The 115343-nt window shown below is 59.2% G+C and carries 99 protein-coding genes, 2 tRNA genes, 2 rRNA genes, 1 other RNA gene, 3 pseudogenes and 1 riboswitch (1 of these 108 running past the window's edge); of the genes and pseudogenes, 56 read left to right on the top strand and 51 right to left on the bottom strand.

Translation table 11 applies throughout. The annotated features are described in order from the left end of the window. Positions 1 to 285 precede the first annotated feature (285 nt). The 4 genes from O3W47_RS16275 to recQ all read left to right on the top strand — a co-directional run bounded on the left by O3W47_RS16275 (position 286) and on the right by recQ (position 5779). A 23S ribosomal RNA gene (locus O3W47_RS16275) occupies positions 286 to 3084 on the top strand. Between the two features lie 390 nt (positions 3085 to 3474). Then, a 5S ribosomal RNA gene (gene rrf, locus O3W47_RS16280) occupies positions 3475 to 3589 on the top strand. Positions 3590 to 3691: 102 nt separating this feature from the next. Next, positions 3692 to 3765 (top strand) — tRNA-Met (locus O3W47_RS16285). A gap of 205 nt (positions 3766 to 3970) precedes the next feature. Next, positions 3971 to 5779 carry a DNA helicase RecQ gene (gene recQ, locus O3W47_RS16290; protein ID WP_137452550.1) on the top strand — a complete coding sequence of 603 codons (1809 nt, stop codon included), beginning with the start codon at positions 3971 to 3973 and terminating at the stop codon, positions 5777 to 5779. Between the two features lie 56 nt (positions 5780 to 5835). Here the strand turns inward: recQ and O3W47_RS16295 are convergent, their stop codons facing one another. After that, positions 5836 to 7068 carry an ROK family transcriptional regulator gene (locus O3W47_RS16295; RefSeq protein WP_137452549.1) on the bottom strand — a complete coding sequence of 411 codons (1233 nt, stop codon included), beginning with the start codon at positions 7066 to 7068 and terminating at the stop codon, positions 5836 to 5838. A 264-nt stretch (positions 7069 to 7332) separates the two neighbouring features. Between O3W47_RS16295 and O3W47_RS16300 the strand changes: the two genes are divergently transcribed. The 8 genes from O3W47_RS16300 to nrdF all read left to right on the top strand — a co-directional run bounded on the left by O3W47_RS16300 (position 7333) and on the right by nrdF (position 15496). Continuing rightward, positions 7333 to 8355, top strand: coding sequence for a sugar ABC transporter substrate-binding protein (locus O3W47_RS16300; RefSeq protein WP_080818485.1), 1023 nt, complete (start codon positions 7333 to 7335; stop codon positions 8353 to 8355). 239 nt (positions 8356 to 8594) lie between these two features. Next, entirely contained in the window at positions 8595 to 9677 is a 1083-nt protein-coding gene (locus tag O3W47_RS16305; RefSeq protein ID WP_003524280.1) for an ABC transporter permease, read from the top strand. After that, positions 9677 to 10459, top strand: coding sequence for an ATP-binding cassette domain-containing protein (locus O3W47_RS16310; RefSeq protein ID WP_003524281.1), 783 nt, complete (start codon positions 9677 to 9679; stop codon positions 10457 to 10459). Before O3W47_RS16305 ends, O3W47_RS16310 begins: the two co-directional genes overlap by 1 nt. Continuing rightward, positions 10456 to 11085, top strand: a complete 630-nt coding sequence (locus tag O3W47_RS16315; RefSeq protein WP_269314148.1) for a nucleoside triphosphate hydrolase — start codon at positions 10456 to 10458, stop codon at positions 11083 to 11085. The genes O3W47_RS16310 and O3W47_RS16315 overlap by 4 nt, the downstream gene beginning before the upstream one ends. 133 nt (positions 11086 to 11218) lie before the next feature. Continuing rightward, positions 11219 to 11442, top strand: a riboswitch (cobalamin riboswitch). A gap of 256 nt (positions 11443 to 11698) precedes the next feature. Next, positions 11699 to 11920, top strand: coding sequence for a glutaredoxin-like protein NrdH (nrdH, locus tag O3W47_RS16320; protein ID WP_003514250.1), 222 nt, complete (start codon positions 11699 to 11701; stop codon positions 11918 to 11920). A 12-nt stretch (positions 11921 to 11932) separates the two neighbouring features. Beyond that, positions 11933 to 12331: a class Ib ribonucleoside-diphosphate reductase assembly flavoprotein NrdI gene (nrdI, locus tag O3W47_RS16325; RefSeq protein ID WP_020812691.1), complete on the top strand. Its 399-nt coding sequence runs from the start codon at positions 11933 to 11935 to the stop codon at positions 12329 to 12331. Between the two features lie 11 nt (positions 12332 to 12342). Continuing rightward, positions 12343 to 14505 (top strand): class 1b ribonucleoside-diphosphate reductase subunit alpha, encoded by a 2163-nt coding sequence (gene nrdE, locus O3W47_RS16330; RefSeq protein WP_269314849.1) that lies wholly within the window; start codon positions 12343 to 12345, stop codon positions 14503 to 14505. Positions 14506 to 14521: 16 nt separating this feature from the next. Next, a complete protein-coding gene (nrdF, locus tag O3W47_RS16335) occupies positions 14522 to 15496 on the top strand; it encodes a class 1b ribonucleoside-diphosphate reductase subunit beta (RefSeq protein ID WP_269314149.1) in 975 nt (324 codons plus the stop codon). A 29-nt stretch (positions 15497 to 15525) separates the two neighbouring features. On the opposite strand, the gene O3W47_RS16340 is transcribed toward nrdF, so the two are convergent. Next, positions 15526 to 16629, bottom strand: coding sequence for an alpha/beta hydrolase (locus tag O3W47_RS16340; RefSeq protein ID WP_269314150.1), 1104 nt, complete (start codon positions 16627 to 16629; stop codon positions 15526 to 15528). Positions 16630 to 16782: 153 nt separating this feature from the next. Here O3W47_RS16340 and recF point away from each other — a divergent pair, with 153 nt between their 5' ends. The 3 genes from recF to O3W47_RS16355 are packed head-to-tail and all read left to right on the top strand — an operon-like array spanning position 16783 to position 19173. Further along, entirely contained in the window at positions 16783 to 17910 is a 1128-nt protein-coding gene (gene recF / locus O3W47_RS16345) for a DNA replication/repair protein RecF (RefSeq protein ID WP_080818471.1), read from the top strand. Positions 17911 to 17932: 22 nt separating this feature from the next. After that, a complete protein-coding gene (locus tag O3W47_RS16350; RefSeq protein ID WP_269314151.1) occupies positions 17933 to 18700 on the top strand; it encodes a molybdopterin-synthase adenylyltransferase MoeB in 768 nt (255 codons plus the stop codon). Beyond that, positions 18697 to 19173 (top strand): GNAT family N-acetyltransferase, encoded by a 477-nt coding sequence (locus tag O3W47_RS16355; protein ID WP_127756633.1) that lies wholly within the window; start codon positions 18697 to 18699, stop codon positions 19171 to 19173. Before O3W47_RS16350 ends, O3W47_RS16355 begins: the two co-directional genes overlap by 4 nt. Positions 19174 to 19179: 6 nt before the next feature. On the opposite strand, the gene O3W47_RS16360 is transcribed toward O3W47_RS16355, so the two are convergent. Next, the gene (locus tag O3W47_RS16360; RefSeq protein WP_080818465.1) at positions 19180 to 20184 is read right to left on the bottom strand and encodes a 2-hydroxyacid dehydrogenase; all 1005 of its coding nucleotides are present in this window, start codon (positions 20182 to 20184) and stop codon (positions 19180 to 19182) included. Positions 20185 to 20364: 180 nt separating this feature from the next. On the opposite strand from O3W47_RS16360, the gene O3W47_RS16365 reads away from it, so the two are divergent. Then, positions 20365 to 20898: an SH3 domain-containing protein gene (locus O3W47_RS16365; protein ID WP_026363850.1), complete on the top strand. Its 534-nt coding sequence runs from the start codon at positions 20365 to 20367 to the stop codon at positions 20896 to 20898. Here the strand turns inward: O3W47_RS16365 and O3W47_RS16370 are convergent. Continuing rightward, a complete protein-coding gene (locus O3W47_RS16370) occupies positions 20891 to 21883 on the bottom strand; it encodes an adenosine kinase (RefSeq protein WP_127756635.1) in 993 nt (330 codons plus the stop codon). The two genes, O3W47_RS16365 and O3W47_RS16370, sit on opposite strands and share 8 nt — an antisense overlap. A gap of 478 nt (positions 21884 to 22361) precedes the next feature. Here O3W47_RS16370 and O3W47_RS16375 point away from each other — a divergent pair, with 478 nt between their 5' ends. Then, positions 22362 to 23306, top strand: coding sequence for an AEC family transporter (locus O3W47_RS16375; RefSeq protein WP_080818459.1), 945 nt, complete (start codon positions 22362 to 22364; stop codon positions 23304 to 23306). Positions 23307 to 23323: 17 nt separating this feature from the next. Here O3W47_RS16375 and O3W47_RS16380 read toward each other — a convergent pair whose 3' ends face one another. From O3W47_RS16380 to rimP, 9 genes are all read right to left on the bottom strand, one after another. Next, complete coding sequence (locus tag O3W47_RS16380) at positions 23324 to 24340, bottom strand: class I SAM-dependent methyltransferase (protein ID WP_269314152.1); 1017 nt, start codon at positions 24338 to 24340, stop codon at positions 23324 to 23326. 75 nt (positions 24341 to 24415) lie between these two features. After that, the gene (gene pnp, locus O3W47_RS16385; RefSeq protein WP_065656375.1) at positions 24416 to 26563 is read right to left on the bottom strand and encodes a polyribonucleotide nucleotidyltransferase; all 2148 of its coding nucleotides are present in this window, start codon (positions 26561 to 26563) and stop codon (positions 24416 to 24418) included. A 277-nt stretch (positions 26564 to 26840) separates the two neighbouring features. After that, positions 26841 to 27110, bottom strand: a complete 270-nt coding sequence (gene rpsO / locus O3W47_RS16390) for a 30S ribosomal protein S15 (RefSeq protein ID WP_003492949.1) — start codon at positions 27108 to 27110, stop codon at positions 26841 to 26843. Between the two features lie 163 nt (positions 27111 to 27273). Continuing rightward, a complete protein-coding gene (truB, locus tag O3W47_RS16395) occupies positions 27274 to 28221 on the bottom strand; it encodes a tRNA pseudouridine(55) synthase TruB (protein ID WP_080818452.1) in 948 nt (315 codons plus the stop codon). A 3-nt stretch (positions 28222 to 28224) separates the two neighbouring features. Beyond that, positions 28225 to 28641, bottom strand: coding sequence for a 30S ribosome-binding factor RbfA (gene rbfA, locus O3W47_RS16400; RefSeq protein WP_004439055.1), 417 nt, complete (start codon positions 28639 to 28641; stop codon positions 28225 to 28227). A gap of 133 nt (positions 28642 to 28774) precedes the next feature. Continuing rightward, positions 28775 to 31513: a translation initiation factor IF-2 gene (gene infB / locus O3W47_RS16405; protein ID WP_269314153.1), complete on the bottom strand. Its 2739-nt coding sequence runs from the start codon at positions 31511 to 31513 to the stop codon at positions 28775 to 28777. Positions 31514 to 31615: 102 nt separating this feature from the next. After that, the gene (locus tag O3W47_RS16410) at positions 31616 to 32317 is read right to left on the bottom strand and encodes an RNA-binding protein (RefSeq protein WP_269314154.1); all 702 of its coding nucleotides are present in this window, start codon (positions 32315 to 32317) and stop codon (positions 31616 to 31618) included. Then, the gene (gene nusA / locus O3W47_RS16415; RefSeq protein WP_080818441.1) at positions 32314 to 33930 is read right to left on the bottom strand and encodes a transcription termination factor NusA; all 1617 of its coding nucleotides are present in this window, start codon (positions 33928 to 33930) and stop codon (positions 32314 to 32316) included. Before nusA ends, O3W47_RS16410 begins: the two co-directional genes overlap by 4 nt. A 64-nt stretch (positions 33931 to 33994) precedes the next feature. Further along, a complete protein-coding gene (gene rimP, locus O3W47_RS16420; protein WP_269314155.1) occupies positions 33995 to 34591 on the bottom strand; it encodes a ribosome maturation factor RimP in 597 nt (198 codons plus the stop codon). A gap of 286 nt (positions 34592 to 34877) precedes the next feature. Between rimP and O3W47_RS16425 the strand changes: the two genes are divergently transcribed. Continuing rightward, on the top strand, positions 34878 to 36506 hold the full coding sequence (locus tag O3W47_RS16425; protein ID WP_269314156.1) for an MFS transporter: 1629 nt from the start codon (positions 34878 to 34880) through the stop codon (positions 36504 to 36506). A 164-nt stretch (positions 36507 to 36670) separates the two neighbouring features. Here the strand turns inward: O3W47_RS16425 and O3W47_RS16430 are convergent, their stop codons facing one another. Continuing rightward, positions 36671 to 37936: a lytic murein transglycosylase gene (locus O3W47_RS16430; RefSeq protein ID WP_269314157.1), complete on the bottom strand. Its 1266-nt coding sequence runs from the start codon at positions 37934 to 37936 to the stop codon at positions 36671 to 36673. 38 nt (positions 37937 to 37974) lie between these two features. Continuing rightward, entirely contained in the window at positions 37975 to 38580 is a 606-nt protein-coding gene (gene recR / locus O3W47_RS16435) for a recombination mediator RecR (RefSeq protein WP_003507177.1), read from the bottom strand. 37 nt (positions 38581 to 38617) lie between these two features. Between recR and O3W47_RS16440 the strand changes: the two genes are divergently transcribed. Further along, positions 38618 to 39253: an MOSC domain-containing protein gene (locus O3W47_RS16440; protein WP_269314158.1), complete on the top strand. Its 636-nt coding sequence runs from the start codon at positions 38618 to 38620 to the stop codon at positions 39251 to 39253. 57 nt (positions 39254 to 39310) lie between these two features. On the opposite strand, the gene O3W47_RS16445 is transcribed toward O3W47_RS16440, so the two are convergent. The 3 genes from O3W47_RS16445 to ffs form a co-directional block, all read right to left on the bottom strand. After that, positions 39311 to 39634: a YbaB/EbfC family nucleoid-associated protein gene (locus tag O3W47_RS16445; protein ID WP_269314159.1), complete on the bottom strand. Its 324-nt coding sequence runs from the start codon at positions 39632 to 39634 to the stop codon at positions 39311 to 39313. Between the two features lie 24 nt (positions 39635 to 39658). Beyond that, the gene (locus O3W47_RS16450) at positions 39659 to 41533 is read right to left on the bottom strand and encodes a DNA polymerase III subunit gamma/tau (protein ID WP_269314160.1); all 1875 of its coding nucleotides are present in this window, start codon (positions 41531 to 41533) and stop codon (positions 39659 to 39661) included. 79 nt (positions 41534 to 41612) lie between these two features. Next, positions 41613 to 41709, bottom strand: an RNA gene (ffs, locus tag O3W47_RS16455) — signal recognition particle sRNA small type. Between the two features lie 65 nt (positions 41710 to 41774). Here ffs and O3W47_RS16460 point away from each other — a divergent pair. Continuing rightward, on the top strand, positions 41775 to 42203 hold the full coding sequence (locus O3W47_RS16460; protein WP_059758936.1) for an HIT domain-containing protein: 429 nt from the start codon (positions 41775 to 41777) through the stop codon (positions 42201 to 42203). After that, a complete protein-coding gene (gene nudC / locus O3W47_RS16465; protein ID WP_080818435.1) occupies positions 42203 to 43165 on the top strand; it encodes an NAD(+) diphosphatase in 963 nt (320 codons plus the stop codon). Before O3W47_RS16460 ends, nudC begins: the two co-directional genes overlap by 1 nt. 15 nt (positions 43166 to 43180) lie before the next feature. On the opposite strand, the gene O3W47_RS16470 is transcribed toward nudC, so the two are convergent. Beyond that, positions 43181 to 44044, bottom strand: a complete 864-nt coding sequence (locus O3W47_RS16470; RefSeq protein ID WP_003524315.1) for a prephenate dehydratase — start codon at positions 44042 to 44044, stop codon at positions 43181 to 43183. Between the two features lie 11 nt (positions 44045 to 44055). Next, complete coding sequence (locus tag O3W47_RS16475; protein WP_080818433.1) at positions 44056 to 44811, bottom strand: 3-deoxy-manno-octulosonate cytidylyltransferase; 756 nt, start codon at positions 44809 to 44811, stop codon at positions 44056 to 44058. A gap of 149 nt (positions 44812 to 44960) precedes the next feature. Here O3W47_RS16475 and O3W47_RS16480 point away from each other — a divergent pair, with 149 nt between their 5' ends. Further along, entirely contained in the window at positions 44961 to 45536 is a 576-nt protein-coding gene (locus O3W47_RS16480) for a c-type cytochrome (protein ID WP_080818431.1), read from the top strand. 96 nt (positions 45537 to 45632) lie between these two features. On the opposite strand, the gene O3W47_RS16485 is transcribed toward O3W47_RS16480, so the two are convergent. The 3 genes from O3W47_RS16485 to O3W47_RS16495 form a co-directional block, all read right to left on the bottom strand. Continuing rightward, entirely contained in the window at positions 45633 to 46361 is a 729-nt protein-coding gene (locus O3W47_RS16485; RefSeq protein WP_269314161.1) for a sugar transferase, read from the bottom strand. Positions 46362 to 46651: 290 nt separating this feature from the next. Further along, entirely contained in the window at positions 46652 to 48946 is a 2295-nt protein-coding gene (locus tag O3W47_RS16490; RefSeq protein WP_269314162.1) for a transglycosylase domain-containing protein, read from the bottom strand. Between the two features lie 146 nt (positions 48947 to 49092). After that, entirely contained in the window at positions 49093 to 49551 is a 459-nt protein-coding gene (locus O3W47_RS16495; RefSeq protein WP_065654782.1) for a YbaK/EbsC family protein, read from the bottom strand. 470 nt (positions 49552 to 50021) lie between these two features. Here O3W47_RS16495 and O3W47_RS16500 point away from each other — a divergent pair, with 470 nt between their 5' ends. Then, complete coding sequence (locus O3W47_RS16500) at positions 50022 to 50231, top strand: cold-shock protein (protein WP_003492998.1); 210 nt, start codon at positions 50022 to 50024, stop codon at positions 50229 to 50231. Between the two features lie 400 nt (positions 50232 to 50631). Here the strand turns inward: O3W47_RS16500 and O3W47_RS16505 are convergent, their stop codons facing one another. Together O3W47_RS16505 and O3W47_RS16510 are read right to left on the bottom strand one after the other, a co-directional pair. Further along, a complete protein-coding gene (locus O3W47_RS16505) occupies positions 50632 to 52023 on the bottom strand; it encodes a dipeptidase (protein ID WP_080818420.1) in 1392 nt (463 codons plus the stop codon). 166 nt (positions 52024 to 52189) lie between these two features. After that, positions 52190 to 52624: a MarR family winged helix-turn-helix transcriptional regulator gene (locus tag O3W47_RS16510; protein WP_162936757.1), complete on the bottom strand. Its 435-nt coding sequence runs from the start codon at positions 52622 to 52624 to the stop codon at positions 52190 to 52192. A gap of 415 nt (positions 52625 to 53039) precedes the next feature. Here O3W47_RS16510 and polA point away from each other — a divergent pair, with 415 nt between their 5' ends. The 10 genes and pseudogenes from polA (at position 53040) to O3W47_RS16560 (ending at position 64830) form a co-directional block, all read left to right on the top strand. Beyond that, positions 53040 to 56039 (top strand): DNA polymerase I, encoded by a 3000-nt coding sequence (gene polA / locus O3W47_RS16515; RefSeq protein WP_269314163.1) that lies wholly within the window; start codon positions 53040 to 53042, stop codon positions 56037 to 56039. 75 nt (positions 56040 to 56114) lie between these two features. Further along, positions 56115 to 56834, top strand: coding sequence for a DUF1868 domain-containing protein (locus O3W47_RS16520; protein WP_269314164.1), 720 nt, complete (start codon positions 56115 to 56117; stop codon positions 56832 to 56834). Between the two features lie 192 nt (positions 56835 to 57026). Beyond that, on the top strand, positions 57027 to 57212 hold the full coding sequence (rpmF, locus tag O3W47_RS16525; protein ID WP_003507205.1) for a 50S ribosomal protein L32: 186 nt from the start codon (positions 57027 to 57029) through the stop codon (positions 57210 to 57212). A 187-nt stretch (positions 57213 to 57399) separates the two neighbouring features. Next, on the top strand, positions 57400 to 59202 hold the full coding sequence (locus O3W47_RS16530) for a sensor histidine kinase (protein ID WP_269314850.1): 1803 nt from the start codon (positions 57400 to 57402) through the stop codon (positions 59200 to 59202). Continuing rightward, entirely contained in the window at positions 59199 to 60545 is a 1347-nt protein-coding gene (locus tag O3W47_RS16535) for a sigma-54-dependent transcriptional regulator (RefSeq protein ID WP_059758958.1), read from the top strand. Before O3W47_RS16530 ends, O3W47_RS16535 begins: the two co-directional genes overlap by 4 nt. 198 nt (positions 60546 to 60743) lie before the next feature. Then, a complete protein-coding gene (locus O3W47_RS16540) occupies positions 60744 to 61727 on the top strand; it encodes a tripartite tricarboxylate transporter substrate-binding protein (RefSeq protein ID WP_137452532.1) in 984 nt (327 codons plus the stop codon). A gap of 201 nt (positions 61728 to 61928) precedes the next feature. Beyond that, positions 61929 to 62389: pseudogene (locus O3W47_RS16545) on the top strand (tripartite tricarboxylate transporter TctB family protein). Between the two features lie 9 nt (positions 62390 to 62398). Further along, complete coding sequence (locus tag O3W47_RS16550; protein WP_059758961.1) at positions 62399 to 63904, top strand: tripartite tricarboxylate transporter permease; 1506 nt, start codon at positions 62399 to 62401, stop codon at positions 63902 to 63904. A 148-nt stretch (positions 63905 to 64052) separates the two neighbouring features. Further along, complete coding sequence (locus O3W47_RS16555; RefSeq protein WP_059759493.1) at positions 64053 to 64265, top strand: SlyX family protein; 213 nt, start codon at positions 64053 to 64055, stop codon at positions 64263 to 64265. Between the two features lie 13 nt (positions 64266 to 64278). Continuing rightward, the gene (locus O3W47_RS16560; RefSeq protein WP_269314166.1) at positions 64279 to 64830 is read left to right on the top strand and encodes a DUF924 family protein; all 552 of its coding nucleotides are present in this window, start codon (positions 64279 to 64281) and stop codon (positions 64828 to 64830) included. A gap of 67 nt (positions 64831 to 64897) precedes the next feature. Here O3W47_RS16560 and dnaJ read toward each other — a convergent pair whose 3' ends face one another. The 3 genes from dnaJ to O3W47_RS16575 all read right to left on the bottom strand — a co-directional run bounded on the left by dnaJ (position 64898) and on the right by O3W47_RS16575 (position 68425). After that, positions 64898 to 66034 (bottom strand): molecular chaperone DnaJ, encoded by a 1137-nt coding sequence (gene dnaJ, locus O3W47_RS16565; protein ID WP_004439156.1) that lies wholly within the window; start codon positions 66032 to 66034, stop codon positions 64898 to 64900. A 90-nt stretch (positions 66035 to 66124) separates the two neighbouring features. After that, positions 66125 to 68026, bottom strand: coding sequence for a molecular chaperone DnaK (gene dnaK / locus O3W47_RS16570; RefSeq protein ID WP_003524342.1), 1902 nt, complete (start codon positions 68024 to 68026; stop codon positions 66125 to 66127). A 309-nt stretch (positions 68027 to 68335) separates the two neighbouring features. Then, a tRNA-Ser gene (locus O3W47_RS16575) sits at positions 68336 to 68425 on the bottom strand. A 220-nt stretch (positions 68426 to 68645) separates the two neighbouring features. Here O3W47_RS16575 and O3W47_RS16580 point away from each other — a divergent pair. From O3W47_RS16580 to deoA, 10 genes are all read left to right on the top strand, one after another. Then, on the top strand, positions 68646 to 68963 hold the full coding sequence (locus tag O3W47_RS16580) for a hypothetical protein (protein WP_059758969.1): 318 nt from the start codon (positions 68646 to 68648) through the stop codon (positions 68961 to 68963). Between the two features lie 74 nt (positions 68964 to 69037). After that, positions 69038 to 69688 carry a peptide-methionine (S)-S-oxide reductase MsrA gene (msrA, locus tag O3W47_RS16585; protein WP_269314851.1) on the top strand — a complete coding sequence of 217 codons (651 nt, stop codon included), beginning with the start codon at positions 69038 to 69040 and terminating at the stop codon, positions 69686 to 69688. 213 nt (positions 69689 to 69901) lie between these two features. Then, positions 69902 to 70894 carry a BMP family lipoprotein gene (locus tag O3W47_RS16590; RefSeq protein ID WP_065654768.1) on the top strand — a complete coding sequence of 331 codons (993 nt, stop codon included), beginning with the start codon at positions 69902 to 69904 and terminating at the stop codon, positions 70892 to 70894. Between the two features lie 76 nt (positions 70895 to 70970). Continuing rightward, entirely contained in the window at positions 70971 to 72482 is a 1512-nt protein-coding gene (locus O3W47_RS16595) for an ABC transporter ATP-binding protein (protein ID WP_170985798.1), read from the top strand. Between the two features lie 7 nt (positions 72483 to 72489). Continuing rightward, positions 72490 to 73593, top strand: coding sequence for an ABC transporter permease (locus O3W47_RS16600; protein WP_127756657.1), 1104 nt, complete (start codon positions 72490 to 72492; stop codon positions 73591 to 73593). A 6-nt stretch (positions 73594 to 73599) separates the two neighbouring features. Next, the gene (locus tag O3W47_RS16605) at positions 73600 to 74571 is read left to right on the top strand and encodes an ABC transporter permease (RefSeq protein ID WP_080818395.1); all 972 of its coding nucleotides are present in this window, start codon (positions 73600 to 73602) and stop codon (positions 74569 to 74571) included. A gap of 19 nt (positions 74572 to 74590) precedes the next feature. Beyond that, positions 74591 to 74980: a cytidine deaminase gene (locus tag O3W47_RS16610; protein WP_174024231.1), complete on the top strand. Its 390-nt coding sequence runs from the start codon at positions 74591 to 74593 to the stop codon at positions 74978 to 74980. Next, a complete protein-coding gene (locus tag O3W47_RS16615; RefSeq protein ID WP_125145097.1) occupies positions 74980 to 75780 on the top strand; it encodes a purine-nucleoside phosphorylase in 801 nt (266 codons plus the stop codon). Before O3W47_RS16610 ends, O3W47_RS16615 begins: the two co-directional genes overlap by 1 nt. A gap of 2 nt (positions 75781 to 75782) precedes the next feature. Then, positions 75783 to 76556, top strand: a complete 774-nt coding sequence (gene deoC / locus O3W47_RS16620) for a deoxyribose-phosphate aldolase (protein WP_020812542.1) — start codon at positions 75783 to 75785, stop codon at positions 76554 to 76556. Beyond that, positions 76553 to 77869 carry a thymidine phosphorylase gene (gene deoA, locus O3W47_RS16625; RefSeq protein WP_269314175.1) on the top strand — a complete coding sequence of 439 codons (1317 nt, stop codon included), beginning with the start codon at positions 76553 to 76555 and terminating at the stop codon, positions 77867 to 77869. Before deoC ends, deoA begins: the two co-directional genes overlap by 4 nt. On the opposite strand, the gene O3W47_RS16630 is transcribed toward deoA, so the two are convergent. From O3W47_RS16630 to cyoA, 11 genes are all read right to left on the bottom strand, one after another. Then, positions 77862 to 78383 carry a TIGR02281 family clan AA aspartic protease gene (locus O3W47_RS16630; protein ID WP_269314176.1) on the bottom strand — a complete coding sequence of 174 codons (522 nt, stop codon included), beginning with the start codon at positions 78381 to 78383 and terminating at the stop codon, positions 77862 to 77864. The two genes, deoA and O3W47_RS16630, sit on opposite strands and share 8 nt — an antisense overlap. Positions 78384 to 78517: 134 nt before the next feature. Further along, positions 78518 to 79147, bottom strand: coding sequence for a uracil phosphoribosyltransferase (gene upp / locus O3W47_RS16635; RefSeq protein ID WP_003524359.1), 630 nt, complete (start codon positions 79145 to 79147; stop codon positions 78518 to 78520). Between the two features lie 95 nt (positions 79148 to 79242). Continuing rightward, on the bottom strand, positions 79243 to 80220 hold the full coding sequence (locus O3W47_RS16640) for an adenosine deaminase (RefSeq protein WP_269314178.1): 978 nt from the start codon (positions 80218 to 80220) through the stop codon (positions 79243 to 79245). Further along, positions 80217 to 81437, bottom strand: a complete 1221-nt coding sequence (locus O3W47_RS16645) for a phosphopentomutase (protein WP_127756664.1) — start codon at positions 81435 to 81437, stop codon at positions 80217 to 80219. Before O3W47_RS16645 ends, O3W47_RS16640 begins: the two co-directional genes overlap by 4 nt. A 64-nt stretch (positions 81438 to 81501) precedes the next feature. Next, positions 81502 to 81897 (bottom strand): hypothetical protein, encoded by a 396-nt coding sequence (locus O3W47_RS16650; RefSeq protein ID WP_137452525.1) that lies wholly within the window; start codon positions 81895 to 81897, stop codon positions 81502 to 81504. A 3-nt stretch (positions 81898 to 81900) separates the two neighbouring features. After that, positions 81901 to 82281 carry an ImmA/IrrE family metallo-endopeptidase gene (locus tag O3W47_RS16655; RefSeq protein ID WP_269314179.1) on the bottom strand — a complete coding sequence of 127 codons (381 nt, stop codon included), beginning with the start codon at positions 82279 to 82281 and terminating at the stop codon, positions 81901 to 81903. Positions 82282 to 82547: 266 nt separating this feature from the next. Continuing rightward, on the bottom strand, positions 82548 to 83312 hold the full coding sequence (locus O3W47_RS16660; RefSeq protein WP_170985797.1) for an SURF1 family protein: 765 nt from the start codon (positions 83310 to 83312) through the stop codon (positions 82548 to 82550). 278 nt (positions 83313 to 83590) lie between these two features. Further along, the gene (gene cyoD / locus O3W47_RS16665; protein ID WP_004439196.1) at positions 83591 to 83986 is read right to left on the bottom strand and encodes a cytochrome o ubiquinol oxidase subunit IV; all 396 of its coding nucleotides are present in this window, start codon (positions 83984 to 83986) and stop codon (positions 83591 to 83593) included. Then, positions 83986 to 84612, bottom strand: a complete 627-nt coding sequence (gene cyoC / locus O3W47_RS16670) for a cytochrome o ubiquinol oxidase subunit III (protein ID WP_269314180.1) — start codon at positions 84610 to 84612, stop codon at positions 83986 to 83988. The genes cyoD and cyoC overlap by 1 nt, the downstream gene beginning before the upstream one ends. A 6-nt stretch (positions 84613 to 84618) precedes the next feature. Then, entirely contained in the window at positions 84619 to 86622 is a 2004-nt protein-coding gene (cyoB, locus tag O3W47_RS16675) for a cytochrome o ubiquinol oxidase subunit I (protein WP_080818379.1), read from the bottom strand. A gap of 76 nt (positions 86623 to 86698) precedes the next feature. After that, the gene (gene cyoA / locus O3W47_RS16680; RefSeq protein ID WP_080818860.1) at positions 86699 to 87772 is read right to left on the bottom strand and encodes a ubiquinol oxidase subunit II; all 1074 of its coding nucleotides are present in this window, start codon (positions 87770 to 87772) and stop codon (positions 86699 to 86701) included. A 306-nt stretch (positions 87773 to 88078) separates the two neighbouring features. Between cyoA and O3W47_RS16685 the strand changes: the two genes are divergently transcribed. The 3 genes and pseudogenes from O3W47_RS16685 to O3W47_RS16695 all read left to right on the top strand — a co-directional run bounded on the left by O3W47_RS16685 (position 88079) and on the right by O3W47_RS16695 (position 97080). Beyond that, entirely contained in the window at positions 88079 to 89407 is a 1329-nt protein-coding gene (locus O3W47_RS16685) for an MFS transporter (RefSeq protein ID WP_080818377.1), read from the top strand. Between the two features lie 406 nt (positions 89408 to 89813). Then, a pseudogene (locus O3W47_RS16690) lies at positions 89814 to 95314 on the top strand (glutamate synthase-related protein). Further along, positions 95311 to 97080, top strand: coding sequence for a sulfite reductase subunit alpha (locus tag O3W47_RS16695; protein WP_331283561.1), 1770 nt, complete (start codon positions 95311 to 95313; stop codon positions 97078 to 97080). Before O3W47_RS16690 ends, O3W47_RS16695 begins: the two are co-directional and overlap by 4 nt. Positions 97081 to 97120: 40 nt before the next feature. Here the strand turns inward: O3W47_RS16695 and O3W47_RS16700 are convergent, their stop codons facing one another. From O3W47_RS16700 to fabA, 5 genes are all read right to left on the bottom strand, one after another. Beyond that, complete coding sequence (locus O3W47_RS16700; protein WP_127756670.1) at positions 97121 to 97714, bottom strand: TadE/TadG family type IV pilus assembly protein; 594 nt, start codon at positions 97712 to 97714, stop codon at positions 97121 to 97123. Beyond that, complete coding sequence (locus O3W47_RS16705) at positions 97711 to 98307, bottom strand: TadE/TadG family type IV pilus assembly protein (protein WP_003524373.1); 597 nt, start codon at positions 98305 to 98307, stop codon at positions 97711 to 97713. Before O3W47_RS16705 ends, O3W47_RS16700 begins: the two co-directional genes overlap by 4 nt. 190 nt (positions 98308 to 98497) lie before the next feature. Next, the gene (gene fabI, locus O3W47_RS16710; protein WP_003524375.1) at positions 98498 to 99304 is read right to left on the bottom strand and encodes an enoyl-ACP reductase FabI; all 807 of its coding nucleotides are present in this window, start codon (positions 99302 to 99304) and stop codon (positions 98498 to 98500) included. Between the two features lie 6 nt (positions 99305 to 99310). After that, entirely contained in the window at positions 99311 to 100534 is a 1224-nt protein-coding gene (gene fabB, locus O3W47_RS16715; protein ID WP_080818368.1) for a beta-ketoacyl-ACP synthase I, read from the bottom strand. Between the two features lie 75 nt (positions 100535 to 100609). Next, complete coding sequence (gene fabA, locus O3W47_RS16720) at positions 100610 to 101125, bottom strand: 3-hydroxyacyl-[acyl-carrier-protein] dehydratase FabA (protein WP_003507274.1); 516 nt, start codon at positions 101123 to 101125, stop codon at positions 100610 to 100612. Positions 101126 to 101442: 317 nt separating this feature from the next. Here fabA and irrA point away from each other — a divergent pair, with 317 nt between their 5' ends. Further along, entirely contained in the window at positions 101443 to 101862 is a 420-nt protein-coding gene (gene irrA / locus O3W47_RS16725; protein ID WP_003507276.1) for an iron response transcriptional regulator IrrA, read from the top strand. Positions 101863 to 101937: 75 nt separating this feature from the next. Here the strand turns inward: irrA and O3W47_RS16730 are convergent, their stop codons facing one another. Further along, positions 101938 to 102576, bottom strand: a complete 639-nt coding sequence (locus O3W47_RS16730; protein WP_080818366.1) for a trimeric intracellular cation channel family protein — start codon at positions 102574 to 102576, stop codon at positions 101938 to 101940. Between the two features lie 78 nt (positions 102577 to 102654). Between O3W47_RS16730 and O3W47_RS16735 the strand changes: the two genes are divergently transcribed. Next, a complete protein-coding gene (locus O3W47_RS16735) occupies positions 102655 to 103173 on the top strand; it encodes a hypothetical protein (RefSeq protein WP_003524381.1) in 519 nt (172 codons plus the stop codon). Between the two features lie 12 nt (positions 103174 to 103185). Here the strand turns inward: O3W47_RS16735 and O3W47_RS16740 are convergent, their stop codons facing one another. Further along, entirely contained in the window at positions 103186 to 103896 is a 711-nt protein-coding gene (locus O3W47_RS16740; RefSeq protein WP_149742755.1) for a YoaK family protein, read from the bottom strand. Positions 103897 to 104102: 206 nt separating this feature from the next. Between O3W47_RS16740 and O3W47_RS16745 the strand changes: the two genes are divergently transcribed. The 8 genes and pseudogenes from O3W47_RS16745 (at position 104103) to O3W47_RS16780 (ending at position 111448) form a co-directional block, all read left to right on the top strand. Continuing rightward, complete coding sequence (locus tag O3W47_RS16745; RefSeq protein ID WP_065654746.1) at positions 104103 to 105044, top strand: ABC transporter substrate-binding protein; 942 nt, start codon at positions 104103 to 104105, stop codon at positions 105042 to 105044. Positions 105045 to 105182: 138 nt separating this feature from the next. Further along, positions 105183 to 105956, top strand: a complete 774-nt coding sequence (locus O3W47_RS16750; RefSeq protein ID WP_059759013.1) for an ABC transporter permease — start codon at positions 105183 to 105185, stop codon at positions 105954 to 105956. Next, complete coding sequence (locus tag O3W47_RS16755; RefSeq protein WP_020809178.1) at positions 105956 to 106741, top strand: ABC transporter ATP-binding protein; 786 nt, start codon at positions 105956 to 105958, stop codon at positions 106739 to 106741. The genes O3W47_RS16750 and O3W47_RS16755 overlap by 1 nt, the downstream gene beginning before the upstream one ends. Positions 106742 to 106775: 34 nt before the next feature. Beyond that, positions 106776 to 107513 (top strand): histidine utilization repressor, encoded by a 738-nt coding sequence (gene hutC, locus O3W47_RS16760; RefSeq protein ID WP_137452520.1) that lies wholly within the window; start codon positions 106776 to 106778, stop codon positions 107511 to 107513. A gap of 193 nt (positions 107514 to 107706) precedes the next feature. Next, entirely contained in the window at positions 107707 to 108903 is a 1197-nt protein-coding gene (gene exbB / locus O3W47_RS16765; RefSeq protein WP_170985796.1) for a tonB-system energizer ExbB, read from the top strand. A 6-nt stretch (positions 108904 to 108909) separates the two neighbouring features. Beyond that, a complete protein-coding gene (gene exbD / locus O3W47_RS16770; RefSeq protein WP_080818355.1) occupies positions 108910 to 109386 on the top strand; it encodes a TonB system transport protein ExbD in 477 nt (158 codons plus the stop codon). Further along, positions 109383 to 110309, top strand: a complete 927-nt coding sequence (locus O3W47_RS16775; protein ID WP_269314189.1) for an energy transducer TonB family protein — start codon at positions 109383 to 109385, stop codon at positions 110307 to 110309. The genes exbD and O3W47_RS16775 overlap by 4 nt, the downstream gene beginning before the upstream one ends. A gap of 150 nt (positions 110310 to 110459) precedes the next feature. Continuing rightward, positions 110460 to 111448, top strand: a pseudogene (locus tag O3W47_RS16780) (Ldh family oxidoreductase). Positions 111449 to 111667: 219 nt separating this feature from the next. On the opposite strand, the gene O3W47_RS16785 reads toward O3W47_RS16780, so the two are convergent. From O3W47_RS16785 to O3W47_RS16805, 5 genes are all read right to left on the bottom strand, one after another. Further along, positions 111668 to 111913 carry a LuxR C-terminal-related transcriptional regulator gene (locus tag O3W47_RS16785; RefSeq protein WP_080818350.1) on the bottom strand — a complete coding sequence of 82 codons (246 nt, stop codon included), beginning with the start codon at positions 111911 to 111913 and terminating at the stop codon, positions 111668 to 111670. A gap of 465 nt (positions 111914 to 112378) precedes the next feature. Then, positions 112379 to 113419 carry an AraC family transcriptional regulator gene (locus O3W47_RS16790; RefSeq protein ID WP_003524402.1) on the bottom strand — a complete coding sequence of 347 codons (1041 nt, stop codon included), beginning with the start codon at positions 113417 to 113419 and terminating at the stop codon, positions 112379 to 112381. Positions 113420 to 113506: 87 nt separating this feature from the next. Then, entirely contained in the window at positions 113507 to 114106 is a 600-nt protein-coding gene (phnN, locus tag O3W47_RS16795) for a phosphonate metabolism protein/1,5-bisphosphokinase (PRPP-forming) PhnN (RefSeq protein ID WP_170985795.1), read from the bottom strand. Next, the gene (locus O3W47_RS16800) at positions 114103 to 115239 is read right to left on the bottom strand and encodes an alpha-D-ribose 1-methylphosphonate 5-triphosphate diphosphatase (protein ID WP_020809169.1); all 1137 of its coding nucleotides are present in this window, start codon (positions 115237 to 115239) and stop codon (positions 114103 to 114105) included. Before O3W47_RS16800 ends, phnN begins: the two co-directional genes overlap by 4 nt. Further along, positions 115236 to 115343, bottom strand: partial view of a DUF1045 domain-containing protein gene (locus O3W47_RS16805; protein ID WP_269314190.1) — the final stretch only. 591 nt of this gene lie beyond the right edge of the window; the window shows 108 of its 699 coding nt (coding positions 592–699); its start codon lies beyond the right edge, outside the window — the gene reads right to left on this strand; its stop codon occupies positions 115236 to 115238. Before O3W47_RS16805 ends, O3W47_RS16800 begins: the two co-directional genes overlap by 4 nt.

Here is a 115343-nt window from a genome sequence, read left to right on the forward strand (position 1 = left end):
TTGGTAGAGGGATTGGAGGTAGGAAGGATCGCTTGTCCTAGGCATTTTTGTTGTTGGAACCTTGGTTCCTCTGATGAAGATGCTGGATTGATGTTGCCTGACCGCGCATCACCGGATGATATCTCGAGAAGCTGGTCTTAATGGTATGGCTTCGAGGTGCACCGGCGTGCCCTCAAAGAAGACCGTACCGACACGTCGATGTCATCAAGAAATGACTTGATTGTAAAAGGTAATCAGGTTGCCGTTCCTTTGGAACGGCTATGGATGAGCATAGACAATGAGAACGAAGAAGTGAATTAAGGGCATTTGGTGGATGCCTTGGCATGCACAGGCGAAGAAGGACGTGATACGCTGCGAAAAGCCGTGGGGAGCTGCGAATAAGCTTTGATCCATGGATCTCCGAATGGGGCAACCCACCTTAAATGCTTGGAAAATCCAGTCTGTTTTAACGAACGGCCTGGGTTTCCAAGCATTGTTATAAGGTATCTTACTTTCGAATACATAGGGGTAAGAAGCGAACGCAGGGAACTGAAACATCTAAGTACCTGCAGGAAAGGACATCAACCGAGACTCCGCAAGTAGTGGCGAGCGAACGCGGACCAGGCCAGTGGCAATGATGAATAAAGCGGAACGCTCTGGAAAGGGCGGCCATAGAGGGTGATAGCCCCTTACGCGTAGAACAGTCATTGTCCTTGAGTAGGGCGGGACACGTGAAATCCTGTCTGAACATGGGGAGACCACTCTCCAAGCCTAAGTACTCGTGCATGACCGATAGCGAACAAGTACCGTGAGGGAAAGGTGAAAAGCACCCCGACGAGGGGAGTGAAATAGAACCTGAAACCGGATGCCTACAAACAGTCGGAGCCCGCAAGGGTGACGGCGTACCTTTGTATAATGGGTCAACGACTTAGTGTAACTAGCAAGCTTAAGCCGGTAGGTGTAGGCGCAGCGAAAGCGAGTCTGAATAGGGCGATTTTAGTTAGTTGCATTAGACCCGAAACCGAGTGATCTAGCCATGAGCAGGCTGAAGGTTGGGTAACACCAACTGGAGGGCCGAACCCATAACTGTTGCAATAGTTCGGGATGACTTGTGGCTAGGGGTGAAAGGCCAATCAAACTCGGAAATAGCTGGTTCTCCGCGAAATCTATTTAGGTAGAGCGTCGACCGAATACCCTCGGGGGTAGAGCACTGGATGGGCTATGGGGACTCACCGTCTTACTGATCCTAACCAAACTCCGAATACCGAGGAGTACTAGTCGGCAGACACACGGCGGGTGCTAACGTCCGTCGTGAAAAGGGCAACAACCCTGACCTCCAGCTAAGGTCCCCAAGTCATGGCTAAGTGGGAAAGGATGTGAGGATCCCAAAACAACCAGGATGTTGGCTTAGAAGCAGCCATCATTTAAAGAAAGCGTAACAGCTCACTGGTCTAAATAAGGGTCTTTGCGCCGAAAATGTAACGGGGCTAAAGCCATGCACCGAAGCTGAGGATATGCCGTAAGGCATGTGGTAGCGGAGCGTTCCGTAAGTCTGTGAAGGCGGACCCGTGAGGGCTGCTGGAGATATCGGAAGTGCGAATGTTGACATGAGTAACGATAAAGGGAGTGAGAGACTCCCTCGCCGAAAGACCAAGGGTTCCTGCTTAAAGTTAATCTGAGCAGGGTTAGCCGGCCCCTAAGACGAGGCGGACACGCGTAGTCGATGGGAACCACGTTAATATTCGTGGGCCTGGTGGTAGTGACGGATCTCGTGTGTTGTTCAACCTTATTGGATTGGTTGGGCGGCGAAGAGGTTCCAGGAAATAGCTCCACCGTATAGACCGTACCCGAAACCGACACAGGTGGTCAGGTAGAGTATACCAAGGCGCTTGAGAGAACTATGTTGAAGGAACTCGGCAAATTGCACGCGTAACTTCGGAAGAAGCGTGACCCTTTTGTACGCAAGTATGATGGGGTGGCACAGACCAGGGGGTAGCGACTGTTTATCAAAAACACAGGGCTCTGCGAAGTAGCAATACGACGTATAGGGTCTGACGCCTGCCCGGTGCTGGAAGGTTAAAGGGAGGGGTGCAAGCTCTGAACTGAAGCCCCAGTAAACGGCGGCCGTAACTATAACGGTCCTAAGGTAGCGAAATTCCTTGTCGGGTAAGTTCCGACCTGCACGAATGGCGTAACGACTTCCCCGCTGTCTCCAACATAGACTCAGTGAAATTGAATTCCCCGTGAAGATGCGGGGTTCCTGCGGTCAGACGGAAAGACCCCGTGCACCTTTACTATAGCTTTACACTGGCATTCGCCAAGGCATGTGTAGGATAGGTGGTAGGCTTTGAAGCAGGGACGCCAGTTTCTGTGGAGCCATCCTTGAAATACCACCCTTATCTTCGTGGATGTCTAACCGCGGTCCGTTATCCGGATCCGGGACAGTGTATGGTGGGTAGTTTGACTGGGGCGGTCGCCTCCGAAAGAGTAACGGAGGCGCGCGATGGTTAGCTCAGACCGGTCGGAAATCGGTCGTCGAGTGCAATGGCATAAGCTAGCCTGACTGCGAGACTGACAAGTCGAGCAGAGACGAAAGTCGGTCATAGTGATCCGGTGGTCCCGTGTGGAAGGGCCATCGCTCAACGGATAAAAGGTACGCCGGGGATAACAGGCTGATGACCCCCAAGAGTCCATATCGACGGGGTTGTTTGGCACCTCGATGTCGACTCATCGCATCCTGGGGCTGGAGCAGGTCCCAAGGGTATGGCTGTTCGCCATTTAAAGCGGTACGTGAGTTGGGTTCAGAACGTCGTGAGACAGTTCGGTCCCTATCTGCCGTGGGTGTAGGAATATTGACAGGATCTGTCCCTAGTACGAGAGGACCGGGATGGACGTATCTCTGGTGGATCTGTTGTCCTGCCAAGGGCATAGCAGAGTAGCTATATACGGAATGGATAACCGCTGAAGGCATCTAAGCGGGAAACCAACCTGAAAACGAGTGTTCCCTATCAGAGCCGTGGAAGACGACCACGTCGATAGGACGGGTGTGGAAGCACAGCAATGTGTGAAGCTTACCGTTACTAATAGCTCGATCGACTTCTTCGTTCCCATTGAATATGTTCATCAAGCCAAGCTTGATGATCTGTTTTGTCCTGACGCCCGAAGGGCTCCGGACGGGCCGCGCCATAAGGCGCGACGGACTAGCGTCCTGTATGGCTGCCATGCTCACTGTTGAGCAAAGGCTGAATACGGACCGGTCACAGAAAGACGTGTAAATTAAATAGAGCCTTGGCTCTCCAGCTTCTCGAAACAACAGTTTCCATGTGAAAACATGAACTAGGTTGCTTTGGCCACCTGGTCCCTCATATCAGAGGTGACCGTATGGCCGATTGGCGTCCCCCGTGAGCGACAAGCGAACGGGATAAGGCATGCCAATCCAAAAAAGAGCAACATATGTTCATGCGTTCCGCATGAACATATGTTGCGTTTTGCCGACCTGGTGGTTATCGCGGGGCGGCTGCACCCGTTCCCATTCCGAACACGGCCGTGAAACGCCCCAGCGCCAATGGTACTTCGTCTCAAGACGCGGGAGAGTAGGTCGCTGCCAGGTCTGCAAAACGCAACACAAATCTTCTCATTCACAAAAACCGGCACAAAGCCCAAATCAAAAGGCCGCATCAAGCGGCCTTTATGCTATAATAAAACCAGTCAACGCGGGGTGGAGCAGCCCGGTAGCTCGTCAGGCTCATAACCTGAAGGCCGCAGGTTCAAATCCTGCCCCCGCCCAAATCTCAAAACCCCGTCGCACTAGCGACGGGGTTTTTTGTGTTTCTGGACTTATGAAATCCGGACCACCGTCAGGGAGAAACTAGGCCGCTGATCACAAAATCAATCCCGCAATTTACTTCCATGAACAAAGCCATCTTCGGCATTGCCATCGATCAGAAAACGGTGATGATGCGCCATCATTCCTGTTCGGATAAAAGCTGCCGTGACCACTGATCCCTTGCATATCCTCAAGACCGTCTATGGCTACGATGCGTTTCGCGGAAGGCAGGCCGACATCATTCGGCATGTAATGGCGGGAAACAATGCCTTCGTTCTGATGCCGACGGGCGGTGGAAAGTCACTTTGTTACCAGATTCCGGCGCTCGCGCGTGACGGCATGGGGTTGATCGTCTCGCCGCTCATCGCACTGATGGTCGATCAGGTCGCTGCCCTGCGTCAGGCAGGCGTGCGGGCCGAAGCTCTCAATTCCGATCTTTCCCTGGAAGATCGGCGCGCGCTTTGGCGGGATATGCGGGCCGGCAAGGTCGATATTCTTTATGCTGCGCCGGAAACCTTGCTCAAGCCCGATGTCCTCGATGCGTTGCAATCCATCGACCTGTCGCTGATCGCGGTCGATGAGGCCCATTGCCTGTCTCAATGGGGCCATGATTTCCGGCCGCCCTACCGCCAGCTAGACACGCTGATCGAGCGTTTTCCCGATACGCCGCGCATGGCGCTGACGGCGACGGCCGACGAGCCCACGCGCGCTGAAATTCTCGGTCACTTGGGGATTGGAGAGCACGATGCCTTCATTGCCGGGTTCGACCGGCCCAATATCCGCTATGCGATCATGGAAAAGGATAATCCGCGCGCGCAGCTGAAGCGCTTTCTGAAGGATCGCGACGGTGAGAGCGGTATCGTCTATTGCCTTTCCAAACGCAAGGTGGACGAAACGGCCGCATGGCTGCGGGAGGAGGGTCGCGATGCGTTACCCTATCACGCCGGCATGGACAAGGCCGCTCGTGAGGAGAACCAGACCCGTTTCCAGCACGGCGAGGCGGTCATCATTGTCGCGACCGTCGCCTTCGGCATGGGCATAGACAAGCCGGATGTGCGCTTCGTGGTTCATATCGACCTGCCCGGCAGCATCGAGGCCTATTATCAGGAAACGGGCCGAGCCGGCCGCGATGGTCTGCCGTCGGACGTGCTCATGCTCTACGGCTATGAAGATATCGCCCTGCGCAATCGTTTCATCGAAGAATCTGATGCCGCGGACCAGCGTAAATATATGGAGCGCCAGAAGCTCGATGCGCTGCTCGGCCTCGCAGAAACGGCGAGTTGCCGCCGGCAGGTTCTGCTCTCCTATTTCGGCGACCGGTGTGAGCCCTGCGGCAATTGCGATACCTGCGCCGAGCCGCCGGACCTGTTTGATGGCGCCATCGCCGCGCAGAAACTTCTGTCCTGTATTTATCGCACGGGTGAACGTTTCGGCCAGGCCTATGTCATCCGCGTATTGCTGGGTGTCGAGGACGAGCGGATTTCCCGCTTCGGACATGACCGCATCACCACCTACGGTATAGGCAAGGAGCACGACAACCGCACATGGCGCGCCATCCTGCGTCAGCTGGTTGCGTTACGCATGATTGAGGTGGATCTGTCGGGACATGGCGGCCTGTCCATCTCCGAGGATGGACGGCGGTTCCTGCGCGAAAAACCGGCATTGATGCTGAGGATACCATCCGCTCCCCGTTCCGCACGGCAACAGACGCCCCGTAACACGGTATCGGCGGTCTTGCCGGAATCCGATCGCAGTCTTTTTGAGGCGCTGCGTGCGAAGCGCATGGAAATTGCCCGGGCACAGAATGTTCCGCCCTATGTGATTTTCCACGACAAGACCCTCATAGAACTTGCGACGGCAAAACCGGCCTCGGCAAAGGAAATGGCTGGGATTCCCGGCGTCGGAGATACCAAGCTCGAGCGCTATGGGCCTGCCTTTCTGGCGGCGATCACGCAGCACGCTGCTGGTGAATGACCGGCAGATATGCAACTTATTAGCTGAGTAATAAAACCGCAGAGCGTTGCGAAGGCTCAGCCGGTCGTATCCTTGAACAGAACGTTCTGATCGATGAGATAGCGCGAAAACAGCGGCAAGCTCGCGCCGCCGATTGCCCGCGCCTGGCTGCCGACCGCGCCTTCGATGATCTCCGGCATCGTGACACCCTGAAGATCGTGGTGCTTAAGGGCCAGCCGGGTGGCGGCGACAATCCTTGTTCTCACCCAGTCGGGAAAACCGCCATCGATGATGACGCTCGAAAAATCGATGATGGAGGCGGCGGCAATGACGGCCTGCGCCAGCGCCGCTGCGGTTTTCCTGATCCAGCTTTCCAGCGGCTCGCCGAAATCGATCCACTCGTCGGGAGAAAACCACAGGGGGCGCGGATCGATACCCTTTTCGCGCAGCATGTTTTCCAGAACGAAGATCGATGCGATTTTCAGAAGCTGGACGGTATTGCCATCCTGCCCCTGCACCGGCAGGGGGCCGATGGCGCCGGCCGTTCCCGTCTTTCCAGAAAATAGCGCTGAATTCAAAACGACGCCGCCGCCTATGAAGGAGCCGATGAAGACGTAAAGAAAATCCGGATAATGCTGGCCTGCGCCAAAAACCAGTTCGGCGCCGCAGGCGCTGGTCGCGTCGTTCTGCAGAAAAACCGGATAGCTGACGTTTTCGGCAATTTCCGAGCGGATATCGACGCCCCGCCATCTCTCCATTTCAATCTGTGGAGCGCCCACTTCCTGCGCCCAGTTCCACAATTCAAATGGAGCGGCGATGCCGACGCCGGCAATTTTCTCCCGCTCGGCAGGGGAAAGCTTCGATTCTAGTTCCGTTATGCCGTCGATTACGAAGGGTAGTATCCATTCCGGAAGAGGGTAGGGATAGGTTCTGCGCAGCTTGAGTCTGATCCGGCCGACAAAATCCATCAGCACGAGATCGACGCTGCGTCGGCCGATCTTCACACCGAAAGAAAAGACGGCGTCGGGATTAAGCCGCATCGGCGTCGATGGCTGGCCGACTTTGCCGCGAAGCCTTTCACCGCGAATGAGAAGCCCGTCCTTTTCAAGCGAGCGCATGATGACCGAGACGGTCTGTGCTGAAAGGCCGCAAAGTCTTGATATCTCGGCTTTTGACAGTCCGCCGTGACGGCGAACGAGAGACAGCACGAGCCGCTCATTATAAGCGCGCACTCCGATCTGGTTGGCGCCGCCGCTTATATCCATGGTGGTGGGCGGCGCCGGCGGCGCCGTCTCGACAGATTGTCTCATAGTGTCATCCTCCCGCCCGCCCTATCCGCCGCGACCGATACAGCAGGCTTTATGGCAATCTTGCTATCGCAACGTTAAACGACGTGGCGATATTCCTCCCTGCCGCATATTAGAATGCCATACGGAATTAATAATTCAATCGGATTTATTTATTGACAGGCGTTTCCTTTGGTGGTTCCATCTGAGCCAACGGTCGTCGATCTCGGAGGAGACGGGATCGTCGGGTAACCGTCACGGTGCTCAAATATCCATTGGGAGGATCTCATGAAGACCACTGTTTCCGCTCTTCTGGGCGCGCTTGCGCTTGGCGTTTCTTTCGCTTCCGTTGCGTCTGCGGCCGATACTTCGGTTTGCCTCATCACCAAAACCGATACCAATCCCTTTTTCGTCAAGATGAAAGAAGGCGCGACCGCCAAGGCTAAAGAACTTGGCGTGACGCTGAAATCCTATGCCGGCAAGATCGACGGCGATTCCGAAAGCCAGGTAGCCGCCATCGAGACCTGCATCGCCGATGGCGCCAAGGGTATCCTGATCACCGCATCGGACACCAAGGGCATCGTTCCCGCGGTGCAGAAGGCGCGTGACGCCGGTCTTCTGGTCATCGCCCTCGATACACCGCTCGAACCCGTCGATGCTGCTGATTCCACCTTCGCCACCGACAATCTTCTGGCTGGCGAACTGATCGGCAAATGGGCTGCCGGCAGCCTCGGCGACAAGGCCAAGGATGCGAAGATCGCCTTCCTCAACCTCACCCCCTCCCAGCCGACGGTGGATGTGCTGCGTAACCAGGGCTTCATGAAGGGCTTTGGCATCGACGTGAAGGACATCAACAAGATCGGCGATGAAAACGATCCACGCATCGTTGGCCATGATATCACCAATGGTAACGAAGAAGGCGGCCGCGCGGCGATGGAAAATCTGCTGCAGAAGGACCCGACCATCAATGTCGTCCACACCATCAACGAGCCTGCGGCAGCCGGCGCTTATGAGGCGCTGAAGGCGGTCGGCCGTGAAAAGGATGTTCTGATCGTTTCCGTCGATGGCGGTTGCCCCGGCGTCAAGAACGTGGCGGAAGGCGTGATCGGCGCGACCTCCCAGCAATATCCGCTGCTGATGGCGGCTCTCGGCGTCGAAGCCGTCAAGAAGTTTGCCGACACGGGTGAAAAGCCGAAGCCGACCGAAGGCAAGAACTTCGTCGATACCGGCGTGACGCTGGTAACCGACAAGCCGGTCAAGGGCCTCGACTCCATCGATACGAAGGAAGGTCTCAACAAGTGCTGGGGCTGATGCCTCACCGTTGAAACCCGCGGGGGCATTCGTGCCCCCGCCCTTGGACCAGAATGAATATCAGGCACGATCCGGGGGATCGGACAAAGGAACAAACGAGCGCGTCACGCGTCCTGCGGGGATGATAGGCCGCTTCACAACACTTTGAAATCTACGCATCATTCTCTTTGGAGATAGACCCCGGTGTCATAGACTCCGGTGTCAGGGCTGGTGCGATAGAGCGATCGGGAGGAAAATCCATGAGCGATCAGCCGGTGCGGGCTCAGCCGCATAATGAATTTGAAAAAGTGCTTTCGGGAAGTTCGACGCAGGTCGCCGCTTTCGATACGCACGACAAGAGTGTGCTGGAAAAACTGCAGCACTTTCTCCACTCCAGCCCGGCGGCCGTTCCGCTTATCGTTCTGGTGCTGTCGCTGATTGTTTTCGGCCTGCTTCTCGGCGGCAAGTTTTTCTCGGCCTTCACGCTGACCCTTATTTTGCAGCAGGTCGCCATCGTCGGTATTGTCGGCGCGGCGCAGTCGCTGGTCATCCTGACGGCGGGCATCGATCTGTCGGTTGGCGCGATCATGGTCCTGTCCTCCGTTATCATGGGACAGTTCACCTTCCGTTACGGCTTGCCGGCGGAACTCTCCATTCTCTGTGGCCTTGCCGTCGGCGCATTTTGCGGCTTCATCAACGGTATTCTGGTCTCGCGCATGCGCCTGCCGCCCTTCATCGTCACGCTCGGCATGTGGCAGATCGTTCTGGCGACCAACTTCCTCTATTCCGCAAACGAGACGATCCGCGCCCAGGATATCGCCCAGCAGGCGCCGATCCTGCAATTCTTCGGCGCCAATATCCGTGTCGGCAGCGCGGTCTTCACCTATGGCGTCATCGCCATGGTCCTGCTCGTCGCCCTGCTCTGGTATGTGCTGAACCGCACCGCCTGGGGACGCCATCTTTATGCGGTGGGTGACGATCCGGATGCCGCCGAACTTGCCGGTGTCAACGTCAAGCGCATGCTGACCACCGTTTACACGCTGTCCGGCCTCATCTGCGCCTTCGCCGGCTGGGCCCTCATCGGCCGCATCGGTTCGGTTTCGCCAACCGCCGGTCAATTCGCCAATATCGAATCCATCACGGCGGTGGTTATCGGCGGGCTGTCGCTGTTCGGCGGGCGCGGTTCCATCATGGGCATGATTTTCGGCGCCCTGATCGTCGGCGTCTTTTCGCTCGGCCTCCGGCTTATCGGAACAGACCCGCAATGGACCTATCTGTTGATCGGCGTCCTCATCATCATGGCTGTCGCAATCGACCAGTGGATCAGAAAGGTAGCAGGCTGATGGCAAAAGAACCCATTCTCACAGCACGCAATCTCGTCAAGCGCTATGGTCGCGTGACCGCCCTCGACCATGCCGATTTCGATCTCTATCCGGGCGAAATCCTGGCGGTGATCGGCGATAACGGCGCCGGCAAATCCTCTCTCATCAAGGCGATTTCCGGTGCGGTGACGCCCGATGAAGGGGAGATCCGGCTGGAAGGCCAGCCCGTCCAGTTCCGCTCGCCGATAGAGGCGCGCAAGGCTGGCATCGAGACGGTCTATCAGAACCTGGCGCTCTCACCGGCGCTTTCCATAGCCGACAATATGTTTCTCGGCCGTGAAATCCGCAAACCCGGCATTCAGGGCAGCCTCTTCCGCGCCCTTGACCGCCCGGCCATGGAAAAATTCGCCCGGGAGAAACTGTCGGAACTCGGCCTGATGACGATCCAGAACATCAATCAGGCAGTGGAAACTCTCTCCGGCGGTCAGCGTCAGGGCGTGGCGGTGGCACGTGCGGCCGCCTTCGGCTCCAAGGTCGTCATTCTTGACGAGCCGACGGCAGCACTTGGCGTCAAGGAAAGCCGACGTGTTTTGGAGCTTATTCTGGACGTGCGCTCGCGCGGCCTGCCGATCGTCCTCATCTCGCATAACATGCCGCATGTCTTCGAGGTCGCGGATCGCATCCATATTCACCGGCTCGGCAAGCGCCTGTGCGTTATCAATCCGAAGGACTATTCCATGTCGGATGCTGTCGCCTTCATGACGGGCGCCAAGGAAGCGCCGAAGGAAACGCTTGCCGCATGACGCTGAAGCTTGAAACGATCGCCGAAGACGTTCTTCGGCGGGCAGAAGGTAAATCCCGTTTTATCGTCGCTATTGCCGGTCCCCCTGGGGCCGGCAAATCCACGCTGGCGGATGCCCTTTGCGGTGCTTTGCTGGCACGGGGCGAAACGGCCGCCGTTCTGCCCATGGATGGCTTCCATATGGACAATGGCATCCTTGAAGGACGGGGGCTGCTGCCGCGAAAGGGCGCACCGGAAACTTTCGACGTGCGCGGTTTTCTCGATATCGTCTCCGCCGTCCGCAAGGGCGGACAGGAGGTGCTTGTTCCGGTTTTCGACCGCTCCCGTGAAATCGCCATAGCGTCTGCTCGTGCGGTTGCGCCGGAAACACGCTTTATCCTCGCTGAAGGCAATTATCTGCTGCTGGACGAGGCGCCGTGGACAACTCTTTCCAAAAGCTTCGACCTCACCATTTTTGTAGGGCCGTCCGTCGCGGTGCTGGAGGAGAGGCTGCGGAAAAGGTGGCAGGGCTATGGTCTCGACGAGGCTGAGATCCACGCCAAACTTTTCGAAAACGATCTTCCGAACGGAAAAAGGGTGATCGAAAACGCCCGTCCCGCCGATATCCGCATCGATATCTGGGAATAGATTAACGCTTTTCTCTGTTTGAGCGACGGCGCGCTTGTGCCGTTAAGCCTTTGTTGACCATGTGTTGAATCTTTTTGATCCACAGGGTGGGGCTTTTGCGTGTCTATTCATTGACGAGAAAATTTCCTCATATACTATATGTGGTGTTCGAGGTTCTTCCGATTCGCAAGGGTTGGGAGCTAAGACGGGAATTCGGTGCGTAACGCCATCATGGCGGAGCAAGGCCGAAACTGCCCCCGCAACTGTAAGCGGTGAGCATCGTTCCGATTTGGGTCACTGGGGCTAAAAGCTCCGGGAAGGCCGGAATAGATGTTGTGACCCGCAAGTCAGGAGACCTGCCTTGAGCGCAAACGTCCACGGGCGGGGTGTCCGGAGGAAGGTGTATGACGCAAATGATTTGCGTGCGCCCTTTTCTGCCCCCTCCAGAACAAGCTTCGGGGTGAAGTCATGCCAGTGCATTTGTTTGAGTTGCTGCGCTCGTCGGCGTAGAGAGTGATTTTACGCGGCTAAAAGCCGCGCACGCCCACCCTAATGACAGATCCATCGCCGCCCGATTGCGACTGCAATCGGCAATGTTGAGCCGTGTCCGAAACCGGCTTCGAAAGAGGAAATCATGACCGTCACCGTTTACAGCAAGCCCGCCTGCGTCCAATGCACTGCCACCTATCGCGCACTCGACCGCATCGGCGTCAGCTATGAGATCGTCGATATTTCCGAAGATGCGGATGCGCTCGATCATGTCCGTGGCCTCGGCTATATGCAGGTTCCCGTGGTCGTCGCCGGCGAACGCCATTGGGCGGGTTTCCGGCCGGATATGATCGGCTCGATCAGCTGAGGCGGCAGGGCGATGGGCCTGATCGTCTATTATTCCAGCCGTTCTGAAAACACCCATCGTTTCCTTCTGAAACTGGGACGGCGTCTGTTTCGCCTGCCGCTTGGCGTTGAGGAAGATGTTCCCCATGTGTCCGAGCCCTATGTGCTCGTCACCCCCACCTATGGCGGCGGCGGCACCAAAGGGGCCGTGCCAAAGCCGGTCATCCGGTTTTTGAACGAGCCCTCCAACCGAAATCTCATTCGCGGCGTCATCGCGGCGGGAAACACGAATTTTGGCGCAGCTTTCGCATCCGCCGGAGATATCGTCTCGCGCAAATGCGCGGTGCCGTTTCTCTATCGCTTCGAGCTTCTCGGCACGGAAGAAGATGTCGCCAACGTCAAACATGGATTGGAACGATTTTGGACACGCTGACCTCGAGCGCCATGCGCAAGGACGCCAAACAGCCGGCAGCCGCAACCCAGAAACCGCTCGATGCGGCTCTGGACTACCATGCGCTGAACGCGATGCTGAACCTTTACGACGAGAACGGGAAGATCCAGCTCGACAAGGATCGCCTGGCCGCCCGGCAATATTTCCTCCAGCACGTCAACCAGAATACCGTCTTTTTCCATAACCTCAGGGAAAAGCTCGATTATCTGGTGACGGAGGGATATTACGAGCAGGAAGTGCTGGACCAGTACTCCTTCAATTTCGTTCGCGATCTCTATGACGAGGCCTATGCCCGGAAATTCCGCTTCCCGACCTTTCTCGGCGCCTTCAAATATTACACCTCCTACACGCTGAAGACCTTCGACGGAAAACGTTATCTGGAGCGTTACGAGGATCGCGTCTGCATGGTGGCACTGGCTTTGGCGCGTGGCGATGAGCAGCTTGCCCGCAATCTGGTCGATGAAATTATTTCAGGCCGCTTCCAGCCGGCAACGCCGACCTTCCTCAACGCCGGCAAGAAGAGCCGCGGCGAGCTGGTCTCGTGTTTTCTGCTGCGTGTGGAAGACAATATGGAAAGCATCGGCCGCTCGATCAATTCGGCGCTACAGCTTTCCAAGCGCGGCGGCGGCGTGGCGCTCTCCTTGACCAATATTCGCGAATTCGGAGCGCCGATCAAACAGATCGAAAACCAGTCGTCCGGCGTTATTCCCGTCATGAAGCTGCTGGAAGATTCGTTTTCCTATGCCAACCAGCTTGGCGCGCGCCAGGGTGCTGGCGCGGTGTATCTGCATGCCCATCACCCGGATATCATGCGCTTCCTCGATACCAAGCGCGAAAATGCCGACGAAAAAATTCGCATCAAGACCCTGTCGCTCGGCGTGGTGATCCCCGACATCACCTTCGAGCTCGCCAGGAACAACGAGGATATGTATCTGTTCTCGCCCTATGATGTGGAGCGGGTCTATGGCGTGCCGTTGACCGAAATTTCGGTCACCGAAAAATACCAGGAAATGGTTGCCGATAGCCGCATCCGCAAAAAGAAGATCAAAGCGCGCGAATTCTTCCAGGTGATCGCCGAAATCCAGTTTGAGAGCGGTTATCCCTATATCATGTTCGAAGATACGGTGAACCGCGCCAATCCGGTTGCCGGCCGCATCAGCATGAGCAATCTCTGCTCGGAAATCCTGCAGGTCAGCGAAGCGAGCGAGTTCAACGCCGATCTGTCCTATAGCCATATGGGCAAGGATATTTCCTGCAATCTCGGCTCGCTGAACATCGCTGCCGCGATGGATTCGGCCGATTTCGGCAAGACCATCGAGACCTCCATCCGGGCGCTGACGGCGGTATCGGACATGAGCCATATTTCCTCCGTACCATCGGTCGAAAAGGGCAATGATGCCAGCCACGCCATCGGGCTTGGCCAGATGAACCTGCACGGCTATCTGGCACGCGAGCGCATCTTTTACGGTTCCGAAGAAGGCGTCGATTTCACCAATATCTATTTCTACACCGTGACCTATCACGCCATCCGTGCCAGCAACCGGCTGGCGGTGGAACGGGACCAGAGCTTCAAGGGCTTTGAAAACTCTAAATACGCTTCCGGCGAATATTTCGACAAATATACCGACCGGGAATGGCTGCCTGCGACCGAAAAGGTGAAGGTGCTGTTTGAAAAGGCCGGCATCGCCATTCCGACTCAGGAGGACTGGGCGGTTTTGAAGAAGGACGTCATGGCCTCTGGTCTCTATAATCAGAACCTTCAGGCCGTGCCGCCGACAGGTTCAATCTCCTATATCAACCACTCCACCTCCTCCATTCATCCGATCGTTTCGAAGATCGAAATCCGCAAAGAGGGCAAGATCGGCCGCGTTTATTACCCGGCTTCCTATCTCTCGAACGACAATCTCGAATATTATCAGGATGCTTATGAAATCGGCCCGGAAAAGATCATCGATACCTATGCGGCAGCGACCCAGCATGTCGATCAGGGTCTGTCGCTGACGCTGTTCTTCCGCGATACGGCGACGACACGCGATATCAACCGGGCGCAGATCTACGCCTGGAAGAAGGGCATCAAGACCATCTATTACATCCGTTTGCGCCAGATGGCGCTCGAAGGCACGCAGGTTCAGGGCTGCGTTTCCTGCACGCTCTGATTTGAGGGACAAGAGAATGAATATCGCCGTAAAAACCGCGTCCCGCATCCGCGCGGTCAACTGGAACCGCATCGAGGACGACAAGGACCTCGAAGTCTGGAACCGCCTGACCTCGAATTTCTGGCTGCCGGAAAAGGTACCGCTCTCCAACGATATCCCCTCCTGGGGAACCTTGAAGCCGGAAGAACAGAAACTGACAATCCGTGTCTTCACCGGCCTGACATTGCTCGACACCATCCAGAACGGTGTCGGCGCCGTGCGGCTGATGGCGGATTCGGCCACGCCGCATGAGGAGGCGGTGCTTTCCAACATCTCCTTCATGGAGGCGGTGCACGCCCGCTCCTATTCGTCGATCTTCTCGACGCTGTGCCTCACGCCTGACGTTGACGACGCCTATCGCTGGTCTGAGGAAAACGAATTTTTGCAGCGTAAATCCGCGCTCATCATGCGGGAATATGACAGCGGTGATCCGCTGAAAAAGAAGATCGCCAGCGTGTTTCTGGAAAGTTTCCTGTTCTATTCCGGCTTCTACCTGCCGATGTTCTGGTCAAGCCGCGCCAAGCTCACCAACACGGCGGATCTGATCCGCTTGATCATCCGCGATGAGGCCGTGCATGGTTATTATATCGGCTACAAGTTCCAGCGGGCGCTGGAGCGTCTCGGTGAAACGCAAAGACAGGAGATCAAGGATTTTGCCTTCGATCTCCTGCTCGAGCTTTACGACAACGAGGCCAAATATACCGAAGACCTCTATGACGGCGTGGGCCTGACGGAAGACGTCAAGCAGTTTCTCCATTACAACGCCAACAAGGCCCTGATGAATCTGGGTTATGAGGCGCTGTTTCCGGCCGAGGCCTGCCGGGTCAATCCGGCAATCCTCTCGGCACTCTCGCCTAATGCCGACGAGAACCACGACTTCTTTTCCGGCTCCGGCTCCTCCTATGTCATCGGCAAGGCGGTTGCGACCGAAGACGAAGACTGGGATTTCTGAAACCGGTATGTCAGACGGGCCCGCAAAAGCTATTGCGGGTTCACCACCTGGCTCGCAAGGCGGAAGGGGCTGGCGACGGTGGCGCCGATCGTATCGAAAACGAAGGCTCCGGCACTGTTGATGTCACCCCCGCGCCTGCTTGCCTCAAGTTGCGGCACCATGGAGGCAAGCGCCGCATAGCGGTCGTGGTTGAGCGGGTCCGACGCCTTCAGATTCGAGATGTCGACGAATTGCACGCCCTCCTTGAGGGCGGCTTCCTGCACTTGGCGGTCGGTCACATCCAGCGCACCGATACGGGTGACGTCGGCACCGAGGATGGAGGAGGCTTTGAGCGCGCGGTCGTCCTTGGAAACGAGAACGGTGAGCGGCGGGCTGAGCCGGCCGACAACCTCGATCTGCTTGCGGAAGACATCGGCGTCGATATCGGGCGCAGCCAGCACCACCTGCAGCTTGGCGATGACATCGTTCCTGCCCTGGAAGCGCAATTGCCGCAGCGCCTCCATGACCAGCCAGCCGCCCATGCTGTGCCCGAACACGACGACGCTTTTCTTCGGGGTCTGCCGGGTGAGATCGATCAACATTGCGGCGAGCGCATCGCGTGAAAAGGTCGCCGATTCCTTGTCGGCCACATAGCCGGCGACAGAGGCCTGCGACGGCCAGGAAAAGACCAGCGGTACGCCGTTCATATTGGCGTCCGCCGCCATCTGCGCCGCGCGGAACAGGGCTTCCTGATAGCTGTAATTATAGCCGTGTACAAAAAGTGCGATCTGCTTGCCGGAGCGGGCTATGTCGCCAAGATCGGCATTGAAGCGCGTCTTCGTCAGCATATCGGCCCTGGTGACGACGAAATCCTTTTTCGGGTCGGGCTTGCCGCTGGCCCATTCGATTTTCCCGCTTTTATGGGTGGGTGGAATGGAAATATCGAAACTGGCGTAGTTCGGCTCCATTGCCCGCTCCGTGCCGAAGCCCTTTTTCGCGTCCGTGTTTTTCTCCCGTGTGCTCGCCACGAAGGCGGTCACGATTTTGGTGTCTCGGGTCCTGGTGTTGACGGCCTCCAGCACATCCGCCCCCGGTCGGCCTGCGCAGGAGGAGAGAAGACCGAGAGTGAGAAAGAGAGAAAAGATCAGGCGCATGAATCGGCTACCGATGATGAGGACCGGTTCATAAATAACCGGCGTCTAAAAAAGTTGCTACTGAAGAATGAATTGCACTGTAGCGGCGGTCTTCGGGTGCGGACGGACGTTCCCCACCTTGCTATCCGTCGATCTTCGTTTTAGGCCGTACACATGACGAACAAGGTGTCGCTTTTACGGTTGAAACTCACGGACTTCCGCAATTATGCGGCGGCTGCGCTCACGCTCGATGAACGCCACGTGGTGCTGACGGGCGACAACGGTTCCGGCAAGACCAATCTTCTGGAGGCCGTCTCCTTTCTTTCGCCCGGAAGGGGCCTGCGCCGCGCCACCCTGTCTGATGTGACGCGGGTAGGGGCCGAAGCCACCGGCTTCTCGATCTTCGCCGATGTCGAGGGCATGGATGGCGAAGTTGCCATCGGTACGGGAATTGAAGGCGATGGCGAGGTGGTGTCGCGCCGCCTGAGGCTGAATGGCACGCCGGTGAAATCCGTCGATGAATTGACTGACCATCTGCGGGTTCTGTGGCTGACGCCCGCCATGGACGGCCTCTTTACCGGCTCGTCCTCGGACCGCCGGCGTTTCCTCGACCGGCTGGTGCTGTCGCTCGATCCTGCCCATGGGCGGCGGGCAAGCGATTTCGAAAAGGCCATGCGCGGCCGCAACCGGCTGCTTTCTGAAGGCCGTTTCGATCCGGTCTGGCTGGACGGTATCGAAAAGCAGATGGCCGAACTCGGCATCTCCATGGCGGTCGCCCGTTACGAGATGCTCGGCCTCTTGAAGAGCCTGATCGAGGGGCGGGCGGGCAATGCCGCTTTTCCCTCGGCGGCGCTTTCTCTCTCCGGTTTCATGGACGATGGGCTCAATCGTCCCGCCGTCGATCTGGAGGATGAATACAGGCTTATGTTGCGCGATGGCCGGTATCGTGACGCAGCTGCCGGCCGCACGCTGGATGGGCCGCACCGCGTCGATCTCTTCGTGCGCCATGCGGAGAAGGACATGGAAGCCGAACGCTGTTCAACCGGGGAACAGAAGGCGCTGCTGGTGGGGCTGGTGCTTGCACATGCGCAGCTGACTGCCAATATGACTGGTCATGCGCCGGTTCTGCTGCTGGACGAGATCGCCGCCCATCTGGATGAGGGCAGGCGGGCGGCTCTGTTCGATCTCATTCATGCGCTTGGCGGCCAGAGTTTCATGACCGGAACGGATACGGCGATGTTCTCCGCCCTCGGCGACAGGGCGCAATTCTTCAATGTATCCCACGGGAGCATCACCGCATGACGGCAAAGAGATGGAGGGCGACATGGACCCGCTGAGCCCGGAAGAAATCGAACGCTACAAGCGCCATATCCTGTTGCCGGAAATCGGCGGCGTGGGCCAGCAGCGGCTGAAGGCGGCGCGTTTGCTGGTCATCGGGGCCGGCGGTCTCGGTGCGCCTGTCCTGCATTATCTTGCCGCTGCCGGTGTCGGCACGCTCGGCATGATCGATGACGATGTGGTTTCCCTGTCCAATCTGCAGCGACAGGTCATCCACGATACCGGCACGCTTGGGGAGCTGAAGACGGAGAGCGCGCGCAAGGCCATCGCCCGGCTCAACCCGCATGTCCGTACGCTTGTTTATGAAGAGCGCTTTTCGCAGGTCTGGGCGCATGACCATTTGCAATCCTTCGATCTCCTTATCGACGGCTCGGACAATTTCGATACGCGTTATACCGCTGCCGATGCGGCGGAGGCTGCGAAAAGACCGTTGGTAACGGGAGCTGTCGGCCGTTTTGATGGTTCGGTGACGGTACTGAAACCCTATGAGACGAATGCCGAGGGCGCTCTGCTGCCCGGCTATCGTGACCTGTTTCCGGAACCGCCGCCGCAGGGTCTCATTCCCAATTGCGCGGAAACAGGCATTGTCGGCGCGCTGACCGGGGTTATCGGCACGCTTATGGCCATGGAGGCGATCAAGGTTATCACCGGTGCCGGCGAGCCGCTGATCGGCCGCCTGCTCCTCTACGACGCCCTGTCGGCCCGTTTCGAAACCGTGCGATACAAGCGGCGGCCAGCGGGAAAAAAACCATGACCGAAATCGTCAGGATCGGGGAGGAGTTCGATCGCTGGCAGGAATTGCTGGCGCTTATCATGTTCTCCTTCGCTTATATGGATGGCGTCATCGATCCGCCATCCTCGGCCAATCGCCTGACGCTTGAAAATCTGGCGGAGAAGGCGAGGGTGGAAATCGCTTTCGTGGCGCTTGATGGCGATGAGATTGTTGGCTGCCTGTTTTGCCGGCCGGAGCCGCCGGCCTGTCTTTATGTCGGCAAACTCTGTGTTTCCCCGAAAGCGCAGGGAAAGGGCATCGGCAGGATGCTTCTGGAGCAGGCCGAAGCGCTGGCCCGCGAATTGGCGTTACCGGCGCTACGGCTGGAAACTCGTATCGAGCTTATCGCCAATCATGCCAAATTCGCCGCCTGGGGTTTCGTCAAGACCGCCGAAAACGCCCATGCCGGCTATAACCGCACAACCTCGATCGAAATGACCAAATTCCTCGGCTGAGCCGGCTCAGTTCCGCCCCGGCAGCACCCGGTTCGGCGGGCGGTGGCCGTCGAACAGCGTGCGGATGTTGATGATGACCTTGTCGCCCATTTCGATACGGCCTTCGATCGTCGCAGAGCCCATATGCGGAAGCAGCACGACCTTGCCTTCCTTGGCGAGCTTGATGAGCTTGGGGTTTACGGCAGGCTCGTTCTCATAGACATCGAGACCGGCGCCGGCGATCTTGCCTTCGCGCAGGCACTGGATCATCGCCGCCTCATCGATGATATCGCCGCGTGCGGTATTGACGATGTAGCTGGTCGGCTGCATGAGAGCGAGCCGCCGCGCTGAAATCAGGTGATAGGTCGCGGGCGTCGAGGGGCAATTGACGGAGACGATATCCACCCGCGCCAGCATCTGGTCGAGGCTGTCCCAATAGGTCGCCTCAAGCTCCGCTTCCGTCGCCGGATTGACGCGTTTGCGGTTGTGATAATGAATGGAAAGGCCGAAGGCCTTGGCGCGCCGCGCCACCGCCGTTCCGATGCGGCCCATGCCGACAATGCCGATGCGCTTGCCGGAAATGCGCCTTCCCAGCATCCAAGTCGGCGACCAGCCGAGCCATTCATCCGCGCCATTGGCGAGCACACGTGTGCCTTCGATCATGCGGCGCGGCACGGCGAGCACCAGCGCCATGGTGATATCGGCGCTGTCCTCGGTCAGCACATTTGGCGTGTTGGTGACGGTAATGCCCTTTCGGGCCGCGGCATCCACATCCACATGGTCGATACCGTTGGAGAAGCTGGCGATCAGCTTCAGTTGCGGCCCTGCCTGCTCGATCATCGCGGCGGTGATACGGTCGGTGACGGTGGGCACGAGTACGTCCACCCTTTGCATGGCGGCGACAAGCTCCGCCTCGCTGCGCGGCGTATCGTCGATATTCAGTTCGGCATCGAAGAGTTCGCGCATTCTGGTTTCAACGACGTCAGGCAATTTGCGGGTGATATAGACTGTCGGTCTCTTCTTGTGGGTCATCGTTTGCCGCTGCCTTGTTCAGAAGTCATTAACCAGAAAGAGCGATAATTTCTTTCAATCAGGGCGTTTCTACCAGACCCACCGGCGAAGACAAATAAAACTCGCTGAAGCTTGAGGCATGTGGAAGCGAGCCTCCTTAAATATCATCCGGTTTGCAGAAGGCGGGAAACGGAAATGGGCATGCGCAGTGTGGTTTCTATCGTTTGCATTGCATTGTCTTTGGGCCTCCTCGGTGCGGCAACCGACGCCATGGCGCAGGGTGCCGCCAAAGGCGCAAGCGGCCTGCCGCTGCCGCGTTTTGTCAGCCTGAAATCCAAGCGCGTCAACATGCGCATCGGACCGAGCACGGATTATGCCGTGTCATGGATGTATCTGAAATCGGGAATGCCGGTGGAAATCATTCAGGAATATGAAAACTGGCGGCGCATCCGCGATGCCGACGGCACGGAAGGCTGGGTCAACCAGGCTCTGCTTTCCGGTGAGCGCACGGCCGTTGCGGCTCCGTGGATGCGTGGCAAGGGCAAGGAAGTTTACGTGAACATGCGCCGCGAGGCGCAGTCGGGCGCTTCTGTCGTGGCGCGGCTTGAGCCGGGCGTCGTCTTCAGGATCGGCGAATGCAATGGTGACTGGTGCCGCGCCGAGGCCGGCCAGGCCTCGGGCTGGGTTTCGCAGGGCGAAATCTGGGGTGCTTACCCCGGCGAAGCCTTTAAATAAGGCCGTGCTTCTCGCCTAGCGCCTTGAGCGATGACATCGGGCGCGGCCCGACCTGCTGAATGACAGCGGCAGCCGCAAGGCAGCCGAGCTTGCCGCACTCTTCAAGCGACCGGTCCTGCGTATAACCGAACAGGAAGCCCGCAGCGAAAAGATCGCCGGCGCCCGTCGTGTCGACCACGTCATGCACCGGATAGGCTTCGACCTTCACACGTTCCGTGCCGCGCAGGATGACGGCGCCTTCCTCGCTCATCGTCACCGCTGCGATCTTGCAGTCGGCTGCGATTTTGGTCAGCGCAAGCTCGAAATCGTCGGTTTCGTAAAGCGAAAGCGCTTCCTGCTTGTTGGCGAAAACAATGTCCACAGTACCGGAACGCATCAGGTCGAGGAATTCGTCGCGATAGCGGCCGACGCAGAAGCTGTCGGACAGCGTCATGGAGACTTCGCGGCCGTTTTCATGGGCAATGCGGGCGCATTCGCGAATGGCGTCCTTGGCGCGCGGCGGGTCCCAAAGGTAACCCTCGAAGTAGGTGACTTTTGTATCCGCAACCACGTCTTCTTCCACGTCTTCAGGACCGAGATCGACGCAGGCGCCGAGATAGGTGTTCATCGAACGCTCGCCATCTTCAGTTACGAAGATCATCGAACGCGCGGTCGGCGGGAACGTGCCTTCCGGCTTGGTTTCGAAATAAACGCCCTGCGCGCGAATATCGTGCTGGAAGATTTCGCCGAGCTGGTCTTCGGCCACCTTGCCGAAATAGGCGGCCTTGCCGCCGAAATTCGCCACGCCTGCCGCCGTGTTGCCAGCGCTGCCGCCGGAGGCTTCGAGAGCCGGTCCCATCAGCGAATAAAGCAACTCGGCCCGTTCCGCGTCGATGAGGTTCATCGCGCCTTTGGTAATGGCATTGTCGTTGAGAAAGCGATCGTCGCAGCGGGAAATGATGTCGACGATGGCATTGCCGACAGTCAGTACGTCGAATTTCGTCATAGGCCCTATCCGTTTCGCACGGGGTGTGCGTATTTTTCGAAAGGTCTTAAACATTTCTGGCGGCAAGAAAAGCCCAAACAGAAAATATGCGGTTCTCCGCGAGGAGCGAAAACGCGTCATCTGCCTGTAATGTGGTTAAGCTATTTCATTTGTCAGAGCAAAAGGTGTGTGAATGCATACCGGAATGGAAGACATGATGGTCTTCTGGCTCAACCGTTATCTCCGCCACGGATGTACTGGCGGCATATAACGGACATAAAAGGCGGGGAGACCCCGCTTTTTCTTTTGGGTAACGTTCGGCCTTGCGGATTTTGCGGGCCAAGGCGAGTTTTTTACCCGAAGCGGCTCACTGGCTTTTTCCTTCTTGGACGCCCCATTTGGCGAAAACAAAGAGTGGGAGCGTTTTCGCGATTCCATTCCCGTGGAAAAGGCTCTAAAGCGGAGTATCTCCCGCAAAAGCCGCGAAAGCTTTCCCTCCATGTCTGCCGTTGCCGCGAATGTCGCCCCGATTTTCATTCTCATCCTGATCGGTTGGCTCACCGTCAAGGCCGGTCTGTTCAGGGCCGATGCCGGCGATATTCTCAGCGATTTCGTGTTCAAGATCGCCGTGCCGACATTGATCTTCCGCACGCTTGCGGAAGCGAATTTTCACGGTGCTTCGCCCTTCCGGCTCTGGATCACCTATTTCGCCGGCGTGGCCGTCACCTGGACGGTCGGGCATATCGTCACCCGTCATGTTTTCAAGCAGGATGTCCGCATCGCCGTCATTGCCGGCATTTCCTCGGCATTTGCGAACAATATCTTCATCGGCCTGCCGCTGGTCGGGCGCTCCGTCGGGGATGAGGGGTTGGTGGCTCTCTCCATCCTGCTCGCCATCCACTTGCCGGTGATGATGATCGCCGGCACGATCCTGATGGAAAACGCCACGCACAAGGCGGTCGGCGGGGAAAAGCGAAGCATGGCTGCGGTGTTCAAGCAGGTGGGCCGCAATCTCATCACCAATCCGTTGGTGATCGGCCTTGTCATCGGGCTTTCGACCAATGTTTCCGGTGTGGCGCTGACGCCCATTCTGAAAACCGTGGTCGACCAGATCGCGTCTATGGCGGGGCCGGCGGCGCTTATTTCGCTCGGCATGGCGCTGACGAAATATACCATCCGGGGCAACATGGGCATTGCCGTCACCATGACGGTGTTCAAGCTGCTGCTGCTGCCGGCCTGTGTGTGGGCAATGGGTCACGCGCTCGGTCTAAGCCGGGAATGGACCGCAGCACTCGTGCTCACCTCCTCGGTGCCCACGGGGGTGAATGCATGGCTGATCGCCAACCGCTTCGGCATCGGCCACAGCGTTGCGGCCTCCACCATCAGCATTTCCACGGCGACCGGCGTTCTTTCCGTGTCGCTGTGGGCATGGCTGTTGAGCTGATTATTCTGCTGCGTTGATTACTTCTGGGCGCTCAGAATCTTGAAGCGGGCATTGCGGCACACCTCAGTGCTGGTGCGGAATTCGGCCGCGAGCACCGGCTCATAGGGCATGCCGCGATTGGCGACCATCAGCAGCTTGCCGCCGCTGCGCAGCGCGCCGGCGGCAGCCTTGATGAAGGCCTGGCCGAGGGCCGGTTCTGCTGCCTGTCCTGCCGCATGGAAAGGCGGGTTCATGATGATGAGGTCGTATTTCTCCTTCGGCGGCTCGTTTGCCAGATCCTGCCAGAAGAAGCGCGCCGTCAGCCTCGGATTGTTTTCGAGAAGATTGGTCTTGGCGAATTCCAGCGCATTCCAGTCCGCCTCGAACAGATCGATACGGGCCGTGCGCGGCGATTTCTCGGCCAGCATGACGGAGAGATAACCCCAACCGGCGCCGAAATCGGCGGCATTGCCGTCAAAATCTGTGGGCAGGCGCGATGCGAGCAGTTCCGAGCCGTCATCCACGCGGTCATGGGAGAACATGCCGGGCAGGGCGGTGAAGCGGCCTTCGACCGTAACGGGCTTCTGGGCAAGTTTCGCCACGGCAGATGCAACATCGTCCGGCCGTTTGAACCAGAGAGCGACGCCGTGATATTTCGGCGTGGATTCCGCTTCGATGCCAAGCTTTGCCAGCGTCTTGCGCAGCGTCACGATGCCGTCTTCCTTCGATCCGGCCGCGACGATCAGGCCACCGGCCTTCACACGCGAAAGCGCTTCGGCGACGCGGTTTTCATTCTCGCCGCGATGTTTGCCGCAGAGCAGCAGCGCGGCATCGTAATCCTCACCCGAAATATCCGGTGTCACCTCTGCGCCGTGAGCCTGCAGAGCACGATAAAGCGGCCGTAGATGCTGGACCGCGACGATCTCCGCGTCAAAACCATCCAGCCGGGGACCGGCTTCCGCTCCCAGAAACAGAACGCGTTCGCCCTCTTTCGGCATGGCAAGCATGTCAGAGGCAAAGGGATGGAAAAGGGTTTTCACGGCGTCACGGCTCATGGGAGCATCCTCGGGATGGAATAGAAAAAAGGCGCGGGCAAAACCCGCGCCTCGATAGGGTCTGGCGGCGCGGCCTTATTCGGCAGCGGCTTCGCCGTCTTCCTTCTTCTTGTCGGCAGCGACTTCCTTGCCGGTTGCCTGGTCGACAACCTTCATGGACAGGCGAACCTTGCCGCGCTCGTCGAAGCCCATCAGCTTCACCCAGACCTTGTCGCCTTCCTTGACGACGTCAGAGGTCTTGGCGACACGCTCGGAAGCGAGCTGCGAGATGTGGACGAGGCCGTCACGGGCGCCGAAGAAGTTGACGAAAGCGCCGAAGTCGGCGGTCTTCACAACCGTGCCTTCGTAGATCTGGCCGACTTCCGGTTCCGCAACGATCGAGTGGATCCACTTGCGGGCCGCTTCGATTTCCTTGCCGGAAGAAGAAGCGATCTTTACGGTGCCGTCGTCTTCGATGTTGATCTTCGCGCCGGTCTTTTCGACGATTTCGCGAATGACCTTGCCGCCGGAGCCGATGACTTCACGGATCTTGTCGACCGGAATGTTCATCACTTCGATGCGCGGCGCGAATTCGCCGAGCTGGCTGCGGCTCTCGGTGATGGCATTGGCCATTTCGCCGAGAATGTGCTTGCGGCCACCCTGTGCCTGCTCCAGAGCGATCTTCATGATCTCTTCGGTGATACCGGCGATCTTGATGTCCATCTGCAGCGAGGTGATGCCGTCGGCCGTACCCGCAACCTTGAAGTCCATGTCGCCGAGGTGGTCTTCGTCACCAAGAATATCGGAGAGAACCGCAAAGCGCTCGCCTTCGAGGATGAGGCCCATGGCGATACCGGCAACCGGCTTGGCCAGCGGAACGCCGGCATCCATCAGTGCGAGCGAGGTGCCGCAAACGGTTGCCATCGACGAGGAGCCGTTGGACTCGGTGATTTCGGAAACGACGCGGAGCGTATAGGGGAACTGTTCCGCAGTCGGCAGCATCGGGCGAATAGCGCGCCATGCGAGCTTGCCGTGACCGATTTCGCGACGGCCCGGGGAACCCATGCGGCCTGTTTCACCGACCGAGTAGGGCGGGAAGTTGTAGTGCAGCAGGAAGCGTTCCTTGTACATGCCGGTGAGGCTGTCGACATACTGCTCGTCTTCGCCGGTGCCGAGGGTCGCAACAACGATCGCCTGGGTTTCACCGCGGGTGAACAGCGCCGAACCGTGGGTGCGCGGCAGCAGGCCGACTTCCGAGATGATCGGACGAACGGTCGACAGGTCGCGGCCATCGATACGGCTCTTGGTGTCGAGAACGTTCCAGCGAACGATTTTCGCCTGAAGGTGCTTGAAGACAGCGCCGATTTCTTCCGGCGTATACTTGGCTTCGCCTTCTTCCGGCAGGAAGTGCGCCTTGACCTTCGCCTTTACGGCGTCGACGGCAGCGTAGCGGGCTGCCTTTTCGGTGATCTTGTAGGCATCGCGCAGTTCCGCTTCGGCGAGCGCCAGCATTTCGTTTTCGAGAGCGGAGAAATCTTCCGGTTCGAATTCGCGCGGCTCCTTGGCGGCAACTTCGGCGAGCTTGATGATTGCGTCGATAACCGGCTGGAAGCCGCGATGACCGAACATGACGGCACCGAGCATGATTTCTTCGTTGAGTTCCTTGGCCTCGGACTCAACCATCAAAACAGCGTCCTGCGTACCGGCAACGACGAGGTCGAGAACAGACTCGTCCATTTCGTCCAGATGCGGGTTAAGAACATACTCACCGTTGATGTAGCCAACGCGCGCGCCGCCAACCGGGCCCATGAAGGGAACGCCAGAGAGCGTAAGCGCTGCGGAAGCCGCAACCATGGACAGGACGTCCGGGTTGTTTTCCAGATCGTGCTGGATGACGGTGACGACGACCTGCGTGTCGTTCTTGTAGCCTTCCGGGAAGAGCGGGCGGATCGGACGGTCGATCAGACGCGAAACCAGCGTTTCGTTTTCGCTCGGACGGCCTTCGCGCTTGAAGTAGCCGCCGGGAATCTTGCCGGCTGCGTAGGTCTTTTCCTGATAGTTGACGGTCAGCGGGAAGAAGTCCTGGCCCGGCTTCGGAGACTTTGCGGAAACCACGGTCGCGAGAACCATCGTCTCGCCGTAGGTTGCGATGACGGCGCCGTCAGCCTGACGGGCAACCTTGCCGGTCTCGAGCTTCAGCGGGCGGCCTGCCCATTCGATTTCCACGGAGTGTTGATTGAACATATCTTGTCCTTGGTTGTGGCTGCCGCTCCGGCGTCGCACCGGCGGAAGCAGCGCTGTGACTCAATCACGGGCAAGACAGCGGGAAGCTTCCCAAAGCAAGCATCCGGCAATCCTGCCCCATGACAGGTCTGCGGTTGAAAAAGGCGGCACCGGCCCATCCGGGTCACCCTTATCGTCCGGGGGCCACATCTGCGGCGAACGCCCGGAAATTTCTGTGGCCTCAAAGGCCGGATATAAAAACCGGCGGGCATCGTTGAGAAACCCGCCGGAGAAGTTATTAGCGGCGAATGCCGAGAGCACCGATCAGCTTGGAGTAACGGGCTTCGTCCTTCTTCTTCAGATAGTCGAGAAGCGAACGACGGCTCGAAACCAGCGTCAGAAGGCCACGACGGGAGTGGTTGTCCTTCTTGTGGTCCTTGAAGTGACCGGTCAGGTTGTTGATCCGCTCGGTCAGGATAGCAACCTGAACTTCCGGCGAACCGGTGTCGCCTTCCTTCGTGGCATATTCCTTGATGAGGGCGGCTTTGCGCTCTGCAGTAATCGACATCGGACGATCCTTTCTGTTTTAAGGAAAAATGGGACGCCTAAAGCCGGGATGTCGTCCAGCTCTGGCCATTCAGCAGCATAGGCAAAGCCCAAGCTGGCGCTGCCTATAAACTATTCCGGGTGCAATTGAAAGAGGCGATTGACAGCGCCTCTTGAGCCTTGACTTAGCCGAAAACACGCTTCGGCCGGAATTCGCCTTCGCCGATTTCGCCAATGGCGACGAGCTTGCCATGCGCGGTGGCATAGGCTTCCGGATGGTTGGCCGGTGCATCGCGCCCACGAAGCAGGATGGGGTTGCCCATCTTCAGCCTGTGCGCCTGATCGTCGTTGATGATGAGGCGGGGAAGGGCGGAGAGCGCCTCGGCGGTATCGATCAGGAATGCGTCCAGCGCCTCCAGCCGTTCGTCGCGATCCTCCACGGCCTCCAGTGCCGTCAAGGTTTCGAGCGGCACCATCATGTCTTCGCCAAACGGGGCGACCATGGTGCGGCGCAGTTCCGAAATATGGCCGAAACAGCCGAGATCGCGGCCCATGTCGCGCGCCAGCGCCCGCACATAGGTGCCCTTGCCGCATTCCACCTCGAAATGGGCCGTATCGGCATCCGGGCAGGCCAGCAATGTCAGGCGATGAATTTCCACCTCGCGCGCGGGAATTTCCACCGTCTCGCCGTCACGCGCCAGATCATAGGCGCGTTCGCCGGCGATCTTGATGGCTGAGAATTGCGGCGGCGTCTGAAGGATCACACCAGTGTAGGTGGGCAGAAGATCGCGGATCGACTGCTCGTCCGGGCGTTGATCGGAGGACTCGACCACCTCACCCTCGAGATCGTCTGTCGTGCGCTGTTCGCCCCAGGTCACGGTAAATTCGTAGATTTTCCGGCCGTCCATGACGTAAGGCACGGTCTTGGTCGCGTCACCAAGCGCGATCGGCAGCATGCCGGAAGCGAGCGGATCGAGCGTGCCGGCATGGCCGGCCTTCTGGGCATTGAACAGCCACTTGATCTTGGAAACGGCCTCGGTCGAGCCGAAATCCAGCGGCTTGTCGAGAATGAGCCAGCCGGAAATCGGGCGGCCTTTGGGTTTGCGGTTCTGCTGTTTGCGTGGTTTGGACATGCTTCAGTTCTGTTCGTCGTCTTTTTCGTTCGAAGGTCCAAGATCGCGCTGCACTTCGGGCGAGCGCAGAAGCGCGTCGATCTTCTGGTAGTTGTCGAAACTCGTATCGTCGCGGAAGCGCAGTTCCGGCATGTATTTCATCTGCCGAAGCTGGGGTCCGAGACGGCCGCGCATGAATTTGGCATGGCGGTTGAGCGCGGTGATGATGTCGGTGTGGTCGGCAACGCCAAGCGGCGTCACGTAAGCGGTAGCGATCTTGAGATCGGGCGACATGCGCACTTCCGAAATGGAAATGACGGTGCTTTCGATCAGGTCGTCGCGGACTTCGCCGCGCTGGAGAATCTGGGTCAGTGCGGCGCGCACCTGTTCGCCGACGCGCAGCATGCGTTGCGAAGGGGCCGATGATGTTGCTTTTGCCATGGGTTATGCCTCAAACGGAGCGAGCGCCGGTAAGCCGGCGCCCGACAGTAAAGTCCTGTTTTGCGGCGAGAACGCTCTTTGTTCTATCGCATTTCCGGACGGAAAACCGGGGTCCACTTTTCCTGGAAATGCTTTAGAGCGTTCTCGTGATGTGTTCGACGCGGAAGCACTCGATGGTGTCGCCGGCGCGGATGTCTTCGTAGTTCTCGAAGGCCATACCGCATTCCTGACCGACCGGCACTTCTGCCACTTCGTCCTTGAAGCGCTTGAGGGTCTTGAGCTTGCCTTCGTGGATGACGACGTTGTCGCGAACCAGACGCACGCCTGCACCACGTTCCACCTTGCCTTCGACGACGCGGCAACCCGCGACCTTGCCGACCTTGGTGATATTGAACACTTCGAGGATTTCCGCGTTGCCGAGGAAGGTCTCGCGACGCTCCGGCGAAAGCAGGCCCGACATCGCTGCCTTCACGTCATCCACCAGATCGTAGATGATGTTGTAGTAGCGGATCTCGATGCCGGCGCGTTCGGAAGCCGTACGTGCCTGTGCGTTGGCACGAACGTTGAAGCCGATGATCGCGGCGTTGGATGCCTCGGCAAGCGAGATATCCGATTCCGTGATGGCGCCAGCGCCCGAGTGAACGATACGAGCGCGGACTTCGTCGGTGCCGAGCTTGTCGAGCGAAGCGATGATGGCTTCGACCGAACCCTGCACGTCTGCCTTGATGACCAGCGGGAATTCTTTCATTCCCGAAGTCTGCAGCTGGCTCATCATCTGTTCCAGCGAACCGCGCTGGCCCGTCTGACGGGCGACAGCCTTGTCGCGTGCCAGACGCTGGCGGTACTCGGAAATCTCGCGAGCACGGCTTTCGTTTTCGACAACCGCGAAACGGTCACCGGCAGATGGCGTGCCGGAAAGACCGAGAATCTCGACAGGCATGGCCGGACCGGCTTCCTTGACGTGTTCACCCTTGTCGTTGACGAGAGCGCGAACGCGGCCCCACTGGTCGCCAGCCACGATGATCTGACCAGGCTTCAGCGTACCCTTTTGCACGAGAACTGTAGCGACGGCACCGCGGCCGCGGTCGAGTTCCGCTTCGATGACGGTACCTTCTGCGGTCCGGTTCGGATCTGCCTTGAGGTCGAGAATTTCAGCCTGCAGGAGGATCGCTTCAAGCAGTTTGTCGAGGCCAAGCTGTTTCTTGGCGGAGACTTCCACGTCAAGAACTTCACCGCCCATCGATTCCACGAAGACTTCGTGCTGCAAGAGCTGCTGGCGAACCTTTTCCGGGTTTGCCTCGTGCTTGTCGATCTTGTTGATCGCAACGACGATCGGAACACCGGCTGCCTTGGCATGGTTGATGGACTCGATCGTCTGCGGCATCACGCTGTCGTCAGCGGCGACCACCAGAACGGCGATATCCGTCGCCTGCGCACCACGGGCACGCATGGCCGTGAAGGCGGCGTGGCCGGGGGTGTCGATGAAGGTGATCTTCTGGCCGTTCTTTTCGACCTGATAGGCACCGATATGCTGGGTGATGCCACCGGCTTCGCCTGCAACCACATTCGCCTGGCGAATGGCGTCGAGCAGCGAGGTCTTGCCGTGGTCGACGTGACCCATGATCGTGACAACCGGCGGACGCGGCAGCATTTCGCCTTCGTCATCCGCCTGGTTGAAGATGCCTTCTTCCACGTCGGATTCGGAAACGCGCTTGACGGTGTGGCCGAATTCGACCGCGATCAGTTCCGCCAGATCGGCGTCGATCACGTCGCCCGGCTTCATCATCTGGCCTTCCTTCATCAGGAACTTGATGACGTCGACGGCCCGTTCGGACATGCGCTGCGACAGTTCCTGAATGGTGATGGTCTCAGGCAGGATCACTTCGCGCATGACCTTTTCACGGGTCTCCTGCATCTGGCTGCGGCGGAATTTTTCCTGGCGGCGGCGCATGGATGCCATGGAGCGGCCACGCGGCGTGCCGTCTTCATCCAGGTTGGACGAGGTGACGGTCAGCTTGCCGCGACGGCGTTCTTCTTCCGTCTTCAGGCGGGCTGCGGGCTTCGCAGGCGCAGGTGCGGCCACCTTGCCACGAACCGGCAGGTTACCACGGCGTGCACCGCGATCGTCCTCATCGTCGCCATCGGTACGGCGTCCGCGCGGAGCAGCGGTTTCCGCGGTTGCGCGACCGGGCGCAGCAGCGGCGGGCTGAGGACGAGCCTCCGAGCGCGGCGCCGGCTGAGCGGTGACAGCCGGCTTTTCAGCGGCCTGTTCGGATTTCGCCTCCACGGCCGGCTGGCTTGCCGCCACCTTGGCGGCTGCGGCTTCCTCGGCGGCACGGCGTGCAGCCTCTTCCTTTTCGGCGGCGATGCGGAGTTCTTCCTCCACCTTGCGGCGCGCTTCATCTTCGGCACGCTGCTTGGCTTCGATCACGTCACGAGCCTGTGCTTCCATCAGCGCGCGGCGGCGGGCTTCCATCTCGCCTGCGGACAGATCGTGCAGGACGTTGCCGCGCGGACGCTCTGGCTGGCGCTGCTGCGGTGCGGACGAGCCGGGACGCTGCTGCGGCTGGGAGGAACCCGGACGCTGCTGCTGGCCGCTGGGCTGGTGGATGCGCTGCTGCGGTGCCTGCGGACGCGGTGCTGCCGCGGGGGCAGGGGCGGCCGGCTTCGGAGCGGGCGCTGCGGTCGAATGAACCTGCTTCTCGTCTTCCGGACGCAGGGGGCGGCGCTTGCGTGTTTCCACGACAACCGCGTTCGTGCGACCTCGACCCATATCCTGCCGCACGGTGCCCTGATTCATCCCGCCCGGCTTGAGGGTGAGAGTCTTCTTGGCAGGTGCGTTAAGTGTCTTGTCGTCGTTGTTGTCGGTCATTCCGTTCCCGTTCCTTCGGACGAGAACCGGATGACGTTCATCAGGTCTCGTCGTTCAATTGCTGCATCGGAACGCGGCGACCGTACATTTCAGTCGACCGCGTCATTGTTCTGTCCGGGCAGCGTCGCGTTCCGCCTGAGGTTGGCCGCCAAGGCGGTACCGCTCAAGCATCGTTGCGCGCTTCACTACACCCTCACCCGCCTGCCCTGCAAGCGCGCAGGCATGGATAAAAGCATTCTGGCCCATCAACTCGTCCATTTCGGCCCCACTGAAGAGCCGGAAGGACGGAATTTCATTGCCGGCATCGCTGCCGAGCGCCCAGGCCTTGCGGGCCTGGTCCAGTTTCCTCACGCCGTCTGCCGCAGCATCGGTTGCATGGAACACGGCAATCGCATTCCCGGACCGGACGGCGGCATCGACCTTCGTCGCGCCGCTGATGAACTGGCCCGCCTTGCGCGCCATGTTCATCATCCCTGCAAGCTGCTGCGCCATCAGCCAGTCGAGAAGAGCAAGAAGCTCCGGCCCGGCCTTGACGTCGCGTTTGAGTGCCCGCGCGAAAAGCTTCTTCGCGATGGCCTTCTCGATCAGGGCACGCTCGGGTGTCACCCAGCAGCCGCGCCCCGGCAATTGGCGTTTCAGGTCCGGCACGACGTTGCCATCCGGTCCTGCGACGAAGCGGATCAGCTCATCGGGCGATCCACTCTGCCGTGTCACAATGCACATACGTCCATTGACGTCGCCCTTGATCCGCCCGTCATCATCCGTCTCGGGTAGCTCATCCGGCTCATGCGCCTGCGATATCATTCCTGCTCGGCGGTATCCGCCTCCTCGGCAGCTTCCGCATCGGCTTCCTCTGCGGAAGCGAGCTCTTCGGCGGTGATCCAGCCTGCCAGAAGGCGAGCCTGCACCACCATGTTCTCGGCTTCGACGCGCGAAACGTCGAGCTTGGAGAAGATGCCTTCGAACTTCTTCGTCTCGCCGTCCTTGCGCTCGCTCCAGCCGACCAGATCGTCCGCCGCACAACCGGCAAAGTCCTCGATGGTCTTGATGCCGTCTTCGCCCAGCGCCACCATCATCTGCGAGGTCAGGCCGTCGATCTGGCGCAGTTCGTCGGAAACGCCGAGTTCCTTGCGCTTGGCGTCCATTTCGGCTTCCAGGCGTTCCAGATATTCGCGGGCGCGGGTCTGGATTTCATCGGCGGTGTCTTCGTCGAAGCCGTCGATCGAGGAAATTTCGTCCAGATCGACATAAGCAAGTTCTTCGACCTGCGCGAAGCCTTCGGAGGCCAGAACCTGACCGACCATTTCGTCGACGTCGAGGGCTTCCATGAACAGGGCTGTGCGCTCGTTGAATTCCTTCTGCCGGCGCTCGGATTCTTCCTGCTCCGTCATGATGTCGATATCCCAGCCGGTCAGCTGCGATGCCAGACGCACGTTCTGGCCGCGACGGCCGATGGCAAGCGACAGCTGCTCGTCCGGAACCACCACTTCGATACGCTCGGATTCTTCATCCAGAACGACCTTGGCGACTTCCGCCGGCTGCAGGGCGTTGACGATGAAGGAAGCCGGTTCCTGGCTCCACGGAATGATGTCGATCTTTTCGCCCTGGAGTTCGCCGACGACGGCCTGAACGCGCGAACCGCGCATACCGACGCAGGCGCCGACCGGATCGATCGACGAGTCGTTCGAGATGACGGCGATCTTGGCGCGCGAACCGGGGTCACGGGCAACCGACTTGATCTGGATGATGCCGTCGTAAATCTCAGGAACTTCCATCGTGAAGAGCTTCACCATGAACTGCGGATGGGTACGCGACAGGAAAATCTGCGGGCCGCGCTGTTCGCGGCGAACGTCGTAGACATAGGCGCGAACGCGGTCGCCGTAACGCATGTTTTCCCGCGGAATCATCTCGTCACGACGGATGATGCCTTCGCCACGGCCAAGATCAACGATGACATTGCCATATTCGACGCGCTTGACGGTGCCGTTGACGATTTCGCCGATGCGGTCCTTGAACTCGTCATACTGGCGGTCACGCTCGGCTTCGCGTACCTTCTGAACGATGACCTGCTTGGCGGACTGTGCGGCGATACGGCCGAAATCCATCGGCGGCAGCGGATCGGCGATGAAATCGCCGAGCTTGGCGTCGGGGTTGCGGTCGCGGGCCAGCTCAAGCGGGATCTGGGTCGAATAATCCTCGGCGGCCTCGACAACTTCCAGAAGACGCTGCAGGCGGATTTCGCCGGTCTTGGAGTTGATGTCGGCGCGGATGTTGGTTTCCGAACCATAGCGCGAGCGGGCGGCTTTCTGGATAGCGTCGGCCATTGCGGCAAGCACGATTTCGCGGTCGATGACCTTTTCGCGCGCCACAGCATCGGCGATCTGCAGAAGCTCAAGCCGGTTAGCACTCACTGCCATTTTTCTATCTCCGTAAGTCGCATGATTGCGGGGTTCGCCCTTGTTTCCGGGCTTTACGTTGGAATTAGTCTTCGTCTGCTTCGTTTTCGTCGTTCTGGTTTGCGGCGGCGGCCTTGGCCGCCTTGTCTGCCCGCAGCGCATCACGAATAAGATCGTCCGTCAGAATGAGCTTCGCATCCGAAAGCGCGCTGAACGGAATGATGACTGTCGGTTCCTCGCCATAGGCGATCTGGTCGCGTTCCAGCTTGAAGCCGTCCGCATTGACCTCGACGATCTTGCCGCGAAACCGCTTGCGGTTCTCGACCAGAATGGAGGTTTCGACCTTCACCAGATGACCCTGCCAGCGGGTGAAATCCGATTTGCGAACCATTGGCCGGTCGATGCCGGGCGAGGAAACTTCGAGATGATACGCTTTATCGACCGGATCTTCCACATCAAGAACCGGTGAAATCGCCATGGAGACGGCTTCGCAGTCCTCGACGGTCATGCTGCCGTCTTCGCGCTCGGCCATCACCTGCAGCGTCATGCCGTTCTGGTTGGAGAGCCGCACGCGCACCAGAAGATACCCCATGCCCGTCAGAACAGGCTCGATGATCTCGGCGATACGTTGGTCGATGCCCGTTTCGGTTATCAGTCGCGGTTCTTGTGCGGTGTCTGCCATCTGGCCTTCCGGTCTTTGATTTTCACCGGGCACTCGGCCCGTGGTTTCCGGTTCGCCTAACGAAAAAGAGCGGAGCCTTGCGGCCCCACTCTTCATCAAGCGATCAAGAATTTCAGGCGTCATATAGACCCATCGGGGCAGGATTGCAAGGTTTTCGCGGGCGTCTGCGTTTCAGCGACGTCTCGGCCACATTTTCACCCTTACCATGTCGGAAAGGCTGGCATGATTGCCGGCACTGTCTATAGTTGCCGTTTGACAAATCGCAGTTGCATCAAGTGGACAGAGCGTGCCTGACCGTAAATCGCCACTCGCGCCTTTAAGGCATTTGACTTACAGACGAATCTGGATCGCCAGCCTTGCCTCGAATTTCGGTGGACTGATCCAGGCGGTGGGCGCCGCATGGATGATGACGTCGCTCTCAAGTTCGGAAAACATGATCGCGCTGGTGCAGGCCTCCACCTCTTTGCCGATCATGCTGTTCTCGCTGATTTCAGGGGCGCTGGCCGACAGTTTCGACCGCCGCCGCATTATGATTTCGGCGCAGCTCCTGATGCTGACGGCGTCCGTGCTGCTCACCGTCTTTGCCTGGTCCGGCTGGCTCACGCCCTGGCTGCTTCTCTTCTTCACCTTTATGATCGGCTGCGGCACCGCGCTCAACAATCCATCCTGGCAGGCCTCCGTCGGCGAGATGGTTCCACGCGAGGATTTGCCCGCCGCCGTGACGCTGAACAGCGTCGGTTTCAATATCACCCGCAGTGTTGGCCCGGCCATTGGCGGCATCATCGTCGCAGCTGCCGGTGCCGCCGCCGCGTTTTTCGTGAATGCGCTGAGCTATTTCACGCTGATCTACGCCTTGTTTCGCTGGCAGCCGCCCAAATACGCATCGACATTGCCGCGTGAGCAGCTTCTTGCCGCCATCTCCGCCGGCATGCGTTATGTGGCGATGTCGCCCAACATCGGCAAGGTGCTGGTGCGCGGCTTCCTTTTCGGCCTTTCCGCCAGCGCCATCCTCGCTTTGATGCCCATCGTCGCCCGCGATCTGGTCGAAGGCGGCCCTCTGACCTACGGCGTCATGCTGGGCGCCTTCGGCGTCGGCGCCATTGGCGGTGCCCTGATCAGCGCCAGATTGCGCGAGGTCCTGTCCAGCGAATGGATCGTGCGCGTCGCATTTCTTGGCTTCGCCTTCAGCGCTGGCGTAACGGCGGTGAGCACGAGTGCGATCGTGACCTCGCTGGTTCTGACCGTTGCCGGCGCCTGCTGGGTTCTGGCGCTGTCGCTCTTCAACACCATCGTCCAGCTCTCCACCCCTCGCTGGGTGGTTGGCCGGGCGCTCTCGCTCTACCAGACGCTTACCTTCGGCGGCATTGCGGTCGGCAGCTGGCTGTGGGGCGAGCTGGCGGAAGATTACGGCATTTCCTATTCGCTGCTCTGTTCCTGCGCGCTGATGTTACTTGGCGTCGTCGTCGGCTTCAAGCTCGCGATGCCCGCCTTCGCCTCGCTCAATCTCGATCCGCTCAACCGTTTCGTTGAACCGCCGCTGAGGCTGGATATCAAGCCGCGCAGCGGCCCCATCGCCATCCTCATCGACTACGAAATCCATGACGAGGACCTCGGCGAATTCCTGCCGCTGATGGCCGAGCGCCGCCGTATCCGCATCCGGGATGGCGCACGCAACTGGAACCTGATGCGCGATCTGGAAAACCCCGACATCTGGACCGAAAGCTACCATGTGCCGACCTGGGTGGAATATGTCCGCCACAACCACCGCCGCACCCAGGCAGATGCGGAGGCCTGGGACCGGCTGCTTGAGCTTCATCGCGGCAAGACACGGCCACGCGTGCACCGGATGATCGAGCGGCAGACCATTCCGCCGACCGACGATATCTTTCACAAGCCCCATACGGATCAGCATTGAGAGACGATGGTTAAGTGAGTGGCGATGCCCCTCCCACACACTCCCCCGTCATCCTCGGGACTGTCCCGAGGATCTAAACACCTATCGTTAAATCAATCGGTTGCAGATGCTCGGGACAGGCCCGAGCATGACGGAGGAGAGGTTTTCACACGTTGCCAGCAACGCTACTTCAGCTTCGTCTTCAGCGTGGCGTCTGGAAAACACGTTGGGGCCAAGCCGTTTTTAGCCTGCCAATCGCCGAGTGAGCGACGCGTCTTGAAACCCGCCAGCCCGTCCGCCTTGCCGACATCGTAACCCTTGGCCACCAGCGCCTTCTGCATGGTGAGAACATCCGAGCGCAGCATCGATCCGACATTGCCCCATTCACCCTTGAACGGGCCCGCCCCATGGGCGATGCGGTCGGCGAGATTGCCGATGAACAGCGCGTAGAGATCGGAATTATTATATTCCTTGATGACGTAAAAATTCGGCGTCACCACGAATTCCGGCCCGTGCCGTCCGGCCGGAACCAGCATCATGCCATCGGCGGAAAGGTCATTGGACGGGAAGGCTTTTCCGGAAATGCGGGTAATGCCCATCTTCGCCCAATCGGCCACCGGCCGGGCAAGGTCGGGGCCTTCCTGCGCGCAGGAAACATTGGCGGGGATCGACACTTCGAAACCCCAGTCGCGATTTCTCTGCCAGCCGCGCTGGGAAAGATAGTTCGCTATGGATGCCAGCGCGTCCGGCACGGAATTCCAGATATCGCGATGGCCGTCGCCATCGAAATCCACGGCATATTTGAGATAGCTAGACGGCATGAATTGCGGCTGGCCGAGCGCGCCGGCCCAGGAGCCCATCATGCGCGAGGCTGCGATATCGCCGCTTTCGACGATCTTCAGCGCATCGATCAGCTCGGTGCGGAACATCTCCTTGCGGGTGGACATATAGGCTTTCGTGGCCAGTACATCGACCACGGAATGTGGCAGTTTTGCCCGGCCGAAACCGGATTCGCGGCCCCATATCGCAACGACGATATCACCGGGCACGCCGTATTTCGCTTCGATCCTGCGCAGCGTAGCCGCATGGGTGGCGGCAAGCGAGCGGCCGGTGCCGGCAAGCCCCTGCAGCCGTTTTTCTGAGAAATAGGCGCCGGGCGAGGAAAATTCCGCCTGGCTCTGGCTCTGTTCCTTCGGTGGCTTCTGGCCGGGAATGACGAGATCTGGCAGGTTCCAGCTGATGGAGAGACCGCTGAGCGTAGCTTCAAGCGTCTTTTGCGAAATGCCGGCCTTGCGGGCTTCCGGCCAGATTTCCTTTTTCAGCCAGGCATTAAATTCAGCGTCATATCGGGCTGCCGCTGCTCCTGTCGGTGCCGATTGCGCTAAAGCCGTTGTTGCTGAAAAAACGGAAAGAAGTGCAGCCAGTGCCTTCTCGGCAAAATGGTTTCGCATTCGGTCTCCTCTTTGAATGACGGGGAGGGAGGGTGACTTCAGATCGTCGTGCGCGCCCGAAGCGCCGCCGTCAATGTGCCTTCGTCGAGATAATCGAGCTCACCGCCCACCGGCACGCCATGTGCAAGCCGGGTGATCTTGATGTCGAGACCGGAAAGGCGGTCGGTAATGTAGTGGGCGGTTGCCTGCCCCTCCACCGTCGCATTGACGGCGATGATAAGCTCGCGAATGCCGCCGGCGCTGACACGGTCGATCAGGCCCTTTATATTCAAATCCTCCGGCCCGACGCCGTCGAGCGGCGAAAGCGTGCCGCCCAGAACGTGATAGGCGGTATTCATCGCACCCGTCCGCTCCAGCGCCCAGAGATCTGACACGTCCTCCACCACGATGATGACCGACTGGTCGCGCCGGTCGTCGGCGCAGACGGTGCAGGGGTCGATCGTATCGACATTGCCGCAGCAGGAGCAGATCTTCACCTTGTCATAGGCCTCGCCCATGGCATGGCCCAGCGGCCCGAGAAGCTGTTCCTTCTTCTTGATGAGATGCAACGCCGCCCGCCGCGCCGAGCGGGGCCCAAGCCCCGGCACTTTTGCCAGAAGCTGGATCAGTTTTTCAATTTCAGGACCGGTGACTCGTTTTGCCATGAGCGCTTTCTACTGCATAAATCGGGAAACGGGAATCATGAAGCGCAAAGGGCAGTCCATGAAAATCAGGGCGGTATGCCGGGGCGAGGCAAAAAGCCTGCCGGGAAAGACGGCGAAGACAGGCATCTTCAAACATGCCGTGAAGGGCCCGGTCATGGTGGATGCCGAAGGTATCGTCAGCGACGCCGTCTGCAATCGCAAACATCACGGCGGGCCGGATCAGGCGATTTACGTCATGGGGTCCGTCGATCTCGACTTCTGGTCGCGCTCTCTGGGTTTTGTGGTCGAACCCGGATTTTTCGGCGAAAACCTCGTGCTGGAGGGGGCCGACAGCGCAAAACTCCATGTCGGCGACAGGTTCTCGGCCAGCGAAGTCGTGCTGGAGGTGACCGCTGCCCGCATTCCCTGCGCCACCCTGTCAGCCCGCATCGGCGATCCTGATTTCGCACCGCGTTTCCGGCAGGCGGGCCAGCCGGGTTTTTATTGCCGGGTGCTGAAAGGTGGAATGCTCGCCGCCGGGGAGGATATCGCCTTCGCACCCTATCAGGGAACGAAACTGGCCATACCGACCATTCTCCAGCGCTTCCGTCCCATGCAGCTCAACATTACTGAACGCGCGGCCTATCTCGAAACGCCCCTTGCAAGCCGGTTCCGCGCGATGCTGGAAGCCTAGACCCTGTCTTGACGCGAGGACGGCGTGCGTCACGCCATCCTCTTCAGTCGGATTACATCAAAACGGGAATTTCATGCCGGGCGGCAACGGGAGGCCCGCAGTCAGGCCAGCCATCTTTTCCTGCGCCTGCGCTTCGCCTTTTTCCTTGGCGTCCTTGTGAGCAGCCACGATCAGGTCCTCGAGGGTTTCTACCTCATCTTCCTTGAACAGCGAAGGATCGATTTTCAGGCCGCGCATTTCGCCCTTGCCGTTGAGAATGACGGTCACGAGGCCGCCGCCGGCCCTGCCTTCGACTTCAAGGGCGGCGATTTCTTCCTGCACCTTCTCCATCTTGGACTGCATTTCCTTGACCTTGCCCATCATGCCCATGATGTCACGCATGTGCCAATCTCCTGTTCTTTTTGTTTAAAACTCGATGTCGTCGCCGGGAAGGATGTCGCCTTCGCTCGATTCGGCAACCGATGGCGGCGCGATCTCTTCGGCCTCATCCTGTGCGGCGGCGCGGATGCGCACGTCGGTAATTTTTGCGCCGGGAAACTGCGCCAGAATGGCGGCCACGTCAGGATCCTGACGCGCATCGACAAGACGGGCGTCGCGGGCATTGCCTTCTGCTTCGACAAGGGTCGGCTCACCCTGTTCCTTGCTGAGGCTGATGATCCAGTGGATACCGGTCCATTCCTTGAGCTTGACGCCAAGTTCGCCGGGAAGCGATCCGGGCGCGCCTTCGCCGAGGCGCATATCAAGTCGGCCGGGCTCCAGCCGCACCAGCCGCACAAAGTTGCGCACCTTGGCCCGCATGACGGGATCGCGGTTCTTCTGGCAGAGATCGGCAATATCCTGTACCGAATTCACGGGAACCTTCGGCTCCGGCCGCTCTTCTGTTTTCGGTGCCGCGACCTGCATCTCCTGCGGGCGGCTGTCCGGAACAGCGCGCAGCACGGCGGAGGTCTGTGGCGTCGCCTGGCGCTGGGCGGGAAGATCGACAGGTCTTCCCGCGGCTACGATCTGTCCTGATGAATAAGCGCGCGCACCGCCGCCATTGCCGCCGCCCGAAGGTCCGCCATTGGCGTAACCGCCGTCACCGTTCGAAAGCTCCGCCAAGCGCCGTGCGGCATCTTCAGGTGCGGGCAGATTGGCGGCGTGCGAAAGCCGGATCAGCACCATTTCGGCCGCACCCGCCGGGCGCGAGGCATTTTCCGTTTCCGGAATGCCCTTCAGCAGCATCTGCCAGATGCGCGACAGCGCGGTTACTGCAATCGTCTCGGCAAATTCTGCGCCGCGCACGCGTTCGATCTCGGAAAGCGAGGGGTCTTCCGCCGCATCAGGCACATATTTCATGCGGGTGACGAGATGGGTGAAATCGGCAAGGTCATTCAACACCACGACAGGGTTTGCACCCGCCTCATATTGCCCGTTGAATTCCGAAAGGGCGGCCGCGACATCGCCTTTGACGACATGCTGGAAGAGATCGACGATACGTGCACGGTCGGCAAGGCCGAGCATACCGCGCACCGCTTCGGCTTCAACGCGGCCTCCACCATGGGCAATCGCCTGATCGAGAAGGGAAAGACCGTCACGGGCGGAACCTTCGGCAGCGCGGGCGATCATCGACAGCGCCTGCGGATCGGCTTCGAAACCTTCCTTGCCGGCAATTGCGGTGAACAGGCCGACCAGATCGGCGGCGCTGATGCGGCGCAGATCGAAGCGCTGGCAGCGCGACAGAACGGTGATCGGAACCTTGCGGATTTCGGTGGTCGCGAAGATGAATTTCACATGCTCCGGCGGCTCTTCCAAGGTCTTCAGAAGACCGTTGAAAGCCTGCGTCGACAGCATGTGCACTTCGTCGATGATATAGACCTTGTAGCGCGCCGATACCGGGCGATAACGCACCTGCTCGATGATCTCGCGAATATCGTCGATGCCGGTATGGGAGGCGGCGTCCATCTCGATCACGTCGACATGCCGGCCTTCCATGATCGCCTGGCAATGTTCACCGGGAATGCGCAGGTCGATGGTCGGCTTGTCGATGGTGTCGGTCTTGTAGTTCAGCGCGCGGGCGAGAATGCGGGCCGTGGTCGTCTTGCCCACGCCGCGAACGCCGGTCAGCATATAGGCCTGCGCGATACGCCCGGTCTCGAAGGCGTTGGTCAGCGTGCGGACCATCGGCTCCTGGCCGACCATCAGATCGGAAAAATCCTTGGGACGGTATTTGCGCGCCAGTACCCGGTAGCCGGTCCCGACCTGGGATTCGCTTGATGTGGTGGGTACGGTGTCGCTCATTGCCTCGCCAGTTTGTTTTGCCAGTTGTCTTGGGGCGCTGAACTGGCCCGGCGAAAGCTGAGCACGTCTTTTAAAAAAGGTGGGAGGCTGGCACGGCGACCCGTGCCGGGCTCGTTAGGGCTGCTTCCTTCCGGACCTGACCCGGTTGGCGAGTGGCTCGTCCACCACCAACCTCCCGGGGCCACATATCGGCAATATCGAAAGCAAATGCAAGCCAAGCCTTCAAAAAACTGCTATCACGATGAAAACAAACATGGAGGACACCTTGGAGACATTCCGGCTGGACGACAGACTGGCGCGCGACAGTGTGCTTGTGACGCGTTTGGGACTATGTGAACTGCGTTTGCAAAACGACAACCGCTGGCCCTGGCTGGTGCTGGTGCCGCAGCGAGATGGCGTCAGTGAATTGTTCGATCTCACCCCGCTTGATCAGGCCGTGCTGACATTCGAGACCAATCTCGTCGCGTCTGCTTTGAAAGAAATCACCGGAGCCACCAAGATCAATGTCGGTGCTTTGGGCAATATCGTCCGGCAGCTTCATGTCCATATTATCGCCCGCAATGAAGGAGACACCTGCTGGCCGGGTCCCATCTGGGGTCACGGAACGCCTGTGCCTTATGCCGTGGGCGAAAAGGAAACTTTGATGAAAAAAATCTCCGGCGCGCTCTGATGATTTCCATGAAAATTTTTGAAACCACTGCCCCCCATCCCGAAGCTAGCCTGCTGACGGCCTTTTCCAAAAACGCCCTCGACCGTTTCGCTGAAAAGCGAACGGAGGAGTGCGTTGCCGATGCACTGAAAATAGACGGCACCCATATTTTTGCCTTTTCCGGCAACCGGCTTGTCCTGAAGCATGACGAGCAGGTCATCGACCCCCTGTTTTCCGCCTATGAGCTGGCAGAACTGCAGCCGGATTTCGACAATGCCGTGCTGCTCGGATATCGCGAAACCGGCGAGCCGAGAATTGCGGTGCCGGTGGCTGTCGCCGAGGATCAGCTCGCGAGCCACTATAAACTCGCCGATGCCCGTACCCTTTATCGCGACCATCTTCTCGATGAGGAATTGTTGAGCGAGGTTGCCCAGGCCGTCAGCCTCACCCACTGGAATGCCGACAATCGTTTTTGCGGTAAGTGCGGCGGCGCCATGGAGCTGCGTATCGGCGGCTACAAGCGTATCTGCGCCGCCTGCAACCACACGATTTTTCCCCGCACCGATCCCGTCGTCATCATGATGACGATCGATATAGAGCGTGATCTTTGCCTGCTTGGCCGCGGTGCGCATTTTGCACCGGGCATGTATTCGTGCCTTGCCGGTTTTGTGGAGCCGGGCGAAACCATCGAGCAGGCCGTCCGCCGCGAAACGCATGAGGAATCCGGCGTCGAAATCGGCCGCGTGCGTTATCACGCGTCGCAGCCCTGGCCGATGCCGCATACGCTGATGATCGGCTGTTATGCCGAGGCACTGTCTTTCGATATTGCCCGCGATGAGATCGAACTGGAGGATTGCCGCTGGTTCACACGTGCGGAAGTCGCCAAGATGCTGGAGACGGCAACGGGTGAGGGCTTTTCCGCGCCTCCCGGCGGCGCAATCGCGCACCGGCTGATGCGCGACTGGGTGGAATGGACGAAATAATCGCGTTCGGCAGGCTCAACCCTGGTTGAGCTTGCCGCGCATCGCATGGCCCTTGTAGACGCCGAGAATACGGACTTTTTCGGAGAAGAAGCGCAACTCGTCCAACGCATGCCGCACCGGCTCGTCATCGGGATGGCCTTCAATATCGGCATAAAACTGCGTCGCCACGAATTTGCCGCCGAGCTGGTAGCTTTCGAGCTTCGTCATGTTGATGCCGTTGGTCGCGAAGCCGCCCATGGCCTTGTAGAGCGCGGCCGGAATATTACGGACGTTGAAGACAAAGGTAGTGACGACGATTTCGTCACTAGACTGACGCTTGGCCCAGTTTTCATCGCGGGAAAGCACAACGAAACGCGTGACGTTGTTTTCCGAATCCTCGACGTTTTCAGCGAGAATATCCAGGCCGTAGAGGTTGGCGGCAAGGCGCGGCGCGAGAGCCGCCATGCTGCGGTCGCCCTTTTCTGAAACGAGCCTTGCGGAGCCTGCCGTATCGCCGGCGATGACCGGCTTCCAGCCGTTCGAGCGGATGATTTTCCGGCACTGGCCAAGCGCGTGAATGTGGCTGTGGACGGTGCGGATTTCATCCTTCTTCACGCCCGGCATCACCATCAACTGGAAGCGGATCGGCATGAAATATTCGCCGATGATGTGCAGGCGCGATTCCGGCAGCAGGTGATGGATATCCGCAACGCGGCCGGCCAGCGTGTTTTCAATCGGGATCATGCCGAGATCGGCTTCGCCATTTTCAATGGCGTTGAAGGCATCCTCGAATGTCGGGCACGGCAAAGGCTCCATATCCGGGAACATGTCGCGGCAGGCCATATCGGAATTCGCGCCGAATTCGCCCTGGAAGGCAATGCGATTTGTGCTCAAGGTCATGGGACTGTCCGTTAGAGGGTTCTGCTTGCGAGGATTTTGCGGGCTTTTTCCAGATCGTGCGGCGTGTCGACGCCGAGCGGCACGGAACTGACGATCTCGGCGTCGATGCGCATCCCCGCTTCCAGCGCGCGCAGCTGTTCCAGCCGCTCGCGTTTTTCCAGCGGCGAGGGCGGCAGGCTCACGAATGTCTCCAGCGCGGCGCGGCGATAGGTATAAAGTCCGATGTGATGATAAAGCGGGCCATCGCCATAAGGGGCGGTGGTGCGGGTAAAATAAAGCGCGCGCAATCGCGACTCGGAAAGCGGGCTGCCCACCACTTTCACCACGTTCGGATTGGTTTTTTCTTCCTCGTCGGTGATTTCGACCGTCAGTGTCGCAATATCGACGGCGGCATTTTCCAGCGGACGCAGCGAAGCGCGGATCGTCTCCGCTTCGATGGTCGGAAGATCGCCCTGGACATTGATGACATATTCCGCCTTGCCATAGGGATCGGCTTTCTGCAGCGCTTCGAAAATGCGGTCCGAGCCGGATTGGTGGTCGTCGCGCGTCATCATCACGTCGAAACCGGCATTTTTGACGGCCAAAAACACCTGTTCGTCATCGACGGCTACAACGATTCGCTCCGCGCCGGCCTCGCGTGCGCGCAGCGCCACCTGCACGATCATCGGCTTGCCGCCGATGTCGGCGAGCGGTTTGCCCGGCAGGCGCGTGGATGCCATCCGCGCCGGTATGAGGACGACAGCTTTCTCGAAATCCCGATTCTTCATCCGACACCCTTCAAATCCCGCCCGAAAAGTGTCAAAACGTCACGGTGTGGGGAGCATTATTCAAGTTGCGCAGGCTGTGCAAAAGCCATAGCTTTCGAGCAATTTCAAGATGCCCGTTATATCAAGCGGATGCGAGGGAGCGCATATAGATGAATTCTTATGTAAATATGGGCGTTGGGGCGTTGCTTGGCACGGTTTTCGTCCTGATGTCGGTGTCGATTGCGTCTGAGGGCATTTTCCATGCGCCTGCGCCCGAAAAGGAAGGTTACGCCATTGCTGCGGCAGAGGGTGGCGGCGAAGCAGGTGGCGGAGAAACCGCTGCCGCGGCGACGCCGATCGCGCAATTGCTTGCGAGCGCCGATGCCGCCAAGGGCGAGACGGTCTTCAAGAAGTGTACGAGCTGTCATACCGGAGAGAGTGGTGGTGCAAACAAGGTCGGCCCCAATCTCTTCGATATCGTCAACCGGCCGATCGCCAGCCATGAAGGTTTCAGCTACTCCGCGGGCATGAAGGATTTCTCCAAGGGCGGTTCCGTGCATTGGGATTACGATCATCTCAGCTTCTTCCTCGAAGCTCCCAAGAAACACGTTCCCGGCACGGCCATGGGCTTTGCGGGCGTGAAGAAGGAGACGGAACGCGCCGATCTCATCGCTTATCTGCGGACGTTGTCGGCAAACCCGGCGCCGCTTCCGGATCCCGCTGCGGCTCCCGCGCCGACAAACTGATTGTCATGATGATCTCATGAAAAAAGCCCGGCATCGCTGCCGGGCTTTTTATTTTTGCAGCGGCGGATTGCGGCTGCGGCAATGGCGCCTGAAAAATCAGAACCCCTTGCCGCCGCGCAACTCGGAAATCACCGTTCCGACCATGATCTTGATATCCAGCCAGAGCGAAAAATTGTCGACGTAATAAAGATCGGAGACGATTCGGGCGCGCGCCTTGTCGCTGCGATCCGTCGGGCCGCGCAAGCCCCGCATCTGGGCAAGGCCGGTTATGCCCGGCCGCACCCGGTGCCGCATATGGTAGTGCGGCACCAGCTCCTCATAAAGACGGCCGGCCGCCAGCATGCCGATGGCATGGCAGCGGGGCCCGACCAGCGACATATCGCCTTTCAGCACATTCAGAAGCTGCGGCAGTTCATCGATATTCGTGCGGCGAAGAACCGCGCCGATCCGGGTTATTCTGGGGTCGTTCTTCACCGTTTGCGCCACACCGGTGGCGTCGCAAAGATCGGTCCTCATGGAGCGGAATTTATAGACACGGATTTTCCGCCCGTTCATGCCCCAGCGGACCTGTGAAAACAGGACCGGTCCCCTGCTGTCGAGTTTGACCATCACTGCCACGGTGAGCAACACCGGCGCGAGTGCGACAAGGGCGATGGACGCCCCTGCGATATCCATCGTTCTTTTGAGCGCGAACTGGCCGCGCAGGAATGCGGAGACGGTTTTTTCCGAAGAGGAAGGTTGCGTTTCCGGCGATTCGAAAGTGGAGGCTGCGGAATAGGAGGCACCGTAAAAAACGGCATGCGATGAGCCTTTAGTACCCAGCATAATATAAAGCCCTGAAAAGTTATTTTGATAGAAGAAAATTAATTTATATGAACGATTAATAATTCATTTACCGTAAAAAGTCATCCGAAATGTAACCGCCCCGGCGCAAATGGCAATCTACGGTTAATGAGACTGCACGCGGATGTTGCAGGGTCGGCATCCTCTCCGCTCGTGGCTGCGGAGACGGCCGGTCCCATGGAACCAAAACCTGCAAAATCGGGAATTTTCGTGCAGCGCTGGCGAAATCGCCATCGGCCCTGAGACAAGCGCCTTTCGGCCATCCTAAGCCGTCAGTTTCCCATCAGAATATCGAGCAGGGTCGTCTGCTTCGGTCCGGATGGCGCCTGACCGCCGATATCGGCGGGTGGCACAGGCCCGTTGCCGGCTGAATAGCCGGGTTCGATATCGCGGGAAGGGATATTTGCCGGCGGCATCGGCACACCGGGCTGATTCGGATTCGGCGCAACGGGGGCTTCGGGATAGGCACGATTATCCGTCGTTCCGCCGCCGAGCGCATTGGAAATGATATCGCCGATGGAGGATGGCGCGCTTTCCGGCGCCGGCTGCTGCATTTCCCCAAGCGGCGGCACGCCGCCTGCGCCAAGCCCGAAGAGCGGCGAAGGCGAAAGGCCGGAATGGGCGGCGGTCATGAAATCTTTCCAGGCCTTTGCGGGAAGCCCGCCGCCGGTGACCTTCTTCATCGATGTGCCGTCGTCATTGCCGAACCACACGCCGGTGGTCAGGTTGCTTGTGTAGCCGACAAAAAGGGCGTCGCGGAACGATTGCGTCGTGCCGGATTTTCCTGCCGCCTGCCAGCCCTGCAGCCGTGCCGCCTTGCCGGTGCCTTCGGTGATGACGCGCGACAGCATGCTGTTCATGGTCGCGGCTATCTCTTCGCTCAGGACGCGCGGCGGGTTGTCGTATTTGTTTTCGTAAAGCACCTTGCCATCCGCATCGGTGATGCGTTTGACGATATGCGGCGTCGCCTTGTAGCCGCCATTCATGAAGGGGGCGTAGGAGGCCGTCAGCTCCATCAGCGACACTTCCGAGGTGCCGAGCGCGATGGAGGCATTGTTCTGCAGCTCGGATTCGATGCCCATGCGATGCGCCACCTGGGTCACACGATCCGGACCCACTTCCATCACCAGCTGCGCGGCAATGGTGTTCAGCGAATTGGCGAGCGCGGTGGCGAGCGTCACTTCGCCTCGATATTTCTTCTCGTAATTTTCCGGGGTCCAGTTGCCGATACGAACGGGCGCGTCGTTACGAACGGTATAGGGAGTGAGCCCGGATTCGAGCGCGGCGACGTAAACGAAGGGCTTGAATGCGGAGCCGGGTTGCCGTTTTGCCTTGGCGGCGCGGTTGAACTGGCTTTCGGCATAATCCGCCCCGCCCACCACGGCCCGGATCGCGCCCGTGCCATCGATGGAAACCAGCGCCGCCTGCGAAGCGCCCTGCTTCTTGCCATCGCCCTGCAGCACGTGGGTCAGCGCCTTTTCGGCGTCACGCTCGAGATTGGGGTCAATGGTCGTGTCGACCACGATGTCCTGCTTGACCTCGCCGACGAGGTTGCGCACTTCCTCCAGCACCATATCGGCGGCGTAATGTTCGGCGCCAGACCAGAACCGTTTCGCCTTGGTCGGCGGCTGCGACATGGCGGTCTTGATTTCATCGTCGGTGATGAAGCCGACATCGCGCATGGATTGCAGCACGACCTGCGCCCGCTCTTCCGCCGCCTGCGGGTCGCGCGCCGGCGAAAGGCGCGAGGGCGCTTTAAGAAGCCCGGCCAGCATGGCCGCCTCGCCCAGATTGACGTCGCGCGCGGATTTGTTGAAGTAGCGCCGCGAGGCCGCCTCGACGCCATAGGCGTTGGAGCCGAAATAGACGCGATTGAGATACATCGCGAGAATCTGGTCCTTGGTGAACTTATGCTCCAGCCAGAAGGACAGCAGCACTTCCTGAACCTTGCGTTCCAGCGTGCGATCCGGCGAGAGGAACAGGTTTTTCGCGAGCTGCTGCGTCAGCGTCGAGCCGCCCTGCACGGTTCGTCCCGTCAGCACATTCGTGACGATGGCGCGTCCGAGACCGAGCGGATCGACCCCGAAATGCGAATAAAACCGCCGGTCCTCAATCGCCATAACGGCCTGCGGAATATAGGGCGACATATCTTCCAGCGCGAGCGCCTCGCCGCCGGTGGTACCGCGATTGGCCAGTACGCTGCCATTCACCGAAACGATCTTCACATTCGGCGGGCGTTCGGGAATGGACCAGCTGCTGGCGCTGAGCATGCGCGCGCCGTAATAGAGAACGAGACCGGCAACACCGATGCCGCCCCAGATGCCAAGTACGATGCACCAATAGACGAGGGAGCGAATGAAGCCCGTCGCGCCGCGCCCGGAACTGCGGGTGCGCTTTTCTTTTTTCCTGGATTTGGTGCGACCGGATGTCGGCTTCGGTTTTCCGGCTTGCTGCTTTGTGGTTCCGCTGATGCGCTCGCTGGCGTCGAGGCGCAGGTCATCACCGGATTCGTGGAAATCCCCGAAGGAGGGTTCTACCCGTTCGCGTGATTTACCCTTGCCTGCCATCCAGCCGAAGTCGCTCCTATTCGCGAAACCGCGCGCATCCCGTTCGGGTTTCAGGCTTCTATGCCTGCGCGATCCTTAATCCAGGATGAAGAGTTTAAATGCGGCGATTTAAGGCGGGGTTAAGTCCTGGCCGGATCAAATCGGCGTCATTGGCAGACGTCGACCCATTCCGCTCCCGTCAATTCGGCCATCACCTCCGGCGAAATCTTCACCGCCGCATTGGTGGCGCCGGCCGCGGGAACCACCTCATGATAGTTTTTCAGCGATACGTCGCAAAACACCGGAAGCGGGGAGGGCAGGCCGAAAGGGCACACGCCGCCGATGGGATGGCTGGTCACCGCAACCACCTCTTCCGGTCCGAGCATGCGCGGCTTTGCGCCGAAATGATCGCGGAATTTGCGGTTGTCGAGCCGCTTCGTGCCGGCGGCGACGACGAGAAGAATGGTTTCACCCGCCTTCAGGCAAATGGTTTTCGCAATCTGGTCGGGGTCGACGCCATGCGCTTCGGCGGCCAGCGCAACCGTCGCCGAACTGGTTTCCGTTTCGATCACGGCAACCTCGGGCGACTTTTCGGTGAAAAAGGCTCTGACGGATTCGATAGACATGCGTATTTATTAGGCGTTACGCGGAGAAGCTTCAAGTCACCTCGAAACAGCTATGCATTTTGCGCAATGCTGCGCTGCGATGAAACGTCTGTTTTTTAAGCGGCGATCCTGTATCTTCAAATCATCGAAGCGACGCACTCCTCCTCCCAGCGTCGCCCGATTGGACTGACAATACTCCTCCTCCCAATTGTCAGTCAGTTTCAAGAACCCGGCGCACCTCCTCCCGCGCCGGGTTTTTGCTTTTTGGCGTTCCTGTTGTCTGGCTCCCCGCTGAACCCTGACCAGATGGTCGTGTTCAAAGAAACTTGACTTTCAGCCCCTTCCAACCTAGGTACTTCGCCATCGATATTTGTTTGACGACCAGAGCTTCGGCGTCTTTTTAGACGCTCACGACGATCTTTTCCTTCAAATTCGACCCAAGTCCGCACTGCTCGCAGTGCAAATACAATTGCCAACGGAAGGAAATCGTTATGGCGACTGGTACAGTAAAGTGGTTCAACGCAACCAAGGGCTACGGCTTCATTCAGCCTGACGACGGTTCGCAGGACGTATTCGTTCACATCTCCGCTGTTGAGCGCGCTGGTCTGACCGCCCTCAACGACGGCCAGAAGCTCTCCTACGAGCTGATGCAGGATCGTCGCTCGGGCAAGATGTCCGCAGGCAACCTCGTTGCTGCCTGATAAGCGCTTTGGCCCGAAAGGGTCATTCGCATGAATGGAAAGGCCGGATTTTTCCGGCCTTTTTCTTTTGCAGGAAGGGGCTGGACCGGTTGCCCTTGAAAAAGCCAGGTCACATACCAATATAGGGTTCAACAGTGCTCCGGACCGGAACTGCCGGGAATGGCGCTTTTAAAAGTGCCCCTGCTGTTGTGTTAACCAAAGATTAACCAAAGCAGCCGATCCTGAGCCGGAAAGCAGCGTCGATAAATTTGACGCGCTCTGGAGCATCAGGCCGTTTGAACGCTTTGACCACGGATGTACTGGCATTGACGGAAAACGGATGGAAAGGTCGGGCTTGCCCGGCCTTTTTGTTTATGTGCCGAGGAGGTGCCGCAAATTCGGCGCCTCCTCTTTTTCTGGTTTATTTCGCCGCGAGCGCGTCGAGAATGCGGACCCAGGAGCGGATGCCCTTGTGGAAGGACTGCAGGTCGTATTTTTCATTCGGCGAATGAATACGGTCATCGGTAAGTCCGAAGCCGACGAGCAGCGAATCCATTCCCAGCATCTTCTGGAAATCGCCGACGATAGGGATCGAGCCACCCATGCCGATGACGACGGCTGGTTTCGGCCACTCTTCCGAAAGCGCGTTTTTGGCTTTGGTCAGCACGGGCGAATCGTAAGACAGCTGGATGGCTGGTGAGCCGCCATGTTCGTGGAACTCTACGGAGCAGTCGGCGGGAATCTTCGAGCGCACATAGGCCCGGAAACTTTCGCGAATGGCCGCAGGGTCCTGCTCGCCGACAAGGCGGAAAGACACCTTGGCAGAGGCCTTGGCGGCGATCACGGTCTTGAAACCATCGCCAGTATAGCCGCCGATGATGCCATTGACTTCCGCCGTCGGCCGCGCCCAGGTCTGCTCCAGCACGGAGCGGCCCTTTTCACCCGAGGGAACCGAAAGGCCGACTTCGCCGAGGAAGGCTTCGGCCGTGCGGCCCAGCGTTTCCCAGGAGGCCTTGATGTTGGCCGGGGTTTCTTCCACGCCGTCATAAAAGTCTGCAAGCGTCACCCGGCCGGTCTCGTCGTGTAGGCCGGCGAGAATATCGGTGAGGATGTGGATGGGGTTTGCCGCCGCCCCACCGAACAGACCGGAATGCAGATCGCGGTCGGCTGCCGTGATGACGACTTCCTCGCCGACCAGGCCGCGAAGGGCTGCGGCAATGGCGGGCGTATCCCGGTCCCACATGCCGGTATCGCAGACCAGCGCATAATCGGCCTTCAGTTCTTCCGCATTGGCTTCGAGGAAAGGCTTCAGCGACGGCGAGCCGGATTCTTCTTCGCCTTCAAAAAGAATGGTGACGCGCACCGGCAGGCCGCCATTGACAGCCTTGTACGCCCGGCAGGCCTCCACGAAGGTCATCAGCTGGCCCTTGTCGTCCGCCGTTCCGCGTCCGGTAATCACCTGTCGGCCGGCGCCGATATCCTTGACGGCGGGTTCGAACGGATCGTTTTCCCAGAGCTCGAGCGGATCGACCGGCTGTACGTCATAATGGCCGTAGAAAAGCACATGCGGCGCGTCCTTGGTGGCCGCATCGTGATGCGCCACGACCATGGGGTGGCCGGCGGTATCGCGCACAGAGGCCGTAAAGCCGAGCGCCGAAAGTGTTCTGACCAGCCATTCCGCCGCCTTGCGGCATTCCGCCTTGTAAGCGGGGTCCGTCGAAATCGACGGAATACGTACGAGTTCGAACAGTCGCTCAAGGCTGGAGGTGAGATTGTCGTCGGCGGTGGAAAGAATGGGGGAAACGTCTGTCATCGCTGATCCTGTCATGTCTGTCGTGACCCGGCGATAAGACGAAACATCCGGGCATCGCGCATCGCGGGAAACAAGGGGGCCGGCGCGTCGTGAATCGGCAAACGTGCGGCCGCCGGAACGATAGAGCAGTTCAGGGAAAGTGCGAAGCGGTTTCGGGCTGTAATTGCTATTTCGCTTTTTTGGCGCTTTCGATCGCCCGGCGCATATATTCCAGCAGAAGCTGTCTCTCGAAACGCCGGAACTCCTTCAGCAGCGCGTCTTCGGTGGCTTCGGAGGCGGCAATGGCGTTGGCTTCCAGATCCCTGCCGCGCTGGGTCAGCTCGATGATCTGGGCACGGCGGTCGCTTGGATGGGATTTGCGGACGATCAGCCCGTCACGTTCCATGCGCGAGAGCGTATTGGCGAGCGTCGCCTGTTCGACATCGATTCTATCGAGCAATTGTCTCTGGGTCAGGCCGTCCTCATGCCAGAGTTCGATGAGGATGGGGAATTGTCCGGGCGAGAAACCCAGGGCGGCGGCTCTTTTCTGCAGCGCCATGGTGAATTCCCGCGCCATTTTCGAAGCGAGATAGATTGCCGATTCGTCCCGGGAAAAACCCATTTTTCCGCCCATAAAGCATCACGGCCGGCTCAGCCCGGCAATTCGATAGCGCGATATATATCGCATGATATGTTTAAGCCAGCCCGAAACGGCGCATAAAATAAAACCGCCATGGCCGGGAGGGGTCGGCCATGGCGGTCATATTGGAGGACAAAGGCCCGGAGAGGGGGAAAGGCCTTTGTCCGGTCTGACGCGGCGGGGGACGAGCCAGCTATCAGACTACGGCGTGATCAGGCGCCGTCCCTTATGAAATGTGTCTGCAAATGCGGCTTTTCAAGGGAAGGGCGGATTACAAATCGGTAACGTTCAGGTGAATTTTGCAGGCCTGTGCTACCGCTTCATTCCCCGCTCTTTACGGTGCGTTGTGCGAAGTTTCGGTAGACGTCAAAACGGCCCCGCGCTATCCATGCTACCCATGAAAAAAGGCGATCATCTCTTCCTCGTTGACGGTTCCGGTTTCATTTTCCGGGCCTTCCATGCAATCCCGCCGCTGAACCGCAAGTCGGACGGGCTGCCGGTCAACGCCGTCTCCGGTTTCTGCAACATGTTGTGGAAGCTGCTGAAGGATGCGCGCAATACCGATGTCGGGGTGACGCCGACCCATTTTGCGGTGATTTTCGACTATTCGTCGAAGACTTTCCGCAACGAACTTTATGATCTCTACAAGGCCAACCGCACCGCGCCGCCGGAAGATCTGGTGCCGCAATTCGGCCTGATCCGTGAGGCGACGCGCGCCTTCAACCTTCCTTGCATCGAGACGGAAGGCTTCGAGGCGGACGATATCATCGCCACCTATGCCCGGCAGGCCGAGGCGATCGGCGCCGATGTTACGATCATCTCCTCCGACAAGGATCTGATGCAGCTCGTTACGGCCAATGTACACATGTACGACGCCATGAAGGACAAGCAGATCGGCATTCCGGACGTTGTCGAAAAGTGGGGCGTAGGCCCCGAAAAGATGATCGACCTGCAGGCGATGACCGGCGATTCCACCGATAATGTTCCGGGCATTCCCGGCATCGGGCCGAAGACGGCGGCGCAATTGCTGGAGGAATATGGCGATCTCGATACGCTGCTGGCGCGAGCGGGCGAAATAAAGCAGCAGAAGCGCCGGGAAAATATCATCGCCAATGCGGAGCTTGCCCGCCTTTCCAGACAGCTCGTGGCGCTCAGAACCGATGTGCCGCTGGATCAGTCTCTCGAAGCGCTGGTGCTCGAATCGCAGAACGGCCCAAAACTGATCGCCTTCCTGAAGGCAATGGAATTCACGACGTTGACACGCCGGGTTGCCGAGGCGACCGAAACCGACGCTTCCGCCATCGACCCTGCCAATGTGCCGGTACAATGGGGTGCCGATGCCCATGGTCCCGATCTCGATGCGCCGGCCGCCGCCGTTAAGGTTGGCGAAGTGGCCACTAACGCCGCTGGCGCTTCGGCTTCGCCTGCCGCTCCGGCAAGGAAAGTAACGGGGGAGGGCAGCGCGCCCGCCGATCTCGCCACAGCGCGACAGACGCTTTTTTCCGCCGCCAAGATCGATACGACCGCCTATCTGACGATCAGGGACCTTGCGACGCTCGACCGCTGGATCGCGGCGGCCCGGGAGACGGGCGTCGTCGCCTTCGATACGGAGACGACCTCGCTCGACCCGATGCAGGCGGAGCTTGTCGGTTTTTCTCTGGCCATTGCCGATAACGGCAAGGACGCCACGGGCACCGATATCCGCGCCGCTTACGTTCCTTTGACGCACAAGACCGGTTCGGGCGGCGATCTCTTCAGCGACGGCATCAGAATGGCGGAGGGGCAGGTGCCTTTTGCCGAAGCGCTGGAGCGCCTGAAGGACCTGCTCGAGGACGAAGCCGTTCTGAAGGTCGCGCAGAACCTGAAATATGACTATCTGCTGATGAAACGCCACGGCGTCGTCATGCAGAGCTTCGACGACACGATGCTGATTTCTTATGTCCTCGAGGCCGGCAAGGCCACGCATGGCATGGATTCGCTGTCCGAACGCTGGCTCGGCCACACGCCGATCGCCTATAAGGACGTGGCGGGATCGGGCAAGTCGAGCGTCACCTTCGATTTTGTCGATATCGACAAGGCAACCGCTTATGCTGCGGAAGATGCCGATGTGACCCTGCGGCTCTGGATGGCGCTGAAGCCGAGGCTTGTCTCGGAACGACTGACCAAGGTTTATGAGCGGCTGGAGCGCCCCCTTGTGCCGGTTCTGGCGCACATGGAAGAGCGCGGCATCACCGTCGACCGGCAGATTCTCTCGCGTCTTTCCGGCGAACTCGCCCAGAAGGCCGCGTCCTTCGAAGAGGAAATTTACGAGCTGGCAGGCGAGCGTTTCAACATCGGATCGCCAAAGCAGCTCGGCGATATTCTGTTTGGCAAGATGGGGCTGCCGGGCGGTTCCAAGACCAAGACCGGCCAATGGTCGACATCGGCGCAGGTTCTCGAAGATCTTGCGGCGGAAGGTATCGAACTGCCGCGCAAGATCGTCGACTGGCGGCAGCTGACGAAGCTGAAATCGACCTATACGGATGCGCTGCCCGGATATATCCATCCCGAGACGAAACGGGTGCATACGTCCTATGCGCTCGCCTCCACCACCACCGGACGCCTGTCTTCCTCGGAGCCGAACCTTCAGAATATCCCGGTTCGCACGGCGGAAGGGCGCAAGATCCGCACGGCCTTCATCACCACGCCAGGACATAAGCTTCTGTCGGCCGATTACAGCCAGATCGAGCTGCGCGTGCTGGCCCATGTCGCCGATATTCCGCAGCTGCGCAATGCCTTTGAAAACGATATCGACATTCACGCCATGACGGCTTCGGAAATGTTCGGCGTGCCCGTGGAAGGCATGCCGTCGGAAGTGCGCCGCCGCGCCAAGGCCATCAACTTCGGCATCATCTACGGCATTTCCGCCTTTGGTCTTGCCAATCAGCTCGGCATCGCCCGCTCTGAAGCCGGCGACTATATCAAGAAATATTTCGAGCGTTTTCCCGGCATTCGCGACTATATGGAAGCGACCAAAGTCTTCGCCCGCGAAAACGGCTATGTCGAAACGATTTTCGGCCGCCGCGCGCATTATCCGGAAATCCGCTCTTCCAACCCTTCGGTGAAAGCCTTCAACGAGCGCGCGGCCATCAACGCGCCGATTCAGGGCTCCGCTGCCGATATCATCCGCCGCGCCATGGTCCGCATCGAGCCTGCGCTGGAGGCGGAAAAGCTTTCCGCCCGCATGCTTTTGCAGGTGCACGACGAACTCATCTTCGAGGTCGAGGAAGCGGAAATCGAAAAGACCCTGCCGGTCGTCGTCTCCGTGATGGAAAACGCGGCCATGCCGGCGATTTCCATGAAGGTGCCGCTCAAGGTGGATGCACGTGCGGCTGACAATTGGGATGAGGCGCACTGATCGCTCAATGACCGGCGGATGTCATTGCTTTGTCGCGTGCGGGGACTAGGGGAAACGTCTCACAAGGAGTTTCCCATGCACGCCCCGCGCGTCTCGAAAGATCTCGACTATATTTCCGCCGCCAACCACGATCAGCCGCCGCGCCATCTCGGCAGCCGCTTCAACGCGGATGGCGAGTTTCTGCCCGACTCGGGCAACACGGTCGTCTGCCATCTTGTCGAGGGATCGCAGACTGAAAAGGCGATCATTGCGACCCGCCAGTGTTTTCTAGATATGGCCGAGGCGCCGCAGCTCGCCTTCACCTCCATTTCCAGCCTGCACATGACGGTATTCCAGGGTGTCAACGATTTGCGACGCACACTTCCCTATTGGCCGAGCGAAATGCCGCTCGATGCGTCGGTGGATGCGATGACGGACTACTATCGCGACCGTCTTTCCGCCTTTCCAGCTTTGCCGGCCTTCAACATGCAGGTTACGAGCCTGCGCCCCGTGGGACTGGTGATGAAGGGCGCAACCGCCGAGGACGATCGGATTGTGGCTCTCTGGCGGGATACATTCGCCGATTTCTTCGGCTACCGACATCCTGATCATGACACTTACGAATTTCACATCACCCTGTCCTACATCATCCGCTGGTTCGAGCCGGAGTGCCTGCCGCGCTGGCAGGCGATGCTCGACGAGGAACTGGAAAAGCTGCGCGCCGCCGCACCGGTCATAGAGATGCGACCGCCAGCTTTCTGTGAATTTAAGGACATGAACCACTTCAACGAGCGTATCGTTTTCGATAAGACGTGAGCCGTGATTTGTGATGCCTGAGGGTGGCTTGCCACGCTCATTCCGTTGAATCGGAAAAAATGTGCGTCAGGGCTGGTCAAAGCCCGTTTGGGCATGTATAAGCGCGCCAAATTTCCGATATCGAGACATCCGACATTCGGCCTTTGGTTCTGGCCGGTTCCGTTGTTTCGCCGCTTAAGTGGAGTAACAAAAATGGCTGTACCAAAAAGAAAAACAAGCCCGTCCAAGCGCGGTATGCGCCGCTCGGCTGACGGTCTCAAGTCTGCGACCTACGTTGAAGACAAGAACTCCGGCGAACTGCGCCGTCCGCACCATATCGATCTGAAGACCGGTATGTATCGCGGCCGTCAGGTTCTGACGCCGAAGGAAAGCGCATAAGCTTTTCTGAAATCATCTTTGCAAAAAACCGGTCCTTGTGGCCGGTTTTTTGTTTTCGGGACCGTCCACCTGCCTTTTCCGCTCACTTGGAAAATTCGGTCACTCCTCCTACACTCTTTCAGGGAGAGCAGGTTTCGATGCCTGCAACAGGAGGGGAGCTTCGGTGAAATATCGCTGGATTGTGTTGATGCTTCTCAGCCTCGGCCTCGGTTACGGCGCCGTGACGAGAGGTGGCGGCATCATAGCGGAAAGCTATTTCGGCGAAATGTCCGAGCAGGGCCGCACGACGCTGCGGCTGGCCGTCTCTGCTCTCGGCGGGCTTTTGAACCGTTACGAGCCGCTGCCGGCCCTGATTGCCGATCACGACGACATTGAGGAGCTGGTCGCACATCCCAAGGATGCCGAACTGCGCCAGCGCGCCAATGTCTACCTCAAATCCATCAACACCCTGCTGGAATCCTCCGATATCTACATCATCACGCTGGACGGGGAGACCATCGCCGCCAGCAACTATGATGGTCCCACAAGTTTCGTCGGTGAGAATTTCAGCTACCGTCCCTATTTCCAGGATGCAGCCAAAGGCTTCCAGTCACGCTTCTTCGCGCTTGGCACCACCTCCCACAAGCGTGGCTATTATTTTTCAGCGCCCATTCTCTTCAACGAGGAGATCAAGGGTGTCATCGTCTTCAAGGTCGATATTGAAGGCATAGAGGCGTCATTCGGCGATGGCGAGAACCGAATTCTGGTATCGGACCCCGAAGGCATCATCTTCATGACCGGAACGCCGCAATGGCTTTATTCCGGCCTGATGCCGCTGACACCCGAAAGGCTGGCGCGAACGGAGACTTCCCGCCGCTACGCCAATGCCACCCTTAAGGAATTGCCCCTGAAAAACGGCAACTTCGGTTCGCATCAGCTGATGACGATCAGTCAGGATGACGGTGAAAGGGAATATATGGTCCTGTCGCAGCCGATGCCGGACGCGGGCTGGACAGTCAGCGTGCTGATGGACACGGGTTCGCTCCGAACGCAGGTAAAGACGGCGATGATAGCCATCATCCTCTGCCTGTGTCTTGCTGCCGCTCTCATCGCCGCCATGCTGCAAAGGCGGCGGCGTCTGCGGGAACGCCTGACCCATCAGGCTGAGGCCCAGGCGGAACTGGAACGCCGGGTGGAGGAGCGCACCGCTGATCTGGCGCGGGTCAATCAGGAGATCGAACACGAAGTCGCCGAGCGCCGCCAGACGGAAAAACAATTGCGCAAGATGCAGAACGATCTGGTGCAGGCGGGCAAGCTCGCAGCGCTCGGGCAGATGTCGGCAGCGTTGTCGCATGAGTTCAATCAGCCGCTTGCAGCCGCCAAGAACTACGCCGAAAACGCCTCGCTGCTCGTGGAGCGGGGACGGCTGGAGGAGGTGACGGAAAACCTCAGGCGCATTTCGGGCCTTATCGATCGCATGGCCTCCATCAGCAAGCATCTCAGGAATTTCGCCCGCAAGCCCAATGAAAAAATGGCCGCAGTAAGTCTGGAAACCGTCCTTCGCGATACGCTCGAAATCGTCGGTGCGCGGCTGAAGGCCGCCGATGCGGTGCTGGATGTGGATCTCGGTCGGGTGCCGCTTGCCGTGAAGGCTGGCCCGGTGCGCCTGCAGCAGGTGCTTGTCAACATCATCTCCAATGCTGCCGATGCGGTGGAGGGGCGCGAGGATCGCCGCATTGCGCTGCGGGCCGTGCAGCATGGCCAGTCGGTGTCGATTTTCATTCGTGATCGCGGTCCGGGCGTGCCGGCGGCAATTTCAGAACGCATTTTCGATCCCTTCTTCACCACCAAGGGCGTGGGGCGCGGCCTCGGTCTTGGCCTGTCCATTTCCTATAATATCATCAAGGATTTTGGCGGCCAGCTCCGCGTCAGGAACCAGGAAGAGGGCGGGGCTGAGTTCGAGATCGAATTGCCAGCCGCCGCCTGGCGCGTGGAGGCGGCTGCGGAATGACCATGTCACGGGTTCTGTTGATCGATGACGAGGAAGAACTGCGCTTTTCCACCGCGCAGGCGCTGGAGCTTTCCGGCTTTGCCGTCACCATGCTGGCAAGCGCAGAACATGCGCTCGAACTCATCGGCTACAGCTTCGACGGTGTCGTGGTCAGCGATATCAGGATGCCCGGCATGGATGGCATGACGCTGCTGCAGAAGGTGCGGGAGCTCGATCCTGAAATACCCGTCATCCTGATGACCGGGCATGGCGATGTGCAGCTCGCGGTCAACGCCATGCGCAATGGCGCCTATGATTTCATCGAGAAGCCGTTTACGCCGCAATATCTCGCCGGCATCATCAAAAGAGCGAATGACCGGCGGGCTCTGGTGCTGGAAAACCGCCGCCTCAAGGCGGTAGCGGGCAAGCATGACGATCTCGAAACGCGTCTGCCCGGCAGAACCCAGATCATGGTCGATCTGCGGTATCGTATCCGCGCCATCGGTGCGACGGACGCCGATACGCTGATCGTCGGGGACACGGGCGCGGGCAAGGAGGTGGTGGCGCGGGCGCTGCACGATATCAGCGCCAGAGCCAACCGGCCCTTCGTTGCGATCAATTGCGCCGCCCTTCCGCAGACACTGATTGAAAGTGAACTATTCGGCCATGAGGCCGGTGCGTTTCCCGGAGCGCTGCGCCCGCGCTACGGCAAGTTCGAACATGCTCGCGGCGGCACCATTTTGCTGGATGAGATCGGCTCCATGCCCTTCGAATTGCAGGGCCGATTCCTGCGTGTCTTGCAGGAACGGGTGATTACCCGTCTCGGCTCGAATGAAACGGTCGAACTCGATGTCCGTTTCATCGCCACCAGCAAGGTCGATCTGGAACAGGAGGTCGCAGCTGGCCGGTTCCGTGCCGATCTTCTTTATCGGCTCAACGTGGCGACACTTCTCGTGCCATCGCTCTCGCAGCGCAGCGCAGATATACCGCTACTTTTCCTGCATCTCGTGCGGGAAGCCGCTGCCCGTTACGGGCGGGAAGACATGGAGGTGCCGCAAAGTCTGCTTTCGGCCGTCTCCCTGCGCGAGTGGCCAGGCAATGTGCGTGAATTGCGCAATGCCGCGGACCGCTTCGTTCTCGGTCTGGAAAGTGATGTTTCCGAAGCCTCGCTGCCGTTTCAGGATGACGGAAAAGCGGCCCTTTCCGCACGGGTCGCGGCTTATGAAAAAAGCCTGATCGCACATGCAATCGCCGCACACGGCGGAAATCTGAAATCCGTCTATGAGAATCTCGGCATTTCGCGCAAAACGCTCTACGAAAAAATGCAGAAATACGGGCTGCACCGGCACATGACCGAGGTCTGATGGGTGGATTCCCACCCATGGATGAGCCCCTATGGGTAGAAATCCACCCATTGCTGTTCAGGGATAGCAATAAAAGCGCACCTCACAACGAGACCGCCATTGCTGAACGGCGATCCCGGATCGCAAATATCTCACCCCGGTCGCCATGGAGGAGCATGCGCGGCTGAAGTGGCGAACATTTTCATCCGGGAGGAATCGATGAAAATACTGAAGACAGTCACCGGCCTTGCTGCCGCCGCTGCCGTTTCCCTTTTTGCGCTGTCCGCATCCGCTCAGAACTATCCCGAGCGCAACATCACCATGGTCGTGCCCTTTGCCGCTGGCGGCCCCACGGATACGGTCGCGCGTCTTGTCGCTGAATCCATGTCGAAGGATCTCGGCCAGCAGATCATCGTCGAAAATGTCGGCGGCGCAGGCGGCACGCTGGGTGCCGGTCGTGTGGCATCGTCAGATCCGGACGGTTACACCGTCCTTCTCCACCATATCGGCATGGCGACAAGCGCCACGCTTTACCGCAAGCTTGCCTATGACACGCTGAACGCCTTCGAATATGTCGGTCTGGTCACCGAAGTGCCGATGACCATCCTGTCGCGCAAGAACCTCGAGACGACGGATCTGAAAGGTCTGATCGAATACGCCAAGGCGAACAAGGACAAGGTCACCGTCGCCAATGCCGGCATCGGCGCTGCCTCGCATCTTTGCGGCATGCTGTTCATGAGCGCCATCGAAACCCCGCTCGTCACCGTTCCCTATAAGGGCACCGGTCCGGCCATGACCGATCTGCTCGGCGGCCAGGTTGACATCATGTGCGACCAGACCACCAACACCACCAAACAGATCCAGGGCGGAACCGTGAAAGCCTATGCCGTGACCACGGCCAAGCGGCTGGACGTGCTGCCGGACGTGCCGACGGTTGTCGAAGCGGGCCTGCCGAAGCTCGAAGTGGGTATCTGGCACGGCATCTATACGCCGAAGGGCACGCCTGCGGAAATCAACGAAAAACTCTCCAAGTCGCTGCAGGTCGCGCTGAAGGACAAGAATGTCGCGGCTCGTTTTGCCGAACTCGGCACCACGCCCTCGTCGGAAGGCGATGCCACGCCTGCGGCGCTGAAGGCCAAGCTTGAAAGCGAAATCGCGCGCTGGAAGCCGGTGATCGAGGCTGCCGGCCAATATGCCGACTAATGGTCAAAACAATTGCCGGCGGCACTATGTCGCCGGCTTTTTGCCATGGATTTACTGCATCGGCGCAAAACTCGATCCCGATTTTTGCAGGCACGATGCGCGGTCTTAGGAGGCTAGAGCGTCCTTGGTGCGTTCGGAAGAATGCACGGCGCTCTGAATGCGGAGCGGCATGTTGCCGGCCGCAGTGGAGGGGCATCTTTCATGAAGTCGTTTTTCATTGATCCTGCCGAAGCAGTCTGCGGGGCAATTTTTATTGGGCTTGGCGCGTTTTTTGCGCTGCAGTCCTTTGGGCTGGAGATCGGGACCGCCTTTCGGATGGGGCCGGGCTATTTCCCGCTCGTTTTGGCGATCATTCTGGTTCTGCTCGGTGGGGTGATATTCCTGCGGTCCACGCGCGTACAGGGTGAGGCTGTCGGGGCCATTGCCTGGCGGGGAATATTTTTCATTCTGCCCGCGCCGATCTTCTTCGGCCTAACTGTCCGGGGCCTCGGTTTCGTGCCGGCGCTTTTTTCAGCGCCCTCATCGCAGCCTTTGCCTCGCACAAGATGAACCCGTTCATGGCAGTCATTCTTTCTGCGGCCATCACGGTCTTTTCCGTCGCTGTTTTCAACTACGGTCTCGGCCTGCCGTTCCAGCGCTTCGGCCCCTGGCTTAAATTTTGAGGTGCCGTGATGGATTTGCTCGATAATCTCGCTCTCGGTTTCGTCACGGCATCTTCGCTGGCAAACCTGTTCTTCTGCCTGATCGGCGTGCTGCTCGGCACCCTGATCGGTGTGCTGCCCGGCATCGGCGCGACGGCGACCATCGCCATGCTGCTGCCGATTACCTTCCAGCTCGAGCCCGTCTCGTCGCTGATCATGCTCGCCGGCATTTATTACGGCGCGCAATATGGCGGTTCGACCACCGCCATCCTGATCAACATGCCCGGCGAATCGTCCTCTGCCGTCACGGCTATCGATGGTTACCAGATGGCGCGCAAGGGCAAGGCGGGCGCCGCACTCGCCATCGCCGCCATCGGCTCCTTCTTTGCCGGCACGGTTTCCACGTTCCTCGTGGCAATCTTCGCTCCGCCTCTGACCGCAATTGCGCTGGAATTCGGCGCGGCGGAATATTTCTCGCTGATGGTCGTCGGCCTCGTTTCATCCATTGCGCTTGCCCATGGCTCCATCGTCAAGGCGCTGGCCATGGTCGTGCTGGGCCTGCTGCTGGGTTTGGTCGGCACCGATATCTATAGCGGTACGCCGCGTTTTACCCTCGGCATCCGCGAATATGCCGATGGTCTGAACTTCGTGGCCGTGGCCGTCGGCGTATTCGGTATCGCCGAAATCCTGCGCAACCTCGAAAACGAGCGCACCCGTTCGGTGCTGATCGCCAAGGTCAGCGGGCTGATGCCGACACGGGAGGATTTCAGGAAAATGATCGCGCCGGTGCTGCGCGGCACGGTCATTGGTTCCGCTCTCGGCATTCTTCCGGGCGGCGGCGCGATCCTTGCGGCCTTCGCTTCCTACACGGTGGAAAAACGCGTCTCCAAGAACCCGGAAGAATTCGGGCATGGCGCGGTTGCCGGCGTGGCCGGTCCGGAATCCGCCAACAATGCAGGCGCCCAGACCTCCTTCATCCCGCTGCTCACGCTCGGCATTCCCGCCAATCCGGTGATGGCGCTGATGATCGGCGCGATGATCATTCAGGGTATCGTGCCGGGTCCGAACGTCGCGACCGAACAGCCGGCGCTGTTCTGGGGCATCATCGCCTCCATGTGGATCGGCAACCTGATGCTCGTCATCCTGAACCTGCCGCTGATCGGTCTGTGGGTGAAGCTGCTGACGGTGCCCTATTACGTGCTGTTCCCCATCATCATGGCCTTCTGCGCCATCGGGGTCTACAGCGTGAATTCCAACGTCTTCGATCTCTATGCCGTCGCCTTCTTCGGCTTCATCGGTTACGTGCTGGTGAAGCTACGCTGCGAGCCTGCGCCGCTGCTCCTGGGCTTCGTGCTTGGGCCGCTGCTGGAGGAGAACCTGCGCCGCGCCATGATCCTGTCGCGCGGCGATCCGACCACCTTCGTCACCCGGCCGATCAGCGCCACCCTGCTCTTCATTGCTCTGGCCGTGCTGATCGTCGTCTTCCTGCCCAGCGTGAAGAAGAAGCGTGAAGAGGTTTTCGTAGAAGAAGACTGAGGAATGCCAAAGACTCGGATGCCGGCGATGGAAACATCGCCGGCTTTTTCCGTTTCTGGATCGCCATGACGAATTCGCTTTACCAAAGCGACATATGGTTGACTCGGAAGCTTTTAGGCCCAAGGAAGGGCTGGAAAGAGAGGTCGATATGACGTCGGAAACCGAAAAACGGATCATCGCGCTCGAGGAGACGGCCGCGCATCAGGCCAAGGTGATAGAGGAACTATCCGATCAGCTGGCGGAACAGTGGAAGGTGGTGGAGCAGACCCGCGCCAAGCTCGACCGCCTGACGGAGAGGTTCCTGAGCCTGGAGGAGCAATCGCTGGACGCGCCCGCGATTACTCGACCGCCGCATTATTGACAGGGAAGAGCCAATGAAAAACGACACCGCCGCGCTGGCCGCCGATATCGTCGATTTCTGGAAGAAGGCCGGACCGGACAAGTGGTTCGACAAGGATGCCGCCTTTGACAGTCATTTCCATGATCGTTTCCGCGATGCCCATTTTGCAGCAGCACGGCGTGAACTGGACGACTGGCTGGAGGGCGCGGAAAGCAGTCTCGCGCTTATGCTTCTGCTGGATCAGTTTCCGCGCAACTGCTTTCGTGGCACCGCGCACATGTATGCAACCGACCCGCTGGCGCGGCTCTTTGCCGACGAGGCCATCCGCCGTGGCCACGATCAGGCGGTGGGCGAGGATTTGCGCGTTTTCTTCTATCTGCCCTTTTCCCATGCGGAGGATATCAAGGCCCAGCAGCGTGCCTGCGTCCTGAACCAGCCGCTTTGCGGACTTTATCTTCACCATGCCGAAGAACATCGCGATATCGTCGAGCGTTTCGGCCGCTTTCCGCATCGTAACGACATATTGCTGCGGGAAACGACACCAGAGGAACGGCACTATCTGGAGGAAGGCGGCTTTTCCGGTTGAGCCAAAAACGAAAACGCCGCCAGTCCCGAAGGGTGGCGGCGTTCATAAAGCATGGGAGCGGCGACAATCAGCCGTCGAAGAATTCCTTCATCCGGGCGAAGAAGCCCGTTGATTCCGGATTGTTCTCCTTGGAGGAGAGTTGCTCGAACTCCTGCAACAGCTCGCGCTGACGCTTGCTGAGTTTCTGCGGCGTTTCGATCTGGATCTGGATATAGAGGTCGCCCGTCTGCGCCGAACGCAGAACCGGCATGCCCTTACCCTTCAGACGGAACTGCTTGCCCGGTTGGGTGCCTTCCGGAACCGTAACGCGCGATTTGGTGCCGTCGAGCGTGGTAACATCGAAAGTGCCGCCAAGTGCCGCCGTCGTCATGGAGATCGGCACGGTGCAATAAAGGTCGGCGCCGTCGCGCTGGAAGAATTCATGCGGACGCACGGACAGGAAGATGTAGAGATCGCCCGCCGGACCGCCACGCATGCCGGCCTCGCCTTCGCCCTGCAGGCGAATGCGGGTGCCGTCCTCGATGCCCGAGGGAATGTTGACGGAAAGCGAACGCTCTTCGGTTACGCGGCCCTGACCGTGGCACTTGCCGCAGGGATCGGAGATCGTCTGCCCGCGACCATGGCAGGTGGGGCAGGTGCGTTCCACCGAGAAGAAGCCCTGTGCCGCGCGCACGCGGCCGGAACCCTGACAGGTGGCGCAGGTCTTCGGCTGCGTGCCGGGCTTTGCGCCCGAGCCGGAACAGACATCGCAGGTGATCGAGGTGGGAACCCTGATCTGCGCCGTCTTGCCGGTGAAGGCCTCTTCCAGCGTGATTTCCATATTGTAGCGAAGGTCGGCGCCGCGCTCGCGTCCGCCGGAAGAGCGGCGCGCACGGCCGCCGCCCATCATCTCGCCGAAGATGTCTTCGAAAATATCCGAGAAGCCGCCATTGGCGAAACCGCCGCCGCCAAAGCCGCCACCGCCGCCCATGCCGCCATTTTCAAAGGCCGCATGGCCGAAACGGTCATAGGCCGCGCGCTTCTGCGGATCCTTCAGCGTTTCATAGGCTTCGTTGATTTCCTTGAACTTCCGTTCGGAATCGGCATCGTCCGGGTTCTTGTCCGGATGGTATTTCATCGCGAGTTTGCGGAAGGCGCTTTTCAGCTCTTTTTCGTCCGCGGTCTTGCTGACGCCAAGTGTTTCGTAAAAGTCTGCTTTCGCCATTAAGTTAACAAGCCCCGCAAATGGATTTCCGGCTGCACGTCGGCAGCCGGATGTCTTGCATATGTTTTCAGGAGACGGGAAGTCACGCGATTAAGCGGACTTCTTGTCGTCCTTGATTTCCTCATAGTCGGCGTCGACGACGTCGTCCTTGCCTTCTGCGGAAGCATCGCCGGCCTCGGCCTGCTGCGCTTCGTAGATGGCCTGACCGAGCTTCATGGAAACTTCCATGAGGGTCTGGGTCTTGGCCTGAATGTCGTCTGCATCCGGCTCAGCGGCTTCGACGGCGGTCTTCAGGCTGGCAATGGCGTCTTCGATAGCCTTGCGGTCGGTCTCGGAAACCTTGTCGCCATATTCCTTCACCGACTTCTCGGTGGAGTGGATGAGGCTTTCGGCCTGGTTCTTGGCTTCCACACCCGCACGACGCTTCTTGTCGGCCTCGGCATTGGCTTCGGCGTCCTTCACCATCTTCTCGATGTCGGCGTCGGAGAGACCGCCGGAAGCCTGGATTCGGATCTGCTGTTCCTTGCCGGTGCCCTTGTCTTTCGCCGAAACCTGCACGATGCCGTTGGCGTCGATATCGAAGGTCACTTCGATCTGCGGAACGCCACGCGGTGCCGGCGGCAGGCCGACGAGGTCGAACTGGCCGAGCAGCTTGTTGTCCTGCGCCATTTCGCGCTCGCCCTGCGAGACGCGGATGGTCACGGCCGACTGGTTGTCTTCGGCGGTCGAGAAGGTCTGGCTCTTTTTGGTCGGGATCGTCGTGTTGCGATCGATCAGACGGGTGAAGACACCACCGAGCGTTTCGATGCCGAGCGACAGCGGGGTCACGTCGAGCAGCAGAACGTCCTTGACGTCGCCCTGCAGAACGCCGGCCTGGATGGCGGCGCCCATGGCGACCACTTCATCCGGGTTCACGCCCTTGTGCGGCTCCTTGCCGAACAGCTGCTTGACGACTTCCTGCACCTTCGGCATGCGGCTCATGCCACCGACGAGAACGACTTCATCGATCTCGGAAGCGGAAACGCCGGCATCCTTCAGCGCTGCCTTGCAAGGTGCGACGGTGCGCTGGACGAGGTCGTCGACCAGGCTTTCGAACTTGGCGCGGGTCAGCTTCAGCGTCAGGTGCTTCGGACCGGAAGCATCGGCCGTGATGAACGGCAGGTTGATTTCGGTCTGCTGCGAGGACGAAAGTTCGATCTTCGCCTTTTCGGCAGCTTCCTTGAGGCGCTGCAGGGCGAGCTTGTCGTTCTTCAGGTCGATGCCCTGATCCTTCTTGAACTCGCCGGCCAGATACTCGACCAGACGCATGTCGAAGTCTTCACCACCAAGGAAGGTGTCGCCGTTGGTGGACTTCACTTCGAAGACGCCGTCGCCGATTTCCAGAACGGAAATATCGAAAGTACCGCCGCCAAGGTCGTAAACGGCGATGGTCTTGCCGTCCTTCTTGTCGAGGCCATAGGCGAGCGCTGCCGCAGTCGGCTCGTTGATGATGCGCAGGACGTCCAGACCGGCGATGCGGCCGGCATCCTTGGTTGCCTGACGCTGGGCGTCGTTGAAGTAGGCAGGAACCGTGATGACGGCCTTCTCGACCTTTTCGCCAAGATAGGATTCAGCCGTTTCCTTCATCTTCTGAAGGATCATCGCGGAAATCTGCGAAGGGGAATAGGGCTTGTCCTGCGCCTTCACCCATGCGTCGCCATTGTCACCCTTGACGATTTCAAAGGGGACCAGAGCCTTGTCCTTTTCGACGGTCGGGTCTTCATAACGGCGGCCGATAAGACGCTTGACCGCAAACAGGGTGTTGGTCGGGTTAGTGACCGCCTGACGCTTGGCCGGCTGGCCGACAAGGCGTTCGCCATCGTCGGAAAATGCCACCATGGACGGCGTGGTGCGTGCACCTTCCGCGTTTTCAATTACTTTCGTGTCCTTGCCGTCCATCACTGCAACGCAGGAATTGGTCGTGCCAAGGTCGATACCGATTACTTTTGCCATGCTCTTCTCTCCTTGAAGCGAGCTGTCGGAACCCCGTGAGGCATTCTTGTGGCAGCTCCTTGACTTGGATTTGCAGTATTTGCTGCAGTTCTGCGGCGTATATAAGGAGCGATTTTTCCTGCTGCAAGGCGCAAGAGAGGGGGAAGCGCAGCAAAAAAGCGCAAGAAACCCCTGTCTGTGCAGAAGCATAGCCATCACGGCTTGCGGAAGCGGGAAAACGCGGCTTGTGTGCTGCACGGCGCCGTCGGTCGGCATCGCGGCGGGCGAACCGGTGAGGCTTGCTTTTAACGGCATCGGGGTGGGGTGAAATGGCGGACAGGGTGGGATTCGAACCCACGGTACGCTTTCACGCACACACGCGTTCCAGGCGTGCGCCTTAAACCACTCGGCCACCTGTCCTTTTTCAAATCTGCATGTTTTGAAGAATGCAAATCACTGGAACGGCGCGATATATACCGATGAATTCGCAGGGATCAACACGAATCTGACAGTTTTTTGAAATGTCGGCAATTTCCTGTGTTCCGATGCGATTGCAAACCGGTTTTCCCGCCTTTATCGATGCATTATAGATTTCAAAATATGGCTGTCTGACCGGCAGATCGTAAGCGAGGTGTCCCCGATGAAAGCTTTTTTGCGGTTTTTGAGCTTTCTTTTCCTCGTTGCGGCGGTTTTTCTGGGTGTGCTCGATTCGATCCGCTCGGTTTCCACATCCTCGGTCAACATCACCGGCATCCTGTCCGTCTGGAACTATCTTCTTCCTGCTTCCCGTACCATGGTGGAAGCGGCCATGGCTCACTATATTCACCCTGAAGCGTGGCGCTTCATTGAAAATGCCCTGTCGGCGGTGCCCGCATTTGCCGTTTCCCTCGCGCTTTCCCTGCTCTGCTGGATGGCGGGCTACAGGAAACACAAGGCGATGAGGCGTTTATCGGCCTGACTTGTATCTGTCGAATTGGGCGCCCGCAGACGTGAACCATGAGAAGCGGCGGAACTGGCCGCATGGAGGACCGAATGTTCCTGTTCGATACGCTTTCAAAAAAAACGACGATGCCGACCGAAGAAACCGCCTTGCCCGGCCGTGAAGAGGCGCTTGCGGTGCCGGAAGCCCATTTCGTCAATGGCCGGCCCTTGAAGGGGCCTTATCCTGACGGATTTGAAACCATCTATCTCGGCATGGGCTGCTTCTGGGGTGCGGAACGGTTGTTCTGGAAAACGCCGGGCGTCTGGGTAACGGCGGTGGGTTATGCCGGCGGCTTCACCCGCAACCCCACCTACCAGGAGACGACGACGGGCCAGACGGGCCACGCCGAAGTGGTCAAGGTTGTTTACGATCCGGCCGTGATCTCGCTCTCGGGCCTGCTGAAGATATTCTTCGAGGAGCACGATCCGACTCAAGGGATGCGGCAGGGCAACGATGTCGGCACGACCTACCGTTCCGCAATTTACGCGACGACGGAAGGACAGTTGCAGCAGGCGCAGAAGGCGAGCGATGCTTTTCAACAGGCTTTGGACGAGGCTGGCCATGGCAGCGCCATCACCACCGAGATCGGGCCGCTTGAAAAGTTTTATTACGCTGAAGACTACCATCAGCAATATCTTGCCAAGAACCCGGGCGGCTACTGCGGCCTGAGGGGAACCGGCGTAAGCTGCAATATCGACTAGATTTTTTGCAGGTCGCCCCGGTGGAAAGACCAAAAAAGCGCCAGAATAAAGTTTTTCCACCGGGTCAAAAAAACCGGATGAATTTTTCATTGAGCCATGCAAGGATATGAGGCAAGCACAGCCGGGAAACGGCTGGCGGTTCCGCAGACATTCCCGGTCAACGGGATTGCGGGAGGACCCTTATAATATCAATTGCAACAACAGGGCTGCACAATGAAAAAATCCCTTCTGACGCTTTTCGCGCTTGCCGCAATGTCGGCTTCCGCGCTCGCCGCGGATATCAAGCCGGCGCTGGTCTATGGCACGGGCGGCAAGTTCGACAAGTCGTTCAACGAGGCCGCTGCGGCCGGCGCTGAAAAGTTCAAGGCGGAAACGGGCATCGAGTTCCGCGATTTCGAACCGACCAGCGACACGCAGGGCGAACAGGCCATCCGCAACTTCGCCAGCAAGGGCTTCAACCCGGTCGTTGCGATTTCCTTCATCTGGGAAGCGCCGATGGCCAAGGTTGCGGCGGAATATCCCGATACCAAGTTCGTAATCGTTGATACCGTTGTAGATGCGCCTAACGTGCGTTCTGTTGTTTATAAGGAACATGAGGGCTCTTACCTCGTAGGTCTTTTGGCGGGCATGGCCTCCAAGACCGGCAAGGTTGGCTTCGTCGGCGGAATGGATGTTCCCTTGATCCGTAAATTCGCCTGTGGTTATGCACAGGGCGCCAAGGCCGCCAACGACAAAATCGAAGTCTTCCAAAACATGACGGGGACGACGGGTGCAGCCTGGAACGATCCCGTCCGCGGCGGTGAACTCACCAAGAACCAGATCGACCAAGGCGCCGACGTGATCTATGCGGCAGCCGGTGCGACCGGTCTCGGTGTTCTGCAGACAGCCGCAGACAATAAGAAGCTTTCGATCGGCGTCGATTCCAACCAGAACCACCTGCATCCCGGCTCGGTTCTGACGTCCATGGTCAAGCGGGTCGATCTCGCAGTTTATAACGCGTTCAAGGATGCCAAAGACGACAAGTTCACAGCTGGCGTCGTGGCGCTCGGCGTGAAGGAGGACGGTGTCGCTTACGCGGTTGACGACAACAACAAGGCTCTGATCACACCGGAAATGACTGCTGCCGTGGACAAGGCGAAGGCCGACATCATCTCTGGCGCCGTCAAGGTCCATGACTATATGGCGGACAAGTCCTGCCCGAAATGATATGATGCAAGCTTGGGGCGCATGATGATTTTCATCTTGCGCCCTTTTCATATCCAGCCTTCGGAGAGGTTTCGGTTTGAGTATAGACCCTGCAATCGAACTCGTGGGCATCGACAAGAAATTCGGTGCCGTTCACGCCAACAAGAACATCAATCTGACCATTGCCAAGGGCACAATCCACGGCATCATTGGAGAAAATGGCGCGGGAAAATCTACCCTGATGTCTATTCTCTATGGGTTTTATCAGGCAGACGCCGGTGAAATCCGCATAAAGGGCACGCAAGTCTCGATCCGCGATAGCCAGACAGCAATCAATGCCGGTATAGGCATGGTGCATCAACACTTTATGCTGGTGGAAAATTTCACAGTGCTGGAAAACGTCATGCTTGGTGCTGAAGGCGGCGCGACGCTGTCGAGTGGCCGGGCTGGCGCACGTAAGGAACTGAAACGTCTGGAGGACGATTACGGTCTGGACGTCGATCCGGATGCGGTGATCGAAGAACTGCCGGTCGGTCTGCAGCAGCGCGTCGAAATCCTCAAGGCCATGTATCGTGGTGCCGAAATCCTGATCCTCGATGAGCCGACCGGCGTTCTGACGCCGGCCGAGGCCGATCACCTTTTCAAGATCCTCGGCGTCCTGCGCGAGCAGGGCAAGACCGTCATCCTCATCACCCACAAGCTGCGCGAAATCATGGCGATCACGGATTCCGTCTCCGTCATGCGCCGCGGTGAAATGGTCGCGACCCGCAAGACCTCCGAAACCAGCGTCGAAGAACTGGCCGAACTGATGGTTGGCCGCCGCGTGCTGCTGAGGGTGGAAAAGGGCGAGACGACACCGGGCGATGTTCTGCTCTCCATCCGCAATCTGACCGTCAAGGACAGTCGCGGCGTCACCATGGTGGATGATGTCTCGCTCGATGTCCGTGCCGGTGAAATCGTCGGCATTGCCGGCGTAGCGGGCAATGGCCAGTCGGAGCTGCTCGAAGCCATTGCCGGTATCCGCAAGCCCTATTCGGGCGAGATATGGGTGGATGGCCAGAAGGTGGACCGTCCCGATCCGGCCATTCTGCGCAGGCTCGGCCTCGCGCATATTCCGGAAGACCGCCACCACATGGGGCTGGTGCTGAAATTCGAGGAATATGAAAACTCCATCCTCGGTTATCACCATGATGAGCGATACGGCAAAGGACCGTTCCTCAACCCCGAGGCCATCCGCAGGGATGCCGTCGAAAAGATCGAGAAATACGATATTCGTCCGCCGAACCCGCAGCTGAAGACCGCCAATTTTTCCGGCGGCAATCAGCAGAAGATCGTCGTTGCGCGCGAAATCGAACGTGACCCGAAGATGCTGATCATCGGCCAGCCGACCCGCGGCGTGGATATCGGCGCCATCGAATTCATCCATCGCCGCATCATCGAAATGCGCGATGCCGGAAAGGCGATTTTGCTGGTTTCGGTCGAACTCGATGAAATCCGTTCCCTTTCGGATCGGATCATGGTCATGTTCGCCGGCCGTGTCGTTGGAGAAAAAACGGCGGAAGCCGAAGAACAGACGCTGGGCCTGATGATGGCCGGCATCGCCGCATGAGGCATGAATGAGCACCGCTTCCGTACCCCTGCCAAACTGGATCACTTACGGCCTGCTGCCGTTGCTGAACGTCGTTACCGCCTTTCTGATTTCCGGCCTCGTTGTCTGGTCGATCGGTGAAAGCCCGCTGGCGGCGCTGCGCCTGCTCATCGAAGGTGCGCTTGGCCGTGGCGACGCCATCGGCTTCACGCTATTCTACACGACGAGCTTCATCTTCACCGGCCTCTCCGTCGCGGTCGCCTTCCATGCCGGCCTGTTCAATATCGGTTCGGAAGGTCAGGCCTATATTGGCGGGCTGGGTGCTGCGCTGGTGGCGCTGGCGCTTGATCGTTACGTGCCGTGGTATGTGACGATGCCCTTCGCCGTCATCGGCGCTGCGGTGTTCGGCGCGGCCTGGGCTTTCATTCCGGCATGGCTGCAGGCAAAACGCGGCAGTCACGTCGTCATCACCACCATCATGTTCAACTTCATCGCGGCTGCGCTGATGGTCTATCTGCTGGTGAATGTGCTGATCGTACCGGGCAAGATGGCGCCGGAAACACGCACCTTTCTGCCGGGCGGGCAATTGCCGAAGCTCGACTGGTTGATGGCGCTGTTCGGCCTCAAGCTCGGGCCGGCGCCGTTCAACGTCTCCTTCATCATCGCGCTGGTCATGTGTTTCCTCGTCTGGGTGCTCATCTGGCGCACCAAGCTGGGTTATGAGATGCGCACGCTCGGCATCAGCCCGTCGGCCGCCATCTATGCCGGCATTCCCTATGCGAGAACGGTCATCATCGCCATGCTCATTTCCGGCGGTCTGGCGGGCATGATGGCGCTGAACCCGGTCATGGGCGCTTCCGCCCGCCTGCAGGTGGAATTCGTCGGCGGTGCGGGTTTCGTCGGCATTGCCGTGTCGCTGATGGGGCGAAGCCATCCGCTCGGCATCATCTTCGCGGCATTGCTGTTCGGCATTCTTTATCAGGGCGGTGCGGATCTTTCCTTCGAGATGCCGAACATCACTCGCGAGATGATTGTGGTCATTCAGGGTCTGGTGATCCTCTTCGCCGGTGCGCTGGAATATATGTACCGGCCGGCGGTCGTCCGCATCTACCAGCGTTTGGCAAAGGGGTGAGCTGATATGGATTTCTTCGATATGCTGGTCAGCATCCTCGGCTCGACCGTCCGTCTCACCATCCCGCTGCTCTTCACCGCGCTCGCCGGGCTCTTTTCCGAACGCGCGGGCGTGTTCGATATCGGTCTTGAAGGCAAGATGCTGGCGGCGGCCTTTGCCTCCGCCTGTGTGGCCTATATCACGGCCAATCCATGGGCCGGTCTGCTTGCGGGCATTGCTGTCTCGATCCTCTTCTCACTCACCCATGGTTTTGCGGTCATCACCAATCGCGGCAATCAGATCGTGTCGGGCGTGGCGCTGAACTTCATCGCCGCCGGCCTGACGGTTGTTCTGGGGCAGGCCTGGTTCGGGCAGGGCGGCCGCACGCCGCAATTGCCGGCAGAGGGCCGTTTTGCGCCGATCATCCTGCCGGGTGCGGATGCGATGCGTGAGGTGCCCTTCATCGGCCCGCTCTATGCCAATGTCATTTCCGGCAACAATATCCTCACCTATCTCGCCTTTCTGGCGGTGCCGCTCTCCTGGTGGGTGCTTTATCGCACCCGTTTCGGCCTTCGTCTGCGCGCCGTTGGTGAAAACCCGGGCGCGGTGGATACGGCCGGCATTTCGGTGACATGGATGCGCTTCCGCGCGGTCATCGTCGCCGGTTTCCTCTGCGGTTTCTCAGGCGCCTATCTCGCCGTTGCGCAATCGGCGGCCTTCATCGCCAACATGTCGGCCGGCAAGGGCTATATCGCGCTTGCGGCGCTGATCTTTGCGAAATGGAAGCCGGTGCCGGTCATGTTCGCCTGCCTGCTCTTCGGTTTTCTGGATGCCTTCGCCAACTTCATGCAGGGGAAATCCGTGCCCGGTATCGGCGAGGTGCCGGTGCAGATTTTCCAGGCCATGCCCTATATTCTGACCTGCATCCTGCTTGCCGGTTTCATCGGCGTCGCGAAGCCCCCCAAGGCGGGTGGCGTTGCCTATGCGAAGGAGCGTTAAATCCATGTCCCGAGACCCGATGTCCCATGCCCTGTTCGAGGCAGCGGTGGAGGCCATGGCCTTTGCCCATGCGCCCTATTCGAAATTTCCGGTCGGTGCGGCGATCCGCGCCGAAGACGGCAAGATTTACAAGGGCGCCAATATCGAGAACCTCTCCTTCCCGCAGGGTTGGTGCGCTGAACCTTCCGCCATCAGCGCCATGATCATGGGTGGGGCGAAGAGGATCAGCGAAATCGCCGTTATCGCCGAAAAGCTTGCTCTTTGCCCACCCTGCGGCGGCTGCCGGCAGAAGATCGCCGAATTCGCCACGCCGGAGACGAAAGTCTATCTTTGCGACGAAACCGGCGTGCAGAAGGTCATGACCATGGAAGAGCTTTTGCCCTTCAGCTTCAAGACAGAGCTGCCCTGATGCCGGATACGCTGATCGATATTCTGGTGGAGCGCCTGAACGGCCTGATGCCGCGCGTCGCCATCGTCCTCGGTTCGGGTCTCGGTTCGCTGGTGGAAGAAGTCAGCGACCCGATCCGGGTGCCCTATGCCGAACTTCCCGGTTTTCCCGCAAGCGGCGTTTCCGGCCATGCGGGTGAGCTGGTGGCGGGCTATCTTGGTGGTGAGCCGGTCATGATGCTCTCCGGCCGGGTGCATTATTACGAAAAGGGCGATCCGTCCGCCATGCGCGCGATCATCGGGGCGCTGGCCGGTCTCGGCGTGCAGTCGCTCATCCTCACCAATTCGGCAGGTTCGGTCAGGCAGGATATGCCGCCCGGCTCGGTCATGCAGATCACCGATCACATCAACTATTCCGGCATGAACCCGCTGATCGGCGAGGAAAGCGACCGCCGCTTCGTCGGCATGACTACCGCTTACGATCCCGATCTGATGCTTGCCATGCGCAACGCCGCCATCCGCGCCACAGTGCCTTTGTTCGGCGGCGTCTATATGTGGTTTTCCGGCCCGAGCTTCGAAACGCCGGCGGAAATCCGCATGGCGCGGCTGCTGGGGGCGGATGCCGTTGGCATGTCCACCGTGCCGGAAGTCATCCTTGCGCGCTTTTTCGGGATGCGCGTTGCCGCTGCATCGGTTATTACCAATTACGGTGCCGGCATGACCGGCGCGGAACTGAGCCATGAAGAAACCAAGGATATGGCTCCCGTGGGCGGCAAGAGGCTTGCCGCCATTCTGAAGGAAATGATCGCAGGAGGAGCGTGACCATGGAACTCCAGCGTCCGCGCGAAGCGGCTGCCCTCACCCTGTCCTTGCTGGACCTGACCAATCTCAAGGAAGACTGCACGCCCGAGCAGATCGCCGCTCTGTGCCAGCGGGCGCATACGGAATACGGCAATACGGCCGCAATCTGCATCTGGCCGCGCTTCGTGGCGCAGGCCCGTGCCGCTTTCGGAAAAGACCATGCTATCCGCATCGCCACGGTCGTCAATTTTCCTTCCGGCGATCTCGACATCGCGACCGTGGTTGCGGAAACCGAGGCGGCGATCCGCGACGGCGCTGACGAAATCGATCTCGTCATTCCCTATCGCAAATTCATAGCCGGCGATGAAACGGCGGTGTCCACCATGGTGGCGGCCGTTCGCAAGGCCTGCGCAGCACCCGTGCTGCTCAAGGTCATTCTTGAAACCGGCGAGTTGAAGGACAAGGCGCTGATCCGTCGCGCATCCGAACTCGCCATTGCCGAAGGGGCCGATTTCATTAAGACCTCGACCGGCAAGGTTGCCATCAATGCCACGCTGGAGGCAGCCGACATCATGTTGCAGGCGATCCGCGACAGCCGGCAGAAGGTGGGTTTCAAGCCCGCCGGCGGCATCGGCACGGTGGAGGACGCCACGCTTTATCTCAGGCTTGCGGAAACCATCATGGCGCCCAACTGGGCCATGCCGTCCACCTTCCGTTTCGGCGCTTCGGGTGTTCTCGACGATGTGCTGAACGTGCTGGCCGGCGGCGAGCCCGCCAAGGCCGCCAGCGGGTATTGAGCTTGATCCCGCAGGAAATCATCCGCCGCAAACGCGATGGCCTGACACTTGAGTCTCGGGAGATTGCCGCTTTCATAGAGGCGCTTTCGAAAGACGGCATCTCGGAAGGGCAGGCGGCTGCCTTTGCCATGGCGGTGTTCTTTCGCGGCATGAACCGGGATGAAATGGTGGCGCTGACGCTGGCGATGCGCGACAGCGGTGAGGTCCTGTCCTGGAGCGATCTCGGTAGGCCTGTGGCGGACAAGCATTCCACCGGCGGCGTCGGCGACAATGTCTCCCTGATGCTCGCCCCCATTGTTGCCGCCTGCGGTCTCGCCGTGCCGATGATTTCCGGCAGGGGCCTTGGCCATACCGGCGGCACGCTGGACAAGCTGGAAGCGATCCCCGGTTACAACGTCATGCCGGACGAGGCGTTATTTCGCCGGACGGTGAAGACGGTCGGCTGCGCCATCATCGGCCAGACGGGCGATCTCGCCCCCGCTGATAAACGCCTCTATGCCATTCGCGATGTGACCGCGACGGTGGATTCCATACCGCTGATCACGGCCTCTATCCTGTCGAAAAAGCTTGCGGCCGGGCTGCAGACGCTGGTTCTGGATGTGAAGGTCGGCAGCGGTGCTTTCATGCAGAGCGTCGAGGATGCCCGCAACCTGGCCTGCGCGCTGGTCGACGTGGCGAACGGTGCAGGCCTGCCGACAACGGGGCTGATAACCGACATGAACCAGCCGCTTGGCGATGCTGCCGGCAATGCGGTCGAAATCGTCAATTGTCTGGATTTTCTGGCCGGTCGCAAGGCCGGCGCCCGCCTTGAAAAGGTGGTCCTGTCCTTTGCGGCGGAAATGCTGGTGCAGGCGCAAAAGGCGGCCACACTGGAGGAGGGACATGCGCTGGCGTCGGCTGCGCTCTCCTCCGGCCGGGCGCTGGAAATCTTTGCACGGATGGTTTCGGCACTCGGCGGTCCATCGGATTTCGTTGAGCATCCGTCCCATTATCTGCAATCCGCGCCGGTCACTCTTCCGGTTCTGGCGGAGCGCAGCGGTTTGCTCGCCTCCTGCGCCACGCGCGATCTTGGCATGGTTGTCGTCGAACTCGGCGGCGGCAGAAGAAAGCCATTGGACACGATTGATCCTTCCGTCGGTATTTCGGATATCCTGCAGCTCGGTACGAAAGTGGAAAAAGGCGAGCCAATCGCCATTGTCCACGCCGCTTCCAGTGACGAAGCGGAACGTGCCGTGAAAAGGATAGCGGCCTGTTATGGAATTGCTGACAGCGCGCCGGAGATCGGTATGCCCGTTCTCGAGCGGATCACCTGACCAGCCGCATCTCGCCGCCCGATACTTTGAAAGACGACAATTGCTTCAGGAAGCTCATGCCGATCAGCATGTTGCCGAGCGCATTGTCTTTCAGCACCATGGCGTCGACATTCTGAACCCGGATAGCGCCGATCTCCACCCGGTCCAGTTTCACATAGGCGGCCATTGTCTGGCCGTTGGCCGTTGAAATCGCATATTTATAATCGAGGCTGTTGACGCCGTAACCGAGCCGGCGCGCAATCGTCTCGTTGATGGCGACCATGGAAGCACCGGTATCGACAAGGCCGTCGAAGGATTTGCCGTTGATGCGGAAGGTGGCATTGAAGTGGCCGCGAGCATCGGCTTTCAGATTGACGCCGCCAAGGGAGACGGCCTCCGGTTTGGCTGCTTCAGGTCTGGCTTCCGCTTTCTCGATGCTTGTTTCCGGGCGCGGCTGAAATTTTTCCACCAGCGCCGGAATTTGCGTTGCGCCGAGGGAAAGGCCAACAAGCAGAAAAATCGCGCGCGCCAGCAAGTCGTTGCTCCTTAAAGGGCAGGGTTATTCTTGCCGAGAATAGACGCAAAACATGCTGAAATCTTAAAAGAAAAAGCCATCCGCCGCTTATCGGGCGGCGAATGGCTCAAACGGTTAAGCGATGATGAACGGCGTTATTTGGTGCCGTACATGCGGTCGCCGGCGTCGCCGAGACCGGGAACGATATAGCCCTTCTCGTTCAGATGGCTGTCGATGGCGGCGGTGTAGATATGCACATCGGGATGCGCTTCACGGAAGTTCTTGATGCCTTCGGGCGCCGCCAGCAGACACAGGAAGCGGATGTTCTTCGCACCGCGCTCCTTCAGCTTCTCAACGGCGGCGATGGAGGAATTGCCGGTTGCCAGCATCGGATCGACAACGATGATAAGGCGCGCATCGAGGCTTTCCGGAGCCTTGAAGTAATATTCGACAGCTTCCAGCGTGTCATGATCGCGATAAACGCCGATATGGGAAACACGCGCCGAAGGCACGAGCTCGAGCATGCCTTCCAGGAGGCCGTTGCCGGCGCGCAGGATGGAGGCGAAAACCAGCTTCTTGCCTTCGAGCACGGGGGCCTCGATGGTTTCGAGCGGCGTATCGATGGTTTCCATCGTCATTTCAAGGTCGCGCGTCACTTCATAGCAGAGCAGCGTCGAAATTTCCCTGAGCAGGCGGCGGAAGCCGGCCGTGGAAGTTTCCTTCTTGCGCATGATGGTAAGTTTGTGCCGCACCAGCGGATGTTCGATGACTGTGACGCCGTCCATGAAACTGGCCTTCCTTTTTATCTTATGCCTTGTAATTCACCGAAAGTGCGTTTTTCGCAAGCCTTCTTCGCGGTTTTACCCTGCCAACAACGGGTTCAGGCGCGATCGAGTTTCGCAAGCAGCCGGTCGCGCGTGACCTCGTCCACGAAGGCGCATTCCAGCGCGGTTCGGGTCATGCGGTCGATCTCGGCATCGCTGAAGCCGAACTCGTCCGCAGCCAGCGCATATTCCCGCGCAAGCGAGGTGAAGAAGAATGGCGGGTCGTCGGAACTGATGCACACACGCACTCCGGCATCGCTGAGAGCTTTCAGCGGGTGGCTGGCAAAATCGGGATAGACGTTGAGCGCGATATTCGAGCCGGGGCAGACCTCCAGAACCGTTCCCGTCTCGGCCAGCCGGGCGATAAGACCGGCATCTTCGATGGCGCGCACGCCATGCCCGATGCGGGACGGTTTGACGAGGTCGAGCGCATCGGCAACGCTTTCCGGTCCGCAAACCTCGCCGGCATGAATGGTCAGTCCAAGGCCGGCATCGCGGGCGATGTCGAAGGCGCGCGCATAATCGGCGACGCGGCCCATACGCTCCTCGCCGGCCATGTTGAAGCCCGTCACCAGCGGATGTTGCGCGCGTGCCGCATATTCGGCTGCGGCGATCACCCGTTCCGGGCCGAAGTGGCGCTCACCGGTGACGATGATGCGGGTTTCGATCCCCGTCTTTTCCCTTGCGATGCGGATGCCTTCGGCAATGCCGGCCAGATAGGCGTCGGCGCCAAGCCCTATGCGGTCGCCGTGATCGGGCGAAATGATCAGTTCGCTATAGATCGTATTGGCTTGCGCAAGTTCGGTCAGATAGGTTTCGGTCAGGACGGCATAATCCTCATCCGTCTTGAACACCTGCGCCACCGCATCGTAACAACGGATGAATTCGGCGAAATCCGACCAGACATATTGGCCGTCCCGCAGAAAACCGCTGGTGTCGATGCCGTATTTCTCTGCCTGTTTAGCGACGAGGCCGGGCGGGGCCGCACCTTCGATGTGGCAGTGAATTTCCGCTTTCAGCAAATGCGATGTCAAATGAAGCTCCTGCCGTGAGAACCGGCCTCGATGCCAAGATGGTGGGCGATGCTTTCGCCGATATCGGCGTAGCTTGAACGGATGCCGACATCGCGCGAGCGAATTCCCGGCCCGAATGCCATGATCGGCACCCTTTCCCGTGTATGGTCCGTGCCCCGCCAGGTGGGGTCGCAGCCGTGATCGGCGGTCAGAAGGGCGATGTCACCCGGCGCCATCTTGCGATGGATTTCGGGGATTCGCGCATCGAAGGCCTCAAGGGCGGCGGCGTAACCGGCAACGTCGCGGCGATGGCCGTAAAGCATGTCGAAATCGACAAAATTGGTGAAGACGAGATCGCCGTTTTCAGCCTCGTCGATGGCCTGCAATGTCGCATCCATCAGGGCGCTGTTGCCATTTGCCTTAATGACGCGCGTCACACCCTGGTGGGCGTAGATATCGCCGATCTTGCCGATGGCGTGGACTTTTCGGCCGGCCTCCACAAGCCTGTCGAGCAGGGTCGGTTCCGGTGGCAGAACGGAGAAATCGCGGCGGTTGCCGGTGCGTTCGAAGGTCGCGACCGTTTCGCCGGTGAAGGGGCGGGCGATGACGCGACCGATATTCAGCGGATCGAGCAGCTTGCGCACCGTCTCGCAGAGCGAGATGAGCCGCTCCAGACCGAAATGCGTTTCATGCGCGGCGATCTGGAAAACGGAATCGGATGAGGTGTAGCAGATCGGTTTACCCGTCCTGATATGTTCTTCGCCGAGTTCAGCGATGATCTCGGTGCCGGAAGCATGGCGATTGCCGAGAATGCCCGGAATATCGGCTTGCCTGCAGATCGCTTCCACCAGTTCCGGCGAAAAGGCATCGCCTTCCGTCGGGAAATATCCCCAGTCGAAGGTGACAGGCGTACCGGCGATCTCCCAGTGGCCGGAAGGCGTGTCCTTGCCCTTGGAGATTTCGCTGGCGGAACCGTGCAGACCGAAAATGCGCTCCGGCGGTTCCATGCCGGCGGGAATGTCGCCGCTTGCCTGCCGCGCGATCTCCAGCAGGCCGAGCGAACACATGTTCGGCAGTTTCAGCGGACCGGAGCGAAGCCCCGCTTTGTCGGCAGCGCCCGCTGCACAGAATTCCGCGATATGGCCGAGCGTGTTTGCGCCAAGATCGCCATAGCGCTCCGCATCGGGTGCGCCGCCGACGCCGAAGGAATCCAGAACGAGAAGAAATGCTCTTGCCATGTAGAATCCAACTGCCAATTCAAGAAGGATGATTTTACGACATGGCTGTTCGAATTCGAAGCCTTTATGAATTCTTCTTTTCTTTTATGCTTATTTTGTCACGGAAGAGATAGTTCACCGCAACATAGCCCAACCCTACGATTTGAAGAAATGTCTGGACCAGAACTGCGGTAATGAACCACTGAAGATTATCGAAATTCAACCGGTTTGCCCCCACGGCGACCGTAATGGCAATGTTAAATCCAATCAAGATTGATATCCACCACACCATCGCCGTAGACCACCGATGTCTCAAGGCAAAGAATTGCTGCCGCCCCAGTACTTCGACTGCTTTCTCTGCAGCGTCTGCCAATTCTTTCCGCTTCGGCAGGTCTATATCATTCTCTGAGTCTTGCAAGATCGCTTGCAAAGCCCTCGTTCTGGAAACGTGATGTTCATTCTCCAGATTTTGATCGGCCACAGCTTAAATAAACTTCATTTGATTGACGACCACATCGGAGGACACAGCAAAAATTTCGCTCAATTCCGCCGTATCCGCGAATCCTTTATAAGCTCTTAGCATATGCTTGGGTACCAGAAGGCACGCAGCAAAAATATCGGCTTCTACTTCTTCCGCAGGTTTGTCCTCATGGTAATTGCTTCGCGGCATAGCCTGATAGTTTTGAGACCGAACATATTCTTCATGTAGAAGGGCATGCCCTAACTCATGCGCAATAGTGAATGTTTTCCGATTCGCCGGAATATCCTTGTTAACAAAAATCCTCTTGGTCTGGAAATCATACAGACCTGAAATATCCTTAGAGACGTCGGCTTCAAAACCAACGTACAAAACGTTAATGCCCATTGATTCTGCTATATATTCAGGATCGACCGGGGGCGCGTTATGCCAAATCGATCTAATGTCTTCCGTGCCTCGGCTCTGGCGAGTGGATAGTCAGGCTGACGAGAGACCATGCTTTTCAATCTTCCAAGCAACTTCTTGTCCTCCATACCTTCTAGTTTTCACGTCCGAATCAAAATAGCGCAGTGACCGACGGTCGCTACGCTTTCATCAAGTTAACATAGCGTATAATAATGTGGATTTCCACAACATTGATAAGTTGCAGAATTTTAGAAGTTGCTGCTTTCGCGTTTCCTTGGTGCATTGAGATTACGCAGGACATACCACCCCGCAGCCACCACCATCGCCGCCAGAATATACCACGTAACGGCATAGGAGAGGTGGTTGTTGGGGAAGGTAAGCATGGTTTTCCCGCCGACAGGCAGACCGCCCGGATTGGGTGTCGCATCGGCATCGACATAAAACGGCGCGACATCGGAAAGGCCGAATGCCTGCGAGATTTGCGGAATGTTGCGGGAATACCAGCGGCCATTTGCCGGATCGTTGGTGCGCAGGAAAAGCCCGCCGGTTTCGGGCGCGCGCATCAGTCCGACGATCTCGAGGTTTTCGGCCGGTTCGCCTTCCTGGCGGGAGGATGGGTCGCGCCTGTCGGACGGTACGAAGCCGCGATTGACGATGATGCTGGAGCCATCGTCGCGCTTGAGCGGCGTCATCACCCAGTAACCGGGGCCGAGATCCGTGACCGTATAGACCTGAACCTCCCTGTCATTGAGGAAGGTGCCGGACAGTTTCACACGGCGATATTCGTATTCCGCCGGATCGCCGAGCGCCGGCCATTCTTTGGCGGCAGGGGCGTCGACGGGATCGGCATGGGCGCGGGCTTCGACCCGCTCGATAAGATCGAGCTTCCAGGAAAGGCGCTTGACCTGCCATGTGCCGAGCGCGAGCAGCAGACCCGTCAGAACAACGGTCAGGAACAGGACGACGATGGCCGCAGGGCGGATGCGCCGGTTATGGAGTGTGGTTTCGCTCATGTCACGGTCCTTGCGAAGCGCGCCCGGCAGAAACCGGTCTGCTTTGGCGGGTTTCCTAGAGCATTTCCAGGAAAAGTGGAACCCGGTTTTCCGTCCGGAAATGCACCAAAACAAAGAGTTAGAGTGTTTTCGCGATTCGAAGAAAAGCGAAAAAACTCTAGCACCCGCATGCGCTTCTTCCAGCAAATAACCCCATAAATCGCACCACGATTCATGGGGTTATGTGTTGGCGCGAAGGCGGCCCGCCGGAAGCCCGGCAGGCCGTAGGTCTCTGCTGCTCAGGGCAGGTTTTTCACATCCTCGATGTGCAGCGGCATCATGTTCTTGTTCATGTTGTACATGACCCAGAGCGAGCCGGAGAGCGTGATCAGGAGCACCACGACGGTGAAGATCAGCGCCATGAAGGTCCAGCCGCCCTCGGACTTGGTGTCCATGTGCAGGAAGTAGATCATGTGCACGAAGATCTGGATGACGCCGAGACCCATGATGGCGATGACCAGTAGCGTCTTGTTTTCCAGAACGTCGCCCATGACCAGCCAGAAGGGGATCGCCGTCAGGATAACCGACAGGATGAAGCCGATCATGTAGCTCTTGAAGGTGCCATGGCTCGCGCCATCATGGTGATGATGGTCGTCGCCATGCGCGTCGTGGTGTGCGTGTGCTTCGGAACTCATCAAAGAACTCCCATGAGATAAACGAAGGAGAAGACGCCGATCCAAATGACGTCAAGGAAGTGCCAGAACATCGACAGGCACATCAGGCGACGCTTGTTGGCGGCGATCAGGCCGTGCTTGGCGACCTGGAACATCAACGTGACGAGCCAGATGATGCCGAAGGTGACGTGCAGACCGTGCGTACCGACCAGCGCGAAGAAGGCCGACAGGAACGCCGAACGCTGCGGCCCCGCGCCTTCCGCGATCAGGTGATGGAACTCGTAAAGTTCCACGGCGAGGAAGGCGAGGCCGAAGATGCCGGTCACACCCAGCCAGACCAGCGTGGCCTTTACCTTCTGCTTTTCCATTTCCAGCATGGCGAAGCCATAGGTGATGGAAGAGAAAAGCAGGAAGCCGGTATTGATTGCCACCAGCTTCAGGTCGAACAGGTCCGCACCCGAAGGGCCGGCCGCATAGTTGCGGCCGACAACGGCATAGGTGGCAAACAGGGTCGCGAAGATGAGGCAGTCGCTCATCAGGTAGAGCCAGAAGCCCAGCGAGGTGCCGTTCTCCGGGTGGTGGTCTTCCTTCAGGTAGAAGACCGGTGGTTCAGCGCCGTCGACGCTTTGTGCAGGTGTATGAGCCATATTCCGTTACGCCTGTTCCGCGAGCAGCTTCGTACGTTCCGCCTCGACCGTCGAAACGTCGGAAGCCGGAATGTAATAATCGCGATTGTAGTTGAAGGTATGGGCGATGGAGACCGCGATGATGGCGAGCATCGACAGAGCCGCAAGCCACCAGATGTGCCATACCAGGGCGAAGCCGAGAACCACGCTGATGGCGCTGATGATCACGCCGGCGCCGGTGTTCTTCGGCATATGGATCGGAATGAAGCCTTCCTTGGGACGGTTGTAACCGCGCTTCTTCATATCCGCCCAGGCGTCGACATCATGGATGACGGGCGTGAAGGCGAAGTTGTAGGCGGGCGGCGGCGAAGACGTCGACCATTCCAGCGTACGGCCGTTATAGGGGTCGCCGGTCACGTCACGCAGCTGGTCGCGCTTCAGGAAGCTGACAATGAGCTGGATGACGAAGGAGGCGATGCCGAGCGCGATCAGGAAGGCGCCGAAGGCGGCGATCAGGAACCAGATCTGCAGGGAATTGTCCTCGAACTGGCTGATACGGCGGGTAATGCCCATCAGGCCGAGAATATAAAGCGGCATGAAGGCGAAATAAAAGCCGATGAACCAGAACCAGAACGACAGCTTGCCCCAGAACGGATCGAGACGGTAACCGAATGCCTTCGGGAACCAGTAGACGATACCCGCAAGCACACCGAACACGACGCCACCGATGATGGTGTTGTGGAAGTGGGCGATGAGGAACAGCGAGTTGTGCAGCACGAAATCCGCCGGCGGAACGGCGAGAAGAACGCCGGTCATGCCGCCGATGACGAAGGTGATCATGAAACCGATCGTCCACAGCATCGGAACGTCGAAATTGATGCGGCCCTTATACATGGTGAAGAGCCAGTTGAAGATTTTCGCGCCCGTCGGGATCGAGATAATCATCGTGGTGATGCCGAAGAAGGCATTCACGCTTGCACCGGAACCCATGGTGAAGAAGTGGTGCAGCCAAACGATGTAGGCAAGGATGGTGATGACACCCGTTGCATAAACCATCGAGGCATAACCGAAGAGACGCTTGCGGGAGAACGTCGCAACGATTTCCGAGAAGACGCCGAATGCCGGCAGCACCAGAATGTAAACTTCGGGATGGCCCCAGATCCAGATGAGGTTGACGTACATCATCGGGTTGCCGCCGAGATCGTTGGTGAAGAAATTGGTGCCAACGTAACGGTCGAGGGTGAGAAGCGCGAGCGTGCCGGTCAGGATCGGGAACGAAGCCACGATCAGGATGTTCGAACACAGCGATGTCCAGACGAAGATCGGCAGGCGCATCATGGTCATGCCAGGCGCGCGCATCTTGATGATCGTCACGATCAGGTTGATGCCCGATAGCGTCGTTCCCACACCGGCGATCTGCAGACCCCAGATATAATAATCGACCCCGACCCCCGGGCTTCCATCGATGCCGGAGAGCGGCGGATAGGCGAGCCAGCCGGTCTGCGCATATTCACCGATGAACAACGAGATCATGGTGATGACGGCGCCGGCCGTGGTCATCCAGAACGAGAAGTTGTTGAGGAAGGGGAACGAAACGTCGCGGGCGCCGATCTGCAGCGGCACGACGAAGTTCATCAGACCCGTGATCATCGGCATGGCCATGAAGAAGATCATGATGACGCCGTGGGCCGTGAAGATCTGGTCGTAATGGTGCGGAGGGAGGTAACCTTCCGATCCGCCCGACGCGATCGCCTGCTGGACGCGCATCATGATGGCGTCGGCGAAGCCGCGCAAAAGCATGACCAGTGCCAGGATGATGTACATGATACCGATCTTCTTGTGATCGATGCTCGTGAACCATTCATTCCAGAGATAGCCCCAGAGGCGGAAATAGGTGAGGGCGCCGACGACGGCGATACCGCCCAGAGCCACCGCCGCGAAGGTCGCGACAAGGATTGGCTCGTGAAGCGGGATGGACTCCCATGTCAGCTTCCCGAACAGGAACGACGTTTGATCGGAATTGACGATCATTTTTAGCCTCTTGCGATTCTAAGACATAAGATCGGCGCAGCCATTGGCCGCGCCGCATAATGCCGGGACGTATCCGTCAGCCAGCGACTTGTTTCGTTTCCGGCAGCGCCGCAGGCTCGAAAGTCTGTCCTTCGAGCGCAGCCGGAGTGGATTGGGGACCGCTGGCGACGCCAAAGGGCGCAAGCGGCGTGCAGACGACGGAATTCAGCGCCTTGGCGATATCGATGCCTTCCTTGCCGCCGCCGCCATTGGCGTCGATATGCATCATGTCACGCATGCAGAGCTTGTTGGGCTCGACGCAGCGGTTGAGGATGGCGCTGTAGAGTTCGGGATCGACCGAGGCGAAATATTGTACCGGTTCGCGCTCGGAGGGCTTGGCGAATTCCAGATATTCCTGGCGGCCAAAACCCTTGCCGCCTTCCTTCGCCTTCGCCACCCACTGGTCGAAGCCCTGCTGGCTGAGGCCATGGAACTTGAAGCGCATGTGGGAGAAGCCGGGGCCGGAGAAGTTGGCCGAGAAGCCGTCATAAACGCCTTCCTTGTTGATGACCGCGTGCAGCTTGGTCTGCATGCCGCCCATGGCGTAGATCTGGCCGGCGAGCGCGGGAACGAAGAAGGAGTTCATCGCCGTTGTGCCGGTGATCTTGAAATTGATCGGCACATCGACCGGAGCGGCGAATTCATTGACGCTGCCAATGCCGAGTTCGGGATAGAAGAACAGCCACTTCCAGTCCATGGCCACCACTTCGACCGTGAGCGGCTTGATATCGGCGGTGACCTGGCGGCTCTCGTCGATACGCTCCAGCGGGCGATAGGGGTCGAGACGGTGGGTGGAAATCCAGGTCACCGTGCCGAGCATCAGGATGATGGCGACCGGAGCCGACCAGATCACCATTTCAAGGCGCGTGGAGTGGTGCCACTCGGGATCGTAATCCTCCGCTTTGGCCGATTCACGATATTTCCATGCGAAGAAAAGCGTGAGGACGATGACCGGAACGATGATCAGCAGCATCAGAACCGTGGACGTGATGATGAGATCGCGCTGCTGGATGGCGACGTCGCCCGAGGGATTCATGACCACGAGGTTACAGCCGCTGAGCAGCAGCAGTACCGGAATAGCCAGAAGGGCGGATGGGATTTTTTTGATCATGCGCACGTTCTCTGAACTTGTACAGTTTGGATTATGCCGCGAATAATTGCCGAACATCATTTTTCAAATGAGGTATATTGTCGCGGTGCAGCGAAACCTTCGCGATGCACCATGTGCCGGGCGGAGCTGCGTTTGAAGGCGGAGCGCGTGCATTATCGCATGGTCGACCGACTGGGCAACCCTTTATTGTCAAACTTCAATTGACGTTACGTAGGGTGCGTGTGACAATCCGCCGCATCGTAACGCAACGGAAGAGGAGCCGGCGCGTTACAGGAAATGGTTCGTCCATGACGCAGGAGGGATATTATGAGTTATACGAATGCTGCTCCATCCTTTGGGCAGGCACCGGAGGCGAACGGAAATGGAGCCGGTCCCGTCAAGGTCGATCCGGATCGCATCACGATTGCGGTCATTCTTGCGAGAATGACGGAATTCTTTGACTTTTTTATCTATGCCATCGCCTCCGCGCTCGTTTTCCCCCACGTCTTCTTTTCTTTCGTCGATCCGCTGACGGCGACGCTTTATTCCTTCGCGGTTTTCTCGCTGGCCTTTATCGCAAGGCCGATCGGCTCGCTGATCTTCCTCCAGATCGACCGCAAATTCGGGCGCGCCGTGAAGCTGATGGCCGCCCTCTTCACCCTCTGTGGTTCCACAATGGCGATCAGCTTTCTTCCGTCCTATGCGGAGGCGGGCATGCTTGCCCCCTGTCTTCTGGCGGTATTCCGCATCGGCCAGGGCCTTGGGCTCGGTGGCGCATGGGACGGTCTGGTTTCGCTGCTCGCCATGAATGCACCGCAGAAACAGCGCGGCTGGTACGCCATGATGCCGCAGATCGGTGCGGCCATGGGCTTCGGTCTCGCCAGCGCCTTTTTCATTGTCTTCGTGACGCAGCTTTCCAATGCGGAATTCCTCGCCTGGGGCTGGCGTTTCCCGTTCTTCGTGGCGCTGGCGCTGAATGTTCTCGCGCTCTTTGCCCGCCTGCGCATGATCGTGACGCCGGAATTCCAGGCCATGCTCGAACAGCACGAGCTGGAACCGCGTCCTATGTTCAAGATGCTGCGCTCGCAGTTTCCGGTGGTCGTCACCGGCGCTTTCGTGCCGCTTGCGAGCTTCGCTCTCTTCCATCTCGTCACGGTCTTTCCGCTGAGCTGGGTGTCCCTCAACACCAGCCAGCGCGTGTCGGACTTCCTGTTCGTGCAATTCGTGAGCGCCATCATCGCTGGTGGCATGATCGTGGTTTCAGGCATTTTGGCCGACAGGATCGGCCGGCGGAAGCTTCTGGCTGTCGCTGCGGTGTTGATCGGCCTTTTCAGCCTCGTAGCGCCGGTTCTCCTGAGTTCGGGCGATATCGGCCGCTATCTGTTCGTGCTGATCGGCTTCTCGCTGCTAGGTCTGTCCTTCGGTCAGGCCGGCGGTGCGCTCGCCTCCCGCTTCAGCCGCGAATACCGCTATACCGGCGCATCGCTCACCTCGGATATTTCGTGGCTGATCGGTGCTGGCTTCGCGCCGCTCGTCGCGCTCGGATTTTCGTCCAAATTCGGCCTTTTCGCGGTCGGCATTTACCTGATGTCGGGTGCGCTCTGCACGCTGATTGCCCTCTGGTTCAGCCGCACGCTGGACATGCCTTCGGAGTGATCCGGGCAATTTAAAAATCCCTACAGCCATCGCGCCGTGGAATCCTGTCGGATTTCGCGGCGTTTTTGTTTTTTTATTGCGCCGGGTCGATTTTAATCTTGACTCGGTAGATCATGAAATATTATGTAAGTAATACTGACGTAATTCAGTGTGTCTCACCGCCGGAAAGCCGGCCTTCGGGGAACGCGATGCGAACGACGACGATCATTATTTGCGAAAAAGCGGCCATCGCCGCCAAGCCGTTCGACGGCCGCAAAACGACCGTTCGCGCCATTAAACGCCGATAAGCAGAATGAAGAGGAGCAGCCAGGTCGCCTGCGGCTCCGCCCGCAGAGTGCCGGCTGACGCGCCGGGTTTCGGGAAAGAGGGCGATGCCGCGCGAAATGCGCAACGAGAGGAGAGTGCCTTGAGTGTGACGGAGCAAAAATTCGGCCTTTACGATGCGGCTTTTGAAAAAAGCAGCTGTGGCGTCGGTTTCATCACCCGCAAGGACGGCGTGCAGACGCATGATGTGCTGAAGCGCGGCCACGAGGCTCTCTGTGCCGTGCCGCATCGCGGCGGCATGTCGGCGGAAGGTGTCGGCGATGGTGCCGGCGTGTCGCTGGATTTGTCGCTCTCCTTCTTTCGGGAATTGACCGGTGAGGACGGCTTGCAGGCCGGTCGGTTCGGCGTCGGCAATTTTTTCCTGCCGCAAAATCCGGCTTTCCACGGTGAGGCGGTCGGTATCATCGCAAACGCTCTCAAAGAGCAGGGCTTTGCAATCCTGCTCGTGCGCGATGTGCCGGTGAATGACGCGGCCATCCGTCCCGCCGCCATCCCTTACCAGTTGCCGATCCGCCAATGGGTCTTTTCGGCTCCGGCCGAATGCGCAACCCTCGCCGAATTTGACTGGCGCATCCACAAGGCGCTGCTCGCCATCGAGGCGCTGGCCTATACGGTGCCGGAACTCGCCGGCTTTTATCCGCTGTCGCTCAGCGCCCGCACGCAGGTTCTGAAAGGGCGTCTGAACTCCCATGAGGTCATGCCCTATTTCTGCGACCTCACCGATCCGCGCCATGAAGTGCATACGATGTATTTCCACACGCGTTTCTCCACCAATACCGATCCGCATCCTTCCATGGCGCAGCCTTTCCGCCTGATGGCGCATAATGGCGAGCTCAATACCGACAAGAAAAATCGGCTGTCGGAAGCGGCCGTGGCGCTGGCGAAGAATGCCAGCATCATCCGCCCGAAAGGCCAGTCCGATAGCTGCCGTCTGGACCAGACCCTGCAGGCGCGGGTGATGGAAGACGGTCTCGACCTCGTCACCGCCGTGGTCTCGATGATGCCGCCCGCCTGGGAAAACGACGATACCCTGTCATCCGACGTCAAGGCGATGCTGGAATATTTCTCGCTCTATGAAGAGAAGAATGACGGCCCGGCCGCGCTGATTTTCGGCGACGGCACCATCATCGGCGCGCGGCTCGATCGTCTCGGCCTGCGCCCGCTGCGCACCGTCGAGACGGAAGACTATCTCTGCGTCATGTCGGAGGCCGGGCAGATTGCCTTTCCGGCTGAAAGCGTCATCCGTCGCGGCCGTATCGAGGCGGGCGGCATGCTCTATTACGACCATGCAGAACGCCGCGCCTTTTCCACCGTCGAGGCGCTGGAACTTCTCGCCTCACGCCGCGATTATTCATCCCTGCTGCGCGAAGCCCGTGTCATGCTGGAGGACCTGCCGGAAGTGCCGGCGGAAAAGCAGGGCTCGCCGCTGCGTTACAATGGCGATCTGGAACGGCACCAGCGCTACGTCGCCTATTCGCATAATCAGGAAAGCTTCAAGTTCCTGATGGACCCGATGCTGGCCTCCGGCGCGGAAAAGATTTCGGCGATGGGATATGGCAATGCCATCAATGCGCTTTCCGATCAGGAAGGCGGGGTCGCGAAATATTTCTCACAGCGCTTCGCGCAGGTCACCAATCCGCCGCTCGACAGTATTCGTGAGGCCGACGGCATGACGTTGCGTGTCGCCCTCGGTGCGAAGCCGAACAGCGGTGCGAAGAAGGCCCGCCAGATCGTCGTGCGCTCCCCGATCCTGACCCATCTCGATATGCTGCGCATTCGCGAACAGTCGGAGACTCCCCTTCGCCGTTTCGAAATGCTCTATTCGCCGGTCTTCGATGTTGCGGAGGCCAACGAAACCGCGCTGCGGCAGGCAATCGACGGTCTCTGCGATGAAGTTGTGGCTTTTGCGGCTGAGGAAGGCGGCATCGCCATCATCACCGACCGGCACGTTTCGGCAAACCGTGCGGCCTTGCCGATGATCATGGTCGTCTCCGCCATCAATCAGCGGCTGATCGAGGAAGGTTTGCGGCTGCGCGTGTCGCTGATCGTTGAAAGCGGGCAATTCTCCTCTTCGCATCACATAGCAGCAAGCCTCGGCTTCGGCGCTTCGGCCGCATATCCGCTCGGCGTGCAGTTTCGCGCCGAGGAGAAATTCGGTGCCGATGCCGACAAGGCCTTCAAGCGTTTCGCCAAGGCGGCTGAAAAGTCGCTGATGAAGACCATGGGCAAGGTCGGCCTGTGTACGGCGGAAAGCTACATCGGCGGCGAGTTCTTCGAACCGAATTTCCTCGATACAGACGATGCGGTGCTGAAGCGCTATTTCCCCAACGTGAAGACCCCGGTCGGCGGCGTCAACTTCGCCGTCATCGCGCAGGCCGTGGCGGACTGGCACCGCAAGGCGCTGTCCGTGAAGGGCGAAAACGACATACCCCTGCTCGGTCTCTTCAAGGAGCGTGCGGAAGGCGCCGGCCATTCCTATGGCACGACGGCGGTACGCGGTTTCGTGGATATGACGGAGGAAAAGATCGGTTTCGACAAGGGAACCGAAAACGAGGAGGCGCTACGCCTGCTGCCGCTTAACCGGCTGGAGGATGCCTTCGGTCTCAACGATGCGGCCTATTATCACAACAGCTTCGACCGGCTGACGCCTGACGCAATCGACAAATTCGAGGTAACGCCCGGTTACCGCGCCTTTGCACGCATGATGGCGGAAGAAAGGGCGCGCCGTCCCGCCGCCCTGCGCGATGTTCTGGAATTGCCGGCCGACGTGACATTCGCCCGTTCCGCAGAAGAATTCCGCCGGGAAATGGGCCGTTTTTCCCGGCAGGGTAATAATAACTTCATGGTGCGCGGGTTGCTCTGCGAAGAGGCGGGTGAAGGCGCCTTCCGGCTGCAGTTGACCGGCCCGCACGGTCATGAGCTTGCCCGGCTTGCCGCACTCGGCCAATCACTGCTCGACCGTTTTGGTGACGACATCGCCGGCCATTGGCTGGAAGGTGGCGCGCTCATGGTTCAGGCGAAGGGCGAAGCCTCCGCCTATCTCTCGCTTATCCGCACCGCACCGGAAAGCATTCCGCTCGATGCCGTTCAGAAGGCGAGCGAGATCACCAAGACCCTGGCATCGGGTGCCATGAGCCATGGCGCACTGGTTGCCGCTGCCCATGAGGCGGTGGCGCATGGCACCAACATGGTCGGCGGCATGTCGAATTCGGGTGAAGGCGGCGAGCATATTTCCCGTTATGGCACCATCCGCGCCTCGCGCATCAAGCAGTTCGCCTCCGGCCGCTTCGGCGTCTGGGCCGGTTATCTTGCCGATCCGATGCTGGAGGAAATCGAGATCAAGATCGGCCAGGGTGCAAAGCCGGGAGAGGGCGGGCAGTTGCCGTCTCCCAAGGTGACGGTGGAAATCGCCGCCGCACGCGGCGGCACGCCGGGCGTCGAGCTTGTCTCGCCGCCGCCGCATCACGATACCTATTCCATTGAGGATCTGGCCCAGCTCATCCATGACGCCAAGGCGGCGCGCGTGCGCGTCATCGTCAAGCTGGTCTCGTCGGAAGGCATCGGCACGATTGCGGTCGGCGTCGCCAAGGCGGGGGCGGATGTCATCAATGTTGCCGGCAATACCGGCGGCACAGGGGCGGCGGCCGTCACCAGCCTCAAATATACCGGCCGCGCGGCGGAAATCGGTATCGCAGAAGTGCATCAGGCGCTCTGCGCCACCGGCCTGCGCGCCAAGGTGCTGCTGCGCTGCTCCGGCGCGCACCAGACGGCGAGCGACGTGGTGAAATCCGCGCTGCTCGGCGGCGACAGTTTCGAATTCGGCACGACGGCGCTCATGATGCTGAAATGCGTCATGGCGAAGAACTGCAACATCAAGTGCCCTGCCGGGCTAACCACCAATCAGGAAGCCTTTAACGGCGATCCCCGCGCGCTGGCGCAATATCTCATGAACATCGCCCATGAAACGCGCGAGATTCTAGCCGCACTCGGGCTGCGCTCGCTGCGGGAAGCACGCGGCCGTTCCGATCTTCTTCACCTCCTCGATCATCCGGCAAGCGTCGGCCAGCTTGACCTCCGGGCAATGCTTGCCGTGGTCGAAGAGGTGAAGATCGATAGCCCCGTCTATATGGAAAAGGATTTTGCGCTGGACGACGCCTTCATTGAACTCGTGCGCTCTGCTTTGATCGACAGCAAGCGGGAAAACATCGAGCTTGGCGGCAATCGTTTCCTCAACAATTGCAACAAGAGCGTCGGCGGCCAGCTCGCCGTCGATATCGAACGCATGCTGAACCATGAACTTTCCGATGAAGAGGCGGATGCGCTGCCGGCCGTGAAGCGGGACAGCCGTGGTCGCCGATTCCTGGAGGCGGGTTCGGTGCGCATCGATACGTCAGGTTCCGCCGGGCAGTCTTTCGGCGCTTTCTGCAATGACGGTATGGTCATGATCCATACCGGCACCTGCAATGACGGTGTCGGCAAAAGCGCCTGCGGCGGCACCATCGTCGTGCGCTCGCCCGGTGGCGGCTCGGAAGAGGCGGGCGGCAATGTGCTGGTCGGCAATTTCGCGCTGTTCGGCGCCACCGGCGGCCGCACCTTCGTGGAAGGGCAGGCGGGTGACCGTTTCGCGGTGCGTAACTCCGGCGCCACCGCCGTGGTCGAAGGCGTGGGGGATTTCGCCTGCGAATATATGACCAACGGCGCGGTGCTGAACCTTGGCAGCTTCGGCAAGGGTTTCGGCAACGGCATGAGCGGCGGCTTCGTCTACCAGTATGATCCATACGGCGATCTGCCGAAGAAAGTCAGCCATGATTCCATCCTGCTCGGTTCAGTCACCGGTGAGGATGAACAGGCCGCAATTCATAATCAGGCCGTCCACCAGCTTCTGACCTGGCATGTCGCAGAGACCGGCTCGGCCAAGGCGGCATGGCTTCTGGAAAACTGGGAAAGCGAACAGCATAATTTCGTCTATGGCATGCCACGCGCCCTGCTGCTTTATCAGGATAGCGATGAGATTCTGAAGGCGAAGCCCCGCAAGGAATTGCTGGAGGAACTGGCATCCGCGCTTGCCGCTCATCAATTGCGCAAGTTCAAGCTCGCTTATCGTGACCGCAAGGCCGTCCTGAACGGAACGGTGCCGGGTTATGGCGAGACGGATACGGAGGAAATGTATGCGCTGCTCAACAATTATACCGTGTTGAGCATGGCGCAGGCCATCGCCATGCAGCGGGTACCGATGGCGTCAGGTCCTTCCGACCCGGCCATTGAAAAAGCCGTGCGCAATCTCATCCTCACGGAAGACTATGCGCTGATGCAGCGGCTGCTGAAATATGCCCGCGAGGCGCTTTCAGACCATGGCGATGAACAGCTTGCGGTGATGATCGCCGCCAAGCGTCTCGACGATTACAAGCAGGCGCTGGCGCGCAGGAACATCTGGTCGGTGGACAGCCCCGGCACCTATGGCTGGATCATCCAGCAGAACCGGAAAAACATCGAGAAGATCGGCCGCCTGCCGGGCTTCGAGGAGCTTTCGCGGCCCGCGCCATTCCCGACCTCGCCACCGCATCCAGCCACAGGGCAGCATGATGAAGATACCTTATATTCCTGAAGACGCGCCCTTCAACGGTGATCAGCGCGCATGGCTTTCCGGTTTTCTGGCAGGGCTCCATTCCCGTGCCGCCATCGGCCTGGAGACATCGGTTGCCGCCGCTGCTCCCAGGGCGGCGGCCAGTGTGCTGAACATCCTCTTCGGCACCCAGACCGGCAATGCCGAGGCGCTGGCGATGGATATCGCCGCCGCCGCCCGTGCGCAGGGCATGCAGCCGGTGGTGACGGCACTCGATGATGTCTCGATGGATGATCTCGGCGCCATGAAACGGGTCATCGTTGTCACCTCGACCTATGGCGAAGGTGAAATGCCTGATAATGCCCAGCTTTTCTGGGAAGCACTCGCCGCGGACAGCGCGCCGCGTCTGGACGAGATGAATTTTGCCGTGCTCGCACTCGGCGATACCGGCTATGACGGCTTCTGCCAGGCGGGCAAGCTTATCGATACGCGGTTCGAACAACTCGGCGGCAAGCGTATGAAGACGCGTATCGATTGCGATATCGACTTCGAGGACGCCGCCGCCGCATGGATCGGCGAGACCCTGCCGCTCGCGCTTGCTGTCGATGGCGGCAGCGCGGCATCTGTCACCATGTCCGACATTGCCGAGCCGCCCGTGCGGGCAAAGCAGGGCTGGAGCCGCAAAAATCCCTATTCGGCTGAGGTAAGCGTCAATCGTCGCCTTTCCGGTCCAGGCTCGTCCAAGGAAATTCGTCACTACGAATTCGATCTCGGCGAAAGTGGCCTCGACTATGAGGCGGGTGACGCTCTTGGCGTCGTGCCCCTGAACGATCCGAAACTGGTCGGCGCGCTGCTGGAACACTTCGGAGCGGCTGCGGATAGCCAAATCGCCGGGCTGGACCGGCCGGTCGGCGATGCGCTTCACAACATGTTCGAGATATCGACGCCTTCGCGCGAACTCGTCGCCGAAATCGGCAAGCGGGCGGGGCATGACGAACTCAGCCACATTCTCGCAAACGGAGACAGGGAGCAGCTGGCCGCCTTTCTCTGGAGCAAGGATATTCTCGACCTCATCAATCTCGGCGGAAAGCCGCTATTCGATATTGCTGAATTCGTGACATTCTTGAAGCCGCTGCAACATCGCGCCTATTCCATCTCCTCCAGCCCGCTGGTTGCGAAAAACAGCGTGCATCTGACCATCGCCAGCGTGCGTTATCGCGCCGAGGGCCGTGAGCGTGGCGGCGTATGCTCCACCTATCTCGCCGACCGGGTGGAGGCGGGCTCGAACGCCGGAATTTTCGTCTCGCCGAACAAGGCGTTTCGTGTGCCGCAGGACAATGATGCGCCTGTTATCATGGTGGGACCGGGCACTGGCATCGCGCCCTTCCGGGCATTTTTGCAGGAACGGCAAGCCCGAGGCGCAAAGGGCAAAAACTGGCTGTTTTTCGGCGACCAGCACCGGCAGTCGGATTTCATCTATGAAAACGAGCTTGGCGACATGAGCCGCGACAGCGTGTTGACCCGCCTCGACCTCGCTTTCTCGCGGGATCAGGCGGAGAAAATCTATGTCCAGACCCGCATGCGGCAGAACGGCAAGGCGCTCTATCAATGGCTTGAAGAGGGCGGTTATTTCTACGTCTGCGGCGACGCGACCCGCATGGCGAAGGATGTCGATGATGCCCTGCACGATATCGTCAGCGATGAGGCCGGCATCTCCGCCGAAGCGGCGAGCGAGTACGTGAACCGGCTGAAGCGCGAAAAACGTTATCTGCGTGACGTCTATTAAACGTAACCGATAGAGGGACCGCCGCCGTTGTGCCGATTGTTCAGCAATTGGTGCAGGCGGTCTCGGCGTCGCGTTGCTTGAAGAAATACTCCCGGCCGATCGTGATCGACTTCACCCCGGACGAGGCAATGTCGGGCATGAACATCAGCAATTCATGCGGGATGGAAAGTTCGACGTGGATGAGAAAGCTGTTTTCCACGAGCAGGCGCGTCGGAACGGCGACCGGTGCCCCAACCGCATAAGGTCTCAAATTCTTCTCATCCCAGGACCAGGTGATTTTCGCCTGTTTTTGCGCATCGATCTTGATGCCGCTGATCTTTAGCTGCAGACCCTTGGTGCTGTAGGGCGCAAACACGGCGGCTGCGACATCCTGCATGCCGGCGAGATAGGTTTTGTCGACGGAACCTGTTTTCGATATCAGATCATTGATGGAGGCTGCGGCGGTGCTTGCCCGCTTGTAGGTGTTGTATCCGATCGTCAATTCGAAAGAGGTCAGATAAAGCGCAAGCAATATCGGAAAGAGGATCGCGAACTCCACCGCGCCCACGCCACGGCGATCTTTGGCAAAGCGTGAAACGAGCGCCATCAGGCGTCGTTTGCCATTTGCCGCAACGGACACCAGCCCTGCCATCATGAGCCCCCGCCTGTGATGTATTTCTCGTTCATGAACGCATTTGTCGCGACGATGAGGAAATGTGAGGGCATCGATCCATCGGCCGGACGTATTTTGGTCAGGTATGGCCGGATGATATCGGCAACCACACGCCAGCGATAATAGACACGCAACATGTTGATGGTTTCCGGCCCGCCCGGTTTGAAGCCGAATTGAGCCGTATCGAGATCGTAATATTCGCCATAGGCCTTCAGCGGAATCGTGGTCGGAATATCCTTGAAGGCGGTAAAGGAGCGAAGGTCGATATAGAGCTTCTGTTCTTTTTGGATTTCATCCGCTGAGCAGGTGATCATCACCGAAACTTCATTGCAGAAGCTCTTGCGGAAATCCTCTTTCGAAATCGAACTGCTGATCTGGCCGGTGCGCAGACGCCGCGCCATGTTCTCGGTGGCATTGGCGACGACCTGTTCCGCCATCAGGGCGATGAAGGTCTCGATGATCGCAAAGACCACGAGGAAATAGGGGATCGCGAGTATCGCGAATTCGATAGCTGCTGTCCCGTCGCGCGAGACTCCGAATTTTTCCAGCAATGGCTTCAGTCTGGCCAGTCGCATGAGGTGGTGTCTATCTCTAAGAATATGCGGCAAGCGCAACCGTTGAATTTGTTGCGGACCATAACCACCCCGATGTTTAGATTCTATTACTTCGATAAATTATACTTTAGTGATTTCCGAATTTGGTACGTGCCAAAATAAAAAGCCCGGCTCAGGGCCGGGCTTTCTCGAAAGCGGATGAGGCGGAGGCTTAATCAGCATCGGCCCTGGCGAGGACCTCCAGCGTGGGCGTGGAGGTGATGTTATAACCGCAGTCCACATAATGGCATTCGCCCGTCACGCCGCGCGACAAATTGGACAGCAGGTAAAGCGCGGATCCGCCGATATCGTCGATATCCGCGGTCCGCCGAAGCGGTGCGTTTTTCTGGTTCCATGCGTAGATCGCCCGCGCATCCGAGATGCCGGCGCCCGCCAGCGTGCGGACCGGGCCGGCCGAGATGGCGTTGACGCGAATATCGCGCGGGCCGTAGTCGGCCGCGAGATAGCGGACGGACGCTTCAAGAGCCGCCTTGGCGACGCCCATGACGTTGTAGTTCGGAATGACGCGCTGCGAACCATTATAGGTCAGCGTCAGCATGGAGCCGCCATTGGTCATCAGCTCTGCGGCGCGCTTGGCGATTTCCGTGAAGGAGAAACAGGAAATGACCATGGTGCGGCTGAAATTCTCGCGCGTCGTATCCGCGTAGAGGCCCTTCAGCTCGTTCTTGTCGGAAAAGCCGATGGCGTGGACGATGAAATCCAGCGAGCCCCATTTTTCGCGGATCGTCGCGAACAGGGCGTCGACCGAGGCGATATCCTCGACATCGCATGGCACGATGAAATCGGATCCGAGTTCGGCGGCTAGCGGTTTCACACGCTTGCCGAGCGCTTCACCCTGATAGGTGAAGGCCAGTTCCGCGCCCTGTGCCGCAAGCGCCTTGGAGATACCCCAAGCGATGGAATGATTGTTTGCGACGCCCATGATGAGGCCGCGTTTACCCTGCATGATGCCGTTCATGGGCAATTATCCGTTATGACGCTGGAAGACGAGCGTGGCGTTGGTGCCGCCGAAGCCGAAGGAGTTGGAAAGGATGGTGTCGATCCTGGCGTTGTCGATGCGGCTGCGAACGATCGGAACGCCCGCGAATTCGGGATCGAGCTCGGAAATATGCGCGCTTTCGCCGATGAAGCGTTCCTGCATCATCAGCAGGCCGTAGATCGATTCCTGAACGCCGGCAGCGCCCAGAGAATGGCCGGTGAGCGACTTGGTCGACTGGATATGCGGGATCTTGTCGCCGAAGACTTCCCGGATCGCGCCGATTTCCTTGCTGTCGCCAACCGGCGTCGAGGTACCATGCGTATTGATGTAGTCGATATCGCCCTTCACGGTGGAAAGCGCCTGCCGCATGCAGCGGATCGCGCCTTCGCCCGATGGAGCCACCATGTCGTAACCGTCCGAGGTCGCGCCGTAACCGACGATCTCGGCGTAAATCTTGGCGCCGCGCGCCTTTGCATGTTCCAGCTCTTCGAGAACCAGCACGCCCGCACCGCCGGCAATCACGAAACCGTCGCGGTTGACGTCATAGGCGCGCGAGGCGACGCTCGGCGTTTCGTTATATTTGGACGACATGGCGCCCATGGCGTCGAAGAGGTTGGACATGGACCAGTCGAGATCCTCATGGCCGCCCGCGAACATCACGTCCTGCTTGCCCCACTGGATCATTTCGGCGGCGTTGCCGATACAATGCGCCGAGGTGGAGCAGGCCGACGAGATGGAATAGTTGACGCCATGGATCTTGAACCAGGTGGCAAGCGTCGCGGAGGCGGTGGAGGACATGGCCTTCGGCACGGCAAAGGGGCCGATGCGCTTCGGGCTGTTGTTCTTCAGCGTGATATCGGCTGCCTCGACGATGGTGCGGGTGGAAGGACCGCCCGAACCCATGATGATACCGGTGCGCTCATTGCCGCTGATGTCGCTCTCTTCGAGACCGGAATCGGCGATTGCCTGTTTCATGGCGACATGGTTCCACGCGCCGCCCTGCGACAGGAAGCGCATGGCGCGGCGGTCGACCAGATCGGTCGGGTCGAGAGACGGTTTGCCCCAGACCTGGCATTTGAAACCGTGTTCGGCAAAATCCGGCGAAAATGAAATGCCGGATTTGGCATTGCGCAGCGATGCGGTGACTTCAGCGGCATCACCGCCGATGGAAGAAACAATACCGAGGCCGGTGACAACAACTCGTCTCATGAAAGGGACCTTTTCTTAAGATTTCGGCTGGACGACCGAAGTCGCCCGGCGTTTGTCAGGACTATTCCGTCTGCCTCAGGCAGCCTTTTCCTTCGACAGGCCTACGCGCAGGTCCGTCGCCTGATAAATGGTTTCGCCGTCCGCCTTGAGCCAGCCGTCGGCGGTTCCGAGCACCAGACGGCCGCGCATCACGCGCTTGAAATCAATACCATATTGAAGGAGCTTCGTGTGAGGGCGAACCATGCCCTTGAACTTCACTTCGCCGGTGGAAAGCGCCATGCCGCGACCTTCTTCGCCCAGCCAGCCGAGGAAGAATCCCGTCAGCTGCCACATGCCGTCAAGGCCCAGGCACCCCGGCATGATCGGGTTGCCCTGGAAGTGGCAGGGGAAATACCAGTCGTCGGGGCTGACATCGTATTCGGCGCGGATGAAGCCCTTGTCGAAGGCGCCGCCGGTTTCGGAAATTTCGGTAATGCGATGGACCATGAGCATGGGGGGCAATGGGAGCTGTGCATTTCCCGGGCCGAACAATTCGCCGCGACCGCAGGACAGGATCTCCTCGTAGTTGTAACTTGATTGCCTCGTTGCCATACCGCTTTCACTTCCCCAGTTACTGGTGTTGATCGACTTCACTAGAGCAAGTTAGGTTCAAAATGAAGCGCTGCAAGGGCAGAAGCCGCTCCGCCCTCATTCTTTGTCTTCGAACCTTCTTTTCAGAAGTCATTACCTCAATATGCCGTCCGCATACAGGAACCGTACGGCTGGAACCAGAGGAAATTTGCAGGAATGGCCGGTTTGCCGCCATTTGCCGCGCCTAAGCCACGCCGAAACTATTGAAAGCACTCGCCGCAAAAGATATATGCTAATGCAATTGGTAAGTTTCATACCTCTGTTTGGAATGGGATTGCATGGCATTTGACGCCACATTGGATATCGGAACGAGGTTGCGGCGCTCGGGGCTGCGCCCCACGCGACAGCGTGTGGCTTTGGGCGATTTGCTTTTCGCAAAGGGCGATCGCCATCTGACGGTCGAGGAACTGCACGATGAGGCGGTCACCGCCGGCGTGCCCGTTTCTCTCGCCACGGTTTACAATACGCTGCACCAGTTCACCGAAGCCGGCCTCATCCGCGTTCTCGCCGTGGAAGGCGCCCGCACCTATTTCGACACCAACGTCTCGGATCACCACCACTTCTTCGTGGAGGGCGAGAACGAGGTTCTCGATATTCCCGTCAACAACCTCCAGATCGACAATTTGCCGGAAGCGCCGGAGGGCATGGAAATCGCCCATGTGGACGTGGTCATCCGTCTTCGCCGCAAGCGCGGATGAGGCTTCAGTCCGACAACAGACATGAAAATGGCGCCCACGGGCGCCATTTCTGTTTTCGGCGGTCATTTCCATATGTCACTTCATGACATCTTCGGGCCGTCTGCCGGGCTTTGCCTTGTAGGGCGGAAAAGTCCAGCCGAAGACCAGAGCACCGGATCGGACGGCAAAGGCCGTCAGGACGCCTGCGGCTGATGCGGCATAAAGCGGTGCGCCGAGGAAATAGACGACAATGAAGGTGGAGGAGCCCAAAAGCGCGCAGGTGATGTAGATTTCCGGCCGCAGCAGCACGGAAGGTTCGCCGGCGAGAATATCGCGCAGCACGCCACCGAATGTCGCCGTCAGAACGCCGGTGACGATGGCGACGGTTGCGGAGCCGCTGGCGGCAAGCCCCTTGGCTGCTCCCATGACGCAATAAGCGGAGAGGCCGAGTGCATCGAGCCAGATCAGTACGCGGTAACGGGATTCGAACAGATGCGCGGTGAAGAACAGCAGCACCGCGACCGAGACGCAGACGAGGATATAGGTCGGGTTCACCACCCAGAATACCGGCGTCCTGCCAAGCACCAGATCGCGCACCGTGCCGCCGCCAATGCCGGTTGCGGCCGCGAAAAACAGGAAGCCGATCAGGTCGAGCTGCTTGCGTGAGGCGGCGAGCGCGCCGGTTGCGGCAAAGATGGCGACGCCGGCATAGTCGAGAAAGCCCAGAAGCGTCATGAAAAGGTTCCCCCCGGAAACACGGGCTGCGAACACGTCAGTGTCGCGCAAGCACTAAACTCTAGGCTGGCCGCCCGGATGATCGCAACATCCATAACCGAAACGGATGCAAAGGAAAATGCCGTGCGAATCGCTCTCGTTGCCGCTCTTCAGGCGCTGGTTCTCTTGATGTTTCCGGTGGCGCTCTCGGCGCAGCAGCAGCTGGTGAACGACCCCGAGATCTACGAGAAGGACCATTTCCGCAATGAGTGCAAGGTGGCGGCCTTCGGCGACGATTTCGTCACGCGGCTGGATATCAACAATGACGGGCTGATGGACGCCGTCGTCAATCACGGCGTTCTCGATTGTGATGGCGAAAAGGGCCGCAGCTGCGACGACGAGGGATGCCCCTATAATTTCTATGTTCAGGTGAAAGAGGGCGGTTATCTGATGATCGCGACAGCCCGGATTTACGACTATGATTTCATCAAGCGCTTTGGCAACATGGTTTTCGTGCTGAAGATGCATCCGCGTTATTGCGAGCGTACCGACAAGGAACCCTGCCTGATGACGGTGCGGGTGCGCGGCACGAAATTCGTCACCATCTCGCGAAAGTGACGGCGACGATTTTCAGGGCGTAATCCGCCGGATTTTGACCCTTTGATTATAGCGCTGGCGAAGCGAGCGCGGAATGATGAAGGTGGCGATGGCGACGGCGAAAACCGTGGCCGCAACTACCCAGAGGGCATTCGATTGCAGCGTGGCGGCGAGAACGGCGCCGCAGATCGCGCCGCATATCATGCCCAGCCAGGGCACGATCTGAATGCCCCAGTCGAGGCTTCGTTCGCCGAGAAGAAAACGACCGATGCCGCGGCCGAAGCGGGAAAGCGCGCCGGTCACATAGGTAAGCCCGATTGGCAGTCCCTCAATGTGCTCAACGGCGGCGTTGACCATGCCCATGGCGAAAACGACGAGATAAAATTGCGCAAGAGCGGAAGTCTCGCCGCCGAGCAGCGCGGCAATTGTTACCAGCAATCCCACCGCCATCAGAACGGCGAAGATGCGCCGGTCGAACTTATGCGCCACCACGATGCCGCCGGCATTGCCCGCCACGAAAGCAACGATCGCGAAAAGCAGTTTCGCGGCGTGGGAATAGAGGCCAGCCTCTATCGAGACTGCGGCGCGCGTGGTGTTGCCGGTCATGAAGGACACGAAGTCGCCTGAAATATGCAGGCCCACCGCATCCGTCATGCCCGCGATGAAGGAAATGGCGGCAACCAGCGCAATTCCGGTTCCGGTTCGCCTTGCCCTGATGATGCTGCGACGTCTTTGTCTGGTCATGGAAAGCTCGATATGGAAAAACGGCGGGCCTGCGCGCGGGACAGTGTTATCCTATCTCTAGAATGCCGGACGGTGCATCCGCAATCTTTCTGGAGGCCTTCGGAAGCTTCTATTTTGTCTAGACAAATATAAAATCCCTGCCTACCATGCCTCAAATAAAGCGATAAACAGCATCGCACAAAAATAAATCAAAAGGGGTTCAGATCATGAAGAAAACATGGGTACTCGCCACAGTCGCCGCGCTCTTTTCATCCGCTTCCGCCTATGCCGAGACGTCGGTGACGATTGGCATGTCCGGCTGGACCGGTTTTGCGCCGTTGACGCTCGCCAAACAGGCCGGCATTTTCGAAAAGAACGGTCTGAAAGTCGATATCAAGAAAATCCCGCAGGCGAGCCGCCATCTGGCCCTTGCTTCCGGTGACATCCAGTGCGCTGCCACTACGGTGGAAACATGGATCGCGTGGAATGCCAATGGCGTGAAATCCACCCAGATTTTCCAGATGGACAAGTCGCATGGCGCCGATGGCATTGCGGTGCGCAGTGATGTTGCCAAGGTCGCGGACCTTAAGGGCAAGACGGTTGCCGCTTCCGCGCCGGGCACCTCCCCTTATTTCTTCCTTGCCTGGATCCTCAAGGAAAACGGCCTCACCCTGAAGGACGTCAAGGTCGTCAACCTCGAGCCGGGACCGGCCGCGCAGGCATTCGTTGCCGGTCAAAATGATGCGGCCATGACCTATGAGCCCTATCTGTCTACTGTCCGCGCCGCCCCCGACAAGGGCAAAATCCTCGCCACGACGCTGGATTATCCCGCTGTCATGGATACGTTCGGTTGCACCCCGGATTTCCTGAAGGCCAATCCGCAGGCGGCGAAAGCACTGGCGGACAGCTATTTCCAGGCGCTCGAGCTCATCAAGGCCGATCCCGAAAAGTCCTATGCGACGATGGGCGCGGATGTGAAGCAGACCGGCGAGGCCTTTGCCGCTTCGGCAAAGTTCCTCGAATGGCAGGACAAGGCCGCCAACCAGAAGTTTTTCGAGGGTGAATTCAAGACATTCTCGGAAAAATCGGCGGACCTGCTGCTGGAAATCGGCGTGATAAAGTCGAAACCCGATCTTTCGACCCTCGCGGATACGTCCTTCATTAAGTAACAGAAAAGGCGGCCGCGTTCCCTGCAGGGAATATTGCAGCCAAAGACAGGTGAGTGCGTCGATTGTGCGTCGCGAAACGCGCACGGCGCTCCGATGGCGCGGCGAAGGTGCCGCGCCGGTTTTCCGGACAGGGGACAGATGCAACCTCTTCAACCCATTAGGAACAGCACGAGAATTGCTCTCGGCATCCTGTTCTTCGTGCTGTTTTTTTCCGCCTGGGGCTTTGCCACGCTGGGCGGCTTCGTTTCGCCGACCTTTCTGGCCGACCCCATCACCATGCTGAAGGACGGCATCTACCTGCTCACCGATCAGGGTTTTGCCAGCGATATCGGCATGACGATCTGGCGCGTGGTGGGCGGTTTCGTGCTGGCATCGCTCATTGCCGTGCCGGTCGGCATCGCCATGGGGGCCTATAAGCCCATCGAGGCGCTGCTGGAGCCCTTCGTCTCCTTCGCGCGCTATCTGCCTGCTTCCGCCTTCGTGCCGCTCCTCATTCTCTGGGCCGGCATCGGCGAGATGCAGAAGCTGCTGGTGATCTTCATCGGCGCTGTGTTCCAGATCATCCTGATGGTGGCCGTGGCTGTCGCCGGCACAAGACGGGATCTGGTGGAGGCGGCCTATACGCTTGGTGCGAAGGACCGGGGCGTTGTTCGCCGTGTTCTCATTCCCGCCAATGCGCCCGATATTGCGGAAATCCTCCGTCTCGTTCTCGGCTGGGCCTGGACCTATGTCATTGTCGCGGAACTGATCGGCGCCTCCTCGGGTATCGGCTATATGATTATCAACAGCCAGGCGCTGATGGCGACCGGGCAGATCATCTTCGGCATCATCGTCATCGGCATTATCGGTCTTATTTCGGACTTCGCGTTCAAATCGCTGAACCGGAAGCTTTTCGCCTGGAGGCTTGCCTGATGAGCGAACTCGTTATCAAGGGCGTCAGTCGCACTTTTCCGGGTGTGCAGGGCGGGCAGCCGACGCTGGCCCTCCAGCCCACCGATCTGGAAATCCCCCGCAATGATTTCGTCACCATCCTCGGCCCGTCGGGATGCGGAAAATCGACCTTGCTGCGCATCATCGCCGGTCTCGACCGCCCGACGACGGGCGAAGTGCTGCTGTCCGGTAGGGCGGTGACGGGGCCGGGGGCGGATCGCGGCATGGTGTTCCAGTCCTATACGCTGTTTCCCTGGCTGACGATCCGCGAAAACGTCGCCTTCGGCCTGCGCGAACGCGGCGTTGCCGAGAAGGAAAAATGGGAGATTGTCGATAGCTATATCGACAAGGTCGGCCTGCGCGGCTTCGAGAACCATTGGCCGAAACAGCTCTCCGGCGGCATGCAGCAGAGAACGGCCATCGCCCGCGCCCTGGCGAACGGCCCGAAAATCCTGCTGCTCGACGAGCCTTTCGGCGCTCTCGACAACCAGACGCGCGGGCTGATGCAGGAATTGCTGCTCGGTATCTGGGAGCGGGAGCAGAAGACGGTCATTTTCGTCACCCACGATATCGAAGAGGCAGTTTTCATGGCGTCGCGTGTGGTGACCATGTCCGCAAGGCCGGGTCGCATCAAGTCGATCACGCCGGTCGACCTGCCGCATCCGCGTCACTACACCGTCAAGGCCAGTCCGGAATTTTCTGAGCTGCGCGCCAAGCTTACGGAGGAAATCCGCAGCGAGGCGATTGCCGCCGCTGCCCATGGATAGTTGATCAGGCAAAGGGGAGGATAAAAGCATCGGGATGAGGAGCACAGGCGCCGATCTTCAGGAAAAATCGCTGCACGAGCGCATCCGCAATGATGTCGAGCGTCATATCATGTCGGGCGAGTGGCCGCCGGGATACCGCATTCCCTTCGAACACGAGATGACCCGCCAATATGCCTGTTCGCGCATGACGGTGAACAAGGCTCTCGGCGAATTGGTGCAGCGCGGACTGATCGAAAGACGCCGCCGTCTCGGCACCTTCGTTCGCCAGCCCCATGCGCAATCGGCCGTTCTGGAAATCCACGATATCGAGCGGGAGGTGCAGGCGCTGGGTCTGGTCTACGGTTACCGTCTCGACAAACGACGGCTGCGCCCTGCGGGGGAAGAAGACGGCGCGGCCATGGCGCTTGCCGCCGACGCCCCGGTCCTGGAACTCACCTGCACGCACTTCGCCGGCGGCGTTGCCTTTTGCCTTGAGGAGCGCATCATCAATGTCACCGCCGTTCCGGAGGCGGAGGCCGCGGATTTTTCACAGATCGGGCCGGGGACATGGCTGCTGAAAATGGTGCCCTGGAGCGCTGCCGAACATCGCATCAGCGCCGTTTCCGCCGACCGTAAAAATGCAGCCGCGCTCGGTATTGCTTCCGGTGCTGCCTGTCTGGTCATCGATCGGCGGACCTGGCATGGGGCGGATTATATCACCCGTGTCCGTGTCACCTATCCCGGTGACCGTCATGCCCTCGTTGCGCAGTTTTCGCCCTCGCAGAGCAGCTGAAGGCCTTTGATCTGTCAATTTTTTGTAAAGAAGAGTTTACGGGTCGTCTTTTGACAATATAATAGTTGTCAAAAGAACTCAGGTTTATTATCGGAACGTCAAGCTTTCACGACGGTATCCGTTCATGACCCCGGTTTTCAGGAACCGGTCAATCTGCGGATGAGTTCATCGACGGAAATCCGGGATAAAAATTATGTCAGCTGAGACCTCAACTTCTTCCGCATCCTTCAACAAGGCAAACACAACAAGGCATCTCTCCCTTGCCATGACTGTCACCTTGCTGGCTGGCTTGAGTGCTGGCGCGGTTTTCGCTCAGACGGCACCGGAAACCCAGATACAGCCCGCACCGCAAACGGAAGCGGTTCAGCCGGTCGCTCCTGCGACGCCGAGCGCTCCGGCGGCCACGCCCGTCCAGCCTTCCGCGACTGTACCGGAACAACCGGCCGCCACCGCACCCTCGCAGCCTCAGTCAACTCAGCCCGCACCGGTCCAGCCTGCGCCCGCTCAGCCCGCGACGAATACCGCACCGGGCGCCGAAGGTCTGGCACCGCAGCCGACGCAGGCCGAGCAACCCGCACAGACGGGCCAGACGACCGCGCCGAATGAAGCCGCGACCCCGATAGAGCCTGTCAGCACCGAGCCCGCGAGCGCCGAACATCGTGCGGATATCCCGCACAACCTTTCTCCCTGGGGCATGTTCATGGCGGCCGACTGGGTCGTGAAGGGTGTCATGATCGGCCTTGCCTTCGCATCTCTGGTCACGTGGACGGTCTGGGTTGCGAAGTCTATTGAGCTTGCGGGTGCGCGGGTGCGCGCCGGCGCGACGCTCAAGGTCATTCGCAGGGCAAAAACCCTGACCGAGGCCACCGAGGCCGTCGAAAAGAAGGGCGGGCCGGCAGCACTGATGCTGCGCATGGCAACTCATGAAATGCAGCTTTCCGATGCGGTGGTCGAACACACGGATGGCGGCGGTATCAAGGAGCGTGTCTCTTCGGCGCTGTCGCGTATCGAAACCCATGCCGGTCGCCGCATGTCGCGCGGAACGGGTGTTCTTGCGACCATCGGTTCCACCGCTCCCTTCGTCGGTCTGTTCGGCACCGTCTGGGGCATCATGAACTCCTTCATCAGCATTTCGGAATCGCAGACGACCAACCTTGCCGTCGTCGCGCCGGGCATTGCCGAGGCGCTGCTCGCCACCGCCATCGGCCTTGTCGCCGCCATTCCGGCCGTGGTGATCTACAACGTCTTCGCCCGCTCCATCACCGGTTACCGCCATCTGCTGGCGGATGCCGCAGCCGGTGTGGAACGCCTTGTCAGCCGCGATCTCGATTTCCGCCGTATTCCGCCGGGCAGCACCAGTAAGCCCGCAGTATCGCTGGTTGGACGGTGATCGGCCATGGCTGGCGGTATTCGCGAAAATAGCGGAGACGATCTCTCCGAAAACCACGAGATCAATGTTACGCCCTTCATCGACGTGATGCTGGTTCTGCTCATCATCTTCATGGTGGCGGCACCGCTCGCCACCGTCGACGTGAATGTCGATCTGCCCGCATCCACCGCAAAGCCGGCGGAACGCCCGGAGGAGCCGCTTTATCTGACGGTCAAGGACGATCTCTCGCTCAATCTCGGTAATGATGCGGTTGCCCGCGAAGCATTGGCGGCCGCCATCGACCGGCAGACGGGCGGCAAGAAGGATACGCGCATCTTCCTGCGGGCCGACAAGGCGGTCGATTACGGCCACTTCATGGAAATCATGAACCTGCTGAGAGATGCCGGTTATCTGAAGATCGCCCTTGTCGGGCTGGAAAACGCGGCTGCCGCATCGCAGCCCGCTGCCGCTGGCCAACCCGCAGCGCCGGGAACCGCGCCATGACTGAAAACGGCTACCCGCAGGCCCGGCATTCCCGTATCGGGGAAGTGACGCTGTGGTCCGCCGCGGCGCTGCTCATGCTGGGCGTTCACGCCGGTTTTGCCTATTATCTCATGCAGGAGCCCGAGGAGCTGGATGCCGGCGGGCCGCCGCCTGCCGCTATCATGATCGAAATGGCGGCGATACCGGAAGCCGTCAAGACCGAAGAAACGACCCCGGCGCAGGATGTCGAAGACGCCGAAGAGGTGAAGAGCGACAGCAGCGAACCGGTGGAGGAAGCCGCCCCGGAAGAGCCGCCGCCACCGGAACCGGTTGCGGAAACGCCGCCGCCGCCAGAGCCGGTGCAGCCGCCCGAACCGCCGGTCGAGGAGATCGTCGAACCGCAGGAAATTCCCGAACCCGTGGAGCCGGTCGATCCCGTTCAGGAGCAGATGATGGCGGAACTCGAAAATGTCGAGGTCCCTCTGCCCGTCATGCGTCCTCCGCCGCCGCCCGTCGAAAAGAAGGTGGAAAAGAAAGAGCCGGAAGAGAAGAAGAAGGTCGAGCGCCAGCGTCCCAAACAGCAGCAAGCATCGGAACTGCGCGAAACGGCGAAGGCTGAAGCCCAGCAGTCCGACCGGACCGCGGCATCGCGCAGCAATGCCGGCTCCTTCTCATCCTCGTCCATGTCAAATGCCGATTGGGGTGCGAAAGTGCGCTCGGCGATGCAGCGGCGACTGGTGCGTTCGGCTGGAAAATCGGGAATGACCATTACGGTTTCATTCAAGATAGACAGCGGCGGTTCCGTCGGCGGTGCGAGGATTATTTCATCCACCGGTGACTCGGCGATGGATCAGAAGCTTCTGGCCGTCATACAAAGAGCGTCCGTCTCGCCGCCGCCGCCAGGCGCAAATACGAGTTTTACGCTGCCGATTCTTTTCAAGTAGGATGAAGCAGCCCGACCGCATAGGGCCATCCCGACTCTGGAGAGGATGGGATGCCCGATTTATTTTCCATGTTGATTTGCAGCGACCGTATACCGCAAAGTAGGACCAATCCGTCCCATCGCATGCAAGCCAACAGGAATCACGAAAATCATGAAATTCTCAATCGCAGAGGCGGAGGATCTCGTATCCTCTATCTTTGAGCGCAACGGCGTTCTGCCGCAAAACGCCCGTTCGGTGGCAAAGGCGCTCGTCGCCTCCGAGGCGGCCGGCCAAGGTGGTCACGGTTTTCGCCGCATCCCCGTTTATGTCCGGCAGGCGCGGGTTGGAAAGGTCGATGGCAAGGCGAGTCCGGTGACGACCCGCGTGAAGCCGGGCGTGCTCTCGGTCGACGCCAATCACGGCTATGCCTATCCGGCGATCGATTGCGCCCTTGAGGAGTTGCCGGACATGGTCCGGCAGCAGGGCATTGCGCTTGCAGCGATCCACCGCTCCCATCATGCGGGTGTGATGGCGCTGACCGTCGAACGCCTCGCCGAAATGGGTTTTGTCGCGCTCATGTTCGCCAACGCCCCGGCATCCATGGCCCCCTGGGGCGGCAGCAAACCGCTTTATGGAACCAATCCAATCGCCTTCGCTACCCCCGTCAGCGGCGCCGATCCGCTGGTCATCGATCTCGCGCTCTCCAAGGTCGCGCGCGGAAAGATCATGGCGGCCCGCCAGAAGGGTGAAACCATCCCCGGCGACTGGGCGCTCGACCGAAACGGCCGGCCGACAACCGATCCCGAAGAGGCCATAGAGGGAACCATGGTGCCCGCAGGTGAGGCCAAGGGCGCTGCGCTGGCTTTGATGGTGGAGATCATGGCCGCTGCGATTACCGGCGGAAACTTCGCATTCGAGGCATCTTCCCTTCTCGACGACAAGGGGCGCCACCGTCTCTCGGCCACACGATCATCGCCATAGACCCCGTATCCTCGGGTGGCGCGACCTTTACCGAGCGGCTGGCGCTCATCGCCGGCGAGATAGAAAAGCAGGAAAATGTGCGTCTGCCCGGCCGCCGCAGCCAGGGGATTCGCAGGCAGGCGCTGGAAAGCGGCATCGTGATCGAAAGCGATATTCTGGCCGAAATTCAATCGCTCTGATGCGACAATAAAACCCGGCGGGTCGAATATGACCCGCCGGGCAAACCGTAAAGCGCTGCTTTGCATTTGCGTCGAATAGGGCTGGACATCATGTCCAGCCCGCTTTGGTCCGCCATCCCGCCATTAACATTGAAGGATTTTGACGCAGAAAGCCGCTCATTCGGTTTTCAGCTTACGGCAGGGGACGTCTCACGTAAGCTTGGATGGATCAGGTGGCGATTATGCGTCCTGCTCGATAAGGCCGCGCAGCAGGGCAATGCTGACGGCATTCAGCAGATTGGCCGCACCCAGCCTGTGGCGCACCCTTTCCAGAGTGTCCTTCACGTCCGCTTCGTCCGCGCCGGTTATCAAGGCGACGTGGGACGGATGCTTGCCCCGCGCGACCAGCCCCAGATAATGCCGCTCACGCTCCGAAAGGATGATTTCACGCGTCTGGCGATGTTCATGCGGCGTATTTGAAGACATTTTCTTTCAGCCTTAAAAGAGATTGGCCTTCCCGGGGCGCGATCAGTCAATGATTCATTCCCCGAAACCAGCTCGTTTACCGCTCTGTCTATACGCGAACAGAAACGCTAATTTCGCCAATAGGTTTCATCTGGCATCGGTAATTATGCAATAAAGGGCCGCTTTCGCAGCCAGCCGATCCTGACGCGGACGCTCTATTCTCTGCATTGAAAGGAACTGCAACATCGATATTGCCAGAGACCACAACCGGTCTGGCGTGAAATGCAGCTTCAAAGCTCTGGAATGTTTTCGTCACACCCCGAAGGATATGCGGCGCTCTAATAGGCGATGTACCTCACCGATAGAATAACATCGCGCGCCAAGTTTTTCGTTTTATTGTTATGTTTCGGCACACAACGCGATGAGTGCCGACATATTTCTCAAATCTAATGCGTCATTTCGAAATATTGATGCCGTCAACATGTATCATCCGGCGGAATGATGCGCGTGTTTCTTGCGAATGTCGGTCGGTGTCGCCCCGAACCAGCGGGAGACGGAACGCGAAAACGCACCGGGTGTCGAATAGCCAAGCCTGTAACTGATGTCGGATACCGGAAGATCGCTTTCCACGAGGAGTTTGAAACCGGCATTTTTGCGAATGGCATCCTTTATCTCGTTGAGATTGGTGCCGAGCTCTGCGAGCCGCCGTTGAAAACTCCGCTCCGACAGGTTGAAATAGGGAGCGATCTCGCCGAGCGAAAGCTCGGCATCCGACAGACGCATCTGCATATACCGCTTCACCTGATCAATGAAATGGGTCGCGTCCGCCGATGTTTCCGGTCGCAACATGCGGCATTGCAGGTTCATCAGCTCGAACAGCCGCTCATCCGCATTCGGATTGACCACGTCGAGAAGCGATACCGGCAGACGCATGGTATGGATGGGCTGGGAAAAACTGACGCGCCTGGTCATTCTTTCTTTAAATAGCTGAATATTATTCGGTTTCGGCCGCTCCAGACCGATCTCGATCTGGTTGATGCGATCTCCGAGAATATCACGGAGACGCTGTACCAGGACGGCGAGCGACAAATCCACATATTGATCGCGTTTGGCGATAACCGGCGCGAAGGACCATGACAGGGTTACCTGCGTGGCATCCGTTACCATGGTGAAATTGCTGTTATTGGTCGCGTAATAAACATGGTCCTGAAGAAAACGCAGGAATGCCCTTACCGTCGGTGCGCTGATCAGCCCATATCCGAACGCGCCGGATGCACCCGCTGGAAAGGTGGAGGCGCATTGTAGACCGAAGGCGTCGTCGCCGGAAATCAGTGCGCAGGTTTCGAGCAGGCGGGAAAATCTATCGAGGCTGATGCGTTCCGTCAGGCTGCTGAATGTGGCTGGATCAATGTCCAGAGCCTTGCAGATCGGCGCGATATCGATGCCCCGTGACCGGGCATAATTGCTGACGCCGGCAGCCAGACCGGCCACCACACTTATCTCGTCACTGACCCTCTTCTCGGGCATCCCTCGCCTTGGCGTACCATGTTTGGAAATTGTCGCCTGATGGTAAGCCTTGAAAGAGCGTTTGTCGAGCAGCCGGGCTCCGGGATTTTAAGTGCGGTCGGTATCTGCGCTTTGCTCCAGCACCTGCATGATGGCTTGGCCGGCATCTTCGATAGCGCCGCTATTATCGACGGTCGTGACGTCGAAATTTCCAGCGACCGTCAGCGAACTGCGTTCCAGCCGCCGAAGAATATCGTCCCGGCTTTCCCGCCCGCGCTGCTCCAGCCGCCTTGCCAGCACCTCCGGCCGCGCAACGATGTTCAAGACCTTAAGACGGGAAAAGGCGGTGCCGAAATGCGGCAGGGCGGAACGCGAACCGTTGGCGATGACCACGTCTCCCGCATTGAGATGACGATAGACAGCGGCCGGGATGCCATATTTCAGCCCATGCGCCTGCCAGGACACCGCGAAGGCGCCCTCATCTTCCAGCCGGTTGAACTCGTGCATCGAAACGGCATCGTGGTTTTCACCCCCCGCATCGCCGCTGCGGGTAATGACGCGGCGGGTGAAGTGAAAGCCCGGCCGTCCGCACAGTCGCGCTGCGGCATAGTCCATCAGCGTGTCCTTGCCGGCCCCGCTCGGGCCGACAATCACGATCATCGTGCCGGGCGATGCCGCGCGCCGGCTATCCTGCCCATCGTGGGTCATGCCACGCGCTTGCCCTGACGCCAGACAGAACGGGCGACCGGCACACCATCCTCGCGGTGAACCCGGACCAGATCGGCCCGCAATCCCGTCGCGATACGACCGCGATCAAGAAGGCCGACGGTGCGCGCCGGCGTGGCGGTGACCATGCGCAGCGCTTCCGGCAGGCTGATGGCTTCTACCTGATCGGCGAGCAGGAATGGCGCGAAGAGCAGGCTGAAGGGCACATAGTCGGAAGAAAGAACATCCAGCACGCCGATCTCGGCAAGATCGCGGGCGGCGATGTTGCCGGAATGGGACTTGCCGCGAACGATGTTCGGCGCACCCATCAGCACGCTCATGCCGGCGCTGTGTGAGGCTTTTGCGGCTTCGACGCTGGTGGGGAATTCCGCCAGTTTCACGCCGTGGCCGATAGCCTCGCCGACATGCGCTTCGGTGGCGTCGTCATGGCTCGCGACGGTAATGCCGCGCTCGGCGCAGCGGGCGGCCAGATAATCGCGGTGCTTGGCGGAATATTCCGCCGACGCCGCCTGCCGACGCCGCACGAACTCGGCGAAAGCCTCGTCGCTCAGCCCACGCTTCTTCTGGTAATAGAAGATATATTGATCCATCGACTGGAACTGGCGCTGCCCCGGGGAGTGGTCCATCAGGGAAATCAGCCGCACGCGCGGATCGGTTTCGAAGTCTTCGAAATGTTCCAGCACATCCGAGGAGGCGACTTCACAGCGCAGATGCAGCAGATGATCCGAACGAAGGCGGTTCTGATCCGCCGCGGCCTCGATGGCGTCAGCCATTTCGCGCATTTCACCCTTCTTGAACCCGCCGTCTTCATCCGAACCGAGCCGCAGGCAGTCGAACACGGTGGTGATGCCGGAGGCGGCCACCTGTGCGTCATGGGCCTGAATGGCGGCGATCTTGTCCCAGATCACGCCGGGGCGCGGTGAATAATGCTGCTCAAGATGGTCGGTATGCAGTTCCACCAGACCCGGGATCAAATAATCACCTTCCAGGTCTTCGCCGGTTTTGGAAGCACCTTCGCTGATATCGGCGATCTTGCCGTCACGGATCAGGACGGAGCCCAGAATAATATCGTCTTCCAGAACGATACGGGCATTGGAAAGGGCGTGCTCGGTCATGGGTTCGCATCTTTCTTTGGTTGCTGGCCAAGGGGGTGCCAGCTGTGAACGGTAAAGGGCGCGCCGCGCGTTTCTTCAATGAACAAGGCGAGGCCGGAAATGCT

The sequence above is a fragment of the Agrobacterium sp. LMR679 genome, assembly GCF_027157905.1.
Classification (GTDB): domain Bacteria; phylum Pseudomonadota; class Alphaproteobacteria; order Rhizobiales; family Rhizobiaceae; genus Agrobacterium; species Agrobacterium leguminum.

What these genes read in the sequence shown, in the direction of transcription:
- O3W47_RS16615 (WP_125145097.1), top strand. Translation starts at nt 74,980, where the DNA reads ATGCCGGATACGCTGATCGATATTCTGGTGGAGCGCCTGAACGGCCTG.
- truB (WP_080818452.1), bottom strand. Translation starts at nt 28,221, where the DNA reads ATGTCCAAACCACGCAAACAGCAGAACCGCAAACCCAAAGGCCGCCCG.
- O3W47_RS16705 (WP_003524373.1), bottom strand. Translation starts at nt 98,307, where the DNA reads ATGCGACTGGCCAGACTGAAGCCATTGCTGGAAAAATTCGGAGTCTCG.
- cyoD (WP_004439196.1), bottom strand. Translation starts at nt 83,986, where the DNA reads ATGAGTTCCGAAGCACACGCACACCACGACGCGCATGGCGACGACCAT.
- cyoC (WP_269314180.1), bottom strand. Translation starts at nt 84,612, where the DNA reads ATGGCTCATACACCTGCACAAAGCGTCGACGGCGCTGAACCACCGGTC.
- cyoA (WP_080818860.1), bottom strand. Translation starts at nt 87,772, where the DNA reads ATGATCAAAAAAATCCCATCCGCCCTTCTGGCTATTCCGGTACTGCTG.
- O3W47_RS16315 (WP_269314148.1), top strand. Translation starts at nt 10,456, where the DNA reads ATGACGCTGAAGCTTGAAACGATCGCCGAAGACGTTCTTCGGCGGGCA.
- O3W47_RS16560 (WP_269314166.1), top strand. Translation starts at nt 64,279, where the DNA reads ATGAAAAACGACACCGCCGCGCTGGCCGCCGATATCGTCGATTTCTGG.
- O3W47_RS16380 (WP_269314152.1), bottom strand. Translation starts at nt 24,340, where the DNA reads ATGAGCCGTGACGCCGTGAAAACCCTTTTCCATCCCTTTGCCTCTGAC.
- dnaK (WP_003524342.1), bottom strand. Translation starts at nt 68,026, where the DNA reads ATGGCAAAAGTAATCGGTATCGACCTTGGCACGACCAATTCCTGCGTT.
- O3W47_RS16485 (WP_269314161.1), bottom strand. Translation starts at nt 46,361, where the DNA reads ATGCTGGGTACTAAAGGCTCATCGCATGCCGTTTTTTACGGTGCCTCC.
- phnN (WP_170985795.1), bottom strand. Translation starts at nt 114,106, where the DNA reads ATGACCCACGATGGGCAGGATAGCCGGCGCGCGGCATCGCCCGGCACG.
- O3W47_RS16700 (WP_127756670.1), bottom strand. Translation starts at nt 97,714, where the DNA reads ATGATGGCAGGGCTGGTGTCCGTTGCGGCAAATGGCAAACGACGCCTG.
- exbD (WP_080818355.1), top strand. Translation starts at nt 108,910, where the DNA reads ATGGCTGGCGGTATTCGCGAAAATAGCGGAGACGATCTCTCCGAAAAC.
- deoC (WP_020812542.1), top strand. Translation starts at nt 75,783, where the DNA reads ATGGAACTCCAGCGTCCGCGCGAAGCGGCTGCCCTCACCCTGTCCTTG.
- fabB (WP_080818368.1), bottom strand. Translation starts at nt 100,534, where the DNA reads ATGAGACGAGTTGTTGTCACCGGCCTCGGTATTGTTTCTTCCATCGGC.
- infB (WP_269314153.1), bottom strand. Translation starts at nt 31,513, where the DNA reads ATGACCGACAACAACGACGACAAGACACTTAACGCACCTGCCAAGAAG.
- O3W47_RS16375 (WP_080818459.1), top strand. Translation starts at nt 22,362, where the DNA reads ATGTCTGCCGTTGCCGCGAATGTCGCCCCGATTTTCATTCTCATCCTG.
- O3W47_RS16440 (WP_269314158.1), top strand. Translation starts at nt 38,618, where the DNA reads ATGAAGCGCAAAGGGCAGTCCATGAAAATCAGGGCGGTATGCCGGGGC.
- O3W47_RS16495 (WP_065654782.1), bottom strand. Translation starts at nt 49,551, where the DNA reads ATGTCTATCGAATCCGTCAGAGCCTTTTTCACCGAAAAGTCGCCCGAG.
- O3W47_RS16410 (WP_269314154.1), bottom strand. Translation starts at nt 32,317, where the DNA reads ATGATATCGCAGGCGCATGAGCCGGATGAGCTACCCGAGACGGATGAT.
- O3W47_RS16510 (WP_162936757.1), bottom strand. Translation starts at nt 52,624, where the DNA reads ATGGGTTTTTCCCGGGACGAATCGGCAATCTATCTCGCTTCGAAAATG.
- O3W47_RS16580 (WP_059758969.1), top strand. Translation starts at nt 68,646, where the DNA reads ATGAAAGCTTTTTTGCGGTTTTTGAGCTTTCTTTTCCTCGTTGCGGCG.
- O3W47_RS16590 (WP_065654768.1), top strand. Translation starts at nt 69,902, where the DNA reads ATGAAAAAATCCCTTCTGACGCTTTTCGCGCTTGCCGCAATGTCGGCT.
- O3W47_RS16790 (WP_003524402.1), bottom strand. Translation starts at nt 113,419, where the DNA reads ATGCCCGAGAAGAGGGTCAGTGACGAGATAAGTGTGGTGGCCGGTCTG.
- rpmF (WP_003507205.1), top strand. Translation starts at nt 57,027, where the DNA reads ATGGCTGTACCAAAAAGAAAAACAAGCCCGTCCAAGCGCGGTATGCGC.
- O3W47_RS16645 (WP_127756664.1), bottom strand. Translation starts at nt 81,437, where the DNA reads ATGGCAAGAGCATTTCTTCTCGTTCTGGATTCCTTCGGCGTCGGCGGC.
- O3W47_RS16775 (WP_269314189.1), top strand. Translation starts at nt 109,383, where the DNA reads ATGACTGAAAACGGCTACCCGCAGGCCCGGCATTCCCGTATCGGGGAA.
- rimP (WP_269314155.1), bottom strand. Translation starts at nt 34,591, where the DNA reads ATGGCAGACACCGCACAAGAACCGCGACTGATAACCGAAACGGGCATC.
- O3W47_RS16360 (WP_080818465.1), bottom strand. Translation starts at nt 20,184, where the DNA reads ATGACCCACAAGAAGAGACCGACAGTCTATATCACCCGCAAATTGCCT.
- O3W47_RS16475 (WP_080818433.1), bottom strand. Translation starts at nt 44,811, where the DNA reads ATGAAGAATCGGGATTTCGAGAAAGCTGTCGTCCTCATACCGGCGCGG.
- O3W47_RS16695 (WP_331283561.1), top strand. Translation starts at nt 95,311, where the DNA reads ATGATGAAGATACCTTATATTCCTGAAGACGCGCCCTTCAACGGTGAT.
- O3W47_RS16800 (WP_020809169.1), bottom strand. Translation starts at nt 115,239, where the DNA reads ATGACCGAGCACGCCCTTTCCAATGCCCGTATCGTTCTGGAAGACGAT.
- O3W47_RS16600 (WP_127756657.1), top strand. Translation starts at nt 72,490, where the DNA reads ATGAGCACCGCTTCCGTACCCCTGCCAAACTGGATCACTTACGGCCTG.
- O3W47_RS16685 (WP_080818377.1), top strand. Translation starts at nt 88,079, where the DNA reads ATGAGTTATACGAATGCTGCTCCATCCTTTGGGCAGGCACCGGAGGCG.
- O3W47_RS16480 (WP_080818431.1), top strand. Translation starts at nt 44,961, where the DNA reads ATGAATTCTTATGTAAATATGGGCGTTGGGGCGTTGCTTGGCACGGTT.
- msrA (WP_269314851.1), top strand. Translation starts at nt 69,038, where the DNA reads ATGTTCCTGTTCGATACGCTTTCAAAAAAAACGACGATGCCGACCGAA.
- nrdH (WP_003514250.1), top strand. Translation starts at nt 11,699, where the DNA reads ATGACCGTCACCGTTTACAGCAAGCCCGCCTGCGTCCAATGCACTGCC.
- O3W47_RS16300 (WP_080818485.1), top strand. Translation starts at nt 7,333, where the DNA reads ATGAAGACCACTGTTTCCGCTCTTCTGGGCGCGCTTGCGCTTGGCGTT.
- O3W47_RS16310 (WP_003524281.1), top strand. Translation starts at nt 9,677, where the DNA reads ATGGCAAAAGAACCCATTCTCACAGCACGCAATCTCGTCAAGCGCTAT.
- O3W47_RS16295 (WP_137452549.1), bottom strand. Translation starts at nt 7,068, where the DNA reads ATGAGACAATCTGTCGAGACGGCGCCGCCGGCGCCGCCCACCACCATG.
- O3W47_RS16505 (WP_080818420.1), bottom strand. Translation starts at nt 52,023, where the DNA reads ATGACAGACGTTTCCCCCATTCTTTCCACCGCCGACGACAATCTCACC.
- O3W47_RS16490 (WP_269314162.1), bottom strand. Translation starts at nt 48,946, where the DNA reads ATGGCAGGCAAGGGTAAATCACGCGAACGGGTAGAACCCTCCTTCGGG.
- fabI (WP_003524375.1), bottom strand. Translation starts at nt 99,304, where the DNA reads ATGAACGGCATCATGCAGGGTAAACGCGGCCTCATCATGGGCGTCGCA.
- O3W47_RS16355 (WP_127756633.1), top strand. Translation starts at nt 18,697, where the DNA reads ATGACCGAAATCGTCAGGATCGGGGAGGAGTTCGATCGCTGGCAGGAA.
- O3W47_RS16365 (WP_026363850.1), top strand. Translation starts at nt 20,365, where the DNA reads ATGCGCAGTGTGGTTTCTATCGTTTGCATTGCATTGTCTTTGGGCCTC.
- O3W47_RS16430 (WP_269314157.1), bottom strand. Translation starts at nt 37,936, where the DNA reads ATGCGAAACCATTTTGCCGAGAAGGCACTGGCTGCACTTCTTTCCGTT.
- polA (WP_269314163.1), top strand. Translation starts at nt 53,040, where the DNA reads ATGAAAAAAGGCGATCATCTCTTCCTCGTTGACGGTTCCGGTTTCATT.
- O3W47_RS16730 (WP_080818366.1), bottom strand. Translation starts at nt 102,576, where the DNA reads ATGACGCTTCTGGGCTTTCTCGACTATGCCGGCGTCGCCATCTTTGCC.
- O3W47_RS16450 (WP_269314160.1), bottom strand. Translation starts at nt 41,533, where the DNA reads ATGAGCGACACCGTACCCACCACATCAAGCGAATCCCAGGTCGGGACC.
- O3W47_RS16535 (WP_059758958.1), top strand. Translation starts at nt 59,199, where the DNA reads ATGACCATGTCACGGGTTCTGTTGATCGATGACGAGGAAGAACTGCGC.
- nusA (WP_080818441.1), bottom strand. Translation starts at nt 33,930, where the DNA reads ATGGCAGTGAGTGCTAACCGGCTTGAGCTTCTGCAGATCGCCGATGCT.
- O3W47_RS16740 (WP_149742755.1), bottom strand. Translation starts at nt 103,896, where the DNA reads ATGACCAGACAAAGACGTCGCAGCATCATCAGGGCAAGGCGAACCGGA.
- O3W47_RS16735 (WP_003524381.1), top strand. Translation starts at nt 102,655, where the DNA reads ATGATCGCAACATCCATAACCGAAACGGATGCAAAGGAAAATGCCGTG.
- exbB (WP_170985796.1), top strand. Translation starts at nt 107,707, where the DNA reads ATGTCAGCTGAGACCTCAACTTCTTCCGCATCCTTCAACAAGGCAAAC.
- recR (WP_003507177.1), bottom strand. Translation starts at nt 38,580, where the DNA reads ATGGCAAAACGAGTCACCGGTCCTGAAATTGAAAAACTGATCCAGCTT.
- recF (WP_080818471.1), top strand. Translation starts at nt 16,783, where the DNA reads ATGACGAACAAGGTGTCGCTTTTACGGTTGAAACTCACGGACTTCCGC.
- nudC (WP_080818435.1), top strand. Translation starts at nt 42,203, where the DNA reads ATGATTTCCATGAAAATTTTTGAAACCACTGCCCCCCATCCCGAAGCT.
- cyoB (WP_080818379.1), bottom strand. Translation starts at nt 86,622, where the DNA reads ATGATCGTCAATTCCGATCAAACGTCGTTCCTGTTCGGGAAGCTGACA.
- O3W47_RS16755 (WP_020809178.1), top strand. Translation starts at nt 105,956, where the DNA reads ATGAGCGAACTCGTTATCAAGGGCGTCAGTCGCACTTTTCCGGGTGTG.
- O3W47_RS16750 (WP_059759013.1), top strand. Translation starts at nt 105,183, where the DNA reads ATGCAACCTCTTCAACCCATTAGGAACAGCACGAGAATTGCTCTCGGC.
- O3W47_RS16350 (WP_269314151.1), top strand. Translation starts at nt 17,933, where the DNA reads ATGGACCCGCTGAGCCCGGAAGAAATCGAACGCTACAAGCGCCATATC.
- O3W47_RS16550 (WP_059758961.1), top strand. Translation starts at nt 62,399, where the DNA reads ATGGATTTGCTCGATAATCTCGCTCTCGGTTTCGTCACGGCATCTTCG.
- O3W47_RS16555 (WP_059759493.1), top strand. Translation starts at nt 64,053, where the DNA reads ATGACGTCGGAAACCGAAAAACGGATCATCGCGCTCGAGGAGACGGCC.
- O3W47_RS16785 (WP_080818350.1), bottom strand. Translation starts at nt 111,913, where the DNA reads ATGTCTTCAAATACGCCGCATGAACATCGCCAGACGCGTGAAATCATC.
- O3W47_RS16530 (WP_269314850.1), top strand. Translation starts at nt 57,400, where the DNA reads ATGCTTCTCAGCCTCGGCCTCGGTTACGGCGCCGTGACGAGAGGTGGC.
- rbfA (WP_004439055.1), bottom strand. Translation starts at nt 28,641, where the DNA reads ATGGCAAAAGCAACATCATCGGCCCCTTCGCAACGCATGCTGCGCGTC.
- O3W47_RS16610 (WP_174024231.1), top strand. Translation starts at nt 74,591, where the DNA reads ATGTCCCATGCCCTGTTCGAGGCAGCGGTGGAGGCCATGGCCTTTGCC.
- O3W47_RS16540 (WP_137452532.1), top strand. Translation starts at nt 60,744, where the DNA reads ATGAAAATACTGAAGACAGTCACCGGCCTTGCTGCCGCCGCTGCCGTT.
- O3W47_RS16605 (WP_080818395.1), top strand. Translation starts at nt 73,600, where the DNA reads ATGGATTTCTTCGATATGCTGGTCAGCATCCTCGGCTCGACCGTCCGT.
- fabA (WP_003507274.1), bottom strand. Translation starts at nt 101,125, where the DNA reads ATGGCAACGAGGCAATCAAGTTACAACTACGAGGAGATCCTGTCCTGC.
- O3W47_RS16655 (WP_269314179.1), bottom strand. Translation starts at nt 82,281, where the DNA reads ATGGGCATTAACGTTTTGTACGTTGGTTTTGAAGCCGACGTCTCTAAG.
- O3W47_RS16660 (WP_170985797.1), bottom strand. Translation starts at nt 83,312, where the DNA reads ATGAGCGAAACCACACTCCATAACCGGCGCATCCGCCCTGCGGCCATC.
- O3W47_RS16445 (WP_269314159.1), bottom strand. Translation starts at nt 39,634, where the DNA reads ATGCGTGACATCATGGGCATGATGGGCAAGGTCAAGGAAATGCAGTCC.
- O3W47_RS16500 (WP_003492998.1), top strand. Translation starts at nt 50,022, where the DNA reads ATGGCGACTGGTACAGTAAAGTGGTTCAACGCAACCAAGGGCTACGGC.
- O3W47_RS16520 (WP_269314164.1), top strand. Translation starts at nt 56,115, where the DNA reads ATGCACGCCCCGCGCGTCTCGAAAGATCTCGACTATATTTCCGCCGCC.
- pnp (WP_065656375.1), bottom strand. Translation starts at nt 26,563, where the DNA reads ATGTTCAATCAACACTCCGTGGAAATCGAATGGGCAGGCCGCCCGCTG.
- O3W47_RS16460 (WP_059758936.1), top strand. Translation starts at nt 41,775, where the DNA reads ATGAAAACAAACATGGAGGACACCTTGGAGACATTCCGGCTGGACGAC.
- O3W47_RS16340 (WP_269314150.1), bottom strand. Translation starts at nt 16,629, where the DNA reads ATGCGCCTGATCTTTTCTCTCTTTCTCACTCTCGGTCTTCTCTCCTCC.
- nrdI (WP_020812691.1), top strand. Translation starts at nt 11,933, where the DNA reads ATGGGCCTGATCGTCTATTATTCCAGCCGTTCTGAAAACACCCATCGT.
- nrdE (WP_269314849.1), top strand. Translation starts at nt 12,343, where the DNA reads ATGCGCAAGGACGCCAAACAGCCGGCAGCCGCAACCCAGAAACCGCTC.
- irrA (WP_003507276.1), top strand. Translation starts at nt 101,443, where the DNA reads ATGGCATTTGACGCCACATTGGATATCGGAACGAGGTTGCGGCGCTCG.
- nrdF (WP_269314149.1), top strand. Translation starts at nt 14,522, where the DNA reads ATGAATATCGCCGTAAAAACCGCGTCCCGCATCCGCGCGGTCAACTGG.
- dnaJ (WP_004439156.1), bottom strand. Translation starts at nt 66,034, where the DNA reads ATGGCGAAAGCAGACTTTTACGAAACACTTGGCGTCAGCAAGACCGCG.
- O3W47_RS16305 (WP_003524280.1), top strand. Translation starts at nt 8,595, where the DNA reads ATGAGCGATCAGCCGGTGCGGGCTCAGCCGCATAATGAATTTGAAAAA.
- upp (WP_003524359.1), bottom strand. Translation starts at nt 79,147, where the DNA reads ATGGACGGCGTCACAGTCATCGAACATCCGCTGGTGCGGCACAAACTT.
- rpsO (WP_003492949.1), bottom strand. Translation starts at nt 27,110, where the DNA reads ATGTCGATTACTGCAGAGCGCAAAGCCGCCCTCATCAAGGAATATGCC.
- hutC (WP_137452520.1), top strand. Translation starts at nt 106,776, where the DNA reads ATGAGGAGCACAGGCGCCGATCTTCAGGAAAAATCGCTGCACGAGCGC.
- O3W47_RS16370 (WP_127756635.1), bottom strand. Translation starts at nt 21,883, where the DNA reads ATGACGAAATTCGACGTACTGACTGTCGGCAATGCCATCGTCGACATC.
- O3W47_RS16745 (WP_065654746.1), top strand. Translation starts at nt 104,103, where the DNA reads ATGAAGAAAACATGGGTACTCGCCACAGTCGCCGCGCTCTTTTCATCC.
- O3W47_RS16470 (WP_003524315.1), bottom strand. Translation starts at nt 44,044, where the DNA reads ATGACCTTGAGCACAAATCGCATTGCCTTCCAGGGCGAATTCGGCGCG.